80 protein-coding genes, 1 tRNA gene, 3 pseudogenes and 1 riboswitch are annotated in these 89,100 nt (G+C 41.8%); of the genes and pseudogenes, 66 read left to right on the top strand and 18 right to left on the bottom strand.

All coding sequences use genetic code 11. The features are described from left to right. Positions 1–157: pseudogene (locus SORDD15_RS10205) on the bottom strand (ISL3 family transposase); the annotation flags it as partial. 284 nt (positions 158–441) lie between these two features. Here SORDD15_RS10205 and SORDD15_RS06430 point away from each other — a divergent pair. From SORDD15_RS06430 to SORDD15_RS06395, 7 genes are all read left to right on the top strand, one after another. Beyond that, a complete protein-coding gene (locus SORDD15_RS06430; RefSeq protein WP_061415600.1) occupies positions 442–4,833 on the top strand; it encodes a PolC-type DNA polymerase III in 4,392 nt (1,463 codons plus the stop codon). Between the two features lie 19 nt (positions 4,834–4,852). After that, positions 4,853–5,005 carry a hypothetical protein gene (locus tag SORDD15_RS10285; protein WP_061415598.1) on the top strand — a complete coding sequence of 51 codons (153 nt, stop codon included), beginning with the start codon at positions 4,853–4,855 and terminating at the stop codon, positions 5,003–5,005. Positions 5,006–5,026: 21 nt separating this feature from the next. Next, the gene (locus tag SORDD15_RS06420; RefSeq protein ID WP_061415597.1) at positions 5,027–6,268 is read left to right on the top strand and encodes an aminopeptidase; all 1,242 of its coding nucleotides are present in this window, start codon (positions 5,027–5,029) and stop codon (positions 6,266–6,268) included. 48 nt (positions 6,269–6,316) lie between these two features. Beyond that, on the top strand, positions 6,317–6,547 hold the full coding sequence (locus SORDD15_RS06415) for a GlsB/YeaQ/YmgE family stress response membrane protein (protein ID WP_061415596.1): 231 nt from the start codon (positions 6,317–6,319) through the stop codon (positions 6,545–6,547). Between the two features lie 62 nt (positions 6,548–6,609). Further along, positions 6,610–7,332 (top strand): pseudouridine synthase, encoded by a 723-nt coding sequence (locus SORDD15_RS06410; protein WP_061415725.1) that lies wholly within the window; start codon positions 6,610–6,612, stop codon positions 7,330–7,332. Positions 7,333–7,441: 109 nt separating this feature from the next. Beyond that, complete coding sequence (gene pepC / locus SORDD15_RS06400; protein ID WP_061415594.1) at positions 7,442–8,776, top strand: aminopeptidase C; 1,335 nt, start codon at positions 7,442–7,444, stop codon at positions 8,774–8,776. A 169-nt stretch (positions 8,777–8,945) separates the two neighbouring features. After that, a complete protein-coding gene (locus tag SORDD15_RS06395; protein WP_061415588.1) occupies positions 8,946–11,174 on the top strand; it encodes an HAD-IC family P-type ATPase in 2,229 nt (742 codons plus the stop codon). Positions 11,175–11,236: 62 nt separating this feature from the next. Here SORDD15_RS06395 and SORDD15_RS06390 read toward each other — a convergent pair whose 3' ends face one another. From SORDD15_RS06390 to SORDD15_RS06375, 4 genes are all read right to left on the bottom strand, one after another. After that, on the bottom strand, positions 11,237–12,148 hold the full coding sequence (locus SORDD15_RS06390; protein ID WP_000818316.1) for a PTS system mannose/fructose/sorbose family transporter subunit IID: 912 nt from the start codon (positions 12,146–12,148) through the stop codon (positions 11,237–11,239). A gap of 14 nt (positions 12,149–12,162) precedes the next feature. Beyond that, on the bottom strand, positions 12,163–12,975 hold the full coding sequence (locus SORDD15_RS06385) for a PTS mannose/fructose/sorbose transporter subunit IIC (RefSeq protein ID WP_061415586.1): 813 nt from the start codon (positions 12,973–12,975) through the stop codon (positions 12,163–12,165). Between the two features lie 75 nt (positions 12,976–13,050). Next, the gene (locus SORDD15_RS06380; protein ID WP_061415584.1) at positions 13,051–14,040 is read right to left on the bottom strand and encodes a PTS sugar transporter subunit IIB; all 990 of its coding nucleotides are present in this window, start codon (positions 14,038–14,040) and stop codon (positions 13,051–13,053) included. A gap of 282 nt (positions 14,041–14,322) precedes the next feature. Then, positions 14,323–15,135 (bottom strand): Cof-type HAD-IIB family hydrolase, encoded by an 813-nt coding sequence (locus tag SORDD15_RS06375; RefSeq protein ID WP_061415582.1) that lies wholly within the window; start codon positions 15,133–15,135, stop codon positions 14,323–14,325. 183 nt (positions 15,136–15,318) lie between these two features. Here SORDD15_RS06375 and SORDD15_RS06370 point away from each other — a divergent pair, with 183 nt between their 5' ends. The 7 genes from SORDD15_RS06370 to SORDD15_RS06340 all read left to right on the top strand — a co-directional run bounded on the left by SORDD15_RS06370 (position 15,319) and on the right by SORDD15_RS06340 (position 22,547). Then, positions 15,319–16,737: an NCS2 family permease gene (locus SORDD15_RS06370; protein WP_049520591.1), complete on the top strand. Its 1,419-nt coding sequence runs from the start codon at positions 15,319–15,321 to the stop codon at positions 16,735–16,737. A gap of 55 nt (positions 16,738–16,792) precedes the next feature. Beyond that, positions 16,793–17,500 carry a CPBP family intramembrane glutamic endopeptidase gene (locus SORDD15_RS06365; RefSeq protein WP_061415580.1) on the top strand — a complete coding sequence of 236 codons (708 nt, stop codon included), beginning with the start codon at positions 16,793–16,795 and terminating at the stop codon, positions 17,498–17,500. Between the two features lie 104 nt (positions 17,501–17,604). Then, positions 17,605–18,549 (top strand): dihydropteroate synthase, encoded by a 945-nt coding sequence (gene folP, locus SORDD15_RS06360; protein WP_061415578.1) that lies wholly within the window; start codon positions 17,605–17,607, stop codon positions 18,547–18,549. A 1-nt stretch (position 18,550) separates the two neighbouring features. Further along, positions 18,551–19,873 carry a bifunctional folylpolyglutamate synthase/dihydrofolate synthase gene (locus SORDD15_RS06355; protein ID WP_061415576.1) on the top strand — a complete coding sequence of 441 codons (1,323 nt, stop codon included), beginning with the start codon at positions 18,551–18,553 and terminating at the stop codon, positions 19,871–19,873. Then, complete coding sequence (folE, locus tag SORDD15_RS06350) at positions 19,854–20,408, top strand: GTP cyclohydrolase I FolE (RefSeq protein WP_000380931.1); 555 nt, start codon at positions 19,854–19,856, stop codon at positions 20,406–20,408. Before SORDD15_RS06355 ends, folE begins: the two co-directional genes overlap by 20 nt. Before the next feature lie 41 nt (positions 20,409–20,449). Next, the gene (folK, locus tag SORDD15_RS06345; RefSeq protein WP_061415574.1) at positions 20,450–21,271 is read left to right on the top strand and encodes a 2-amino-4-hydroxy-6-hydroxymethyldihydropteridine diphosphokinase; all 822 of its coding nucleotides are present in this window, start codon (positions 20,450–20,452) and stop codon (positions 21,269–21,271) included. Further along, a complete protein-coding gene (locus SORDD15_RS06340) occupies positions 21,264–22,547 on the top strand; it encodes a hypothetical protein (protein ID WP_061415572.1) in 1,284 nt (427 codons plus the stop codon). Before folK ends, SORDD15_RS06340 begins: the two co-directional genes overlap by 8 nt. A gap of 50 nt (positions 22,548–22,597) precedes the next feature. On the opposite strand, the gene SORDD15_RS06335 is transcribed toward SORDD15_RS06340, so the two are convergent. Then, entirely contained in the window at positions 22,598–22,915 is a 318-nt protein-coding gene (locus SORDD15_RS06335; RefSeq protein WP_061415570.1) for a DUF960 domain-containing protein, read from the bottom strand. Between the two features lie 205 nt (positions 22,916–23,120). Between SORDD15_RS06335 and ccpA the strand changes: the two are divergent. Beyond that, positions 23,121–24,130, top strand: a pseudogene (gene ccpA / locus SORDD15_RS06330) (catabolite control protein A). A 52-nt stretch (positions 24,131–24,182) separates the two neighbouring features. On the opposite strand, the gene SORDD15_RS06325 reads toward ccpA, so the two are convergent. Then, positions 24,183–25,145: an asparaginase gene (locus tag SORDD15_RS06325; protein ID WP_061415567.1), complete on the bottom strand. Its 963-nt coding sequence runs from the start codon at positions 25,143–25,145 to the stop codon at positions 24,183–24,185. 65 nt (positions 25,146–25,210) lie between these two features. Between SORDD15_RS06325 and SORDD15_RS06320 the strand changes: the two genes are divergently transcribed. Beyond that, positions 25,211–26,602 (top strand): Cof-type HAD-IIB family hydrolase, encoded by a 1,392-nt coding sequence (locus SORDD15_RS06320; protein ID WP_061415566.1) that lies wholly within the window; start codon positions 25,211–25,213, stop codon positions 26,600–26,602. Between the two features lie 496 nt (positions 26,603–27,098). Then, positions 27,099–29,216 (top strand): CAP domain-containing protein, encoded by a 2,118-nt coding sequence (locus tag SORDD15_RS06315; protein WP_061415563.1) that lies wholly within the window; start codon positions 27,099–27,101, stop codon positions 29,214–29,216. A gap of 228 nt (positions 29,217–29,444) precedes the next feature. On the opposite strand, the gene SORDD15_RS06310 is transcribed toward SORDD15_RS06315, so the two are convergent. Next, a complete protein-coding gene (locus SORDD15_RS06310) occupies positions 29,445–29,897 on the bottom strand; it encodes a universal stress protein (RefSeq protein ID WP_061415561.1) in 453 nt (150 codons plus the stop codon). 167 nt (positions 29,898–30,064) lie between these two features. On the opposite strand from SORDD15_RS06310, the gene SORDD15_RS06305 reads away from it, so the two are divergent. The 3 genes from SORDD15_RS06305 (at position 30,065) to rpmH (ending at position 31,998) form a co-directional block, all read left to right on the top strand. Beyond that, positions 30,065–30,364: a hypothetical protein gene (locus SORDD15_RS06305; RefSeq protein WP_061415559.1), complete on the top strand. Its 300-nt coding sequence runs from the start codon at positions 30,065–30,067 to the stop codon at positions 30,362–30,364. Positions 30,365–30,507: 143 nt separating this feature from the next. Beyond that, positions 30,508–31,719 carry a pyridoxal phosphate-dependent aminotransferase gene (locus SORDD15_RS06300; protein WP_061415557.1) on the top strand — a complete coding sequence of 404 codons (1,212 nt, stop codon included), beginning with the start codon at positions 30,508–30,510 and terminating at the stop codon, positions 31,717–31,719. Between the two features lie 144 nt (positions 31,720–31,863). Beyond that, complete coding sequence (rpmH, locus tag SORDD15_RS06295; protein ID WP_000831902.1) at positions 31,864–31,998, top strand: 50S ribosomal protein L34; 135 nt, start codon at positions 31,864–31,866, stop codon at positions 31,996–31,998. A gap of 178 nt (positions 31,999–32,176) precedes the next feature. Here the strand turns inward: rpmH and SORDD15_RS06290 are convergent, their stop codons facing one another. Next, a complete protein-coding gene (locus tag SORDD15_RS06290) occupies positions 32,177–34,021 on the bottom strand; it encodes an APC family permease (RefSeq protein ID WP_061415555.1) in 1,845 nt (614 codons plus the stop codon). Between the two features lie 151 nt (positions 34,022–34,172). On the opposite strand from SORDD15_RS06290, the gene SORDD15_RS06285 reads away from it, so the two are divergent. The 13 genes from SORDD15_RS06285 (at position 34,173) to pflA (ending at position 45,312) form a co-directional block, all read left to right on the top strand. Beyond that, entirely contained in the window at positions 34,173–34,949 is a 777-nt protein-coding gene (locus tag SORDD15_RS06285) for a TatD family hydrolase (protein ID WP_061415723.1), read from the top strand. Next, positions 34,946–35,509, top strand: a complete 564-nt coding sequence (gene rnmV, locus SORDD15_RS06280; protein ID WP_061415553.1) for a ribonuclease M5 — start codon at positions 34,946–34,948, stop codon at positions 35,507–35,509. The genes SORDD15_RS06285 and rnmV overlap by 4 nt, the downstream gene beginning before the upstream one ends. A gap of 11 nt (positions 35,510–35,520) precedes the next feature. Further along, entirely contained in the window at positions 35,521–36,348 is an 828-nt protein-coding gene (locus tag SORDD15_RS06275; RefSeq protein ID WP_061415551.1) for an SDR family NAD(P)-dependent oxidoreductase, read from the top strand. A 251-nt stretch (positions 36,349–36,599) separates the two neighbouring features. Further along, positions 36,600–36,896, top strand: coding sequence for a hypothetical protein (locus SORDD15_RS06270; protein WP_061415549.1), 297 nt, complete (start codon positions 36,600–36,602; stop codon positions 36,894–36,896). A gap of 12 nt (positions 36,897–36,908) precedes the next feature. After that, on the top strand, positions 36,909–37,781 hold the full coding sequence (gene rsmA, locus SORDD15_RS06265; RefSeq protein WP_061415547.1) for a 16S rRNA (adenine(1518)-N(6)/adenine(1519)-N(6))-dimethyltransferase RsmA: 873 nt from the start codon (positions 36,909–36,911) through the stop codon (positions 37,779–37,781). A 1-nt stretch (position 37,782) separates the two neighbouring features. Continuing rightward, entirely contained in the window at positions 37,783–38,661 is an 879-nt protein-coding gene (gene rsgA / locus SORDD15_RS06260; protein ID WP_061415545.1) for a ribosome small subunit-dependent GTPase A, read from the top strand. Positions 38,662–38,671: 10 nt separating this feature from the next. Next, positions 38,672–39,328: a ribulose-phosphate 3-epimerase gene (rpe, locus tag SORDD15_RS06255; RefSeq protein WP_061415543.1), complete on the top strand. Its 657-nt coding sequence runs from the start codon at positions 38,672–38,674 to the stop codon at positions 39,326–39,328. Beyond that, positions 39,291–39,953, top strand: a complete 663-nt coding sequence (locus tag SORDD15_RS06250; protein ID WP_061415540.1) for a thiamine diphosphokinase — start codon at positions 39,291–39,293, stop codon at positions 39,951–39,953. Before rpe ends, SORDD15_RS06250 begins: the two co-directional genes overlap by 38 nt. Before the next feature lies 1 nt (position 39,954). Then, positions 39,955–41,211, top strand: a complete 1,257-nt coding sequence (gene rmuC, locus SORDD15_RS06245) for a DNA recombination protein RmuC (RefSeq protein ID WP_061415538.1) — start codon at positions 39,955–39,957, stop codon at positions 41,209–41,211. After that, positions 41,201–42,142: a 3'-5' exoribonuclease YhaM family protein gene (locus SORDD15_RS06240; protein WP_061415536.1), complete on the top strand. Its 942-nt coding sequence runs from the start codon at positions 41,201–41,203 to the stop codon at positions 42,140–42,142. Before rmuC ends, SORDD15_RS06240 begins: the two co-directional genes overlap by 11 nt. Positions 42,143–42,246: 104 nt before the next feature. Next, entirely contained in the window at positions 42,247–43,074 is an 828-nt protein-coding gene (gene purR / locus SORDD15_RS06235; RefSeq protein WP_002874197.1) for a pur operon repressor, read from the top strand. Positions 43,075–43,140: 66 nt separating this feature from the next. Next, entirely contained in the window at positions 43,141–44,397 is a 1,257-nt protein-coding gene (locus SORDD15_RS06230; protein ID WP_061415534.1) for a diaminopimelate decarboxylase, read from the top strand. 120 nt (positions 44,398–44,517) lie between these two features. After that, positions 44,518–45,312 carry a pyruvate formate-lyase-activating protein gene (pflA, locus tag SORDD15_RS06225; RefSeq protein ID WP_061415532.1) on the top strand — a complete coding sequence of 265 codons (795 nt, stop codon included), beginning with the start codon at positions 44,518–44,520 and terminating at the stop codon, positions 45,310–45,312. Between the two features lie 72 nt (positions 45,313–45,384). Here the strand turns inward: pflA and yidC are convergent, their stop codons facing one another. Together yidC and SORDD15_RS06215 are read right to left on the bottom strand one after the other, a co-directional pair. Continuing rightward, positions 45,385–46,314 carry a membrane protein insertase YidC gene (yidC, locus tag SORDD15_RS06220; RefSeq protein WP_061415721.1) on the bottom strand — a complete coding sequence of 310 codons (930 nt, stop codon included), beginning with the start codon at positions 46,312–46,314 and terminating at the stop codon, positions 45,385–45,387. Between the two features lie 77 nt (positions 46,315–46,391). After that, positions 46,392–46,670: an acylphosphatase gene (locus tag SORDD15_RS06215; RefSeq protein WP_001174609.1), complete on the bottom strand. Its 279-nt coding sequence runs from the start codon at positions 46,668–46,670 to the stop codon at positions 46,392–46,394. Positions 46,671–46,703: 33 nt separating this feature from the next. Between SORDD15_RS06215 and SORDD15_RS06210 the strand changes: the two genes are divergently transcribed. The 11 genes from SORDD15_RS06210 to SORDD15_RS06165 all read left to right on the top strand — a co-directional run bounded on the left by SORDD15_RS06210 (position 46,704) and on the right by SORDD15_RS06165 (position 55,493). Beyond that, the gene (locus SORDD15_RS06210) at positions 46,704–47,444 is read left to right on the top strand and encodes a TrmH family RNA methyltransferase (RefSeq protein ID WP_061415531.1); all 741 of its coding nucleotides are present in this window, start codon (positions 46,704–46,706) and stop codon (positions 47,442–47,444) included. A gap of 54 nt (positions 47,445–47,498) precedes the next feature. Continuing rightward, positions 47,499–48,182 (top strand): Bax inhibitor-1/YccA family protein, encoded by a 684-nt coding sequence (locus SORDD15_RS06205; protein WP_061415529.1) that lies wholly within the window; start codon positions 47,499–47,501, stop codon positions 48,180–48,182. A gap of 109 nt (positions 48,183–48,291) precedes the next feature. Next, positions 48,292–49,284: an aspartate--ammonia ligase gene (gene asnA, locus SORDD15_RS06200; RefSeq protein ID WP_061415527.1), complete on the top strand. Its 993-nt coding sequence runs from the start codon at positions 48,292–48,294 to the stop codon at positions 49,282–49,284. Between the two features lie 63 nt (positions 49,285–49,347). Beyond that, on the top strand, positions 49,348–49,887 hold the full coding sequence (rsmD, locus tag SORDD15_RS06195) for a 16S rRNA (guanine(966)-N(2))-methyltransferase RsmD (protein ID WP_061415525.1): 540 nt from the start codon (positions 49,348–49,350) through the stop codon (positions 49,885–49,887). After that, positions 49,877–50,365: a pantetheine-phosphate adenylyltransferase gene (gene coaD, locus SORDD15_RS06190; protein WP_061415523.1), complete on the top strand. Its 489-nt coding sequence runs from the start codon at positions 49,877–49,879 to the stop codon at positions 50,363–50,365. The genes rsmD and coaD overlap by 11 nt, the downstream gene beginning before the upstream one ends. Next, positions 50,349–51,386: a SepM family pheromone-processing serine protease gene (locus SORDD15_RS06185; RefSeq protein WP_061415521.1), complete on the top strand. Its 1,038-nt coding sequence runs from the start codon at positions 50,349–50,351 to the stop codon at positions 51,384–51,386. Before coaD ends, SORDD15_RS06185 begins: the two co-directional genes overlap by 17 nt. 55 nt (positions 51,387–51,441) lie before the next feature. Continuing rightward, positions 51,442–51,672 (top strand): DUF1146 family protein, encoded by a 231-nt coding sequence (locus SORDD15_RS10050; RefSeq protein ID WP_080619411.1) that lies wholly within the window; start codon positions 51,442–51,444, stop codon positions 51,670–51,672. Between the two features lie 23 nt (positions 51,673–51,695). Continuing rightward, entirely contained in the window at positions 51,696–52,979 is a 1,284-nt protein-coding gene (gene murA / locus SORDD15_RS06180) for a UDP-N-acetylglucosamine 1-carboxyvinyltransferase (RefSeq protein ID WP_061415519.1), read from the top strand. Next, complete coding sequence (locus SORDD15_RS06175; RefSeq protein ID WP_061415718.1) at positions 52,966–53,160, top strand: DNA-directed RNA polymerase subunit beta; 195 nt, start codon at positions 52,966–52,968, stop codon at positions 53,158–53,160. The genes murA and SORDD15_RS06175 overlap by 14 nt, the downstream gene beginning before the upstream one ends. A gap of 40 nt (positions 53,161–53,200) precedes the next feature. Further along, on the top strand, positions 53,201–54,025 hold the full coding sequence (locus SORDD15_RS06170; RefSeq protein WP_061415517.1) for a DNA/RNA non-specific endonuclease: 825 nt from the start codon (positions 53,201–53,203) through the stop codon (positions 54,023–54,025). 136 nt (positions 54,026–54,161) lie between these two features. Then, on the top strand, positions 54,162–55,493 hold the full coding sequence (locus tag SORDD15_RS06165) for a hemolysin family protein (protein WP_061415515.1): 1,332 nt from the start codon (positions 54,162–54,164) through the stop codon (positions 55,491–55,493). 132 nt (positions 55,494–55,625) lie between these two features. Here SORDD15_RS06165 and SORDD15_RS06160 read toward each other — a convergent pair. Beyond that, positions 55,626–55,696: transfer RNA gene (locus tag SORDD15_RS06160), tRNA-Cys, on the bottom strand. A gap of 298 nt (positions 55,697–55,994) precedes the next feature. Here SORDD15_RS06160 and SORDD15_RS06155 point away from each other — a divergent pair. The 5 genes from SORDD15_RS06155 to SORDD15_RS06135 all read left to right on the top strand — a co-directional run bounded on the left by SORDD15_RS06155 (position 55,995) and on the right by SORDD15_RS06135 (position 62,479). Continuing rightward, positions 55,995–57,974 carry a peptide ABC transporter substrate-binding protein gene (locus SORDD15_RS06155; protein ID WP_061415513.1) on the top strand — a complete coding sequence of 660 codons (1,980 nt, stop codon included), beginning with the start codon at positions 55,995–55,997 and terminating at the stop codon, positions 57,972–57,974. Positions 57,975–58,040: 66 nt separating this feature from the next. Then, a complete protein-coding gene (locus SORDD15_RS06150) occupies positions 58,041–59,537 on the top strand; it encodes an ABC transporter permease (protein WP_061415511.1) in 1,497 nt (498 codons plus the stop codon). Then, positions 59,537–60,463, top strand: a complete 927-nt coding sequence (oppC, locus tag SORDD15_RS06145) for an oligopeptide ABC transporter permease OppC (protein ID WP_061415509.1) — start codon at positions 59,537–59,539, stop codon at positions 60,461–60,463. The genes SORDD15_RS06150 and oppC overlap by 1 nt, the downstream gene beginning before the upstream one ends. Positions 60,464–60,471: 8 nt before the next feature. Next, positions 60,472–61,539: an ABC transporter ATP-binding protein gene (locus tag SORDD15_RS06140; RefSeq protein WP_061415507.1), complete on the top strand. Its 1,068-nt coding sequence runs from the start codon at positions 60,472–60,474 to the stop codon at positions 61,537–61,539. A gap of 10 nt (positions 61,540–61,549) precedes the next feature. Further along, positions 61,550–62,479, top strand: a complete 930-nt coding sequence (locus SORDD15_RS06135) for an ATP-binding cassette domain-containing protein (protein ID WP_061415505.1) — start codon at positions 61,550–61,552, stop codon at positions 62,477–62,479. Positions 62,480–62,567: 88 nt separating this feature from the next. On the opposite strand, the gene SORDD15_RS06130 is transcribed toward SORDD15_RS06135, so the two are convergent. Both SORDD15_RS06130 and trkA read right to left on the bottom strand, forming a co-directional pair. Continuing rightward, a complete protein-coding gene (locus tag SORDD15_RS06130) occupies positions 62,568–64,007 on the bottom strand; it encodes a TrkH family potassium uptake protein (protein ID WP_061415503.1) in 1,440 nt (479 codons plus the stop codon). Between the two features lie 3 nt (positions 64,008–64,010). After that, on the bottom strand, positions 64,011–65,360 hold the full coding sequence (gene trkA, locus SORDD15_RS06125) for a Trk system potassium transporter TrkA (RefSeq protein ID WP_061415501.1): 1,350 nt from the start codon (positions 65,358–65,360) through the stop codon (positions 64,011–64,013). A 400-nt stretch (positions 65,361–65,760) separates the two neighbouring features. On the opposite strand from trkA, the gene SORDD15_RS06115 reads away from it, so the two are divergent. The 10 genes from SORDD15_RS06115 to rpsI all read left to right on the top strand — a co-directional run bounded on the left by SORDD15_RS06115 (position 65,761) and on the right by rpsI (position 75,617). After that, on the top strand, positions 65,761–66,264 hold the full coding sequence (locus SORDD15_RS06115) for a tRNA (cytidine(34)-2'-O)-methyltransferase (RefSeq protein WP_061415497.1): 504 nt from the start codon (positions 65,761–65,763) through the stop codon (positions 66,262–66,264). Positions 66,265–66,304: 40 nt separating this feature from the next. Further along, positions 66,305–66,522, top strand: a riboswitch (FMN riboswitch). Positions 66,523–66,675: 153 nt separating this feature from the next. Further along, positions 66,676–67,239 carry an ECF transporter S component gene (locus tag SORDD15_RS06110; RefSeq protein ID WP_061415495.1) on the top strand — a complete coding sequence of 188 codons (564 nt, stop codon included), beginning with the start codon at positions 66,676–66,678 and terminating at the stop codon, positions 67,237–67,239. Beyond that, positions 67,229–67,879 carry a phosphatase PAP2 family protein gene (locus SORDD15_RS06105; RefSeq protein WP_061415493.1) on the top strand — a complete coding sequence of 217 codons (651 nt, stop codon included), beginning with the start codon at positions 67,229–67,231 and terminating at the stop codon, positions 67,877–67,879. Before SORDD15_RS06110 ends, SORDD15_RS06105 begins: the two co-directional genes overlap by 11 nt. A 27-nt stretch (positions 67,880–67,906) precedes the next feature. Beyond that, the gene (locus tag SORDD15_RS06100; protein WP_061415491.1) at positions 67,907–68,326 is read left to right on the top strand and encodes a hypothetical protein; all 420 of its coding nucleotides are present in this window, start codon (positions 67,907–67,909) and stop codon (positions 68,324–68,326) included. A gap of 312 nt (positions 68,327–68,638) precedes the next feature. After that, positions 68,639–69,685, top strand: coding sequence for a phenylalanine--tRNA ligase subunit alpha (gene pheS, locus SORDD15_RS06095; protein WP_061415489.1), 1,047 nt, complete (start codon positions 68,639–68,641; stop codon positions 69,683–69,685). Positions 69,686–69,802: 117 nt separating this feature from the next. Continuing rightward, positions 69,803–72,208 (top strand): phenylalanine--tRNA ligase subunit beta, encoded by a 2,406-nt coding sequence (gene pheT, locus SORDD15_RS06090; protein WP_061415488.1) that lies wholly within the window; start codon positions 69,803–69,805, stop codon positions 72,206–72,208. A gap of 251 nt (positions 72,209–72,459) precedes the next feature. After that, positions 72,460–73,353 (top strand): ABC transporter ATP-binding protein, encoded by an 894-nt coding sequence (locus tag SORDD15_RS06085; protein ID WP_061415486.1) that lies wholly within the window; start codon positions 72,460–72,462, stop codon positions 73,351–73,353. Then, positions 73,350–74,549, top strand: a complete 1,200-nt coding sequence (locus SORDD15_RS06080) for an ABC transporter permease (protein ID WP_061415484.1) — start codon at positions 73,350–73,352, stop codon at positions 74,547–74,549. Before SORDD15_RS06085 ends, SORDD15_RS06080 begins: the two co-directional genes overlap by 4 nt. A 210-nt stretch (positions 74,550–74,759) precedes the next feature. After that, on the top strand, positions 74,760–75,206 hold the full coding sequence (gene rplM, locus SORDD15_RS06075) for a 50S ribosomal protein L13 (RefSeq protein WP_001044624.1): 447 nt from the start codon (positions 74,760–74,762) through the stop codon (positions 75,204–75,206). Positions 75,207–75,224: 18 nt separating this feature from the next. Then, positions 75,225–75,617, top strand: coding sequence for a 30S ribosomal protein S9 (gene rpsI, locus SORDD15_RS06070; protein ID WP_000075969.1), 393 nt, complete (start codon positions 75,225–75,227; stop codon positions 75,615–75,617). A gap of 106 nt (positions 75,618–75,723) precedes the next feature. On the opposite strand, the gene SORDD15_RS10280 is transcribed toward rpsI, so the two are convergent. The 3 genes from SORDD15_RS10280 to SORDD15_RS06055 all read right to left on the bottom strand — a co-directional run bounded on the left by SORDD15_RS10280 (position 75,724) and on the right by SORDD15_RS06055 (position 78,801). Continuing rightward, positions 75,724–76,830, bottom strand: a complete 1,107-nt coding sequence (locus SORDD15_RS10280) for a tyrosine-type recombinase/integrase (RefSeq protein WP_196756216.1) — start codon at positions 76,828–76,830, stop codon at positions 75,724–75,726. Positions 76,831–76,923: 93 nt separating this feature from the next. Beyond that, complete coding sequence (locus SORDD15_RS06060; RefSeq protein ID WP_196756215.1) at positions 76,924–78,063, bottom strand: ABC transporter substrate-binding protein; 1,140 nt, start codon at positions 78,061–78,063, stop codon at positions 76,924–76,926. Positions 78,064–78,339: 276 nt separating this feature from the next. Next, complete coding sequence (locus tag SORDD15_RS06055) at positions 78,340–78,801, bottom strand: MarR family winged helix-turn-helix transcriptional regulator (protein ID WP_061415482.1); 462 nt, start codon at positions 78,799–78,801, stop codon at positions 78,340–78,342. Positions 78,802–79,072: 271 nt separating this feature from the next. Between SORDD15_RS06055 and SORDD15_RS06050 the strand changes: the two genes are divergently transcribed. Both SORDD15_RS06050 and SORDD15_RS06045 read left to right on the top strand, forming a co-directional pair. Further along, a complete protein-coding gene (locus SORDD15_RS06050; protein WP_061415480.1) occupies positions 79,073–79,489 on the top strand; it encodes a hypothetical protein in 417 nt (138 codons plus the stop codon). Positions 79,490–79,498: 9 nt separating this feature from the next. Then, positions 79,499–79,777 (top strand): cytoplasmic protein, encoded by a 279-nt coding sequence (locus SORDD15_RS06045; RefSeq protein WP_081102372.1) that lies wholly within the window; start codon positions 79,499–79,501, stop codon positions 79,775–79,777. 339 nt (positions 79,778–80,116) lie between these two features. Here the strand turns inward: SORDD15_RS06045 and SORDD15_RS06040 are convergent, their stop codons facing one another. Next, positions 80,117–81,325 (bottom strand): ATP-binding protein, encoded by a 1,209-nt coding sequence (locus SORDD15_RS06040; protein ID WP_061415478.1) that lies wholly within the window; start codon positions 81,323–81,325, stop codon positions 80,117–80,119. Between the two features lie 650 nt (positions 81,326–81,975). On the opposite strand from SORDD15_RS06040, the gene SORDD15_RS06035 reads away from it, so the two are divergent. The 5 genes and pseudogenes from SORDD15_RS06035 (at position 81,976) to SORDD15_RS06015 (ending at position 88,963) form a co-directional block, all read left to right on the top strand. Next, positions 81,976–82,941 (top strand): hypothetical protein, encoded by a 966-nt coding sequence (locus SORDD15_RS06035; RefSeq protein WP_061415476.1) that lies wholly within the window; start codon positions 81,976–81,978, stop codon positions 82,939–82,941. A 291-nt stretch (positions 82,942–83,232) separates the two neighbouring features. Then, positions 83,233–83,745, top strand: a complete 513-nt coding sequence (locus tag SORDD15_RS06030) for a GNAT family N-acetyltransferase (protein ID WP_061415712.1) — start codon at positions 83,233–83,235, stop codon at positions 83,743–83,745. A gap of 286 nt (positions 83,746–84,031) precedes the next feature. Then, on the top strand, positions 84,032–85,999 hold the full coding sequence (locus SORDD15_RS06025) for a peptide ABC transporter substrate-binding protein (RefSeq protein WP_061415474.1): 1,968 nt from the start codon (positions 84,032–84,034) through the stop codon (positions 85,997–85,999). Between the two features lie 287 nt (positions 86,000–86,286). Then, positions 86,287–86,760: pseudogene (tnpA, locus tag SORDD15_RS06020) on the top strand (IS200/IS605 family transposase). Positions 86,761–87,001: 241 nt separating this feature from the next. Further along, on the top strand, positions 87,002–88,963 hold the full coding sequence (locus SORDD15_RS06015) for a peptide ABC transporter substrate-binding protein (RefSeq protein ID WP_081102371.1): 1,962 nt from the start codon (positions 87,002–87,004) through the stop codon (positions 88,961–88,963). The last annotated feature ends 137 nt before the right edge of the window (positions 88,964–89,100 follow it).

Genomic DNA, 89,100 nt, shown 5'->3' with positions numbered 1-89,100 from the left:
ATTTCTTCATTTGATTTCCACAATGAGGACAAGATGGGGCCTCGTAGTCCAGTTTAGCGATGATTTCCTTGTGGGTATCTCTATTAACAACATCCATAATTTGGACATTAGGGTCTTTGATATCGAGCAGTTTTGTGATAAAATGTAATGGTTCCATATGAATCTTTCTAATGAGTTGTTTTGTCACTTTTCATTATAGGTCATATGGGACTTTTTTTCTACAACAAAATAGGCTCCATAAGATCTATAGGGGATTTACCCACTACAAATATTATAGAGCCACTTAAAGGTATCTTTTTTATTTACTAAGGAGATTCTGAGAGTCTTCTTTTTTGTTTACGGAACAAATTTGTGTAAACTAGCAGTGCTTAAGGAATGGTACTAGTCATATATTTTCTTTAATTATGGTAAAATAGTAAGAGAATAATGTGAGGAAAATGAATGTCAAGTAAGTTTGAAATTTTAATGAATCAACTAGGAATCTCTGATCAATTGAGACGGGATCCTGCTCTTGTTGATGCCAGAATTGAGCGTGTTGTGGTACATAAAATTAGTAAGATTTGGGAATTTCATTTTGTATTTTCTAATATTTTACCGATTGAAATCTTTTTAGAGTTAAAGAAAGGGCTCGGTGAAGAATTTTCTAAGACAGGAAACCGAGCTGTTTTCGAAATCAAGGCTCTTTCTCAAGAATTCTCTAATGAACTCTTGCAGGCCTACTATAGAGAGGCTTTTTCTGAAGGTCCATGTGCAAGTCAGGGGTTTAAATCTCTTTACCAGAATTTAAACGTTCGTGCGGAGGGAAATCAACTCATTATTGAAGGTTCAGAGGCGATTGATAAGGAGCACTTTAAGAAGAATCATCTTCCTAATCTAGCAAAGCAACTCGAAAAGTTTGGTTTTCCAGTTTTTGTATGCCAGATAGAAAAGAATGATGCTCTTACACAAGAGCAGGAGGAAGCCTTCCATACGGAGAATGAACAGATTGTTCAAGCTGCCAATGAGGAAGCGCTCCGGGCTATGGAGCAACTGGAACAAATGGCTCCTCCTCCAGTAGAAGAGAAGCCAGCCTTTGATTTTCAGGCTAAAAAGGCTGCGGCCAAGCCTAAACTAGATAAGGCTGAAGTTACCCAGATGATCGACGTGACGACTGAGGAAAATCGCCTGGTCTTTGAAGGGGTCGTTTTTGATGTGGAGCATAAGGTGACCAGAACTGGTCGCGTTTTGATCAACTTTAAAATGACAGACTACACTTCAAGTTTTTCAATGCAAAAATGGGTTAAGAATGAAGAAGAGGCTCAGAAGTTTGACATCATTAAGAAAAATTCTTGGCTTCGTGTTCGTGGAAATGTGGAGATGAATAACTTCACACGAGATTTGACCATGAACGTGCAGGATGTGCAGGAAGTTGTTCACTATGAGCGGAAGGATTTGATGCCAGAAGGTGAGCGCCGGGTTGAGTTTCATGCTCATACTAATATGTCGACCATGGATGCTCTACCAGAGGTAGAGGAGATCGTTGCGACAGCTGCTAAGTGGGGACACAAGGCGGTTGCCATCACGGACCATGGAAATGTTCAATCTTTCCCACACGGCTATAAGGCGGCCAAGAAAGTTGGAATCCAGCTAATCTATGGGATGGAAGCCAATATCGTTGAAGACCGGGTTCCTATCGTTTACAATGAAGTGGAGATGGACTTATCAGAAGCGACCTATGTGGTCTTTGACGTGGAAACGACGGGACTTTCAGCCATCTATAATGACTTGATTCAGGTTGCGGCTTCTAAGATGTACAAGGGGAATGTCATTGCTGAATTTGATGAATTTATCAATCCCGGGCATCCCTTGTCAGCCTTTACCACTGAGTTGACTGGAATTACAGATGACCATGTCAAAAATGCCAAACCACTAGAACAAGTTTTGCAAGAATTCCAGGAATTCTGCAAGGATACGGTTCTAGTTGCCCACAATGCTACCTTTGACGTTGGCTTTATGAATGCCAACTATGAGCGTCATGGTTTGCCTAAGATTAGCCAGCCAGTTATTGATACGCTGGAGTTTGCTAGAAACCTCTATCCTGAGTATAAACGTCATGGTTTGGGGCCTTTGACCAAGCGTTTTGGTGTAGCACTTGAACATCACCACATGGCTAATTACGATGCGGAAGCTACTGGTCGTCTGCTTTTCATCTTTATCAAAGAGGTAGCAGAAAAACATGGTGTGACTGATTTAGCTAGACTCAACATTGATCTAATCAGTCCAGATTCTTATAAAAAAGCTCGGATTAAACATGCGACCATTTATGTCAAGAATCAAGTTGGTTTAAAAAATATTTTTAAGCTGGTTTCTTTATCCAATACCAAGTACTTTGAAGGGGTGCCACGGATTCCGAGAACGGTTCTAGATGCTCATCGAGAGGGCTTGATTTTGGGGTCGGCTTGCTCGGAAGGGGAAGTTTTTGATGCAGTTGTTTCCCAAGGTGTGGATGCAGCGGTTGAGGTGGCCAAGTATTATGACTTTATCGAGGTCATGCCACCAGCTATCTATGCACCCTTGATTGCTAAGGAGCAGGTCAAGGATATGGAGGAACTCCAGACCATTATCAAGAGTTTGATAGAGGTTGGGGACCGTCTTGGCAAGCCTGTTCTGGCTACGGGGAATGTCCACTATATCGAACCGGAAGAAGAGATTTATCGCGAAATTATCGTTCGTAGTTTGGGCCAGGGGGCTATGATTAACCGAACCATCGGTCATGGTGAACATGCCCAACCAGCACCTCTTCCCCAGGCTCATTTTAGAACGACTAATGAGATGTTGGATGAATTTGCCTTCTTGGGAGAAGATTTGGCTCGGAAACTGGTTATTGAAAACACCAATGCCTTGGCAGATATCTTTGAGCCCGTTGAGGTTGTAAAAGGTGACTTGTACACACCTTTCATTGACAAGGCGGAAGAAACGGTCGCTGAGCTGACCTATAAGAAAGCTTTTGAGATTTATGGAAATCCGCTGCCAGATATCGTTGATTTGCGGATTGAAAAAGAATTGACTTCTATTCTGGGGAATGGATTTGCCGTGATTTATCTGGCATCGCAGATGCTGGTACAACGTTCCAATGAACGGGGCTATTTGGTGGGTTCTCGTGGATCTGTTGGGTCCAGTTTTGTTGCGACCATGATTGGGATTACGGAGGTTAATCCTCTCTCTCCTCACTATGTTTGTGGTCAGTGTCAGTATAGTGAGTTTATCACGGATGGTTCTTACGGTTCAGGGTTTGATATGCCCAATAAGGATTGTCCAAACTGTGGTCATAAACTTAGCAAAAATGGACAGGATATTCCTTTCGAGACCTTCCTTGGTTTTGATGGGGACAAGGTTCCCGATATTGACTTGAACTTCTCGGGAGAAGACCAGCCTAGCGCCCACTTGGATGTGCGTGATATTTTTGGTGAGGAGTATGCCTTCCGTGCAGGAACGGTTGGTACGGTAGCTGCTAAGACTGCCTATGGATTTGTAAAGGGCTATGAGAGAGACTATGGGAAGTTTTATCGTGATGCAGAGGTGGAACGTCTTGCCCAAGGTGCTGCCGGTGTCAAGCGGACTACAGGACAACACCCAGGGGGAATCGTTGTTATTCCGAACTATATGGATGTCTACGACTTCACGCCTGTTCAGTATCCAGCCGATGATGTGACGGCTGAATGGCAGACGACTCACTTTAACTTCCATGATATCGATGAGAATGTCCTCAAACTCGATGTACTGGGGCATGATGATCCGACCATGATTCGGAAACTGCAGGACTTGTCTGGGATTGACCCTAATGAAATTCCTATGGATGATGAAGGCGTGATGGCCCTCTTTTCAGGGACTGATGTGCTAGGGGTAACACCTGAGCAAATCGGAACGCCGACGGGTATGCTGGGGATTCCAGAGTTTGGAACCAACTTTGTACGTGGGATGGTAGATGAAACGCATCCGACGACTTTTGCGGAGTTACTTCAGCTTTCAGGTCTGTCCCATGGTACCGATGTCTGGTTGGGGAATGCTCAGGATCTAATCAAGCAAGGAATTGCAGACCTATCAACCGTTATCGGTTGTCGGGACGATATCATGGTTTACCTCATGCATGCTGGTCTTGAGCCTAAGATGGCTTTTACTATCATGGAACGGGTACGTAAAGGCTTGTGGTTGAAGATTTCCGAAGAGGAGCGAAATGGCTACATCGAAGCTATGAAGGCTAATAAGGTGCCAGAGTGGTATATCGAGTCCTGTGGGAAAATCAAGTATATGTTCCCCAAAGCCCATGCAGCAGCCTACGTTATGATGGCCTTGCGTGTGGCCTACTTCAAGGTTCACCATCCTATTTATTACTACTGTGCTTACTTCTCTATCCGCGCCAAGGCCTTTGATATCAAGACCATGGGTGCGGGCTTGGATGCCATTAAGCGTAGAATGGAAGAAATCGCTGAAAAACGGAAGAATAATGAAGCCTCTAATGTGGAAATTGACCTCTATACAACTCTTGAGATTGTCAATGAAATGTGGGAACGTGGCTTTAAGTTTGGCAAGTTAGACCTCTATCGTAGTGATGCGACTGAATTCATCATTGATGGAGATACCCTCATCCCACCATTTGTAGCAATGGATGGTCTGGGAGAGAACGTTGCTAAGCAGTTGGTGCGTGCGCGTGAAGAGGGTGAATTCCTCTCTAAGACAGAACTACGTAAACGCGGTGGACTGTCATCGACCTTGGTTGAAAAGATGGATGAAATGGGGACCCTCGGCAATATGCCAGAGGATAACCAGTTGAGTTTGTTTGATGAATTTTTCTAAAATATAGGAAGAGATTTTTATGAAACTTACCATTTCCGCTCAGGATAAGCCAGCGCAAAAGGTGTTTGATTACCAGCTGGATCTTGACCCTGATACGATTTTGAGAATGACCGCTTTGATTTGCGGCATGGTGGCAACGGTTAGCCTGTTGTCCTTGTTTAAAGAGAAATAACAAAAGAAAAGGAAAAACAAAATGGTTTTACCAAATTTTAAAGAAAATCTAGAAAAATATGCGAAATTATTGGTTGCGAACGGAATTAACGTGCAAACTGGTCACACCTTGGCTCTCTCTATCGATGTGGAGCAACGCGAGTTGGCGCATTTGATCGTGAAGGAAGCTTATGCTTTGGGTGCACATGAGGTTATCGTTCAGTGGACAGATGATATCATCAACCGTGAGAAATTTCTCCACGCACCTATGGAGCGTCTGGACAATGTGCCAGAATATAAGATTGCTGAGATGAACTATCTCTTGGAGAACAAGGCTAGTCGTCTCGGTGTCCGTTCATCTGATCCAGGTGCCTTGAATGGAGTGGACGCTGACAAGCTTTCAGCTTCTGCTAAAGCTATGGGACTTGCGATGAAGCCAATGCGCATCGCAACGCAATCCAACAAGGTTAGCTGGACTGTAGCAGCCGCTGCTGGACTTGAGTGGGCTAAGAAGGTCTTTCCGGATGCTAAGAGCGATGAAGAAGCTGTGGACCTGCTTTGGGATCAGATTTTCAAGACCTGCCGGGTCTATGAGGACGACCCCGTTGCTGCCTGGAAAGCGCATGAAGAGCGCCTCAGCTCCAAGGCCAAGATTCTCAATGACGAGCAGTTTACCGCCCTTCACTACACAGCGCCAGGGACAGATTTGACACTTGGCTTGCCTGAGAACCACGTTTGGGAATCAGCTGGTGCTATCAATGCACAGGGCGAAGGATTCTTGCCAAATATGCCAACAGAAGAAGTCTTCACAGCGCCTGACTTCCGTCGTGCAGATGGCTATGTAACCTCTACAAAACCACTTAGCTACAACGGAAATATCATCGAAGGCATTAAAGTAACCTTCAAGGATGGTCAAATCGTAGACATTACTGCTGAAAAGGGTGATCAGGTCATGAAAGACCTTGTCTTTGAAAATGCGGGTGCGCGTGCCTTGGGTGAATGTGCCTTGGTACCAGATCCGAGCCCAATTTCTCAGTCAGGCATTACCTTCTTTAACACCCTTTTTGATGAGAATGCTTCAAACCACTTGGCTATCGGTGCGGCCTATGCGACCAGCGTTGTTGGTGGGGCAGAGATGAGCGAAGAAGAGCTTGAAGCTGCAGGACTGAACCGTTCAGATGTTCACGTGGACTTTATGATTGGTTCGAGTCAAATGGATATCGATGGTATCCGTGAGGATGGAACACGTGTCCCTCTCTTTCGCAATGGCGACTGGGCCATCTAGCCAAATCCTTGAAAAGTTTAGGAAAGAAATAGAAACGAGGAACTCTAAATGTTAGGTAGTATGTTTGTTGGTTTTTTGATTGGTCTTGTGGCTGGTGCCATTACCAATCGTGGAGAAAACATGGGGTGTATCGGAAAAATCTTTCTTGGCTGGCTAGGTGCTTGGATCGGGCAAGTTCTCTTTGGCAGTTGGGGTCCCCAATTAGCGGGAACGGCCCTTCTTCCCTCTATCTTAGGAGCTATGATTTTGCTAGCGCTCTTCTGGAGACGAGGAAGCTGATTGACTAGATTAGGAGGTTGAGCAATTGCTCGGCCTCTTTTTGAATGTGGTATAATAGTTCTATGAGATTAGATAAATTTTTAGTTGCCTGCGCAGTAGGAAGTCGGACGGAGGTCAAAAACTTGCTCAAGGCTGGGCGCGTGACGGTAAATGGTAAAAAAGAAAAGTCAGCTAAACTGCAGATCAATGAAGAAAGAGATGAGATTCGCTTTGATGGTCAAGTGCTAGAGTACGAGGAGTTTGTCTACTACATGATGAACAAGCCCCAAGGAGTTATTTCAGCTACTGAGGATTCTATACACAGAACGGTGTTGGACTTGTTGGATGATATTGCTCGGACTAAGGAAGTTTTCCCAGTAGGGCGCTTGGATATCGATACGCATGGTCTTCTGCTCTTGACCAATGACGGCAAACTAGCTCACGCTCTTCTTTCACCAAAACGTCATGTGGATAAGGCCTATCTGGCACATGTCGAGGGAATTATGACCCAAGAAGATGTGGAGACATTTGCTAAGGGAATTCCGCTCAAGGATTTTACTTGTCAGCCGGCTAGACTGGAACTTGTATCGGTAGATCCAGAAAAAAATCAAAGTCTGGTTCGTGTGACCATTGCTGAAGGGAAGTTTCATCAAGTCAAACGAATGGTGGCCTACTGTGGCAAGGAAGTGGTGGACTTGCAGCGTTTGACGATGGGAACTCTAGCCTTGGACGAGAACTTAGAACGAGGAGAATGGCGTCGCCTGACCCAGGAGGAGTTAGAGCATCTCCTTGCTAGTATTGCTTAGTTTGGATTATGTTAGAAAAGGTGAGGAGAATGTCCTTGCCTTTTTCGTTTTTCAGTTGCTTCCTTTGTGAAAAGAGTTATAATAGACTGTAGAATAAAAGGAGGAATCTATGAACGCGATTCAAAAATCATTTACAGATAAACTATTTGCCAACTATGAAGCAAATGTCAAATACCAAGCGATCGAAAATGCTGCCAGCCACAATGGAATTTTTGCAGCTCTAGAACGTCGCCAAAGTCATGTAGACAATGCACCTGTTTTCTCATTGGATTTGACCAAGGACAAGGTCACTAACCAGAAAGCGTCTGGTCGTTGCTGGATGTTTGCAGCTCTCAATACCTTCCGCCACAAACTCATTTCTCAATATAAATTGGAAAACTTTGAATTGTCACAGGCCCACACTTTCTTCTGGGACAAGTACGAGAAATCTAACTGGTTCTTGGAGCAAGTCATTGCGACTGCAGACCAAGAATTGACGAGCCGTAAGGTTAGCTTCCTACTCCAAACTCCACAACAAGACGGTGGACAGTGGGATATGGTAGTGTCTCTCTTTGAGAAATACGGTGTCGTGCCTAAGTCAGTTTATCCTGAGTCCGTTTCTTCTAGCAGCAGCCGTGAGCTCAATGCCATACTCAACAAATTGCTTCGCCAAGATGCTCAAATCTTGCGTGACTTGCTCGCTTCTGGTGCAGACCAAGCGACTGTTCAAGCTAAGAAAGAAGACCTCTTGCAAGAAATCTTTAACTTCCTTGCTATGTCACTAGGTCTTCCACCACGTCAGTTTGACTTTGCTTATCGCGATAAGGATGATAACTACCAAAGTGAAAAGGGGATCACGCCACAAGAGTTTTACAAGAAATATGTCAATCTTCCTCTAGAAGATTATGTTTCTGTTATCAACGCTCCGACTGCTGACAAGCCTTACGGCAAATCTTATACAGTTGAGATGTTAGGAAATGTGGTTGGTAGCCGTGCAGTTCGCTACATCAACGTTCCAATGGAGCGCTTGAAAGAATTGGCGATTGCCCAAATGCAAACGGGAGAAACTGTTTGGTTTGGTTCAGATGTCGGCCAACTCAGTAACCGCAAAGCCGGAATTCTTGCAACAGATGTCTATGATTTTGAATCAAGCATGGATATCCAACTCACTCAAGACAAGGCTGGACGTTTGGACTACAGCGAAAGCTTGATGACCCACGCCATGGTCTTGACAGGTGTTGACTTGGATGAAAATGGCAAATCAACCAAGTGGAAAGTTGAAAACTCATGGGGAGACAAGGTCGGTGCAGATGGCTACTTTGTTGCCTCAGACGCTTGGATGGACGAATACACTTACCAAATCGTTGTCCGTAAGGAATTGCTGACAGCAGAAGAACAAGCTGCTTATGAAGCAGAACCAATCGTGTTAGCACCATGGGATCCAATGGGAGCCTTGGCAGAATAAAGCATAAAGAAAAGAGGTTAGGGAAATCCTAGCTTCTTTTTTATTTAAGTCCTTCTTAAGGTGGGGATAGATGATGCTTGCCAAGGGAGTTCTTCTTATTTTGAGTCTTTAAGTGACAGAGAAAAAGACATGTGTTATTATAGTAGTACAAAAGGATATTGGAGTAGAAATGAAGTATTTAAGCAGTCAAGACATCAAGGATCGTCAACGAAATATCAGCGACATTAAACCCTATAAAACAACCAAGGAAATTGTCGTTTCAAATATCTTTACCTTCTTTAATGCCATGAACTTGGCTCTGGCAGTTCTAGTAGCCACAACCTTGCGATTTGAAAATATGCTCTTTTTAGGTGTGATTGCTATCAATACAGCCATTGGGATTTTCCAAGAAGTGCGTTCAAAAAATGCCTTAGAAAAGCTGAGTTTGCTTGGTAAAAGTAAGTACAGAGTCAACCGAGATGGTCAAACGATTGAGATTGATCCAGAGGACATCGTTCTGGGAGAGTATCTGCATCTCAATCTGGGTGATCAGGTGCCTGTCGATGCAGAAGTTCTTGAAGGGAATATTGAAGTTGATGAGTCCTTGCTGACGGGTGAGAGTGATTCGGTCTTTAAAACAGTTGGTGACCAGCTGATGAGCGGAAGCAATATCGTCAGCGGTACTTGTCTGGTTACAGCAACGGCTGTGGGTCCAGATAGCTATATTAACAAACTCGCAAAATCCAGCAAGGAATTCAAAAAATACCCTTCTCAACTACGCGATTACATGGATAAGATTTTAAAAATCGTCTCGATCTTGCTGGTGCCAGTTGCCATTCTGCTCTATGTCAGAGGTTTTAGTCTAGGACGGTCTTATGTTGAAATTGTCTTGGGAAGTTCTGGTGCCTTGGTCGGCATGATTCCAGAGGGCTTGATTCTCCTGGTTAGCGTCTCCTTAGCAGTAGCTGCCATGAAGCTGGCTAAAAAGAAGGTTCTGGTGCAGGAGCTATACTGTGTAGAGACCTTGGCGCGTGTAGATGTTCTTTGTTTTGATAAGACAGGTACCATCACGACTGGTAATATGAAGGTCCAAGAAATGGATGCTAATGTGGCAGAGAAACTGTCTTCTTATCTGGCTTATTTCGAGGATGAAAATGCAACTTCGCGGGCTCTGAAGACTTACTTAACTTGTGAGAAGAAGTGGGAAGTTCAAGAAGTCGGTGCCTTTTCCAGCAAAAACAAGTATTCCTTTGTTCAAGTAAAAGAGGGTGGAACCTATTTTTTTGGAGCCTATGAATTTCTAGGTTTTACTCAGCCGATGGATGCCTACTACGAGCATCTAAAGCAACAAGGTTTTCGAATCTTGACACTTGCCCATAGTAAGGACCACATCACGGCTCCAGCCAATATGGAACTACTAGGGCACGTCGTTTTGTCAGATGAGATTAAGGACAATACCAAGGAAACCTTTGACTATTTCGAATCTCAAGGTGTTGAAGTGAAGATTATCAGCGGTGATAATCATGTGGCTGTATATGGGGTGGCTCGTAAGGCAGGTTTTAAGGAAGAAGCCCGTGCGATTGATATGATCAAGGTGAGCGATGATGACTTTGAAAGAGTGGTCTTGGAATACGATATCTTTGGACGCGTGACACCTGAGCAGAAAGAAAAGATGGTGACCGTTTTGCAAAATGCTGGTAAAACAGTTGCCATGAGCGGTGACGGGGTCAATGATGTTCTGGCTCTCAAGAAAGCAGATATTAGTTTTGCCATGAAGGGGGCTACGAGTGCAGCCAAAAGTGTATCAAATATTGTTTTTCTGACAGATGACTTTGCAGTATTTTATGATATTTTGATGGAAGGACGCCGTGTCATCAATAACATTCAAAAGGTAGCCTCTCTCTTTCTAGCAAAGACCTTCTTCTCCATCGTGTTTGCCATTTTGAGTGTGGTATTTGGTTTGGAATTCGCCTTTATCCCCATTCAGTTTACAATCATTTCAGCTATTACGATTGGGATTCCATCTTTCTTCCTAACTTTTGAGTCCAATAAAGAAAAGGTCAGCACACATTTTATGCGAGATATTTTGACCAATGCTGCGATTGGTGGTGGCATTCTGGTTGCTAGTGTACTCTTGACTAACTTCTTTATCACTGTCCCAGGTCAGGTCAAATTTATTTGCTTCCTCCTTGCTTTGATCAATGGTCTGTGTCTAGTTACCAAGGTAAGTCTGCCATTTAATCGATACAAACTAGTCTTGCTCGCATTTTTGAGCCTTGCAGCCCTTGTAGGAGTGCTTGCCAACACCTTTATCCTGCAAGGCTCGTTTGTGCCTTTAGAAACCAGCCAAGTCGTCTATGTAGCCATGCTAGCAGTGGTGATTGGAGGCTTGCATTATCTGACTAGAAGAAAAAGTTGATACACAAAAAGAATCAGGATTTGATCCTGATTCTTTTTTATCTATATTCTCGATGGCTTGGATTACATGATACCAAAGAAACGAGCTGCAATACCTACTGCAAAGAGAGCAAGGATGATTGCGATTGGTGATACTTTTTTCTTAAGCAACCACATGCAGAGGAAAGTAAGGAGAAGTCCCATCAATCCTGGAATCAATGAGTTCAACTGACCTTGAAGAGTTTGTGGTTGAACGCTATCCAAGCTCAAACCGCTAAGGGCCTGACCAAGAATTCCCTTCAATTCTCCACCTGTTACAGCGCCTTCTGGGAAGTTGATATAAGCACCTTCAGCCAATTGTTTACCTGGAAGGTTCACAGTAAAGTTGATAGATACCCAACGTTGTACAAGAACGGCAAGGATGAACATACCAAGGATAGATGCTCCTTTGGTAATGTCTTTCAAGATACCACCAGACATGTCTTTAGTGATTTCAGATCCAGCTTTGTAACCGAACTCTTGTGTATACCATAGGAAGGCCATACGGATAGCATTCCATCCAAAGAAGAAGAGAAGGGGACCAACAATGTTACCAGATGCAGCAAGTGATGCACCAAGGGCTCCAAGGATAGGACGAACTGTAAACCAGAATACTGGGTCACCGATACCAGCAAGAGGTCCCATCATACCTATCTTAACCCCTTGGATAGCCGCGTCGTCGATTTCAACACCGTTAGCGCGCTCTTCTTCAAGTGCAAGAGTAACCCCCATGATTGGAGCAGCTACGTATGGGTGAGTGTTGAAGAACTCAAGGTGACGTTCAAGAGCAGCTGCTTGGTCTTCTTTTTTAGTGTACAATTTTTTGATAGCTGGGATCAATGAGTAAGCCCAACCCAAGTTTTGCATACGTTCGTAGTTCCAAGAACCTTGAAGGAATTGTGAACGCCACCAAACTTTTTGACGATCTGATTTTGATAATTGAATTTTTTCAGCCATGATTGTTCCCCTTTCTAGTAGTCTTCTAGGATATCACCGATTGGGTCGTTAGAAGTCGCAGCTCCGCCGCCACCGTTTCCACCTTGTTTTGTAAGGTTAAGGTAGATGAAGGCAAGGGCAACACCGATGACACCAAGGGCAATCAAAGTCAATTGAGAGATTGCTGCAAGAGCAAAACCGATAGCGAAGAATGGCCATACTTCACGAGTTGCCATCATGTTGATAACCATAGCGTAACCAACGGCAACGACCATAGCACCACCGACAGCCATACCACCATTCAACCATTCTGGCATTAGGCTAAGAGCGTCTTGAACGGCAGAAGCTGGGATAGCAATAAGGAAGGCTGCAGGGATAGCGATACGAAGGCCTTGAAGAACAAGGGCAAAGTAGTGAGCGCGTTCAACAGCCGCAATGTTTCCTTCTTTTGCAGCTGCGTCAGCTGAGTGAACCAAGGCAACTGAGATTGTACGAACAATCATTGTCAAGAAAAGTCCAGCTACGGCAAGAGGGATAGCTGTTGCAGTTGCGACGGCGATACCTTCGGTAGTGAAGTTACCACCTTTGATCAAGATGATTGCTGCGGCAACGGATGCAAGAGCAGCATCAGGAGCTACGGCAGCTCCGATGTTAGCCCAACCAAGGGCGATCATTTGAAGAGATCCACCAAGCATAACACCTGCTTCGAGGTTACCTGTTACAAGTCCGATAAGGGTACATGCGACGATTGGTTGATGGAATTGGAATTGGTCGAGGATACCTTCAAGACCTGCAAGGAAGGCAACAACTACAACCAAGATAGCAGAAATGATTGAAATATCTGACATGGTTTTATTCCTTTTCTATTTAGTTTTAATAAAGTATTTAATCCTGTTTTCAAAAATGATAGAAACAGATTCAAATTATTGAACGTTGGCTTTGTTAATCAAGTCAAACAAATCTTTTTTCGTGTCGTTTGGTACTTTACGTACGTCAAATTCAACACCGAGGTCACGCATTTTTTCAAAGGTTGCAACGTCTTCCTTGTCCATAGACAAAACGTTGTTAATCATTGTTTTACCTGTTGAGTGAGCCATAGAACCAACGTTAAGGGTCTTGATTGGCACGCCACCTTCGATAGCACGAAGTGCATCTTGTGGAGTTTCAAACAAGATAAGGGCATGAGTTTCGCCGAAACGTGGGTCTTTTGCAACGTCGATCAATTTTTGAATTGGGACAACGTTAGCTTTTACTCCGTTTGGAGCTGCTTGTTTGATCAATTCTTTACGCAACTCGTCGTTTGCAACGTTGTCTGAAGCAACGATGATACGGTCGGCTTTTGAATCAGGAGTCCAAGCAGTGGCAACCTGACCGTGAAGGAGACGAGTGTCTAGACGAGCAAGGTTGATTTTCAGTTTACCGTCACCGATAACTGTTCCTTCTGGAATAGCAGCTTGTGCAACTGGAGCAGCTGCAGCGCTTGCAACTTCCTCAACTGGGTTAAGCTCTTCTGGAAGAGCCTTGATGCCATCTTTGGCTTCTTTAATGATATTCGCAGCGACTTTATCCACACCTGCATTCGCGTCCATAAGGCGCTCTGTGTAGGCTTGGATCAACATCGGCAAGTTCAGTCCTGTGATGATGGCAAATTTACGTTCTGGATTTTCTCCCATTACGCGGCTAGCTTGGTTGAATGGAGATCCACTCCAAAGGTCAGCCAATACTAGAACCTCATCTTCTGCGTCAAATGCAGCCACAGCGTTATTGAATTTAGCGTAAAGGTCATCTGGACCTTCATTTGGCATAAAGGTTACAACTTGAACCTTTTCTTGTTCACCAAAGATCATAGATCCTGACTGATGAATACCCGCAGCAAATTCGCCGTGGCTCGCAATAATGATTCCGATACTCATTATTGTCATTCCTCCTTGTAAAATGTTTGACTGTATGTTTAAGAAAACTTTAAGCCTAACTTTAAGTATAAACCGTTTTCATATAAAAATCAACTACTTTTTCTAAAAAGATGTAAAAGTTTTCATAGAATGACTTTTTAAAAATATTAATATATCAATACTTTTGAGAGATAAATGAAAATGGTAATAGAAAATTTAATATAAAAATACAGAAAATAAGCCGCTTTTGTGAAAACAGAATGAAAACAAAAAGAAAAGATTGCAGGATCGCAATCTTTCCTTTTATAGGAACAAATTTTGTAAAGCGTGGGCAACTCCGTCTTCTTCGTTGGTCAGAGGAAGTTGTTCGTCTGCATATGGAAGAAGAGCAGGATTGGCGTTTTTCATAGCATATCCCTTGCCTGCAAATGCCAACATTTCAGTGTCATTATGCTCATCACCAAAGGCGATTAAGTCTTTTTTATCACGATTCATCACATTGAGCAAGTACTCTAGAGCAAATGCCTTGTTTACCCCCTTGGGAGTACACTCGAGGATGTTGAGGGGCCCGCCCCAGGTATTGATAGCTAGTTGGTGCTGATAAAAACGATTCATCTCGTCCGCTAGAGCGTATTTGTCTTCAACCCTTGTTTGCAAGAGAATGCAGTTAGGATTCTTGGTTACTCGTTCGGGTTTGAATTGATTTTCCGGTTGGAAGTTCTCTACGCCAAATAGTTTAGGATCCGCAATTTCTTCATTCGGAGTTGTGATATAGAATTTTTTTCGATATTCTCCTGCAATAAAATCAGCCTGGATGTCCTCCGTGCGCTTGACCATGTCTAGGAGGTATTTTTTGTCCAAAGTCAAGCACTTTTCATGCTCCCAAGCCTGTCCTGGTAGATGGGTGAGGGAACCATTAAAGTTAATCATGGGAGTATGCAATTCTAGCTCACGATAGAAATCTTTTGCCATACGATACGGACGGCCTGTCGTGATGATGACATGGTGTCCTTTTTCTGAAATTTTTTTGATTGTCTCTTTGGTAAAATCGGAGAGCTTGCTTTCGCTATTCAACAGGGTTCCGTCCAAATCGACTGCGATAATTTTTTTAGTCATATAAACCTTCCTAGTCGTTTCCAGATAAGATGTCTACTATTATATCAAAAAGAAGGAAGAAAAGCAGATGAGAAACAAAAACTCAGTTGCTTTGATTTATTAAATAAATTAAACAAACATATTGAAAAGGTGAATGATAAATGATATAATACTAATATTGTTCGTAAAAAAAGGAGATTAAAGATGGACAAACTATTTAAACTAAAAGAGCACGGGACAGATGTCCGTACAGAGGTGCTTGCTGGTTTAACAACATTCTTTGCAATGAGTTATATTCTTTTTGTAAACCCTCAAATGCTTTCCCAAACGGGTATGCCTGTTCAAGGTGTGTTCTTGGCAACGATTATCGGTTCTGTAGTCGGTACCTTGATGATGGCTTTCTATGCTAATTTGCCCTATGCACAAGCACCAGGTATGGGACTAAATGCCTTCTTCACATTTACAGTTGTATTTGGGATGGGCTATACTTGGAAAGAAGCTCTCGGTATGGTCTTCATTTGTGGAATTATTTCACTGATTATTACCTTGACAAATGTTCGTAAAATGATCATCGAATCCATTCCAACAACACTTCGTTCAGCTATTTCGGCTGGTATTGGTGTTTTCCTTGCCTATGTTGGGATTAAGAATGCTGGTCTCTTGAAATTCTCAATCGATCCAGGTACTTATACGGTAGCAGGTGAAGGAGCAGACAAGGCTCAAGCTGCACTTACTGCAAACTCAGCAGCTGTTCCAGGCTTGGTAGACTTCAATACTCCAGCAGTATTGGTGGCTCTTGCAGGTTTGGCTATTACCATCTTCTTTGTTGTTAAAGGCATCAAAGGTGGAATCATTCTTTCTATTTTAACAACGACTGTGCTTGCCATTGCTGTTGGTGTTGTCAAATTATCAGGGATCGACTTTGCTAGCAACAATCTTTCATCAGCGGTTAATGATCTAGGAACTTTGTTTGGTGCTGCTCTTGGTTCAGAAGGTTTAGGATCTTTGATTTCAAACACTTCGCGTTTACCAGAAACCTTGATGGCTATTCTTGCCTTCTCACTAACGGATATTTTTGATACGATCGGTACTCTTATTGGTACTGGTGAAAAAGTTGGTATCGTTGCGACAAGTGGGGAAAACCATGAGTCCGCTAAATTGGACAAGGCTCTTTACTCTGACTTGGTGGCAACTTCAGTAGGTGCCATTGCAGGTACTTCAAACGTCACAACCTATGTTGAGTCTGCGGCGGGTATCGGTGCTGGTGGGCGTACTGGTTTGACAGCCCTAGTGGTTGCGATCTGTTTTGCTCTATCTAGCTTCTTTAGCCCACTTCTAGCGATTGTTCCTACAGCTGCAACAGCACCAATTTTGATTATCGTCGGAATCATGATGCTTTCTAACTTGAAAAATATCCCTTGGGATGATATGGCTGAAGCTGTTCCTGCCTTCTTCACATCTATCTTTATGGGATTCAGCTACTCTATCACACAAGGGATTGCTGTTGGTTTCTTGACATACACCTTGACAAAAGTTGTCAAAGGTCAAGCCAAGGATGTGCACGTGATGATTTGGATTTTGGATGCCTTGTTTATCCTTAACTATATCAGTATGGCGCTATAAATGGTATAATAGAAAAAGGGGGAGTCTCCCCTTTTTAATTGTAAGGAGGTACATCATGAAAGATAAGACGATTTGGCAAGAGGTCTTAAACAGAGGGAAATGGGTGATCATCCTTTTGGTAGCTTTTGTTCTATCTCAATTTCCCATAGGACTTGCTTTGTTTTTAGCAAACAAACAGTTTCCGATTTTACAGTCAGGGCTCTTAGTAGGTGCTCTATCCATAGTCGTTTTGATTGTATTCATTATTGGTGCACGAAAAACACAACTTGCTACTTTTAATCTATCCTTTTTTAAGGCAAAAGACTTGGCTCGCTTGGTACTGAGTTATCTGGTGATTTTTGCGACAAATCTCTTGGGTTCACTCCTGCTTCGACTAACAAATGAGGCAACAACCAATAACCAATCAATACTGAATGGTTTGGTTCAGAATAGTTCCTTGATTTCAACTTTCTTCCTACTAGTCTTGATTGCGCCGATTTGTGAAGAAATTTTGTGTCGTGGAATTATTCCTAAAAAGATTTTCCATGGAAAAGAAAAACTAGGTTTTGTTGTTGGTGCAATCGTCTTTGCCTTGCTCCATATGCCAACCAATCTACCTTCTGTGATTATTTATGGAGGAATGTCAACGGTTTTGACTTGGACAGCCTATAAGACTGAGCGTTTGGAGATGTCCATTTTGCTTCATATGATTCTCAATGGTATTGCATTTTGTTTGTTGGCCTTATTGGTATTGATTAGTAGAAATCTAGGTCTATCATTCTAAACCATTAGCCTGCTTGGAAAAGATGAATACTAACGTATCCATCTTTTTCTTTTTATGGTAAAATAGAGAGATAATGTGGTGGAAAACCCCTGAGGAGTGACCGTATGTCTAATAAAGCTAGTCAGACAAAAACAGCCATTTGTGGCATTATCAATGTAACCCCAGATTCTTTTTCGGATGGTGGGCAGTTTTTTGCTCTTGAGCAGGCGCTCCAGCAGGCTCGTAAATTGATAGCAGAAGGGGCGAACATGCTAGATATCGGTGGAGAATCGACTCGGCCGGGCAGTAGCTATGTTGAGATAGAAGAGGAAATCCAGCGTGTTGTTCCAGTGATTAAAGCTATCCGTGAGGAAAGTGATGTTCTCATTTCCATCGATACTTGGAAAAGTCAGGTGGCAGAGGCTGCTTTGGCTGCAGGTGCCAATCTGGTCAATGATATCACGGGTCTCATGGGAGATGAGAGAATGGCGGATGTGGTTGCTAAGGCTGGAGCGAAAGTAGTTATCATGTTTAATCCAGTCATGGCTCGACCTCAGCGCCCTAGTTCGCTCATCTTCCCTCATTTTGGCTTTGGACAAGCTTTTACAGAGGAAGAGTTAGCTGACTTTGAAAAAATACCAATCGGAAACTTGATGGAGGCTTTCTTTGAACGAGCTCTAGCGAGAGCGGAGGAAGCTGGAATAGCAAGAGGAAACATTCTGCTGGATCCAGGAATCGGCTTTGGTCTGACTAAGAAAGAAAATCTACTTCTTTTACGGGACTTGGATAAACTGCATCAGAAAGGCTATCCAATCTTTCTTGGAGTTTCGCGTAAGCGATTTGTCATTAATATTCTGGAGGAAAATGGTTTTGAAGTCAATCCTAAGACCGAACTTGGTTTCCGTAATCGAGACACAGCTTCGGCTCATGTAACCAGTATCGCTGCGAGACAGGGTGTCGCAGTAGTGCGCGTGCACGATGTAGCCAGTCACAGGATGGCGGTTGAAATTGCGTCAGCCATTCGTTTGGCAGATGATGCAGAAAATCTAGATTTAAAACAATATAAATAAGATGAACGAAATTCAAAACAATCAGTGGATTGCTCACTACCGGACGGACCAACCGCATTTTGGTTTGGAACGAATGGTGGAACTCCTAGCTCTGCGTGGCAATCCCCATCTCAAACTCAAGGTTATCCATATAGGCGGAACAAATGGAAAGGGTTCGACCATTGCTTTTTTGAAAAAGATGCTGGAAAAGCTAGGTCTGAGAGTTGGCGTGTTTAGTTCGCCCTATCTCATTCATTACACAGACCAGATTAGCATCAATGGGGAATCTGTCCCAGAAGCGAGACTAGAAACTCTTATGGCAGACTATCAGACTTTGCTTGAGGGAGAGAGGAGCGCTGCTTTACAAGAAACGACTGAGTTTGAGATTATCACAGCCCTAGCTTATGATTACTTTGCCTCAGAGAAAGTAGATGTGGCCATCATGGAAGTCGGCATGGGTGGCCTTCTGGATAGTACCAATGTTTGCCAGCCAATTTTGACAGGAATTACGACTATTGGCTTAGACCATGTAGCTCTACTAGGTGACACCTTGGAAGCCATAGCAGAGCAGAAGGCTGGTATCATCAAACAAGGTATTCCCTTGGTGACAGGTCATATTGTTCCTGAAGCCTTGACTGTAATCAATCCTATTGCAGAAGCTAAAAATGCGCCGAGACTTACCTATGGAAAAGATTATCAGGTTCGTCATCAAGAAAGCGTGGTAGCGGGTGAAATCTTTGATTATACCAGTTCTGTCAGACAAGGTCGTTTCCAGACTGGTCTGATTGGTTTACATCAGATAGAGAATGCTGGGATGGCGCTTGCTCTTCTAGACACTTATTGTCAGGAGACTGGGCGAGAGTTAGCAAATAATGATTTGGTTGCTCAAGCTTTGAAAGAAGCCAGATGGCCAGGGCGTTTGGAGGTCGTGTCAAGAGACCCCTTGTTGCTTTTGGATGGGGCCCACAATCCCCATGCTATCAAGGCTTTATTAGCAACCTTGCAAGAACGCTTTGCGGATTATCATAAGGAAATTCTCTTTACGTGTATTAAAACCAAGGCCTTGGAGGATATGTTGGATTTGCTAGAAACGGTGCCAGATAGTCAATTGACTTTAACCCATTTTGACGATAGTCGGGCGACGGATGAAAGCGTGCTGAAAGAGACAGCCAAGTCTAGAAATCTCAATTACCAAAACTGGCAAGAGTTTTTAGAACAGAAATTGACAGATAGAAAAGAAGAGAAAAAAACAGTTAGGATTGTCACGGGCTCCTTGTATTTCTTGAGCCAAGTGAGAGCCTATCTGATGGAGAGGAAGAACGAGAATGGATACACAAAAGATTGAAACGGCTGTAAAAATGATTATTGAGGCCGTCGGTGAGGACGCTAACCGCGAGGGCTTGCAAGAAACACCTGCTCGTGTAGCCCGTATGTACCAAGAGATTTTTTCAGGTCTTGGCCAAACTGCTGAGGAACACCTGTCAAAATCCTTTGAGATTATCGATGACAATATGGTAGTGGAAAAGGATATTTTTTTCCATACTATGTGTGAGCACCACTTTCTACCATTTTATGGGAGAGCGCACATTGCCTACATTCCAGATGGTCGTGTGGCAGGCTTGTCCAAGCTGGCCCGTACGGTTGAAGTTTATTCTAAAAAACCACAGATTCAAGAACGGTTGAATATCGAAGTGGCCGATGCCCTGATGGACTATCTGGGGGCTAAGGGAGCCTTTGTTGTCATTGAGGCGGAACATATGTGTATGAGTATGCGTGGTGTCAGAAAACCAGGAACTGCAACCTTGACGACAGTAGCTCGTGGTCTATTTGAAACAGATAAGGACCTTCGAGACCAGGCTTATCGTTTAATGGGATTATAAAAGAATCCGCTTCATGCGGATTTTTCTAGAAAGGACTAGTTATGGATCAACTGCAGATTAAAGATTTGGAAATTTTTGCCTATCATGGTCTTTTTCCTAGTGAGAAGGAATTGGGGCAGAAGTTTGTCGTTTCAGCCATCCTATCCTATGATATGACCAAGGCGGCTACAGAATTGGATTTAACAGCCTCTGTCCATTACGGAGAACTGTGTCAGCAGTGGACGACTTGGTTTCAGGAAACCACTGAGGACTTGATTGAAACGGTAGCCTACAAAATAGTTGAACGTACCTTTGAGACCTACTCTCTTGTCCAAGAGATTGAGTTGGAACTAAAAAAACCTTGGGCTCCAGTGCATTTACCGTTGGATACATGCTCGGTGACCATTCACCGTCGTAAGCAGCGAGCCTTTATCGCTCTTGGAAGCAATATGGGGGATAAGCAAGCAAACTTGGAGCAAGCTATTGACAAACTACGAGCTCAAGGTATCCATATCCTCAAAGAGTCCAGTGTCTTGGCGACAGAGCCTTGGGGCGGTGTGGAGCAGGATAGCTTTGTCAATCAGGTGATTGAAGTAGAAACCTGGCTACCAGCACCAGTCTTGTTAGAAACATTATTAGCCATTGAGTCAGAAATGGGACGGGTTCGAGAGGTGCATTGGGGGCCTCGTTTGATTGATTTGGACTTGCTCTTTGTGGAGAACCAAGTCATTTATACAGACGAGCTCATCTTGCCTCATCCTTATATAGCAGAACGCCTCTTTGTTCTTGAGCCGTTAGTAGAAATAGCTCCCCATTTTATCCATCCAATCCTAAAGCAACCAATTCGACACTTGGTTGACCAGTTGGAGCAAGGAAATGCCTAAACTTTCCGAGACCTATAGCAAGTGGAAGAGTATCGGGGAGGGACTACTTGCTATTGTTCTAGGGCTTCTCTTGATTCGTTTTGGGCAAGTTATTCCGAGGATGGGGTACCAGTTGCTGACAGGCTACTTTTCCTTATCAGCAGTTTGGCACTTGTTGACTCGCTGGTTTCAGGATAAAAAACGTCGGGAAAATATCTTTGTAACTCTAGCCAAGCTGGTGGTTGCGGCTCTGGTGTTTGACTCTATCATCTTGCAAGACCTTGCCCTCTATCTCCTAGTCTTTGTCATTGCGAGCTACCAGCTGTTTACGGGTAGTATTAGTCTTGTGACCTGGTCTCTCTATCGAAAAAATGCTATTCATCCTCGTCTTCATCATCTCTTCGATGCTGTATGGATGATAGGATTTGGGTTTTATAGCATCTCTCCTTTTCACGATGCGGCGAATTTTGAATTGCTCTTGCTTGGGTTTTACTTGCTCATGCTAGGAGCCAGTAGCCTCCGGGACGGTTTCTTTTTTGAAAAGATAGAAAACAATCCCAAGCTGAAGCGGCGTATGCGAATGACCTTGCCGATCTTTGTGACGGCTCTGATCCCTATCAGTACCTTACGCAAACTAAATGAGTGGCTGTCAAATCATGAAAGCCAAGAAGGGGAAGTTCATTCGGAAAGAAAAAACAATCAGACGGTTGATCTGGAAATTTTTGTCCATACCTCAGAAACCTCCTTCTTCCTAGCTATGGGACATGTGGATATTTGTTATCAAGGGAAGGTTATTTCCTATGGTTCCTATGATCCTCACTCGGAGCGTTTATTCGGCATGGTTGGAGACGGTGTTTTGTTTAAGGCCAATCGGGAAAAATACATTGAACTCTGCAAGAGGGAAAGTCAGAAGACCTTGTTTGCTTACGGTCTGAGTTTGACGGACCAACAGAAAGCAGCTATCCAAGCTCGCCTAGCGGAGATAGAAGACCTGTTAATTCCTTGGAAACCAAGCTCGCAGTTGATGAAAAGAAGAGAGGGCGAAGTCAAGCATACCTACTCCTACCAACTGAAACAGGAAGCAGATGCGACCCTCTATAAATTCAGCTCATCCGAGTTTAAGACCTACTTTGTTCTCAGTACCAATTGTGTCTTGCTGGCAGACTCTATCGTGGGAAAAGCTGGGACTGATATATTGAGTCCCCAAGGTTTCATTGTGCCAGGGACTTATCAGGATTACCTTGATTTAGAGTATACAAAACCAAATGGTCTAGTTGTCAGTCGCTCCATTTATTAGAAAAAGAAAACTCTAGTTCCTCAGCAGTTTGCGCCGAGAAGCTAGAGTTTTTAAAATAGGTCATTTTCTTCTGGAAGGAGGATGGTTTCTCTACCGTCCAAGTCTAAAACAAGGACCCTAGGAGGGTAAAGTGGATCGAAAGGATGATTGAAATCAAAATCGATGCTAGTCGGAAGGTGCTGGCTAGAAAAATGGAAGGTGATGGTCCCCTTATTGTTGAGCAGTTGAAACTCAAGTTCTTCTTCTAATTCAAAGACATTTTTCAAAAAATGATCGATAATATACCAGAAAGAATCGATGACATCGTCAGGTAAGCTAGTCACAACGCCAAAACTGGCCGAACGTCTCTGAGTATCCGTAAAAGCCATGGTGTCTCCCTCCTTTGCTTTTTCCTTATCATACAGCAAAATGTCTTAAAAATCAAGAAATCCCACTTGCTTTTTCAAAATGGGAATAAACTGTGAAATTTTTTCAAAGTTTCTCCTAAAAATACTTGAAAGTGTTTACAATAAGTGATAAAATGGAGTAAGTAGATACGTGAAAGCGAAATTTTCATTATAGAAAGGAAACGGAATGAACACAGATGATACAGTAACGATTTATGACGTCGCCCGTGAAGCAGGAGTTTCAATGGCGACAGTTAGCCGTGTCGTTAATGGCAACAAGAATGTTAAAGAGAACACTCGAAAAAAGTCCTAGAAGTGATTGATCGTTTGGACTATCGTCCCAATGCGGTAGCACGTGGTTTGGCTAGCAAGAAAACAACGACAGTCGGAGTTGTGATTCCTAACATTACCAATGGTTATTTCTCAACACTTGCTAAGGGAATTGACGACATTGCTGAAATGTACAAGTATAACATTGTCCTTGCAAATAGTGATGAGGATGATGAAAAGGAAGTTTCAGTGGTTAACACTCTCTTTTCAAAACAAGTCGATGGGATTATCTTTATGGGCTATCACTTGACTGAAAAGATTCGTTCAGAGTTTTCTCGTTCACGGACACCGGTTGTTCTTGCTGGTACTGTGGATGTAGAACACCAACTTCCAAGTGTAAATATTGACTACAAACAAGCAACGATTGATGCCGTGAGCTATCTTCTCAAAGAAAATGAGAAAATTGCTTTTGTGAGTGGACCACTCGTCGATGATATCAATGGCAAGGTTCGTTTGATTGGTTATAAGGAAGCCTTGAAAAAAGCTGGACATTCTTATAGCGAGGGTTTGGTCTTTGAATCAAAATATAGCTATGACGATGGCTATGCCTTGGCAGAGCGCTTGATTTCATCACAAGCTACAGCTGCAGTTGTAACAGGTGATGAATTGGCGGCAGGTGTCCTAAATGGTTTGGCTGACCATGGTGTATCTGTGCCAGAAGAGTTTGAAATCATTACGACAGATGACTCTCAGATTGCACGATTCACTCGTCCAAACTTGACGACTATTGCCCAACCTCTTTATGATCTAGGTGCTATCAGCATGCGTATGTTGACTAAGATTATGCATAAGGAAGAGTTGGAAGAACGTGAAGTTCTCTTACCTCATGGTTTGACAGAACGTCGCTCTACACGAAAACGTAAATAGAAAAAATCAGGGAATCGTGAGATTTCCTGATTTTGCGTTCTAGAGAAGAGGTTTAGCCTTCCATATAGTCTTTCAAAGCCTGTCCTTTTAGTCCAGCATTAAGGGCAATTAATAATTTGAGGCGCGCTTTTTGAGCGTTGAGTTCTTTGACAAAGAAAACACCAGCTCGTTGCAACTGCACTCCTCCACCTTGGTAGGCGTAGACAGGTTCAGCAATACCATTAAAGCATCGTGAGACCAAGGCGACTGGGATTCCTTTTTGCAGGAGATTTTCCAACTTTTGAGCTGTTTCTTTGGGAACATTGCCTGCTCCAAAGGCCTGAATGACTAAGCCATCCAGCTGTTCCAAGTCTAACATATCGATCAGCTCGTCTGTCATACCGGCATAGGCTGAGATGATGGGAACTAGACCTTGAATATGTTCGAGATCAAACCGGACACGAGATTCAGCTGTTTTGAAGTAGAGGATTTCTTGCTTCATGATGAGGCCAAGTGGACCATGTGTTGGGGTTTGAAAGGTGCTGACATTGGTCGTATGAGTTTTGGTAACATACTTGGCCGCGTGGATCTCGTCGTTCATGACGACCAGCACACCCTTGTCGGCTGCTTTATAATCGCTGGCAACTCGCAGAGCGCTCAGATAGTTATAAACACCATCGCTACCAAGTTCGTTTGAACTACGCATGGCACCTGTTAGAACGATGGGGATGGGCGGGATTTTCATGGTATCAAGGAAGTAAGCTGTTTCTTCTAGGGTATCTGTACCATGTGTGATGACAACTCCATCGTAGTTACCAGCTTCCTCTTTAATCTTATGATAGAGTGCAAGCATATGCTTGGGTTTGATATGGGGGCTTGGCAGGTTAAAAAAGTCTAGGGCATGAACCTCAATCCCTTCAAGTGGATTGGAAACATGGTTCATGGGATTGTCCTGACTAGTTACAACGGCACCAGTGGCGTCTGCTTGCATGGAAATAGTCCCACCTGTATGTAAAACAAGGATTTTCTTAGGCATGATTTAGTCACTCTTTCTGAAATGTGGTATAATCATTGTAACACAAAAGGGGAGAATGGGATAGGATGGAAGTCAAGGCTGTTTTTTTTGATATTGATGGAACGCTAGTCAACGATCGTAAGAGTGTTTTGAAATCCACTAAGGACGCGATTAAGATTGTCAAAGAGCAAGGAGTGCTTGTTGGAGTAGCGACAGGACGAGGGCCGTTTTTTGTCAAGGAATTGATGGAAGAATTGGACTTAGACTTTGCGGTGACCTACAATGGCCAATACATTTTTAATAAAGAAAAGGTGCTCTTTGCAAGTCCTATTGCTAAGTCAAGCCTGCGTCAACTGATTGCGTATGCTAAAAAGGAGCGTAAAGAAATCGCCCTTGGAACCGAGCATGCCGTTGTTGGTTCGAAAATTATGTCATTTGGTCTCGGATCCTTTTCTCAACTGGTTAGTCGTTTTATTCCAACTGTTCTGACAAGAACCGTTAGCCGTTCCTTTAACCGGATGGTCAGCAAGGCAGTTCCTCAAAAGGAAGACGACTTGCTTAACTTGATTAATCAACCCATTTATCAAGTTTTGATGCTGATGACGCCAGAAGAATCTGAGAAGGCAGCAAGTGATTTTGAAGATTTGAAATTAACTCGAAGCAATCCTTTTGCCGCAGATATCATTAACCAAGGAAATTCCAAGCTAGAAGGCATTCGCCGAGTCGGGAAAGAATATGGCTTTGATCTCAACCAAGTCATGGCCTTTGGTGATTCAGACAACGATCTGGAAATGTTGGCGGGTGTTGGTATGTCGGTTGCTATGGGAAATGGCAGTAGCGGTGTCAAAGAAGTTGCCAAGCATATTACGGCAAGTAATCAACAAGATGGTATCCACAAGGCGCTCGAGCACTTTGGTGTTTTGGCTTCAGAAAAAGTTTTTGTCAGTCGGGACTACCACTTTAATAAGGTCAAGACCTTCCACCACATAATGGATGAACGAACTCAAGAAGAACCACAGGCATGGGATGCTGAAGGTGCAACCCACCGCGCAGACTTTAAAATTGAAGAATTAGTAGAGTTTGTTCGCGCAGCAAGTTCCTCGGAGGAAGAATTCCAAAACTCCCTTGCAAGCATGCATGAGGCGCTTGACAAGGCAGCAGAGAAAGTGGCGAAAAAGACACCTGCTAAGCAAAACTTGGTCGGTCAAGTGGATGCTTTGATCGACACACTGTATTTCACATACGGTAGTTTTGTATTGATGGGAGTAGATCCAGAACGCATTTTTGATATTGTTCATGAAGCAAATATGGGGAAGGTTTTCCCTGATGGGAAAGCTCATTTTGACCCAGTTACACACAAGATTTTAAAACCAGATGACTGGGAAGAAAAATATGCTCCAGAACCTGCCATCCGACAGGAACTACAACGTCAGTTTAAAGCTTATGAGCGACATAAAGAAAGAAAAAATAAAAAATAAGAGAAATTTCTTTTCCCTGGATAAAAAATTCGGGGATTTTTTGAGCTGAAAAACCGAACAATTTTATATATATCACTAATTATTATTAGCATATTTATACTAGAAAAAGAAAAGAAAAAATGAAAAGATAATGAAAATAAAGCAACAGGAAATTACATTGTTTACAAAGAATAGTTAAAAAGCTAGATATATTACTAATATATCTAGCTTTTCTTTTGAAAGAATATCAAAAAAAGACGAGTCAAATTATTTGATATTTGAAAGTTGATGTGTTAGAATAAATTCAGAAAGCGAATAAATATAAAATTCTCATGCTACTACAATATGCTCTTTTTAAAGACAGAAAGTCAACTTGTTTATTTCAGGCCTGTTAACAAGTTGATGTGAAGAATTCACTCTAGTTTTGAGGTTTAGTTATAAAATTGTGCACAATTGCTTTCCAAATTTTTATTATTTTAATTTTCAAGTTTAAAAATTAAAGAATTAAGAGGTTGAAATGAAGAAAAAATATACCTATTTGACAGCTTCTGTTTTAACAGCTGTAACAATGCTTCCAACTTTTGCACCAAGTGAAGCTCACGCTGCTTACAATTGGAATGGAAATAATAGTTACTATACAAGAACTAGCCGCCGTTCAAGCAATCGTACTTCTAACCGTACTACTGCAAATCGTAGTCGCACATCAAACTATACTGTAAGAAGTTATGGCTACAACAGTTATTACCCAAGCTATAACTATGGATATGGTAGCTACTACCCAAGCTATAACTATGGATATGGTAGCTATTACCCAAGTTACAACTACGGATATGGTAGCTATTACCCAAGTTACAACTACGGTTACAATAATTGGAATAACTACTATGGCTACGACAACAGTAGCAACTACTATGGTTATAACTATTGGAATAATTACAACAACCTTGCTAGCGATGAAAACTATATTTACTGGAATGGCAATCATTACTACCGTATGAATGACGGTAGCTACCGCGTTTATCGCAACGGTTCTTGGGTTGCCTTGAACAATGATTCTAACAGTAATTCTGGCTATGAGAGTCTGCGTAGTGATGCTAACTATACTTACTGGAATGGCAATCATTATTACCGTATGAATGATGGAAGTTATCGTATCTACCGCAATGGTTCTTGGGAGCCAGTGTCCAATGCTGGCGATAGCAATAATGGCTATAACAACCTGAGAAATGACAGCCATTACCGTTATGAAAATGGCTATCACTATTATGTTTTGGAAGACGGTTCTTACTATTACTATGCAAATGGCAAATGGGTTCTGGTTAAGGCAACAGAGACTCCAGCGGATCCTGCGACTCCAGCACCGACTCCAGAGCCAACTCCAACTCCGACTCCGGAACCAACACCAAACGACAAACCTGATCAACCGGTCAATCCAGGCACAGATCAGCCAGTGACCCCAGGTACGGATACACCAAGCGATTCAGATGTCCCAGGTATTGAACTGCCTCCGACACCGCCTTTCGTTCATGAAGACAAGCCTTTCAATCCATTTGCTCCTGAAACTCCGTCAACGCCGGCAGATCCATCAGACAGCGGTTCTGCAGACCAGCCAGCAACTCCGGCTATTCCAGGGAATTCAGGATTGGTAACTACTGATGAACCAAGTGAAAACCAAATCCCTGATTATGTTGAAAAACCAGCTGAAGGATTGGAACACTTGGCTTGGGCACCAAATGGACAAACTCCGAAAATTATCTACCCTTCTGGCAAGCCGGGCGATGCAGCCTTAGAGGCCGATCCAAACTATTACTATGACGGCAGCACTCATTATTACTATGTACCTTCAAACTCTGAGCGTACTGGCTATTCTCCTTATTGGAAATGGTTCGGTGATGTCTGGAAATTGCAAGGGATGACGGACCCTAACGACCCAGCACTTGATCCTAAGCTCCATGAAAATACAGCGGACGACGAGTATATGTATAGTGATAAGGACTCTAGTGTCAAGCTGTACTCAAGAAATTTGGTAACTACTGCGAAAGCTGGCCAGCCACTCCCATTCCAAAATGTGGAAGAATTCAAGAACTATGTCATTGAGAAAATGAAACCCAAATTTGTTGATAACTCTGGCTGGGATGCGAAAGTGGAGTGGGAAATTGAAAACCCAGAACTCTTTGAGATGTCCAAACAAAATCCGTGGGCAAAAGACTATGTCTTGATTGCAAATCTTAAGAGTGGTGTTGCTGATGATAAGTACAAGGATATTGAATTTGGTCATGTGAAATTCGTTTACCGCATCGAAGCTACGGATGCTACAAACTATGTTGCTATTGATAAAGCAAAAGAAGCTTTTGCTAAAATCAATGAAACTCGTAAAGCTCAAGGGTTGAAAGAATTAACGTGGTCTGATGATATTTATCAAAATCAAGCCCTTCCAAAAGTAAATGAAATTTCACGTCAGTACGATAGTACAGGCTTTGTCGGACGTCGTGACGAAGATGCAGCTACTGTTGTTGAGAAGTGGGCTTCAAGCGGCCTTAGAGAATGGCTTCTTGATCCAAATGTAACAGAGGGAGCAGTGGCGGCAGTAGTTGATGGTAATGGAGATTACTACTGGACTTACAACTACAAATAATTTGATTTTCAGAATCGTCTATTTGTTGAAATAAGATAAGAGACTGGGGAAAACTCAATTTGAGGCGAAAATCCAGTAAAAATCTTTATGATAAAACGCATAGTATCAAAGTTTTTGAATGCTTGATATTATGCGTTTTTATGATTTTTAATCATTTCCCAATTCAATATCTTTTAATGAGTAAAGTGGAGCAAACAAAAAAAGGAGTACGGACTCCTTTTTCAATGATTACAATGTTTTTTCTCTTTCTCTTACAACCAGTAAGTCAACCTTGGCATGGCGTAGGATATATTCTGAGGAGGAACCGACGAGTAGGCGTTCAAAGGCATTGAGACCAGTTGCGCCAACGAGGATGAGGTCCACTTCCTCAGCATCAGGAATAGTACGTGCCAAGAGAGTCTTTGGATTTCCCATTTCAATGACGATGTGAACATCTGTCACACCAGCATCTTTCGCACGTTTTTCGTACTCTTTCATCAGACTTTCAGCGTCGACTTGGAGTTCTTCGTAAACTTCAGCATCAAAGGTGGATACGCTTTGAAGGGCGCGTGTGTCAATGACATGTGCGATGGTGAGTTTAGCGTCGTTTCGTAGAGCAGAATGAACTCCCTTTACAAAAGCCAAGTCCGCTTCTTTAGAACCATCAATTGCGACCATGATATTTTGGTAACGTTGTGCCATAATGAAACCTCCTGAAATTTTCTTACTATTATTGTAACCCTTTTCACTAAAGAAGTAAAGTAAAAATCATATTTAAATAAATATTATCGGAGATTCGATTTTGTGGAGATATGTTAAAATAAAAGAAAACGAGCTAGTAGGAAACACAGTAAAGGGGATGAGAAAGTATGAAAGGGTCTGTTAAAGCTTCTAAAAAAATAAGTTTTCTTTATCATGGAATTATCCTTGCGTCACTTGTAGGTGAAGTAGTGATGCTTTGGCAGCTGGAAAGAGTTGTGCCCGTTCTCTATCCAGGTTTTGTTGGATTTCTTCTCTTTCACTTAGTCTACCACATCATTTTATTGGTGATTGCAAAGAGAAGTGGTCGCTTGGACTATTTGGTCACGTGGAGCCTCTTTCTCATGTTTAATCTTTTGTATGACTCCTTTTTAGCGCTGATCTTTCTAGGTTTGTCTTTTGGTATGTGAGAAAATACTTCAGCATTCTAGTTGTTTAGACAGTGAGAACCTAGTCGTTGTGAGTTTTTTCTTTACTTGCTCATTTCAGGAAACTTGTCGCAGCGACTTTCTAGTGGTATAATGTTACTATCCTGACGAATTGAGGAAAAAAGATGAAAGAATTTAACAAATCTAGCAAGCTAGAGCATGTTGCTTATGATATCCGTGGTCCTGTTTTAGAAGAAGCCATGCGTATGCGAGCAAATGGAGAAAAGATTTTACGCCTGAATACAGGAAATCCAGCAGAATTTGGTTTTACAGCGCCAGATGAGGTCATTCATGACTTGATTATGAATGCGCGTGATAGTGAGGGATATTCTGACTCCAAAGGGATTTTCTCAGCCCGTAAGGCCATCATGCAGTATTGCCAACTGAAGAAATTTCCCAATGTAGACATTGATGATATCTACCTTGGAAATGGCGTCAGTGAGTTGATTGTTATGTCCATGCAAGGGCTTTTGGATAATGGCGATGAGGTCTTGGTGCCTATGCCAGACTATCCTCTCTGGACAGCCGCGGTCAGCCTAGCTGGGGGAAATGCCGTTCACTATATCTGTGATGAAGCTGCAGAATGGTACCCAGATATTGACGATATTAAGTCAAAAATTACTTCCAATACCAAGGCAATCGTTCTTATCAATCCAAACAACCCAACTGGAGCCCTTTATCCTAAGGAACTCTTGTTGGAGATTATTGAGATTGCACGTCAAAACGACTTAATTATCTTTGCGGATGAAATCTACGACCGTATGGTCATGGATGGCCACGTTCATACGCCAGTCGCAAGTCTCGCACCAGATGTTTTCTGTGTCAGCATGAATGGTCTTTCAAAATCCCACCGTATCGCTGGTTTCCGTATAGGATGGATGGTCTTATCTGGACCTAAGACACATGTCAAGGGCTATATTGAAGGTCTCAATATGTTGTCTAACATGCGCCTTTGCTCTAACGTTTTGGCCCAGCAAGTCGTACAAACCTCGCTAGGTGGGCACCAGTCGGTGGACGAATTGCTCCTTCCTGGTGGACGGATCTACGAGCAAAGAAACTTCATTTACAATGCCATTCAAGATATTCCAGGTTTGTCTGCGGTCAAACCCAAAGCCGGACTTTATATTTTCCCTAAAATTGACCGCAATATGTATCGCATTGATGATGATGAACAGTTTGTCCTCAATTTCTTGAAGCAAGAGAAGGTTCTCTTGGTTCATGGTCGTGGTTTTAACTGGAAGGAACCAGACCATTTCCGTATCGTTTACCTTCCTCGTGTCGATGAGTTGGCACAAATCCAAGAAAAGATGACTCGTTTCTTGAAACAGTATCGATAGGGCTTACATTAGAAAAAGCTGGAAACATTTGCCTAGAGCTATTGACAAAAGTATCAGAATCAGATAGAATAGTAAAGTATGTTTAGTAACTGATCACTTTATAGCCGGCTAAACGAATACAAAATCTATGAGGAGGTATTCATCGTGAAACGTACTTATCAACCAAGTAAAATTCGTCGTGCGCGCAAACACGGATTCCGTAACCGTATGTCAACTAAAAACGGTCGTCGCGTATTGGCAGCTCGTCGTCGTAAAGGACGCAAAGTTTTGGCTGCATAATCCAAACAAATTCAGCAAAGAAGTCAGTAGGAACTCGAGTCTACTGGCTTTTCTTTTTATCTTAAAGGGTGCATTGCCCACGAAATCGGTCATTTTAGATGAAATTCATGGGCTCATTTAAAAGGTCACAGACAAAAAACTCAAAACCAGATATAAGTTACTGATTTTGAGTTCTTGTTTATTCTTTTAAGTGATAAGAGTAGCTAGCGACAACGACGTCTTCGTGCCATCTGAGAGCGTATTTTAGTTTAAGGCTCATTTGATTGTGCAGGATATTTTGCCAAGGCTTGTTAGGAATAAACTGTGGTACGAGAACTGTAACGGTGTAGTTTTTTTGCTTAGCTTCTTGGGCGATTCGTTTGACATACTTAACGCTAGGGGTGATGATGTCGCGGTAGCTGGTATTGATATTCTTCAGAGTGATATTTGGGAAGTAATCGGCAAAATCCTGAAGAATTTCTTGGTCTTTTTCGGCAGTTTCTTTAGTAGAAATGTGCATGGCCAACACTTCGTCACCGATACTTTGAGCGTAGTTAATGGCTCCGACACTTACTCGAGTAACATTTCCTACTAGGACAAGGACAAGGTTACCGTCATAAGTGCGCTTTTCAATTCCTTCGTAGAGTCGCAGTTGTTTTGCCACTTTTTGGTAATGGTTGTGAATGGACAAAAAGAGGAAGGTTAGAACTAGGATAATTGGAAAGAATGGCCAGATATCACCCAGTCTGAAGAGGAGTAAAATGAGGACAATAGCATAACAAATGATGGCCCCAAGGATATTAGCGAAGGCAGATTTTAAGAAGTTTGCTCCTTTTTCCTTTTTCCAATGGCGAATCATCCCAGTCTGAGAAAGGGCAAAGGGAACGAAGACCCCGATAGTATAAAGAGGAATCAAGCGTTCAGTATTCCCATTAAAAATGAGAAGAAGGATCATAGCTCCAAAAGCCAGAGTTAAGATACCGTTGGAGTAGCCGAGACGATCCCCCTTTTCCATAAAGAGATGGGGCATGTACTTGTTTTTAGCCATATTGTAAGCTAGCATAGGGAAGGCTGAAAAGCCAGTATTTGCAGCTACAGCTAGAATTAAGGCTGTTGAGAACTGGAAGAGATAGTAGCTAGCATGACCAAAGAATGAATCACCAAGAATGCCCTTGGCCATTTGCGAGAGGATGGTTTCTCCGTGTTGAGGCGTGATACCCATCCAGTAGTTTAGGAAGGTAATGCCTGCAAAAAGAAATCCTAAAATCAGCGACATGATGGTCAAAGTCTGAGCAGCATTCTTTTCTTTCGGAGTTTTGAAAAATGGTACCGCATTTGAAATAGCTTCAACCCCTGTCAGAGAGGCGGAGCCACTGGTAAAGGCTCTCAATAGGAGAACGATGGAAAGGCTCGGAACAGTTTGTCCAATGGTTGAAGTCGCCTGATAGTTTAGGGAACCTGTAAACAGTTGAAAGAACCCATAAAGTAAGAGAAAGACGGTACTGAAGATAAAGAGGTAGACGGGAATCATCAGAGAGCTGGCAGATTCTTTCAAGCCTCTTAAATTCAAGAGCATGAGCAGGCAGACTAGGAAAATAGAGATATGAAGATTGTAGGGATGGAGGGTAGGTATGGCTGCAGTAATAGCATCAGCTCCAGAAGCAACGGATACGGCTACTGTCAGCATATAGTCAACAAGGAGGCTGCCTCCTGCAATCAAGCCCAGTTCAGGGGAGAGATTTTCCCGAGTGACCATATAAGCTCCTCCTCCCTGAGGATAGGCGTGAATAATTTGACGATAGGAAATGGTCAAACTAGCGAGCAGTAAGAGGACAAAAATACCGATAGGGAGGCTCCACCAAATAGCGAGAGGAGAGAGGCTAACTAAAACGAGAATGACTTGTTCGGGTCCATAGGCAATAGAAGACAGGGCATCACTGGATAACATTGCAAGTGCCTGCATTTTTCCAAGCAATCCCCCTTCGCCGTCTGTGAGAGACTTGAGTGGTCGACCGATAAAGGTATATTTTAATTTTCTAAACATTTTCTTTTCCTTTGCTGAAAATTTCAATAAGTGTTATTATACTGCTTTGAAAAAAGGCAGTCAAGGGAGAATGATTGATATTAGAATATTTTTCCAAGCCGAGGGATGCTATTTTTGGTATAATAGATGGAAGAAAATGAGGTTAGAAGAGATGATTTTTGATACGCATACACATTTAAATGTAGAGGAATTTGCAGGACGTGAGGCAGAAGAAATCGCCTTGGCTGCTGAGATGGGGGTGACACAGATGAATATTGTTGGTTTTGATAAGCCAACCATTGAGCGAGCCCTAGAGTTGGCAGATGAGTATGAGCAGCTCTACGCAACTATTGGTTGGCATCCGACGGAAGCAGGGACTTACACAGATGAGGTCGAAGTTTACTTGCTTGAAAAGCTAAAACATCCCAAGGTTGTTGCTTTAGGTGAGATTGGTCTGGACTATCACTGGATGACAGCACCTAAGGAAGTGCAGGAGCAGGTTTTTCGTCGTCAGATTCAGCTGTCTAAGGATTTGAACTTGCCTTTTGTGGTCCACACTCGTGATGCGCTAGAAGATACTTATGAGATTATCAGGAGCGAGGGCGTTGGTCCTCGTGGTGGAATTATGCACTCATTCTCAGGTTCTTTGGAGTGGGCTGAGAAGTTTGTCGAGTTTGGCATGACTATTTCTTTCTCAGGAGTGGTGACTTTTAAAAAAGCTACGGATGTCCAAGAAGCTGCTAGAGAGCTTCCTTTGGATAAAATTTTGGTAGAGACGGATGCGCCCTATCTGGCTCCTGTTCCTAAACGTGGTCGTGAGAATAAAACAGCCTACACACGTTATGTGGTGGACTTTATTGCCGACCAGCGTGGGATGACGACCGAGGAATTAGCAGCAGCAACGACTGCAAATGCAGAGCGAATTTTTGGATTGGAAAAACAATCATGAAAGAAAAAATTTCCCAAGTCATCGTGGTCGAAGGGCGTGATGACACGGCCAATCTCAAACGTTACTTTGACGTGGAAACCTATGAGACACGAGGTTCCGCAATAAATGACCAGGATATAGAACGCATTCAGCTCCTGCATGGATTGCATGGAGTCATTGTCTTTACAGATCCGGATTTTAATGGGGAGCGGATTCGGCGCATGATTATGACGGCCATTCCAACGGTACAACATGCCTTTCTCAAGCGAGATGAGGCTGTTCCCAAATCTAAGTCCAAGGGACGTTCTCTGGGAATTGAACACGCCAGCTACGAAGATCTAAAAACGGCGCTGGCTCAGGTAACAGAACAATTTGAAAACGAGAACGAGTTTGACATCAGTCGTGGTGACTTGATTCGCCTAGGTTTCTTAGCGGGAGCAGACAGTCGTAGACGCCGAGAGTATCTAGGCGAACAGCTCCGCATCGGCTATTCCAACGGCAAGCAACTCCTCAAGCGGTTGGAGTTGTTTGGAGTAACCTTGGCAGAAGTGGAAGAAGTTATGACAAAATATTCAGTTTAAAGGAGTAAAAAATGAAAAAAGTAATTATTACCGGTGGTAACAGTGGTATCGGTTATCAAGCTGCAAGGCAGTTAGCTGAGAAAGGGTGGTCAGTGACCCTATTTTGTAGGCGGCAAGAGGCTGCCGAGCAAGCTTGTGAGGAAATTCGTCAGCAGACAGGAAATCCACATGTAGATTATATCTTGGCTGATTTATCTGATATGAAGAGTGTCAGGAAAGCAGCGGAACAGTATATTCAAAAAGAAGACGTTCTAGACGTTCTAATTAACAATGCAGCTGACTTTGATTTATCAGTCAAAAAGCCCATCCTGACTAAGGATGGATTAGAAAAACAATTTGCAACCAATGTTGTTGCGCCCTTCCTGCTTTCTTTCCTATTGAAAGGTTTGTTGGAAAAGTCAGAGAGTGGACGGATTATTAATATTTCTTCCCAGGGGCTAGTGCTTTATCCCTTCATGAAACTTGATTTTGAAAATTTAGCTGGTCAAAAACATTATAGTCCTGCCAAGACCTATTATCAGAATAAACTGGCCTTGTTGATGCTGTCGCTTTATATGCGGAAACATTGGAAAGGTATCAAAATTCAGGCAATCCGTGTGACCAATGTCAAAGTTGATATGCGCCGCTATGATCACCTCAGCACTTTTATGAAAAATTTGTATAAAATCAAGTCAAGATTTTCGATTAGTCCTGAAGAAATGGCCAAAGTCTACACAGCCTTATCTACAGAAGATGGCCATGACGGTTTTCTGTATGACGAGAAATGCAGGGAAGTAAAAGCAAATAGATCTGCTTACGAAGAAGAAGAGCAGAAAAAACTCTATGCCTTACTTGAGTAATTGACTTTTTCAAACGATGAATGATAAAGATTTTAAAAAATAGAACAGATTTTACAAGTTGTTTCAATAGTGAGTGAAAATTCCGTATATGGAGTTGTTTGATGTGTTCCTAATGAAAATGGAAGAAGTCAGGATAAGTTATGGGGTGTTAAATAGTCCCTCGTATATATGGCGATGTATTATAGTTGATTTATTTCTAGGGCTATTTATTTTGATAGCGTTCAAATAGAAACTTATAAGGACAGATCGAAATGAAAATACAAGTTGACAGAGAGTCTGTGTGTATTGGGGATGATGTTTTTTCTCATCAGATGGACCTTGATATCCCGGAGGATATGACAGTTGAGGGGCTTTGTAGTTTTCTTCAAAAGGACAGATATCTGCCTGGGTTGGATACGGAATGGCTTCTTCGACATGGTGGAAAGACAATAACAAGTTATAATACGGAAACAAAAGAACTGACGAATCCAAATGTTTATTTAAAAGACCTGATTCATCAGGGCTCTAGAGGAAATGATTTTGTTTGGATATATCGTCGTTCATATTAGAAAAGAGAATAGATGAGAATTGCAGATTATAGCGTGACCAAGGCAGTGCTGGAGCGTCACGGTTTTACCTTTAAAAAGTCCTTCGGGCAAAATTTCCTGACGGATACCAATATCCTTCAAAAAATCGTGGATACGGCTGAGATTGACGACCAAGTTAATGTCATCGAGATTGGGCCAGGAATTGGTGCCTTAACGGAGTTCCTAGCGGAGCGTGCAGCTCAAGTCATGGCATTTGAGATTGACCACCGTTTGGTACCGATTTTGGCAGATACCCTGCGTGATTTTGACAATGTTACCGTAGTCAACGAGGATATTCTCAAAGTTGACTTGGCTCAACATATCCAGAATTTCAAAAATCCAGACCTGCCGATTAAGGTAGTAGCCAACTTGCCCTACTACATCACGACCCCTATTCTCATGCATCTGATTGAGTCCAAAATTCCCTTTCAAGAGTTTGTGGTCATGATGCAAAAGGAAGTGGCGGATCGTATCTCAGCTCAACCTAATACTAAGGCTTACGGTAGCTTGTCAATTGCGGTTCAATATTACATGACAGCTAAGGTTGCCTTTATCGTGCCTCGTACGGTCTTTGTGCCAGCTCCAAATGTGGACTCAGCCATTTTGAAAATGGTGCGTCGTCCAGAGCCAGCCGTAGCAGTAGAAGATGAAAACTTCTTCTTTAAGGTTTCCAAGGCTAGTTTCACTCATCGTCGCAAGACCTTGTGGAACAACTTGACAGGTTACTTTGGCAAGACTGAAGAAGTCAAGGATAAATTGACCAAGGCCTTGGATCAAGCGGGCTTGTCACCAAGTGTGCGTGGGGAAGCTCTTAGCTTGGCAGAATTTGCCAGTCTGGCAGATGCGCTTAAAGGACAAGGACTCTAAGATGCAGGGACAAATCATTAAAGCCTTGGCGGGCTTCTATTATGTGGAGAGTGATGGTCAAGTTTACCAGACACGCGCGCGTGGAAATTTCCGTAAAAAAGGGCACACGCCTTATGTTGGGGACTGGGTAGACTTTTCTGCGGAGGAAAATTCAGAAGGTTATATCCTCAAAATTCACGAACGGAAAAACAGTTTGGTCCGTCCGCCTATTGTCAATATTGACCAAGCCGTGGTGATCATGTCAGTCAAGGAACCAGACTTCAACAGCAACTTGCTGGATCGTTTCTTGGTTCTTTTGGAACACAAGGGCATTCATCCTATTGTTTATATTTCTAAAATGGACTTGCTGGAAGATAGGGAAGAATTAAGTTTTTACCAACAAACCTATCGTGCCATTGGTTACGACTTTGTGACTAGTAAAGAAGAACTTTTGCCTTTGTTGACAGGAAAAGTGACGGTCTTCATGGGGCAGACAGGTGTTGGAAAATCAACCCTCCTCAATAAAATCGCACCAGACCTCAATCTTGAAACAGGAGAAATCTCAGACAGTCTGGGTCGCGGTCGTCATACCACTCGAGCTGTTAGTTTTTACAATCTCAATGGGGGTAAAATCGCGGACACACCAGGCTTTTCATCACTGGATTATGAAGTGTCAACGACTGAAGACCTCAATCAGGCCTTTCCAGAGATTGCCAGTGTCAGTCGAGATTGTAAGTTCCGTACTTGTACCCATACTCATGAGCCGTCTTGTGCGGTTAAGCCGGCTGTTGAAGAAGGAATCATTGCAACCTTCCGTTTTGACAATTACCTCCAATTCCTCAGTGAGATTGAAAATCGCAGAGAAACCTACAAAAAAGTCAGCAAAAAAATTCCAAAATAAGGAGAAACCTATGTCTCAATACAAGATTGCTCCGTCAATTCTGGCAGCAGATTATGCCAACTTTGAACGTGAAATCAAACGCCTAGAAGCAACTGGTGCAGAATATGCCCATATCGATATCATGGATGGTCACTTTGTACCGCAAATCAGTTTTGGTGCAGGTGTGGTCGAAGCTCTTCGTCCACATAGTAAGATGGTCTTTGACTGCCACTTGATGGTAGCTAATCCTGAGCATCATCTAGAAGATTTTGCGCGTGCAGGAGCGGATATCATCAGTATCCATGTGGAAGCAACGCCTCATATCCACGGAGCTCTCCAAAAAATTCGTTCGCTCGGTGTCAAACCTTCGGTCGTCATTAGTCCTGGGACACCTGTCGAGGCTATCAAGCACGTTCTTCACTTAGTTGACCAAGTCCTAGTCATGACGGTTAACCCTGGTTTTGGTGGTCAAGCCTTTCTACCTGAAACCATGGACAAGGTTCGTGAGTTGGTTGTTCTGCGTGAGGAAAAAGGTTTGCACTTTGAAATCGAAGTTGATGGCGGAATTGATGATCAAACAATTGTTCAAGCCAAAGAAGCTGGTGCGACCGTTTTTGTAGCAGGATCCTATGTCTTTAAGGGAGATGTCAATGAACGAGTGCAAACTCTCAGAAAACAACTGGACTAGGGTTGCCGTTTTTGCAGGCGGAGACCGTGGTCACTACCGGACGGATTTTGATTGCTTTGTCGGTGTGGATCGAGGCTCGCTTTGGGTCTTGGAGGAAGACCTTCCTCTTGCCCTAGCAGTGGGGGATTTTGATTCTGTGACTGCAGAAGAGCGTCAGTTGATTCAAAAACGTGCCCAGCATTTTGTCCAAGCCCATCCGGAAAAAGATGACACGGATTTAGAACTAGCTCTCTTAACCATCTTTGAGCAAAATCCTCAGGCTCAGGTGACTGTTTTTGGGGCTTTGGGTGGTCGAATTGACCATATGCTGGCTAATGTCTTTCTGCCTAGCAATCCCAAGTTGGCACCCTATATGCGCCAGATAGCGATTGAGGATGGGCAAAATGTGATTGCCTATTGTCCAGAAGGGACCAGTCAGCTTGGACCGCGTTCAGACTACGATTATCTAGCCTTTATGCCGGTTCGGGATAGCCAGCTGACCATTCTCGGTGCCAAATATGAGTTGACAGAGGAAAATTTTTTCTTTAAAAAAGTGTACGCTTCTAACGAATATATAGATAGGGAAGTTGCGGTAACTTGCCCAGATGGCTATGTCGTCGTGCTGCATAGCAAGGACAGGAGGTAGGATGGAGACTGTATTACTACTATTATTAATTGCCAACCTAGCTGGACTCTTTCTGATTTGGCAAAGGCAGGATAAGCAAGACAAGTACCTAGCCAAGAGTTTGGAGGATCAGGCAGACAACCTTTCAGATCAACTGGATTATCGCTTTGAACAAGCTAGGCAAGCCAGCCAGTTAGACCAAAAAGATTTGGAAGTGGCTGTCAGCGACCGTTTGCAGGAAGTGCGAATGGAGTTGCACCAAGGCCTGACTCAAGTTAGACAGGAGATGAACGAGAATCTCCTTCAAACCAGAGATAAGACCGACCAACGCCTTCAAGCCTTGCAGGAATCAAATGAGCAACGTTTGGAACAAATGCGCCAGACGGTCGAGGAAAAGTTAGAAAAGACCTTGCAGACGCGCTTGCAGGCTTCCTTCGAGACAGTTTCCAAGCAACTGGAGTCTGTCAATCGTGGCCTTGGAGAGATGCAGACAGTTGCCCGCGATGTTGGTGCACTCAACAAGGTTCTCTCTGGGACCAAGACGCGAGGGATTCTAGGAGAATTGCAACTGGGGCAAATCATTGAAGATATCATGACACCTGCCCAGTATGAACGAGAATTTGCAACAGTTGAAAACTCCAGTGAACGAGTGGAGTATGCCATCAAGTTACCTGGACAAGGCGACCAGGAATATGTCTACCTGCCGATTGACTCCAAGTTTCCACTGGCAGATTATTACCGCTTAGAAGAAGCCTATGAAGCAGGTGATAAGGACGAGATTGAACGCTGTCGTAAATCGCTTTTAGCAAGCGTCAAGCGTTTTGCCAAGGATATCAAGAGCAAGTACATAGCGCCACCGCGGACGACCAATTTTGGAGTTTTGTTTGTTCCGACAGAAGGTCTTTATTCAGAGATTGTTCGCAATCCGGTCTTCTTTGATGATTTGAGACGGGAGGAGCAGATTATTGTTGCAGGTCCAAGTACCCTATCAGCCCTGCTTAACTCTCTATCAGTTGGCTTCAAGACTCTCAATATCCAAAAGAGTGCTGACCATATCAGTAAGACCCTTGCCAGCGTTAAGACCGAGTTTGGCAAGTTCGGAGGCGTTCTGGTCAAGGCACAAAAACATCTCCAACATGCCTCTGGCAATATTGATGAATTATTAAACCGTCGTACTACAGCTATCGAGCGGACGCTCCGTCACATTGAATTATCAGAAGGTGAGCCTGCGCTTGATCTACTCCATTTCCAAGAAGATGAGGAAGAATATGAAGATTAGTCACATGAAAAAAGATGAGCTGTTTGAAGGTTTTTACCTGATTAAGTCAGCTGACCTAAGACAGACGCGTGCTGGGAAAAATTACCTAGCCTTTACCTTCCAAGACGATAGTGGCGAGATTGAAGGGAAACTCTGGGATGCCCAACCTCATAACGTCGAGGCCTTTACCGCAGGGAAAGTGGTCCACATGCAGGGGCGCAGAGAAGTTTATAACAACACTCCTCAAGTCAATCAAATTACTCTTCGCTTGCCTCAGCCTGGGGAACCCAATGATCCAGCTGATTTCAAGATCAAGTCACCAGTTGATGTCAAGGAAATCCGTGACTACATGTCGCAAATGATTTTCAAGATTGAAAATCCTGTCTGGCAGCGTATCGTTCGCAGTCTCTACACCAAGTATGACAAGGAATTCTACTCCTATCCAGCTGCCAAGACCAACCACCATGCCTTCGAAACGGGTTTGGCCTATCATACAGCAACCATGGTGCGCTTGGCAGATGCCATTAGTGAGATTTACCCCCAGCTCAACAAGAGCCTGCTCTATGCTGGGATTATGTTGCATGACTTGGCCAAGGTTATTGAGTTGACGGGACCAGACCAGACGGAGTACACAGTGCGAGGCAATCTACTTGGACATATCGCCCTCATCGATAGTGAAATTACCAAGACTGTCATGGAACTAGGTATCGATGATACTAGAGAAGAAGTGGTGCTACTGCGCCATGTCATCCTCAGTCATCATGGCTTACTGGAGTATGGAAGTCCAGTCCGTCCACGCATTATGGAGGCAGAGATTATTCATATGATTGACAATCTAGATGCCAGCATGATGATGATGTCAACGGCTCTAGCTTTGGTGGACAAAGGAGAGATGACCAATAAAATCTTCGCTATGGACAATCGTTCCTTCTATAAACCAGATTTAGATTAATAATTTAAGAAAAACGAGCATTTTTTACGCAACAATGTTCGTTTTTTTATGTGAATATGGTATAATGGATAAAATATCAAAATTAAATGGAATGGTAAATAAAAATGAAATTAAGAAGAAGTGATCGGATGGTTGTCATTTCCAACTATTTGATTAATAATCCATACAAACTAACAAGTCTCAATACCTTTGCAGAAAAGTACGAATCTGCTAAATCATCGATTTCAGAGGACATCGTGATTATCAAGCGTGCCTTTGAGGAAATCGAAATCGGCCATATTCAGACTGTGACGGGAGCAGGTGGTGGCGTTATCTTTACACCATCAATCTCGAGTCATGAAGCCAAAGAAATGATCGCAGACTTGCGTGACAAACTTTCAGAAAGCGACCGTATCTTGCCAGGTGGCTACATCTACCTGTCTGATTTGCTCAGTACACCTGCCATTTTGAAAAATATTGGGCGCATCATTGCCAAGAGCTTTATGGACCAAAAAATCGATGCCGTTATGACAGTAGCAACAAAAGGTGTGCCACTCGCAAATGCAGTTGCCAATGTCCTCAATGTTCCATTTGTCATTGTGCGCCGTGACTTGAAAATTACCGAAGGTTCAACGGTCAGCGTCAACTATGTTTCAGGTTCCAGCGGTGACCGCATTGAGAAAATGTTCCTTTCAAAACGCAGCCTCAAGGCAGGCAGTCGTGTCTTGATTGTGGATGACTTTTTGAAAGGTGGCGGAACGGTCAACGGGATGATTAGTCTCTTGCGTGAGTTCGATTCTGAACTAGCTGGCGTTGCAGTCTTTGCAGACAATGCCCAAGAAGAACGTGAAAAGCAGTTCGATTACAAGTCACTCTTGAAAGTAACCAATATTGATGTTAAGAACCAATCCATCGATGTTGAGATTGGAAATATCTTTGACGAAGACAAATAAGAGATAGAACTAAAGGTTGGAACGATTGTCCCAGCCTTTCTTTGCAAACAGAATAGAAGGACGCCTATGAAAACACCATTTATCAGCCGAGAAGATTTAGAAACGATTGTTTCCGAATTCCCGACTCCCTTTCACTTGTATGACGAGAAGGGGATTCGTGAAAAAGCAAGAGCCGTCAACCAGGCCTTTTCCTGGAACAAGGGATTCAAAGAATATTTTGCAGTTAAGGCCACTCCAACACCAGCTATCTTGAAAATCCTCAAAGAGGAAGGTTGTGGTGTGGACTGTTCTAGTTATGTAGAGCTCTTGATGAGCCATAAACTGGATTTTCCCGGTTCTGAGATTATGTTCTCTTCAAACAATACGCCAGACCAAGAGTACGCTTATGCGCGTGAATTGGGCGCAACCATTAACTTGGATGCCTTTGAAGATATTGAACATCTGGAGCGAGCGGCAGGCATTCCAGAAATCATCTCTTGTCGTTACAATCCTGGTGGCGTTTTTGAGCTAGGAACAGATATCATGGATAATCCGGGAGAAGCCAAGTTTGGCATGACCAAGGCTCAGCTTTTTGAAGCCTTTGCCATCTTGAAGGAAAAAGGAGCCAAGACATTTGGGATTCACTCTTTCCTAGCATCCAATACTGTCACCCATCTCTACTACCCAGAGTTGGCTCGTCAGCTTTTTGAATTAGCCGTTGAAACCAAGGAAAAATTGGGTATTTCGCTAGACTTTATCAATCTTTCCGGCGGAATCGGAGTCAATTATCGTCCTGAGCAGGAGCCAAATGACATTGCTGTGATTGGTGAGGGAGTTCGTAAGGTTTATGAGGAAGTCCTTACGCCAGCAGGACTTGGTCAGGTCAAGATTTTCACCGAATTGGGTCGCTTTATGTTAGCCCCTCATGGAGCTCTCGTCACAAGAGTCACTCATAAGAAAAAAACCTATCATACCTATCTGGGCGTGGATGCATCAGCAGTCAACCTCATGCGCCCAGCCATGTATGGAGCCTACCACCATATCACCAATCTGACCCATCCAGACGGACCAGTTGAGGTGGTAGATGTGGTTGGTTCACTCTGTGAAAACAATGATAAATTTGCAGTGAATCGCGAACTACCTTATACAGAAATCGGTGATTTGCTAGTGATTCATGATACAGGTGCACATGGATTTTCCATGGGTTACCAGTACAATGCCAAACTACGCTCGGCAGAAATCCTCTATACCGAAGAAGGAAAAGCCCGCCAAATCCGCCGTGCAGAGCGCCCTGAGGACTATTTTGCAACCTTGTATGGTTTTGATTTTGAATCGGATCAGTAAAAGAAATTGAAAATGAAAGTGAAAAACAGATTGCTTTCTAAAAAATAGACAAAAAAACTTGTTTTTCACCTTACTCGTGATATAATAAAACTATAAAACGGTTTCAAGGAAGGTGACGATATGTCTGAAGAAACAATTGACTATGGACAAGTGACAGGAATGGTGCATTCGACAGAGAGTTTTGGGGCGGTAGATGGCCCTGGGATTCGTTTTATTGTCTTTTTGCAGGGCTGTCACATGCGTTGCCAGTACTGTCATAACCCCGATACATGGGCTATGGAGACCAATAAATCACGCGAACGGACAGTAGACGATGTCTTGACAGAAGCCCTTCGCTACCGTGGTTTCTGGGGAGACAAGGGAGGAATCACTGTCAGTGGTGGAGAAGCCCTCTTACAGATTGATTTCCTAATTGCCCTCTTTACCAAGGCCAAGGAAAAAGGAATCCACTGTACCTTGGATACCTGTGCCCTTCCGTTCCGTAATAAACCACGTTATCTCGAAAAGTTTAATAAACTCATGGCTGTGACAGACTTGGTTCTCCTGGATATCAAGGAAATCAACGAAGAACAGCACAAGATTGTCACAAGTCAAACCAATAAAAATATCTTAGCTTGTGCAAAATATCTATCAGATATTGGGAAACCTGTGTGGATTCGCCATGTGCTGGTTCCAGGCTTGACAGATAGAGATGAGGACTTGATTGAACTCGGAAAATTCGTCAAAACTCTCAAAAACGTTGATAAGTTTGAAATTCTACCTTATCACACTATGGGAGAATTCAAGTGGCGTGAACTAGGAATTCCATACTCACTTGAAGGGGTAAAACCACCAACAGCAGACCGTGTCAAGAATGCCAAAAAACTCATGGATACAGAAAGCTATCAAGACTATATGAAACGTGTACATGGATAAAAAAGAAGCCTGATGGGAACATCAGGCTTTTGTGATGCAGAAAAGGCCTAGCCTTTCAGCTAAGCCGTTACCTTATTTCCTAGAATGTTGTTTACCAGCATTACGTTTTTTATGTTTCTTAGTAGTCGTAATTGCAGTTGCTTGGTTAGGAGCGATATCTTTTCGCCCGCCTGTAGTTGATGCTGAACTTGCTTTTGGTGGATTTTTAGCAAATTCTTCACGTACTTTTTGGCGAAGTTTTGGACGAACAACATAGTTAACGATGAACTGTTGAAGAATCATCATGAAACCACCGACAACCCAGTAAAGTGTCACACTGGCTGGTGCGAAGAGGGAGAAGACGACAATCATGAGTGGGCTCATGTAAATCATTTTCTTGAGTTGATCTCTTTGCATCTCGTCTTCTACTCCGTGAAGTGAAAGGAGTGATTGGAGATAGTAGAGGATACCAGCGAAGGCGACAAGGATCATACTTGGGGAACCGAGATTGATACCCAAGAAGGTAGAACTAGCTACACCATCAGTATATTGGGCTGCAAAGTAGATAGCAGAGAAGAAAGGCATTTGAATGAGGATAGGGAAACATCCTACACCACCGAACATGCTGATGCCGTTTTCTTTTTGTGCAGCAAAGAGAGCCTGTTGTGCTTCTAGTTTTTCTTCTTGAGTTGTTGCCTCTTTAAGGCGTGTTTGATGTGGTTCGAGCACGTGTTTGAGAGCATTCATCTTTTCAGAGTGAAGTGTTGCCTTCCATGATTGGTAGATACCAAGTGGCAAAATAATCAAACGTACGATAATCGTTACGATGATGATCCCAATCCCAAAACCAAGGTTCATATCATTGGCAAAGTATTTGATAGCCTCTGCCATAGGCGATCCGATAGTGTTCCAGATAAATCCAGTAGGTTGTCCTGTTGCTTTGTCTACTTGGACACAGCCTGTCAAGACGAGTAGCATAGCCACCCCCATAGCAGAGAGGGCAAAACGTTTAATAGATTTCAATGTTTTCATTCCTTCTTTAAAAATTATACCTTTCTATTCTACTGTTTTTTTGTAAAATATACAATAGTTCTAGAGACCTAATTTGCGACTTTGAAGTCCGAATAGGATGAAAAGTTGCTCATTTGTACATCTAGATAGGTAACTTTTGAAAAAGGTGTCGGACCTTTTCGGATTTCTTGGATAAATTTTGCCATAGTGGCAGAGGAGTCTGCCTGAGCGAGAATTTCCACTGTGCCATCGTCATTATTCCAGACACGACCAGTGATGCCACCGATTTCAAGAGCTAGAGTAACAACACCCCAGCGAAAACCAACACCCTGCACCCTGCCTTGGGCAATCATTCTAACCTTTTGCATACCAAACCCCTTTGATTGTGTTATAATATTTCTATGACTATTATAACCTCAAAAGCCAATTCTGTGGTAAAAAATGCCAAGAAATTGCATCAAAAAAAATATCGAAAATCTGCTTATTTGATCGAGGGCTGGCACTTGTTTGAAGAAGCTGTTCAAGCAGGAGTGACGATTGAGAAGATTTTTGCCTTAGAAAGTTACCGAGATCAGCTAGCGGCTTTTTCTCAAACTATCTGGGTTTCAGAGGAGATTTTGCGGGACTTGGCAGATACGCAAACTCCTCAAGGGATTGTTGCAGTGATTCAAAAAGAAGAAGTGGGACTGCCTGATTTTCGTCAGGGCAAGTATCTATTTTTAGAGGATGTCCAAGATCCTGGCAATGTGGGTACCATGATTCGGACGGCGGATGCTGCAGGTTTTACAGGGGTTATTGTTTCAGACAAGTCAGCAGATATCTACAGTCTTAAGACCCTACGTTCCATGCAAGGAAGTCATTTTCACTTGCCCATCTATCGTCTGCCTCTTGCCACCTTTGTAGAAGAGGCAAAGAAGAGCAATTTACCTATTCTGGCAACGACCTTATCGAGAGAGTCAAAGGATTATCGTGAATTTTCTCCCCTAGAAAACTTTGTTTTAGTCATGGGAAATGAAGGACAGGGGATTAGTTCTGTCATGACTGAGAGTGCTGACCAGCTGGTTCATATAGGCATGAAAGGGCGAGCAGAAAGTCTCAACGTGGCAGTTGCAGCAGGCATTTTGATGTTTTATTTCAGCTAATTTATAAAATCTTTGTTATAATCAAGACATATTTATAGAAAAAGGAGAATTAGAATGAATCAAACGATTATTCAAGAACGTTCAGGTCTCAATCAATTTTACGCTAAGGTTTATGCTTTTGTGGGACTTGGGATTGGTCTATCGGCTCTCGTGTCAGCTTTGATGTTGACAGTCTTTCAGTCCCAATTGGTCTACTTTTTAATGCATGGCCGTCTCTGGTTGATGATTGCAACTTTTGCAGAACTTGCTCTGGTCTTTGTTGCAAGTAGCATGGCTGCCAAAAATAGCCCAGCAGCTTTGCCAGTATTTTTAGTTTATTCTGTTTTAAATGGCTTTACGCTTAGTTTTGTCGTAGCCTTCTATACACCTGGGACCGTCTTATCAGCCTTTGTATCCAGCGCCCTTCTCTTCTTTGTCATGGCGGCAATCGGGATTTTCACTAAGAAAGATTTGAGTGGAATGGGACGAGCTCTGATGGCGGCACTTGTCGGCCTCATCATCGCCATGGTCGTGAATATTTTCTTGGCTAGCGGTTTCTTTGACTACATGATTAGTATTGCCATGGTTTTGGTCTTCTCGGGTTTGATTGCATGGGACAACCAAAAGATTCGCTATGTTTATGAGCAGTCACGAGGACAAGTAGCGACAGGCTGGGTCATCTCAATGGCTCTCAGCATCTATCTAGACTTTATCAACCTCTTCCTTAGCATCTTACGTATCTTTGGTCGAAACGATTAATGAATGACAGAGTCAGTGTTCAAAAGAGCACTGACTTTTTCTTATTTACTCTTTTCTTTTCTTGGAAATAGGTGTATAATGCTTTTAACTAATTTTTGAGGAGCCGTTTATGAAGAAAAGTTTTATTCATCAACAAGAAGAAATTTCCTTTGTGAAGAACACTTTTACCCAGTATTTGAAAGATAAGTTAGAAGTTGTTGAAGTTCAAGGTCCCATCTTGAGCAAGGTCGGGGATGGGATGCAGGACAACCTGTCCGGTGTCGAACATCCAGTATCCGTAAAGGTCTTGCAGATTCCAGATGAAACTTATGAAGTCGTTCACTCACTAGCCAAATGGAAACGCCACACCTTAGCTCGTTTTGGTTTCGGTGAGGGTGAAGGTCTGTTTGTTCACATGAAAGCCCTTCGTCCGGACGAAGATTCGCTTGACGCGACCCATTCAGTTTATGTGGACCAGTGGGACTGGGAGAAGGTTATCCCAAATGGTCAACGCAATATCGCCTATCTCAAAGAAACTGTTGAGAAGATTTACAAGGCCATTCGTCTGACAGAGCTAGCAGTAGAAGCCCGCTATGATATTGAATCTATCTTGCCAAAACAAATCACCTTTATCCATACGGAAGAATTGGTGGAACGCTATCCAGACCTAACACCGAAAGAGCGTGAAAATGCGATCTGTAAAGAGTTTGGTGCAGTCTTCTTGATTGGTATTGGTGGCGAGTTGCCTGACGGGAAACCGCACGATGGCCGCGCACCAGACTACGATGACTGGACAAGTGAGTCTGAAAATGGCTACAAGGGTCTTAATGGCGATATTCTTGTTTGGAATGAGTCTCTAGGTGGAGCCTTTGAGTTGTCTTCTATGGGGATTCGTGTAGATGAAGAAACCCTTCGTCGTCAGGTAGAAATCACCGGCGATGAAGACCGCTTGGAATTGGAATGGCACAAGGCTTTGTTGAATGGCTTATTCCCATTGACAATCGGTGGAGGAATTGGACAATCTCGGATGGCCATGTTCCTTCTTCGTAAGAAACACATCGGAGAGGTTCAGACCAGTGTCTGGCCTCAAGAAGTTCGCGATACATATGAGAATATCTTGTAGAGAATCGAACCGCAAGGTTCGGTTTTCTTTCTCTTTTTCCTGTAATTTGGTATAATAAACGGTATGAAAATCGTATCAGGAATCTACGGAGGGCGCCCCCTCAAGACGCTAGAAGGCAAGACGACGAGGCCGACATCGGATAAGGTGCGTGGAGCTATTTTTAACATGATTGGTCCCTACTTTGAAGGGGGGCGGGTCTTGGATCTTTATGCAGGTAGTGGTGGTTTATCTATCGAAGCAGTATCGCGTGGTATGGCTAGCGCTGTTTTGGTGGAGCGAGACCGTAAGGCTCAGGCAATTGTGGCTGAAAATATCCAGATGACCAAGGAAGTTTCCAAATTTCAGCTCTTAAAGATGGAGGCTGAACGGGCCTTGGAGCAAGTGAATGGTCCCTTTGACCTGGTCTTTTTAGACCCTCCCTATGCCAAGGAACAAATCGTTGCAGATATCGAAAAAATGGCAGAAAGAAACCTTTTCTCCGAAGAGGTCATGGTTGTCTGTGAAACCGATAAGTCTGTAGAACTCCCAGAAGAAATCGCCTGCTTAGGCATTTGGAAGGAAAAAATATATGGGATTAGTAAGGTGACGGTCTATGTCAGATAAAATTGGATTATTTACAGGATCATTTGATCCGATGACAAATGGACATCTGGATATCATTGAACGTGCCAGCAAACTCTTTGATAAGCTCTATGTCGGGGTCTTCTACAATCCTCACAAACAAGGCTTTCTCCCTGTTGAAAATCGCAAACGGGCAGTCGAAAAAGCTGTGGCGCATTTAGATAATGTAGAGGTCCTAGCTTCTCATGACCAACTAGTCGTCGATGCTGCAAGAAGACTGGGTGCTAAAACCCTTGTCCGTGGCTTGCGGAATGCCACCGACTTGCAATATGAGTCTAGCTTTGATTATTACAATCATCAACTGGCTCCAGAAATCGAAACCATTTACCTATATAGTCGCCCAGAGCATCTTTATATTAGCTCTTCAGCCATGAGAGAACTTCTGAAGTTTGGTCAGGAGATTCAGCAATATGTACCAAACAGTGTTGTGGAGGAATTAGAACATGAAGAAGAAAACTAGATGGCCCTTATATGTCATCCTAGCACTAGTAGTGACTTTTTTAGCCTTTGTAGTACCTTTACCCTACTACATAGAAGTTCCAGGTGGAGCGGAAGATATTCGTCAAGTTTTAAAAGTCAATGAAACAGAAGATACAGAAGCAGGAGCTTACCAGTTTGTAACAGTCGGTATTCGACACGCAACCCTATCACATCTTGTCTATGCTTGGTTAACACCTTTTACGGACATTAGAAGTGCCCAGGAGACTACGGGTGGCTCTACGGATGCAGAGTTTATGCGGATCAATCAGTTCTACATGCAAACATCCCAAAACATGGCCAAGTATCAAGGACTGAAGACGGCTGGAAAGGATATCGAACTCAAGTACCTGGGTGTCTATGTCTTGACCGTGACGGACAATTCAACTTTTAAGGGCATTCTGAACATTGCAGATACCGTGACGGCTGTTAATGATAAAACGTTTGACAGTTCAAAAGACTTGGTCGACTATGTTAATTCTCAACAATTAGGAGATACGGTCAAGGTAACCTATGAAGAAGATGGAAAAGTCAAGTCTGCAGAAGGTAAAATTATCACTCTCGAAAACGGAAAAAACGGGATTGGGATTGGTCTGATTGATCGTACAGAAGTGACCAGTGATGTTCCGATTCGTTTTTCAACAGCAGGTATCGGGGGGCCAAGCGCCGGTCTCATGTTTAGCCTAGCTATTTACACCCAGATAGCTGATCCAAGTCTTCGTAATGGCCGCATCGTTGCGGGAACGGGAACTATTGATCGCGATGGAAATGTTGGCGACATCGGTGGAATTGATAAAAAAGTGGTTGCAGCCTCTCGTCAGGGAGCCAACATCTTTTTTGCTCCTGACAATCCAGTCACCGAGGAAGCAAAAAAAGCAGATCCTAATGCGAAAAGCAACTATGAAACAGCCCTAGAAGCTGCTAAAACGATCAAAACAGAGATGAAAATCGTTCCCGTTAAGACCTTGCAGGATGCGATTGATTACCTTAAAAACAATCCCTAATTTGTAGAAAAATTGAAAACTAGCGCGCAAGCGGATAAGATGGTATAATAGTCAAATGGTTCAATTATTATTCACTCTAAGCAGTCATATACTCTTTATTTATTTGAGTTTTTACCTTTTGAAGGATCTTGTTAGATGGGAAAAGGTTTTAAAAGTGAACGCTACTAACACAAAAAAGGTTCGTTTGTTGGTCGGCTTCTTTAGTATTGTGATGGGCTACATCTTGAGTTCATTCTTTATCAGTTTGTACCAACTGTGGCAAGAAGCGCTTAGAGGACTGTTATAAAATCAAAAGTAAAGGAAACAACTATGGAAAAAATTGTGGTTCAAGGCGGAGATAATCGTCTGGTCGGGAGTGTGACGATCGAGGGAGCAAAGAATGCAGTCTTACCCTTGTTGGCAGCGACTATTCTAGCAAGCAAGGGTAAGACAGTCTTACAAAATGTCCCAATCTTGTCAGATGTGTTCACCATGAATCAAGTGGTTCGGGGTTTGAATGCCAAGGTGGACTTTGATGAGGAAGCTCATGTTGTCGAGGTCGATGCGACTGGTGATATCACGGAGGAAGCTCCATACAAGTATGTCAGCAAGATGCGAGCATCCATCGTTGTCTTGGGACCAATCCTTGCCCGTGTAGGCCATGCCAAGGTGTCCATGCCAGGTGGTTGTACGATTGGTAGCCGCCCTATTGATCTTCATTTGAAAGGTCTGGAAGCTATGGGGGCTGAGATTAGTCAGACGGCGGGTTACATCGAAGCCAAGGCTGATCGCTTACATGGGGCTCATATCTACATGGACTTCCCAAGTGTTGGTGCAACGCAGAACTTGATGATGGCAGCGACGCTGGCTGATGGGGTGACAGTGATTGAAAATGCTGCGCGTGAGCCTGAGATTGTGGACCTAGCTATTCTCCTCAATGAAATGGGAGCCAAGGTTAAGGGAGCTGGTACAGAGACCATTACCATTACTGGTGTGGAGAAACTTCACGGTACGACTCACAATGTGGTTCAAGACCGTATCGAAGCTGGAACTTTTATGGTGGCTGCTGCCATGACTGGTGGTGATGTCTTGATTAAAGATGCTGTTTGGGAGCACAATCGTCCCTTGATTTCAAAACTACTTGAGATGGGTGTTGAAGTGACAGAGGAGTCAGAAGGTATCCGTGTTCGTTCTCAACTTGAAAATCTCAAGGCTGTTCATGTAAAAACCTTACCACATCCAGGATTCCCAACAGATATGCAGGCACAATTTACAGCCTTAATGACTGTCGTAAAAGGGGAATCCACCATGGTGGAAACAGTGTTCGAGAATCGTTTCCAACATCTGGAGGAAATGCGCCGTATGGGCTTGCATTCAGAGATTATCCGTGACACAGCTCGTATTGTTGGGGGGCAGGCTTTACAGGGGGCAGAAGTTCTATCAACGGACCTTCGCGCTAGTGCTGCTTTGATTTTGACAGGTCTGGTGGCGCAGGGAGAAACAGTTGTTGGTAAGTTAGTCCACCTTGATAGAGGTTACTACCGTTTCCATGAGAAATTGGCTCAGCTAGGAGCGAAGATTCAGCGAATCGAGGCAAATGATGAAGAAGAATAAAAACTTACGCTATGTACTCCGTCGTTTACTGTTGATTTTTATTGTTCTCTTGATAGGTTTCCTTGCTTTAGGAATCGGCTTGATGGTTGGCTATGGTATCCTAGGAAAGGGACAGGATCCATGGGCAATCTTGTCTCCAGCAAAGTGGCAGGAATTGATTAGCAAATTTACAGGAAATTAGACTGGGAGACCAGTCTTTTTCAAAAGAAATAAGGAGAAAAATGGACAAAAAAACAAGACAGACTTTGATAGGGTTACTTCTATTCTTACTCTTGGCTGCTGGAAGCTACTACATCAAGCAGATGCAGTCAGCACCAAACACCCCTAGAACCAAGGTTAGTCAGAAAAAACAAGCTTCAGAAGCTCCCAGTCAGGAGCTAGCTGAAAGTGTCTTAACTGAGTCAATCAAAAATCAAATCAAGGGGGGGCTCGAGTGGAATGGAGCAGGGGCCTTCATTGTCAATGGCAATAAAACCAATCTAGATGCCAAGGTTTCTAGTAAACCCTATGCGGATAATAAAACAAAGACAATTGGAAAAGAAACAGTCCCAACTGTTGCCAATGCCATCTTATCCAAAGCCACTCGACAGTATAAGAATCGTGAGGAAACAGGAAATGGCTCTACCTCTTGGACTCCACCAGGATGGCATCAGGTCAAGAATCTAAAGGGAGCCTATACACATGCAGTTGATAGAGGACACCTGCTGGGCTATGCCTTGATAGGTGGTTTGGATGGTTTTGATGCCTCTACTAGCAATCCCAAGAACATTGCAGTCCAGACAGCTTGGGCCAACCAAGCGCAGGCTGAGGATTCGACAGGTCAGAACTACTATGAGAGTTTGGTCAGAAAAGCCTTGGACCAAAATAAGAGAGTCCGTTATCGGGTGACACTCCACTATGCGACAAATGAGGACCTAGTTCCATCCGCTTCACAAATTGAAGCCAAGTCTTCAGATGGCGAATTGGAATTCAATGTCTTAATCCCCAATGTTCAAAAGGGAATCCAGCTTGATTACCGAACAGGGCAAGTAACAGTGACGAATTAGAAACAATAGATACTATAAAAAACAGCTCCTTTGTCTTCTAGAGGCAGGGGAGTTGTTGTTTAAATGAAAAATAATGTGAATCCTGAGGGATTTTATGATATAATGAAACACAAGATACTATTTTAGGAGAAGGACTATGGAAGACCCGAGCAGTCAGAATTTGTTGCTACAGTTTGTATTGTTATTTATCTTGACCCTGTTAAATGCTTTTTTCTCAGCCACTGAAATGGCGATGGTGTCACTAAACCGTGCCCGAGTAGAGCAAAAGGCAGAAGAGGGAGACAAACGTTACGTTCGTTTGTTAAAGGTACTTGAAAATCCTAATCACTTTTTATCAACGATTCAAGTTGGTATCACGTTAATTACCATCTTGTCAGGTGCCAGTTTAGCAGAAACGCTAGGACGCGAAATTGCTTCTTGGATGGGAAATAGTGAAACAGCTTACGCTATTGCAAGCTTTCTATCTTTAGCGTTCTTGACCTACATTTCCATTGTTTTTGGGGAACTCTATCCCAAGAGAATCGCTCTAAATCTGAAAGATACCTTGGCCATCCGAACAGCACCAGTCATTATTGGTTTGGGGAAAATTGTCAGTCCCTTTGTTTGGCTTCTATCAGCTTCAACTAATTTGTTGAGCCGTGTGACCCCAATGACCTTTGATGATGCTGACGAAAAGATGACACGTGATGAAATAGAGTACATGCTCACCAATAGTGAAGAAACACTGGATGCAGATGAGATTGAAATGCTACAGGGAATCTTTTCTCTAGATGAATTAATGGCTCGTGAGCTAATGGTGCCTCGTACAGATGCCTTTATGGTAGATATTCAGGATGACAGTCAAACGATTATTGAGAGTATCTTGAAGCAAAATTTCTCACGTATCCCTGTTTACGATGGTGATAAGGACAATGTGATTGGTTTGATTCATACCAAGCGTTTGCTGAACGCTGCCTATGCAGATGGCTTTGAAAATATTGTCTGGAAACGAATCCTCCAAACACCACTATTTGTGCCTGAGACCATCTTTGTGGACGACCTCCTTAAAGAGCTTCGAAATACCCAAAACCAAATGGCCATCTTACTAGACGAATATGGGGGTATGGCTGGTTTGGTAACTCTGGAAGATCTTCTAGAAGAGATTGTCGGTGAGATCGATGACGAGACGGATAGGGCAGAAATCGAAGTCCATCAAATCGGTGAGGACACCTATATTGCACAGGGAACCATGAATCTTAACGACTTCAATGACTACTTTGGTGTCGAACTAGAAAGCGATGATGTGGATACCATCGCCGGTTATTATTTGACGGGTGTTGGTACGATTCCAACAACTGAAAAAATCAGTTATGAACTAGTCAGTCAAAACAAGCAGATCGTCCTGACCAATGATAAGGTGAAAAATGGACGTGTTACCAAGGTAAAAGTTCAAATCACTGAACTAGAACCTGAAGAAGAAATAGAATAAAGCAGTGACTTGAGTCACTGCTTTTTGTAAAACTATATAGTAGATACAGTTATCCCTATCTATTTGGAATAACAAAAAAGCCCGATTTTACGGACTTTCATTCGGTTAATTCCTGTTAATTCAGGTACTGAAAGGCGGTAGACGGATTTGAACCGACGATCAAGCTTTTGCAGAGCCGTGCCTTACCACTTGGCTATACCGCCTCAACGTTTATTATTATACCTTGAAAATCATTTCTCGTCAATAGTTTCTTATTCTAAAATCCAATTTAGGAAAACAAATGATGATTGAAGAAGTGAGAAAAAGCTTGTAAAAATCCCGTTCTAAAGAAGGTTAGACTAGAAAGTATTTCTTGCAGATACAAACAAAGAAGGCAAGAATTTTGACAAATAGAAGTTTTTCGAGGAAATGCGCCTAAATATTCTGAAAATTCGTTTACTTTTTGGATTGTTTATGATATAATCTATAATAAGTCTAAATTTTTAAATAGGAGTTACATATATGAAAAAAAGTAGAGTATTTGTTGCGACAGGAGTTGCCTTATTAGCGACTAGTGTACTAGCTGCTTGCGGTGCTTCAAAATCATCGGATTCAACGGCACCAAAAGCTTATGGCTATGTTTATACGTCCGATCCAGAAACTTTGGACTATATTGTGTCAGGAAAACAAAGTACTAAAGCGGTAACATCAAATGGAATTGATGGTCTTTTCACAAACGATAAATATGGGAATCTAACTCCAGCGGTCGCAGAAGACTGGTCGGTTTCTCAAGATGGTTTGACTTATACATATAAGATTCGCAAAGGAGTTAAGTGGTTTACTTCTGATGGGGAAGAGTATGCGGAAGTGACTGCTAAAGACTTTGTAAACGGTTTAAAACATGCGGCAGATAAAAAGTCAGAGGCTCTTTATTTAGCACAAGATTCAGTGAAAGGTTTGTCTGATTATTTATCAGGTGCTTCAGCTGATTTTTCAACTGTTGGAATTAAGGCTGTTGATGACTATACTCTTCAATATACGTTAAATCAGGCAGAGCCATTTTGGAACTCTAAGTTGGTTTACTCTATCTTCTGGCCATTGAACGAAGAATTTGAGACATCAAAGGGAGCTGATTTTGCAAAATCAACAGATCCAACCTCCTTACTTTATAATGGTCCATTTCTATTGAAGGCCTTAACTGCTAAATCCTCTGTTGAGTTTGCTAAAAATGAACAATATTGGGATAAGGATAATGTCCATCTAGATACGATTACTCTTGCCTACTATGATGGTTCAGACCAAGAATCGCTTGAGCGAAACTTTACAAGTGGTGCTTACAGCTACGCGCGTCTCTTCCCAACAAGTTCAAACTATTCTAAGGTAGAGGAAGACTATAAAGATAATATCTATTATACTCAGCCAGGTTCAGGAATTGCAGGTCTAGGTGTGAATATTGATCGTCAAAACTACAATTACACATCTAAGACGACAGATGCTGAGAAGACATCAACTAAGAAGGCTCTTTTGAACAAAGACTTCCGTCAAGCCTTGAACTTTGCGCTAGATCGCTCAACTTATTCAGCTCAAGTTAACGGAAAAGATGGTGCTGTACGTGCTGTTCGAAATCTATTTGTGAAACCTGATTTTGTCTCAGCAGGCGAAAAAACATTTGGTGACTTGGTTGCAGATAAGATGACCGCTTATGGCGATGAGTGGAAAGGTGTTAGTTTTGCAGATGGTCAGGATGGACTCTTCGACGCGGATAAGGCAAAAGCAGAGTTTGCGAAGGCGAAAAAAGCCTTGGAAGCAGAAGGAGTCACCTTCCCAATCCATTTGGATGTTCCAATGGATCAAACTTCTAAAAATTTCATTGCTCGGATGCAATCATTTAAACAATCTATTGAGAATGTTCTTGGAACCGAAAATGTTATTATCGATCTTCAGCAGATGACAAGCGACGAACTCCTGAATATTACCTACTATGCTGGAAGTGCGGCTGCCGAGGATTGGGACCTTTCTGGTGCAGTGGGTTGGAATCCTGACTTTGAAGATCCATCTACCTACCTTGATATCCTTAAAACAACTAACAGTACACAGACAAAAACTTACATGGGGTATGATGACCCGAACAATGCTGCAGCAAGTCAAGTTGGTTTGAAAGAATATGATAAGTTAGTTGATGAAGCTGGTGCAGAAACAAGCAATCTCAATGTTCGTTATGAAAAATACGCAGCAGCTCAGGCTTGGTTAACAGACAGTTCTCTCTTTATCCCAACCATGATGGCTAATGGTGCTGCGCCGGTGATTTCTCGTGTTGTACCATTTACATCAGCCTATGCACAAGCAGGGGATAAGGGGGCAGATATCTACTTTAAATATATTGAACTACAAGATAAACCAGTCACTAAGAAAGAATATGATCAAGCTCGTGAGAAATGGCTCAAAGAGAAAAAAGAATCAAACGAAAAAGTTCAAAAAGAATTGGCTAATCACGTTAAGTAAATAACTCTCAAGAGAACTTTCTCTCCATGAGGAGAAGGTTCTTTTGGGATTTTAAAAGGAAACGATATGAAGAAATATATTTTTATGCGTGTCTTGCGCTCATTGTTGTCTATTTTCTTGGTGACAACCTTGACCTACACGATTATCTATACGATGGTTCCTCGAAAATTGATTTTCAAGCAGGATACCAACTATAACAAGATTGCAACGACTCCAGATAAGCGAGACAATTACGAAAATACCGTCTATGAACGTATGGGTTATATTGAGTATTACGATACCAAGGAGTTGCAAGAAAAAGCGAGCACAATGGACTCATCTGTAACAGTAGATGCCAATGATACCAATAAGGCAATCTACGAAAAATACATCAACCAACTCGGTAATGGTTGGACGTTAGGTGTCTTTTCAGAGAGTGGTCAGTTCTATGCTACGCGTGAAATTCCAATTTTTGAACGTGTTTTCAAATTCTATGCGAACTTGCTTGATATTGATCATACAAACAAGATTCAAGACCCTGAAAATCCAAACTTGGAACGTTATCTTCGTTTTGAAAATGACCCTGCTATCGGTTGGTCATTGGTTGGTTCAGGTACCAAACATAAATACCTTTTGTATTTCAACAATCAATTCCCGTTTGTACACCAAAACTTTGTGAACATTAACTTAGGTGACTCTTACCCAACTTATGCAAACACGCCAGTGCTTCAAGTTATCACACAGGGTCAAGGACAAACCAAGACATCAGAGGTTCAATTCCCTACTGGTAAAAAGACTTCATCTGTAGATATTTACTCTCGTACCTACAAATCTCCAAGTCAAGCAGATGCGCGTGAAGTAGCTAACTATGGTAAGGACGATCCATATACAGCTACAGAAAGCAATTATCAATATCCATCAATGATTGCAAGTTCAGCTGTTGCTGGTTTGATCGGTTTGATTATTTCGTATGCGATTGCGATTCCACTTGGATCTGCCATGGCTCGCCACAAGAATACTTGGATTGATAGCTTCTCGACAGGTGCTCTAACCTTCTTGCTTGCCCTTCCAACGATTGCCTTGGTTTACATCGTGCGTTTGATTGGCTCATCGATTGGTCTGCCTGACTCATTCCCTATTTTGGGAGCCGGAGATTGGCGTTCCTATGTCTTGCCAGCAGTTATTCTAGGGTTGTTGGGGGCGCCAAGTACAGCAATCTGGATTCGTCGTTATATGATTGACTTGCAATCTCAGGACTTCGTTCGTTTTGCTCGTGCAAAAGGTTTATCTGAAAAAGAAATCTCAAATAAACACGTCTTTAAAAATGCCATGGTTCCTTTGGTTTCAGGTATTCCAGGTGCCGTAATCGGGGTTATTGGTGGTGCAACATTGACAGAAACAGTCTTTGCCTTCCCAGGTATGGGTAAAATGTTGATTGACTCTGTTAAGGCATCAAATAATTCAATGGTAGTTGGTCTCGTCTTCATCTTTACATGTATTTCTATCTTCTCACTCTTTGTAGGAGATATCTGGATGACCATGCTTGACCCACGTATTAAATTGACAGAGAAAGGAGGCAAATAATGTCAACAATCGATAAAGAAAAATTTCAGTTTGTAAAACGTGACGATTTTGCCTCTGAAACAATTGATGCTCCAGCTTATTCATACTGGGGCTCTGTATTTAGACAGTTTTTAAAGAAAAAATCAACAGTCATTATGTTGGGAATATTGGTAGCTATTATTTTGATGAGTTTTATCTATCCGATGTTTTCAGACTTTGACTTTAACGATGTAAGTAAGGTGAATGACTTTAGCGCTCGCTTTATCAAGCCCAATGCTGAACATTGGTTTGGTACAGATAGCAATGGTAAATCCTTGTTTGATGGGGTTTGGTTTGGTGCGCGTAACTCTATCCTTATCTCTGTAATTGCCACTTTTATCAACCTTGTGATCGGGGTTATTGTTGGTGGGATTTGGGGGATTTCAAAATCCGTTGACCGCGTCATGATGGAAGTTTATAACATTATTTCAAACATTCCATCTCTTTTGATTGTCATTGTCTTGACTTACTCAATTGGTGCTGGTTTCTGGAATTTGATTTTTGCCATGAGTGTGACAACTTGGATTGGGATTGCTTATATGATTCGTATCCAAATCATGCGTTACCGTGACTTGGAATACAACCTTGCTTCTCAAACACTTGGAACACCAACCTTTAAAATCATCGTTAAAAACATCATGCCACAATTGGTATCCGTTATTGTTTCTACGATGACCTTGATGTTGCCAAACTTCATCTCTTATGAAGCCTTTCTTTCCTTCTTTGGATTGGGATTGCCTGTAACAGTGCCAAGTTTGGGACGTTTGATCTCAGATTACTCACAAAACGTTACGACCAACGCTTACTTGTTCTGGATTCCGTTGACTACCTTGATCTTGGTATCCCTATCTCTTTTCGTTGTTGGTCAAAACCTAGCGGATGCTAGTGATCCACGTACACATAGATAGGAGTAGACATGACAAAAGAAAGTAATGTAATTTTGACTGCTCGTGATATTGTCGTGGAATTTGACGTTCGTGACAAAGTTCTGACGGCTATCCGAGGAGTGTCTCTGGAACTGATTGAAGGAGAAGTTCTTGCCTTGGTAGGTGAGTCTGGTTCTGGTAAATCTGTTTTAACAAAAACCTTTACAGGGATGTTAGAAGATAATGGACGCATTGCCCAAGGAAGCATCGACTATCGTGGACAAGACTTGACAGCCTTGACTTCGAACAAAGAATGGGAGAAAATCCGTGGTGCTAAAATTGCGACTATTTTCCAAGACCCTATGACAAGTTTGGATCCAATCAATACAATCGGTAGCCAAATCACTGAAGTTATCATTAAACACCAAGGGAAAACAGCTAAGGAAGCCAAAGAGATGGCAATCGACTATATGAACAAGGTCGGAATCCCAGATGCTGAAAAACGTTTTGAAGAGTATCCTTTCCAATATTCTGGAGGGATGCGCCAACGTATTGTTATTGCGATTGCCCTTGCCTGTCGTCCAGATATCTTGATCTGTGACGAGCCAACAACGGCCCTTGATGTTACCATTCAAGCGCAAATCATTGATTTGCTTAAAACCTTGCAAAATGAGTACCACTTTACCATTATCTTTATCACCCATGACCTTGGTGTGGTAGCAAGTATTGCCGATAAGGTAGCGGTTATGTATGCTGGTGAAATTGTAGAATACGGTACTGTTGAGGAAGTCTTCTACGATCCACGTCATCCATACACTTGGAGTCTCTTGTCTAGCTTGCCACAGCTCGCTGATGATAAAGGGGAATTGTACTCTATCCCAGGAACACCACCGTCTCTTTATACTGAGCTGAAAGGTGATGCCTTTGCCCTTCGTTCAGATTATGCGATGCAAATTGATTTTGAAGAGAAGGCACCTAAGTTTTCAGTCACTGATACCCACTGGGCTAAGACTTGGTTGCTTCATGAGAATGCTCCTAAAGTTGAAAAACCTGGAGTCATTGCAGATTTGCATGACAAGATTCGTGATAAAATGGGCTTTGCTCATCTAGAAGACTAGGAGGAAGGAAATGTCTGAAAAATTAGTAGAAATTAAAGATTTAGAAATTTCCTTCGGTGAAGGAAGTAAGAAGTTTGTTGCCGTTAAAAACGCTAACTTCTTTATCAACAAGGGAGAAACTTTCTCTCTCGTTGGTGAATCTGGTAGTGGGAAAACAACCATTGGTCGTGCCATTATTGGCTTGAATAATACCAGTAAAGGTGAAATCATCTTTGACGGTCATAAGATCAATGAGAAAAAATCTCATAAGGAATCATCAGATTTGATCCGTCGCATCCAGATGATTTTCCAGGACCCTGCAGCTAGCTTGAATGAGCGTGCGACAGTTGACTATATCATCTCTGAAGGTCTTTACAACTACCACTTGTTCAAAGACGAAGAAGATCGAAAAGAAAAAGTTCAAACGATGATTCATGAAGTTGGACTTTTGAAAGAACACTTGACCCGTTATCCACACGAGTTTTCTGGTGGTCAACGTCAACGTATCGGGATTGCCCGTGCCCTTGTGATGGAACCTGATTTCGTTATTGCGGATGAGCCAATTTCAGCCTTGGACGTTTCAGTGCGTGCGCAAGTCTTGAACTTACTCAAGAAGTTCCAAAAAGAGTTGGGCTTGACCTATCTCTTTATTGCGCATGACTTGTCAGTTGTTCGCTTTATCTCAGACCGTATCGCGGTTATCTATAAGGGAGTTATCGTCGAAGTGGCGGAGACAGAGGAGTTGTTTAACAATCCTGTCCACCCATACACTCAAGCACTTCTATCTGCTGTACCAATTCCAGATCCAATCTTGGAACGCAAGAAGGTCTTGAAAGTTTACGATCCTGACCAACATAACTATGAGACAGATAAACCATCTATGGTAGAAATTCGTCCAGGTCACTATGTTTGGGCTAACCAAGCAGAAGTTACTCGATACAAAGAAGCTCTTAAAAAATAAACAGACTAGGAGAGGACCGAAAGGTCTTCTCATTTTTAATAGAAAAATTCCCCTTCTACTAGCTTGTAAAAGGGGAATTGTATTATTATTAGCGTTTAGACCAAGTGCGTTTCATAAAGAGTAGCAAAATTGGGTATATCTCTAAGCGACCTGCAATCATTGCAAAGGAGAGGAGGATTTTAGAGATGGGACTAAAGATAGCAAAACTCGAGGTTGTACCTAGAATAGGTCCGATATTGTTAAAACAGCTGAAGACAGCACTGGTCACGACTAGAAAATCATTGCTATCAAGACTGACGATAAAGATGAGAGAGAGAATGATCATCATATAGATAGCAAAATATTTAAGAATCTTGTGCTGGGTATCCTTATCAATCACAGTTTTATTGACGTGTAGAGTCAAAACACGGTGAGGGGATAAGGTGGACAAAATCTGATTTTTTGCGATCTTAGAGAGGATAAGTCCTCTGATCACCTTAAGACCACCTGCAGTTGAGCCTGCTGATCCACCGATTCCCATGAGGAAGAGGAGGATAAATTGGGAGAAGAGGGGCCAGTTGGTAATATCTCCGTAACCAAAACCTGTTGTTGTGATGATATTGGAAACCTGGAAGAAGGCCATTTCAACACTTTTAGAGACCCCTTGGTAGAGGTGGAGCGTATTAAGAGTAATCAAGCCGGTAGAAACTAGGACAATGATGATATATGCTCGTAGTTCTTCATCTCCAAAGAAAGCCTTAACCCGACGGAGCATGAGGTAGTAATAGAGATTGAAGTTAACCCCAAAAACCAACACTCCGATACTAACTAGATAGGTGATGAGTGAGCTACCATAGTGGGCAATTCCGTCGTTATAGACGGTAAAGCCCCCAGTTCCTGCCGTTCCCATAGCGATGACAAAACTATCATAGAGAGGCATGCCTGCTAGGTAGTAGATAACCACAAAAAGGGAGAAGAGAGCCAGATAAAGCAGATAGAGGATCTGAGCAGTGTTTTTTAGCTTGGATACGACCTTGCCAAAGACAGGACCAGGGACCTCAGCCTTCATCACCTCCAAGTGACTATTCTTGGCATTGTCCATAATGGCAAGTGCAAAGACGAGTACCCCCATCCCTCCAATCAAGTGGGTGAAACTTCTCCAGAAGAGGAGGGAACGAGTGAGAACGGAAACATCGTTCAGAATAGTTGCTCCTGTAGTCGTAAATCCAGAACTGATTTCAAAGAAGGCATCGATGACGCTTGGGATTTGTCCTGAAAAGACAAAGGGGAGGCCACCAAAGAAAGACCATAGAATCCAACAGAGGGCAACAATTAAGACCCCTTCCTTGGCATAAATCCGTTGATTTTTCGGTTTCCGTAAAACGCCTAGACCACCTAGAAGGACTAAAATTCCAATCGTAGAAAAAAGAGCGATAAATACTTGATTGGATTCTTGGTAATAGATCGCTACACTAACAGGGACTAGGAGAAGAACAGCCTCAATCAAGAGAAGTTTTGAGAGGAGGTAACGAATCATACTTTTATTCATTTTTTACCTCTCAATCAAATCATAAATTTTGGTGATGTTTGGCAATAAGGTCGTCACGAGTAACTTGTCTCCCACCTCAAGCATATCCTCTCCAGTAGGGAAGATTGTTTTTCCTTTTCGGATAATGGCTGCAATGAGAACCCCTTTTTTCAATTTCAACTGTGATAGAGGTTTGGCAGTCATTTTATTAGCTTCCTTGATTTGGAATTGGAGGGTTTCAATTTGACCGTTTGCTAGATGGTGCATGGCTTGAAGGTCTGAATACTGAGCGTTTACTCGACCACGGATAAAGTGCATAATGGTATCCACTGCGATGCTTTTTGGTGTGATAATACTTGAAAAATCAGGCGCATGGATAATCTCTAGAAGGCTAGTCCGGTTGACCTTGGTGATATTCTTTTGGACACCAACACGGTCAAGGAACATAGAAGTGATGATATTTTCCTCATCAACTCCAGTCAAGGTTGCGACTGCATCATAGTGGGGAGCACTTTCTTCCAGCAAAATGTCTTTTGCAGTTCCATCTCCTTGGACAATATAGAGATTGGGGAACTTTTCGCTGAAGAAACGAGCTCTTTCAGGATTGATCTCGATAACCTTGGTATCAATGCGACTGTCTTTTAAAATGCCGAGTAGATAATAAGCAATTTTACCTGCACCAACGATAAGCAGACTTTTAACAGCACGAGATTTGAAGTAGTTGTGGAAAAGCATCATATCTACACGATTTCCCGTAACAAAAATCCGATCCTTGTCTTGGATAATAACATCACCGCTTGGAATCATAAGTTGATGATCTCTCTCCATAGCACAGACAATGACATTTCCAAACTTTTTACGGAAGTCTGAGATTGGCATTTGACAAAGACCGCTAGAATCCTTGACAACAAACTCCATGAGACTGACCCGACCTCCAGCAAATCGTTCGACAGAGAGGGCATTAGGGAAATCAATGATATTTGAGATCGCACGCGCTGCTAGGAGTTCTGGATTAACAATAAGTGAAAATCCAAGAATATTTTTCTCTTTAAAATAGGCATTAGAGTATTCAGGATTTCGCACCCGAACGATGGTTTCTTTAGCACCCATTTTTTTAGCAAGTACCGCTGAAATCATATTCACTTCATCGTATTCAGTTAGAGCGATAAAGATATCACACTCTTGGACGCCGGCTTGCTCCAAGATGGCAAAATCAGCACCATTTCCAAGGAGTCCCATGATGTCAAAGCGACTAACAATGTGATTGAGGACAGCTTCATCTTGCTCGATGAGAACAACGTCATGGTTTTCCGCAACCAGTGAACGACAGAGGGCGAAACCAACTTTCCCTCCACCAACAAGGACAATTTTCATATAAAAAACCTACTTTTTCATGATGTAACTATCATACCCTTTTTTAGCAAAAAATGCACTTACTAGGGCGATTTTTAAGGGAAGAAAGGCCTTTTTCACGTTTTGAAGATACATTTGTTTAACTTCTATAACGATGTCTCCGATTTGGAGTGATATTACTCTCTTACTATCCCTTTTCAGAAAGGGAATGACCAAACATGAAAATATCATCAAAAAAAGTAAAAAAATCAAGTCATTTCTATTGACAATGATTCTGAAAGTGTTATACTAAGAAAGTAGTTTCGCTGATTTACTTCAGACCTGTTGTGAGGTAAGTTAACGATGCCTTAACCACGCTGTTCGCTGAGCTTGACTCCGGGCAGTGTGGCTATTTTTTTGCAATGGTGAAAGGAAGCCAGTTATGACAAATCACATTGTATTATTTGAACCTCAAATTCCGCAAAATACAGGCAATATTGCGCGTACTTGCGCTGCGACCAATTCTCCCCTTCACATCATCAAACCGATGGGATTTCCTATTGATGACCGGAAGATGAAGCGGGCTGGTTTGGATTACTGGGACAAGCTTGAGATTTATTTTTATGACAGTTTGGAAGATTTCATGTCTCGAATGAAGGGGAAACTCTATCTGATTTCGAAATTTGCGGAAAAGGTCTATTCTGAAGCAGATTTGGCAAGTGGTGGGGATTATTATTTTCTTTTTGGACGTGAAGACAAGGGTTTGCCTGAGGACTTTATGCGAGAACATCCTGAGAAAGCCCTCCGTATTCCTATGAATGATGAGCACGTCCGCAGTCTCAATGTTTCGAATACCGTATGCATGATTGTATATGAGGCTCTTCGTCAGCAGAATTTTGCAGGTCTTGAGCTTGTTCACACCTATGAAACAGATAAATTGAAATAATCAAAATGCTTGCACTTGCAAGCGTTTTTTGTTATGATTAAAGGGTCTTCAGGGCTGGGTGAGATTCCCGACCGGCGGTGACTTTAACTAGCTATTTTGGCTTACTCTTCGTTGTCTTGTCTTGATATACTCAAGTATTATCTTCGACTGCGACGCCTAGATTAATCCAAAATATCTTAGTTAAAGAAGTCCGCGAGCGCAAGCTGATGTGGTGCGATTCCACAACCGACAGTATAGTCTGGATGGGAGAAGACGAAAGAATGGCTTTGTCTGTTCTGATGAGTTTATAGATGAATTGCAACCGCTTGCTCAAAAGAGTGAGAGGGAACTTTTGGGATATAAAAAGTGAGAATAGATAGAGGGATCCTTTCCAACTTCTTCTGATTTTATAGAAAATTGGAGGAACCTGTTATGACAAACACACGTCGAATTTCGACCATTGCGATTTTATCAGCCATTTCATTTGTGCTGATGTACTTTGACTTTCCGCTCTTGCCAGTGGCAACCTTCCTCAAGATCGAGTTTAGTATCTTGCCAGTCCTTGTGGGCTTGGTGGTGATGGATTTACCGGCTGCTCTAGGAATTCTCTTGATGCGCTCACTCTTGAAGTTGCTTCTGAATAGCCAAGGAGTGAATACCTACATTGGCTTGCCAATGAATATCGTAGCTCTGGGAGTTTTTGTTATCGCTTTTGGTTTGATTTGGAAAAAGGAACGCAGTACCCTTCGTTTCCTACTAGCATCTCTAGCGGGAACTATTGGATTGACTGCTGCTATGTTGGTTCTCAACTATGTCTATGCGGTTCCTTTGTACGCGCAATTTGCTAACTTTGATATTGGAAAAATTTTGGGACTTTCCAACTACCTAATGACCATGGTTTTACCTTTTAACTTGATTGAGGGTATCATCTTTGCCGTTTCATTCTGGTTGTTATACGTCCTCTTGAAACCAACCTTAAAACATTATGAGAGATAAACAAACATTTTTAATGAAGGGCAGTTTTGCCCTTTTACTTTTCGTCCTTCTTGGCTATATGGTTAAGTTCTATCCTGAAACGCTGGTCGGTTTTGATCAACCGATTCAGACTGCCCTTCGTGGGGACTTGCCAGATTATTTGACAGTTCTGTTCCGTGCGCTTACGCATTTGATTGATATCCCGGTGATTATCACCTGGGTTGCCATCGCAGCCTTTATCTTTTATCGTAAGCAGTGGAAGATAGAAAGCTTCTTCATGGCGGGAAATCTGGCAATAGCTGGTCTTTTAATCGTGACCTTTAAAAATATCTACCAGCGCCCGCGGCCAGCTATCTTACATCTGGTAGAGGAGAAGGGCTTTTCTTTTCCAAGTGGCCATTCTCTGGCTGTGACGCTGATGGTGGGGACATTGATTGTCATTCTCAGTCAACGGATTAAAGATCCCGTCTGGAGAAAAATTGTGCAAATCGTCCTTGGCCTCTACCTAGTCAGTGTGCTGCTATCTCGGGTCTATCTGGGAGTTCACTACCCATCAGATGTTCTTGCCAGTTTCTGTGTAGGTTTGGGAGTCTTGTTTATCGAGTTCCCCTTCTATGACAAGCTTCGCTTCCAATGGCGATTTAAAGGCAAGCAGAAGTGAGTATCGAATTCCCTTGAGGAGAAAGAAATGAAAGCCAACATAAAAGCTCTCCATCCGACTCAACTATACTTATCAGAAAAGAAACTAGAAGGCATCCAGACACTTTATCAGTCGGCAGAAATAATCAATGTTGCTCCAATCAGTATTCTTGCGTTCGGAGACTGCTTGTTGATTACAGACGGGCATCACAGGGCCTATCAGGCTTTATTGGCAGGTAGGGATACGATTTCTGCTGAGTGGGATAGAGATGGTGGCGATGAACTGTATTATCTTTATGCGCAAGCTTGCGAGGAAAGAAAGATTTACTCTGTTTTGGATTTAAAAGACAGTATCTTAGCTCAAGATGAGTATGAAGCAAAATGGTATAACTGGTGTGATGGCTTTAATCAAGCAGCAACTCTTTTATTGAAAAGGAAAGCAGGTGAAACAGATCCTACAAATAGGTAATGCATTGTGTCTTGTTCCTTTTTATATTGAAATTAGTCTAATCTAACTTGTTTTTTAACTAAAAATCTGATAAACTAAGTAGTAATTGAATAGGAATCCGCAAGACTAGTAACTCAAGGGAAGTATATCAGGGAGGAGAGCCGTGACTGCAAGCTCTCTATATGAAAGCTGGGTGAATTCACTTGCACATGGATTTGGAAATGAAGGTCTGACTTGTCAGATGAAAACGGATGGTACCGCGTGTCAACGCTCCGAGTGGAGTTTTTGGCATGTGGTTTTCTTTTTATCTGATAAGCGACTGATGGAGGAATTATGTCAACTATTGAAGAACAATTAAAAGCGCTTCGCGAAGAAACGCTGGCTAGCTTGAAGCAGATTACTGCTGAAAATGAAAAAGAGATGCAAGAATTACGTGTCTCTGTCCTTGGGAAAAAAGGGTCACTGACTGAAATCCTCAAAGGGATGAAGGATGTATCGGCTGAAATGCGCCCTGTCATCGGGAAACACGTCAATGAAGCTCGCGATGTCTTGACAGCGGCCTTTGAAGAAACAGCTAAACTCTTGGAAGAAAAGAAAGTCGCAGCTCAACTGGCTAGTGAGAGCATCGATGTAACACTTCCAGGTCGTCCTGTTGCGGCTGGTCACCGTCATGTTCTTACACAAACCAGTGAAGAAATCGAAGATATTTTCATCGGTATGGGTTACCAAGTCGTAGATGGTTTTGAAGTGGAGCAAGACTACTATAACTTCGAGCGTATGAACCTTCCAAAAGATCACCCAGCTCGCGATATGCAGGATACTTTCTACATCACTGAAGAAATCTTGCTTCGTACCCACACGTCTCCAGTTCAGGCGCGTGCTATGGATGCTCATGATTTTTCTAAAGGTCCTTTGAAAATGATCTCACCAGGTCGTGTGTTCCGTCGTGACACAGACGATGCGACCCACAGTCACCAATTCCACCAAATCGAAGGATTGGTTGTTGGGAAAAACATCTCTATGGCAGACCTTCAAGGAACCCTTCAGTTGATTGTCCAAAAAATGTTTGGTGAAGAGCGTCAAATCCGTCTGCGTCCATCTTATTTCCCATTCACAGAGCCATCTGTTGAGGTGGATGTTTCTTGCTTCAAGTGTGGTGGAGAAGGCTGTAACGTATGTAAGAAAACAGGTTGGATCGAAATCATGGGTGCTGGTATGGTTCACCCACGTGTCCTTGAAATGAGCGGTATCGATGCGACTGTTTACTCTGGATTTGCCTTTGGTCTTGGACAAGAGCGTGTCGCTATGCTCCGTTACGGAATCAACGATATCCGTGGATTCTATCAAGGAGATGTCCGCTTCTCAGAACAGTTTAAATAAGATTGAAACCTGAAACACAGTCTAGTTATTTTCTCTTGATGAGAATGGTAAGGACTGACTCGAAGAAAAAGAAAGGAATTGAAAAGAACTTACTTGTGGGTTCTTGCAATCAGAATTATGTTAGTATCTTATAAATGGTTGAAAGAATTGGTGGACATTGATGTGCCATCACAAGAGTTGGCTGAAAAAATGTCAACTACAGGGATCGAGGTCGAAGGTGTCGAATCACCGGCTGCCGGTCTTTCAAAAATTGTTGTCGGCGAAATCTTGTCTTGCGAAGATGTGCCAGAAACACACTTGCATGTCTGTCAAGTCAATGTGGGTGAAGAAGAAGCCCGTCAAATCGTCTGTGGAGCACCCAATGTGCGTGCAGGTATCAAGGTCATGGTAGCACTTCCAGGAGCTCGCATTGCGGACAACTACAAGATTAAAAAAGGGAAAATCCGTGGCTTGGAATCCCTTGGGATGATCTGCTCACTTGGTGAATTGGGTATTTCTGACTCCGTCGTACCGAAAGAATTTGCAGATGGCATTCAAATCTTGCCTCAAGATGCAGTACCAGGGGAGGAAGTCTTCTCATATCTAGACTTGAATGATGAAATCATCGAACTTTCTATCACACCAAACCGTGCAGACGCTCTATCTATGCGTGGAGTAGCTCACGAAGTAGCAGCTATCTATGACAAGGCAGTCAACTTTAAAGAATTCAGTTTAATAGAAACAAATGAAGCTGCAGCAGATGCCCTTTCTGTAGGCATTGAGACAGACAAGGCGCCTTACTATGCAGCCCGTATCTTGGACAATGTGACCATCGCACCGAGTCCACAATGGTTGCAAAACCTTCTTATGAACGAAGGCATCCGTCCAATCAATAACGTAGTGGACGTGACCAACTACATCCTGCTCTACTTTGGTCAACCAATGCATGCCTTTGACTTGGATACCTTTGAAGGGACTGACCTCCGTGTGCGTGAAGCGCGTGCTGGTGAAAAGTTGGTAACCTTGGACGGGGAAGAGCGTGAGTTGGAGACGAATGACTTAGTCATCACTGTTGCTGACAAGCCAGTAGCCCTTGCAGGTGTCATGGGTGGTCAAGCAACAGAAATCTCTGAAAAATCTAGTCGCGTTGTCCTTGAAGCTGCAGTCTTCAATGGCAAGTCGATTCGTAAGACTAGCGGTCGCTTGAATCTTCGTTCGGAGTCATCTTCTCGTTTTGAAAAAGGCATCAATGTGGCAACGGTAAATGAAGCCCTAGATGCGGCAGCGAGCATGATTGCAGAACTTGCAGGTGCGACGGTGCGTAAGGGCATCGTTTCAGCGGGAGCGCTTGATACTTCTGATGTAGAAGTTTCTTCAACTCTTGCAGACGTTAACCGCGTCCTTGGTACGGAGCTTTCCTACGCCGATGTAGAAGATGTCTTCCGTCGTCTTGGATTTGGTCTTTCTGGAAATGCAGAATCATTTACAGTCAGCGTCCCACGTCGTCGTTGGGATATTACCATCGAAGCAGACCTCTTTGAAGAAATCGCTCGTATCTATGGCTATGACCGCTTGCCAGCCAGTCTTCCAAAAGATGATGGTACAGCTGGTGAATTGACTGCGACACAAAAATTGCGTCGCCAAGTTCGTACCATCGCTGAAGGAGCAGGTTTGACAGAAATCATTACCTACGCTCTGACAACGCCTGAAAAAGCAGTTGAGTTTACAGCTCAACCAAGTAATCTTACAGAGCTCATGTGGCCAATGACTGTGGATCGTTCTGTCCTCCGTCAAAATATGATTTCTGGTATCCTTGATACGGTGGCTTATAATGTGGCTCGTAAGAACAAAAACTTGGCCCTTTACGAGATTGGAAAAGTCTTTGAACAAATAGGCAATCCAAAAGAAGATCTACCAAATGAGATCAATAGCTTTGCCTTTGCCTTAACCGGCTTGGTTGCAGAAAAAGATTTCCAAACGGCAGCAGTTCCAGTTGATTTCTTCTATGCTAAGGGAATCTTAGAAGCGCTCTTTACTCGCTTGGGACTTGCAGTGACCTATACAGCAACAGCTGAGATTGCAAGTCTACACCCAGGACGTACAGCCGTGATTTCACTCGGTGACCAAGTTCTTGGTTTCCTTGGTCAAGTGCATCCAGTCACAGCTAAGGCTTACGATATCCCAGAAACGTATGTAGCAGAGCTTAACCTTTCAGCCATAGAGGCTGCCCTTCAACCAGCTGCTCCATTTGTAGAAATCACTAAATTCCCAGCAGTCAGCCGTGACGTGGCCCTACTCCTCAAGGCAGAAGTGACTCACCAAGAAGTAGTCGACGCCATCCAAGCTGCTGGCGTGAAACGTTTGACTGATATCAAACTCTTTGACGTCTTCTCAGGTGAAAAATTAGGACTTGGTATGAAGTCAATGGCCTATAGCTTGACCTTCCAAAATCCAGAAGATAGCTTGACAGACGAAGAAGTTGCACGCTATATGGAAAAAATCCAAGCATCACTCGAAGAAAAAGTGAATGCAGAAGTGCGTTAATAGTCTAAAATCCATCCTTCGGGGTGGATTTTTAGTTTCAAAAGGACAGTTCAGAAGAGAAAAGCGATAGTTGAGGAGAAAGCCATCTCAGAAAGCCTTTAATGAGTTATACTAAAGATATCACTGAAGTACTTAAAATTTATTAGAGAAAGGATACTTTTGCTACTTATTATCCGATAAAATGGACATAAATCGTTGTAAAGGCTATCAAAAAGGAGTATAATAAGTGCAACATATCTCGGAGGTGGAAAATGTTAGAAGTAAGAAATCTAGAGAAAAGTTTCGGTCCCAAGCAAGTCTTGTTTGGTGTCGATTTTCAGGCAAGTCCAGGAAGGATTCTGGGCTTGGTCGGGAAGAATGGTGCTGGGAAAACAACGATTTTCCACAGTATGTTGAAATTTTTAGAGTATCAAGGAGAGATCAGTCTGGATGAGCAGGAGATTCGTCAGGAAACCTATGCTCGGATTGGTTATCTGCCTGAGGAACGCAGTCTCATGCCCAAGCTGACAGTCCTTGAACAAGTTCGCTACTTGGCGACTCTAAAAGGCATGGATGCTAAGGAAGTCAAGGAAAAACTCCCTCAATGGATGGAAAAATTGGAAGTGAAGGGCAAATTGACTGATAAAATCAAGAGCCTCTCCAAAGGGAATCAGCAGAAAATTCAGTTGATCATCACTCTAATCCATGAGCCTGACTTGATCATCTTGGATGAGCCTTTTAGTGGTTTGGATCCAGTCAATACCGAGTTGCTCAAACAAGTCATCTTGAAAGAGAAAGAGCGCGGTGCAATCATTATCTTTTCTGACCATGTTATGACCAACGTTGAGGAACTTTGCGATGATATCCTGATGATTCGTGACGGGCGTGTGGTCTTGCATGGACCAGTTCAGGATGTTCGCAATCAATATGGGAAAACACGTCTCTTTGTTTCAAGTGAACAAAGCAAGGAAGAATTGGAAAAACTTCCTCACGTCAAACAGGTGAGCTTGACCAAGCAAGGTAGTTGGAAATTGATCCTAGATGATGAAAGTGCTGGAAGGGAACTCTTCCCAATCCTCACTAAAGGTCAATATATTGCGACCTTTGACCAACAAGCTCCAACAATCGATGAAATCTTTAAACTAGAATCAGGGGTGGAAGTATGAGAAATATGTGGGTTGTAATGAAGGAAACCTATCTTCGACATGTCAAGTCGTGGAGTTTCTTCTTTATGGTGATTTCGCCGTTCCTCTTTTTAGGATTATCTGTAGGAATCGGCTATCTCCAAGGGTCTTCTATGGCCAAGAATAACAAGATAGCAGTAGTAACAACGGTGCCATCTGTGGAAGAAGGGCTCAAGGGTACTAATGGTATCAACTTTGATTACAAGGATGAAGCCAGTGCCCAAGGTGCTATCAAGGATGAGAAAATCAAGGGTTACCTAACCATTGACCAAGAGGACAGCGTCCTCAAGGCCGTCTATCATGGTGAAACTTCTCTTGAAACAGGCATCAAACTAGCAGTAACCAATAAGCTAAATGAACTGCAGTATCAACTGAATCGTTCGGCAGCCAATTTGTCTCAAGAACAGGAAAAACGTCTGAGCCAAACCGTTGATTTTACTGAGAAAATTGATGAATCTAAGGAAAACAAAAAAATTGTTCAAACCATTGCGGCCGCAGGGCTTGGCTTCTTCCTTTATATGATTTTGATTACCTATGCTAGTGTCACTGCTCAGGAAGTGGCCAGTGAGAAAGGAACCAAAATCATGGAGGTGGTCTTCTCTAGTATCCGAGCTAGTCATTATTTCTACGCTCGCATGCTGGCTCTACTTCTTGTGATTTTGACTCATATTGGCATTTACGTCGTGGGTGGGCTGGCTGCCATTCTGCTCTTTAAAGACCTACCAATCTTGGCACAATCTGGTATTTTAAACCATATAGGAGAGGCCTTCTCGCTCAATACCTTATTGTTTGTCTTGGTTAGCCTCTTTATGTACGTTGTTTTAGCAGCCTTTCTAGGTTCTATGGTTTCTCGCCCTGAGGATTCAGGAAAGGCCTTGTCGCCATTGATGATCTTGATTATAGCAGGATTTGTCGGTGTGACCTCTCTAGGTGCTGCAGGGGACAATTTAGTTCTGAAAATTGGTTCCTATATTCCTTTCATCTCGACCTTCTTTATGCCATTTAGAGCTATAAATGGGTATGCAAGTGGTCTAGAAGCTTGGATTTCACTTGCCATAACGGTTGTTTTTGCAGTCACTGCAACAGCCTTTATCGGCCGCATGTATGCTAGCCTAGTCCTTCAAACAGATGATTTGGGAATCTGGAAAACCTTTAAACGTGCTTTAGCTTATAAATAGGAGAGCCTCGCAAAAGCGAGGTTTTTCTAGATGTTGAACACCGAAATCGTCAAAAATATTTTTCATATCTATTGACTTTTAGTAGTAAAATTTGGTATGATAGTAGACGGTATTGTTTACCCCATTTGTAAGGCCCCGGAACCTTTCAAATACCCCGCGGACCGGAACATCCGCCCTGTAAACAAAAACGATATTCATATAGGAGAAATCATGAACAAAACTACATTCATGGCTAAACCAGGCCAAGTAGAACGCAAATGGTACGTTGTTGACGCAACTGATGTACCTCTTGGACGCCTTTCAGCAGTTGTTGCTAGCGTACTTCGCGGAAAAAACAAACCAACCTTCACACCACACACTGATACAGGTGACTTCGTAATCGTTATCAATGCTGAAAAAGTTAAATTGACTGGTAAAAAGGCAACTGATAAGATCTACTACACTCACTCAAACCACCCAGGTGGATTGAAACAAATCTCTGCTGGTGAACTTCGTTCTAAAAATGCAGTACGTTTGATCGAAAAATCAGTTAAAGGTATGCTTCCACACAATACTCTTGGCCGCGCTCAAGGTATGAAATTGAAAGTATTCGTTGGAGCTGAGCACACTCACGCTGCACAACAACCAGAAGTTCTTGACATTTCAGGACTTATCTAAGGAAAGGAACAATAAAGTATGTCACAAGCACAATATGCAGGTACTGGACGTCGTAAAAACGCTGTTGCACGCGTTCGCCTTGTTCCAGGAACTGGTAAAATCACTGTTAACAAAAAAGATGTTGAAGAGTACATCCCACACGCTGACCTTCGTCTTGTTATCAACCAACCATTTGCAGTTACTTCAACTGTAGGTTCATACGACGTTTTCGTTAACGTTGTTGGTGGTGGATACGCTGGTCAAGCAGGAGCTATCCGTCACGGTATCGCTCGTGCCCTTCTTCAAGTAGACCCAGATTTCCGCGATTCATTGAAACGCGCAGGACTTCTTACACGTGACTCACGTAAAGTTGAGCGTAAGAAACCAGGTCTTAAGAAAGCTCGTAAAGCTTCACAATTCTCAAAACGTTAATCAATACGATTATATCAACGTTTCAAAGCACTCAAGAGTTTACCTCATGGGTGCTTTTTTTGTGTTTTTTGAAAAAGTTCACCTCAAAATTTACCTTATTTTCACCTTATTGTTTTAGAGACTGTAAGGCAAATTCACCGACGGCCATAGGGACTACATTAGAAGTATTGACATAAATCTGTGTTGTACCTGTGTCACTATGTGTTAGAGCTTCAGAAATGGCTTCTAAGCTCATTCCTGCCTGTTTAGCGAGCGTTGCTCCCGTATGCCGTAGTTTGTGTGGCGTAGCGTGTGTAAGCTCTGGGTGTCGCTTTCTGATAGTTTTCATCTTATTATTGAGATAGTCAGAGTGTAAAGGTTTATTGATATTTCCTCTGGTATCTATGTAAGTGAAGATGGATTGTTCTGGATTAGTGATGATACCAAACTTTGCTAGTTCATATTTTTGTTGTTTTTTCCATAAGGTTAGAAGTTGAAGCAAGTCGCTAGAAATAGAAAAGATAGTTTTTTTATTTCCTTTGGTAGATTTTACTTGTCCATATCTATCTAAAGCCTGAATTAACTGAATCTGAGATTTTGAAAAGTCGATATGTTTCCACTGGAGAGCATATGTTTCTGATTTTCTATCTCCAAGGAAAAAAGTGAGATAGAAAAGGACGTAATCTTTGAGTGATATTTTATCGTTCTCTAAATCTTCTTTAAATGCTGAGAACCATTCTTGGAGTTGCTCATGAGTTAAATATAAATCTTCATCACGTTTTGATTCTGCAAGTTGAATTTTTTTGACAGCCTTAATTCGTCTTAAAGTTTTTGCAACTCTATTTGCTTCAATATACTCAAGTTCCTCAGCCCAATCGAAAACAGAATTTACATAGCTCCTAACTACTTTGAAATTAGCATAGCTATTAGCTTTTGGTGTAAGTAGTGATAGTACAAGTTGTTTGTTATTCATTAAATGTTCTATTGAGTAATTTCCTAGAATTGGAATGATATGTAGTCTGAAAATGTTTTCCGTTTGAAAGACAGTTGCTTTAGTAGGAGGTTTTACAGTAGTGGTTGTTTGACCTGCTTTGTATGGTTCTAACCAAACTTCCTTATAAAAATCTTTGAATAGGATGTTTCCTTTGTTTTTGGATGAGGTTGTCGCTCTGCCTAGCCGACAATCAGTTTTAAGCTCCTCAAACTCCTTCTCATTAATCGAGTCTTCTTCCACATGTTATCCAACTCTTTCATTCAGTCAAAATAAGATAAAAAAAGCAATGGAAGGAATTAAAAAACTAATCCATTACTCTTAAGATTTATCCCATTACTGTACTGCACGAGTCGATGGTGTCAAACCACGTTCTCCTGCTGATGAAGGCCCCTGCACATCTCCAACGAATAGACGAATTTGTGCTCTAAAGCGTTCCACTTCTGCACGGTCTTCCATAAAGTTAACAAATTCTTTCAAATTAGCATTTTTATATTCCCAGATCGGTTTAACACCCGCTGGAGTGGCATCCGTACGTACGCTCCATTGGAAGATATTATTTTGTTGCGTTTCTTTATCAAGCAACCAATTTTCAAATAGTTTTGCACCTGCTGGGTGTTTAGCATCCTTCAAGATAGCCATGCGTTGTGCCCAAGCAACAAATCCTTCCTTCTCAGGAATGACCAAATGACTTTCTGCACTTTGATCTAAAAGGCCGGCTGTTCCTAGAGTCACAGCGTATTCACCTGCTCCAACTTTATCACCCGGTTCTTGAGTTCCTCGAACAAACTTCGGATCTTGTTTTATCAGATTTGCCATCCATTCCCAACCGTTTTTATCAATCATTTGCTTATACCAGAAGAGAACAGCATCATCATCGTTTGGATAGGTTGAAATCAATTTCCCTTTCAATTCAGAATTCAATAAATCTTTAGCTGTTTTAGGTTCAGATGTTGAACCAAGGGCCTTGGTGTTAACGACATTTCCAAAAGCTAGAACATAGCCACCAACCCAAGTACCATCAGGATCTTTAAAGTCTTTGTAAACTTTATCCCAACCGGCAGGTTTATAAGTTAATAGCTTGTTTTGTTTTTTCCAGTATGTGAAATCGTTCAGAGTTTGTAACTGAACAACATCAGCTACCACATTATTGGTGGCCATTTGATACTCCAAACGACCATTCTGAACCTTACTATAATCTGTAACAACTTCTAATTTCATCCCTGGGAAACGTTGCTCGAAAGCAGTCTTGGTGTCATCATTTTGCTCAGCAGTATCACCACCAGCATAATACACGACTGTTCCGCCCTCTTTAAGTGCTTCTTGATACAAGGTATTCAAACTCTTCGTTTCAACCTCAACCGTTTGACTAGAATTGGCTTTCTGTGAAGAAGAGGTACATGCCGCTAGAGCGACAACGGAAGCTAGTGTAACGACAGAAGTAGCAATCATTTTTGCTGTTTTTGAAAATTTCATTTTATTCTCTTTTCTATTTTTTATAATTCCGTTTAGAATTTTTGTCAATATTTTTGCTTCGGTAATTTAAAAACCTCAACTTTAAGACAAAGTGAGGTTCCTCCTTCTATGATAAAACGCATATTATCAAGTTTTTTAATCACCCAATAATATGAGTTTTTGATTTTAGGAGCTTTTTATTCATCCTTTCCTAATTAAGCTCATCTTCTTAGGTCACATTACTTCATTTTAAACTATCCTTATTTCATAAGTCTCTATGTGTGAATGAAGAAAACTCTAATTTTCAGAGTTAGCGTTAGATAATTTACGAATCCCTCCGTCCACTTCTAACTCTAATTGCTTTGAGAAATAATCCATTACTTCCACAAAGTGAGCAGAATACTTTTCAGAAGTTTCTTTCAAAGCCTTATCTTCCATTTCGACATAAGGTGTTAATATGTTTTTCGCTTCATTACGTCCCTTATCAGTAAGAACAATTACTAGTTCTCTCCGTGTATTTGGAACCTTTTGCAACTCAATATAACCCTCTTCCTGCGCAATTTTAACCGCAGCATTTAAAGTCGATCGCGGTATCATCCAATCCTTGGATAATTGTTTTTGCGTATGAGCTTGATCATCGTCCAACATATACAAGAGCCATCCAAGTTTCCCTTTATCCCCCAAGGATTTTTGAATTTCTTCAAAAACATAAATCACACGATTGACTGATTTCATTAAACTACGAAAATTTTCTCTCATAAAAACTCCTTACAAAAATTCTTAAATATACTTTTAAAAAGTATATTCTTTTTTGTATCTTTTGTCAATTTTCTCTGATGCCCTGTTGTAAAATGAAGTGCAACAAAAAGACATGAATATATTATTTCTTTACATATTTGTAGGTATATATTCTTTTCTTCCTTGCAAAGCATAAGATTCTGATTTTCGATCCGATAGAAAGAATGTTGCACAAAACATAGTGGTAATAGATGGTATAATAAAGTTAAATCAAATTGTTGGAGATAATATTATGTTAGCTGATAAAGAAGTGTTCTTCAATGTGGAAAATATCCTCCGTGAGCAAGGGATACTTGATAAGTTTGAAGAGGAAAATGGAGAAATAACTGGTCGAATGATGATTACGATGATGGAAATACCTCCTGAATTAGGAATTAATAAGGTTAGCGATAATATGTGTGCTTTTTGTGCTTCCTTTGATTTCTATGATATGATGATTGGGATTGCATTCGATGTAGACACAGTAGAACTTATTCCTCAAATGTGGTTCACTCCTCAGACTGATGATGCTGTGGAACCTTCTAGTGAGTGGATAGAATTTTTTGTAAAAACTCTATGTGAGAATATATCGAAAGAGGGTTTTGGAGTACCAATGTATAGTTTTTTAAATGACCACAGCGACCTCACAATTATTCCGACTCAATCATAGAAAAGAGAAATGGGAAAGATTTTGAATAAACATGATTACAGCTTAGCTCATGCTTATTGTAGTAATAATAAACCCGAATTGGAACAGGATGAAATTTGTGGTTGTTTTTATTGTATGCAAATTTTTTCTCCACATGAAATTGATGAATGGCTAGTGGAAGATACAAAAATAGACGACAGAGGAACCGCATTATGCCCATATTGTGGCATTGATTCTGTAATTGGTGCAAGCTCCGGCTTCCCAATAACTAAAAAATTCCTTGAAGCAATGCATCGGATTTGGTTTTGAAACCTTTTTCCAATATGGACATTTATAAATGCTGTGATTGACGCTTTTTGAAAATAAAAGAGCCCTTGTCAGATCTAGTCTTAAGAAAGCTCGTAAAGCTAGCCAGTTCTCTTAACGTTAATTATCAGCGATAAATCAACGTTTACAGACATTCAAGAATTTTCTCTTGGATGTCTTTTTTGTATAGAAATCAAGAGTTTCCATCATTGATTTTTAGTCTAGTATTAGTTTCTACTGAATAAGCTTTTTCGGCCATAACAAAACACTCCTGTTCATAGTTTCACTAGATTTTGACAGGAGTGTTTTTCTTGTGTCTCAATTTATAGGTTCAGTACATATCTATTTTTCTAGTAACCAATCTATGATATTTTTCTTCTCAATACCATTGTAATTTGCTGTTGGCTGAATCGTATCCATTGTTAATAGATATTTGGGGAATTGATCTTTAATGGCTTCAAGTGGTCTAAGTTCTCTGTCTAGTGTTTCTGGAGCAAGTGTTGTTTCACTGACTTGATAATAAGCGTAGTGACCCAGATCAGTTACAACAACAAAATCAACTTCATATTTATCTAAATTACCAACATATACTTGTGAATATCTACGTCTCAATTCCAAATACACAATATTTTCCAAGATATGCCCAATATCTTCTTTGTGGTCTGGTAATAAGAGATGTCGTAAACCTAAATCAACGGGATAATATTTTTCTAAGCGTTGCAATAATGCTCGACCTTTTACATCAAAACGTGGAACGGAATAAAAAAGTAAACTATCTGTCAAAGTTGTCAAATAATTTTCCAAAGTATTGTGGGATATTGAAACATTTTGGCTGACAAGGGTATTGCGAATCTTATTTGTTGATATTAAGCTACCTGTACTACTGAGAAGGGTTCGGACAATCCGTTCAATAATAGTAGGATTTGGATTTCCCAATCTAGTGACAATATCATTTAACAGTATTGAGTTATATATTCCTCTGAGATAGTCAATTTTTTCAGCGTAAGATGATGTTTGCAATAAGTAAGGGAAAGCACTAAAGAGATAATTGTTAAAAATTTCTGTTGTATTCAGATTCTCTGAGAGAGATTGACCTGATAGGTATTCTTCAAATGACAAAGGAAGGACCTCTATCTCAACATACCGACCAGTCAAGTTTGTAGCTAATTGACTACTCATAAAGTAGGCGTTAGATCCAGTCAAATAGAGGTCTACATTTGGTAAGATGAATAGACTATCTGCTACCAGTTCAAATTTTTCAACATGTTGAATTTCATCTAAAAAGATATAGTATGTTTTCTCCTCAACTAACCGCTCTTTTATATAAGCAAATAATGTTTGAAAATGTCGCAGTTCATAGTAACTCAAATCTTCGAAATTGATGCATATAATCTGATCCTCGTCTACTCCAGTTGCTAGTAACTCCTCTTTATATAGTTGAAAGAGAACAGATTTACCAGCTCGTCGAACTCCACTCACAACTTTAATGATTTGGTGGTCACGATGTCTTCTTAAAAAGTCTAAATAATGTGGTCTTTTAATATAGTTCATAAATAAGATACCTCAAAGATAGTATAATACAAATAGACATTATTTTCAAATATTTAGAAATAATATTTTATTTGTTCAATTGTTTTCAATTTTTTAAAAATAACATCTAGAGATATTTAAATATCTTCAGGATAGAAATGAAATTGCACTGGCACGAAGAAACTGTACACCATCTTTATGATACAGTAGTTCATATTTCTCAATTACATAAGCTCCGAAAACTAAAAAAGTGATAACCCTTTGATAACCTCTCGATTTTTAAAAGGGTTATATATGTAAAGATTGAGGATTTATCTCTTAAAATTACTTGATTTTAGTGATAATTCACCATATATATCATGATGTAGAAATAACCAGGTCTTAAGAAAGCTCGTAAAGCATCACAATTCTCAAAACGTTAATCAATACGATACTATCAACGTTTCAAAGCACTTCATGGTTCACACCATGGGGTGTTTTTGCTTCTCTCGTCTTCTCTCGTCTTCTCTCGTCTTCTCACGGCATTGCCCATGTGGTATAATGGGATAAGGATTGTTCCTCGTTTCAGACGAGTTTATGGATTTCAGGATAAGTTAGCAGGTGAGACGAGTATTTCTGTCAGTCTCCTATCTACCTGTTAGTAGCTGTCCAAAGTAATAGGAGATTGTAGATTGGTTTTATTAGTATTAGTGCTTTTGGTTTTGCTCATTCTAATCTTAAAAAGGAAACAGAAAACTGCTAAAAAAACTGGAGGAAATCCCAAGAAAAGAAATTGGCTATTAATAGGTTGCTTATCCGTAGTGATCCCAATCGTAATCTTCACAGTGAGTAGTCCTATTCTTGCTCTAATGGATATGTGGGGGCTGTTTGCCCATGCAAGTCGAACTGAGCTTGAGCAAGCTGTGCATCGTTCTTATCAAAATTACGGTCTTACAGGACAGTTTGAGTTAGAAAAATACGAGAAAAACTATACAAGCATGGGAGGATTTATAATCCATGGTACCTACAGTGAAAATATAGCCGGGAAAACCTATCAGGTTAAAACTCGATTTAAATACTATACTCGCTTTTCGGAAAATGAAACATATGGAAAGACAGATGCAGAGGTTGATTATAAGAATTATAAAAAAATTTATGATGTTTTCCCAGAATTAGCCTATTTAGGGATTGAGGTTAGTCCAGGCACCAGCGAGTTTTTAAAAACACTGGACAGTTCAATCAAAGATCCTAAACTTCCTGATTTGAAGTATCAAGGTATTGGTTTTGAATTTAATAACCAATCTGATAATATCTATCTTTATAATGAAATATTAGAGGAAAATCAAAGCAAGGGCCAAGCTCTGCAAGGGATGTATCCAATGGATGCTCAATATCTTTTCCAAAAAGAGATTTTTATACCGACATTTGAATTTCAATATTTCGTTCCGAAGGAAAAAAGAGAACTCTTGTATGATGACTATCTTAAAGAGCTTGAGGCGCTCATGAAGGATTTTTTTGCCAACCAACCACTACCAAGAGGTCTTTATGCTGTCAAAATTGCTAAGTATAAAGAGGATAAACTTGTCAATGATAGTGGTGTATACTATGTGAGGATTGATAATCGGCAAGTTGTAAAGCTGTTGCAAAAATTAGAGTAGGAGTTGCTAGGTCTAGTCCAGTTTTTTGTGAAAGAGGCATTTTATGGAGTGCCAATTTATCAGCTCTTGTATAAGGAAGGGACGAATTTATTTGACGATGTGAAAATTCCTTCGGAAACTCAGTAGATGGACAGGAGCATATTGTCAATAGTCAGGAAGAGTTTATTACATACTATTGTAATGAGGAAAAAGGGGATTCTAATCAAAGGTAGTCAAACTCTATTTAACAATATTTTACCTAAGAAGAGAAGGGAAAATTTGAGTGTGGATAATGATGGGAGAGGATTTGTAATGATTAGTTTAGAGCTGTTGTCTGAAGAAAATAGTCTAGACGTTTATTCTTTTGAAAAAGAAAATCGAGAGTATTTTGAACGAAATCTACCTCCTAGACCAGCTAACTATTTTGATTTAGAAGGTTTTAAAGAAATCACGAGGGAATTGTTAACGGAACAAACGAATCGGGCTGTCTACATGCATCTTATCAGAGATTCGCAAGGTGTTATGGTCGGAAGAATCAATTTAAGTGTTTTAGAGGATGAGCGAACAGCAGCAGAGCTTGGGTATAGGATTTGGGAAAATGTTAGCAACTTGGGCTATGCTAGCGAAGCGGTTAAACTCGTTTTAGACAAGGCTTTCATGACTTATGGTTTAAATAAAATCATTGCAGGAACGGCAACGGGTAATCTAGCCTCTCAGAGGGTGCTTTTAAAAAATGGCTTCACCTTTAGTAGGATGATAGAAAATGACTTATACCTTCATAATGAGTGGGTTCATACAGCAGTATTTGAGATAAGGAGGCCATAATATCATCATTTTCAGTCTACTGACAAAGTTAATGGAGTTATAATCTTTTCAGACATTCAAGAATGTTTTCTTGGATGTTTTTTTGTTCAGAATCTCCGGGTATGTCTGTTAAAATTTGATTTTCCCAGTGGACAATCGTCCGCTTTTTTTGCTTTTTGGTAAAAATTATATAGAAAAGATTTTAAAAAATATTTGTTAGAATTTTCTAAAAAATATGACGTAAGTCCTTGCTTTTATGAAAAAATAGGGTATAATGGTGAAAACACTATCTTTAAGGAGATTACTTATGAAATCGAAAAAGTGGCTCTTAGGAGCAGGAGTGACCTTGAGTGTTGCCCTCTTGTTAGCGGCTTGTGGAAAAAGTGAAAAGAATGCAGATGCTCCCAAGACATTCTCTTATGTCTACGCTATGGATCCATCTTCTTTGGATTATAGTGTGACGAGCAAGAGCTCAACCTCTGACGTTATAGCAAACGTTGTTGATGGTCTTTTGGAAAATGATAAGTATGGGAACTTAATTCCATCACTTGCAGAAGACTGGTCTGTTTCAAAGGATGGTTTGACATACACCTACAAACTTCGTAAGGGTGTAAAATGGTATACTTCTGATGGAGAAGAATACGCTGAAGTTAAGGCCAAAGACTTTGTTACTGGGCTTAAACATGCTGCTGACGGAAAATCAGATGGTCTTTCTTTGATTCAGGATTCTATCAAAGGTTTGGCAGAGTATGTTAGTGGTGAGAGCAATGATTTCTCTACCGTAGGAGTTAAGGCTGTTGATGATTACACGGTAGAATACACGCTCAACAAACCAGAAAGTTTCTGGAACTCTAAGGTCACAACGGCAACCATGCTTCCAGTTAATGAAGAATTTTTGAATTCTAAAGGGAGCGACTACGGTGCACCAACCCCATCAGGTATCCTATATAATGGTCCTTATTTCTTGAAATCATTAACTTCAAAATCAGTCATTGAATATGAAAAGAATCCAAACTACTGGGATAAGGACAATGTCAAGATTGACAATATTAAACTAACTTTCTACGATGGGTCAGACCAAGAATCCTTGATTCGTAGCTTTACACAAGGTGCCTATACAACAGCTCGCCTTTTCCCAACAAGCTCAAACTTTGAGTCAACTAAACAAGAGTACGGCGATAAGATTGTTTACAGTCCACAAGAAGCGACAAGCTACTACCTCACTGTTAACGTAAACCGCCAGTCTTATAATAAAACAGCTAAAACAGACGAAGCTCAAAAAACATCAACGAAAGAAGCTCTTCTTAACAAGAACTTCCGTCAGGCGCTGAACTTTGCCCTTGACCGTCATTCTTATACTGCTCAGTTGAATGGTGAAGAAGGTGCGAACAAGATTATTCGTAACAGCCTAGTGCCTCATGACTACGTTCAAGTGGGTGAAAAAACCTTTGGAGAGTTGGCACAGGCAGAGCTCGTTTCATATGGAGACCAGTGGAAAGATGTAGCCCTTACAGATGGCAAGGATACGATTTACAGTCCTGAAAAAGCTAAGGCAGCCTTTGCTAAAGCCAAGGAAGAATTGCAGGGCAAAGGTGTTACCTTCCCAATCCATTTGGATATCCCAGTTGAACAAACAGATGTAATCGCGGTTCAACAAACCAACTCACTCAAGCAGTCTATCGAGTCATCACTTGGTACTGAAAATGTTATTGTCGATGTTCTTCAAATGACCGATAATGAAAAGATGAGTATCACTTCTCAAGCCAAAGTTCCATCCCAAAAAGACTATGACTTGAACGGAACTGGTTGGGGACCAGACTATCAAGACCCAGCTACCTACCTCAACATTCTTGATGCTAAGAAGGGTTCTGCCCTTAAACACTTGGGAATTACTCGCGGAAAAGATTCAGAAGTGATGGCTCAAGTTGGACTGGACGAATACAAGAAACTCTTGGATGATGCTGCATCTGAAACTAGCGACCTCAATAAACGTTATGAAAAATACGCTAAAGCTCAAGCTTGGGTATCTGATAGCTCACTCTTGATCCCAGTTGCTTCTTCAGGTGGTTCTCCAACGGTTAGCCGTACTGTACCGTTTACAAAAGCCTACTCTCAAGTCGGAATCAAGGGCGACCCATTTGTGTTCAAAGGTTTGGAGTTGCAAAATGATATCACAACTACAAAAGAATACGAAGAAGCCTTTAAGAAATGGCAACAAGAAAAAATTGAAACGAATGCCAAATACCAAAAAGAACTTGAAAAACACGTCAAGTAATCTATAAATAGAAAAGGAAGTTGCAGAATAATCTGTGCTTCCTTTTTTTATTATGTGACTATTAGTCCGTCTCGCTCCGCAAGGTGCGAGACAAATAAACCACCCGCTATGCGGGTGCGCGTCGAAGGTTATACCCAAAAAACTCCAAACGCGATACAATAAAGGTGTTCAAGCCAATTGTAAAGCGAAAGGAGAAGAAAAATTATCCAGTGGATGATTTTTGCCGAAACCTAAAAATAAAGAAGTTGAGGGCACAAAAGGCATATAGTTTATCACACACAAAGTGGATGTGTTCTATCACATTGTGTTTACCCCTAAGTATAGACGAAAAGTGATCTATAATCAATATCGAAGTAGTTTAGGCGAAATATTTCATCGTTTGTGCAGTTATAAAGGTGTTGAAATTATCGAAGGTCACTTAATGCCTGATCATGTACATATGTTAGTAAGTATTCCACCGAGGATAGGTGTTTCAAGTTTCATGGGATATTTAAAAGGTAAAAGCGCACTCATGATGTTTGATAAACACGCCAACCTCAAGTACAAGTTTGGGAATCGGCATTTTGGGCAGAAGGTTATTATGTGAGTACAGTGGGACTTAATGAAGCCACAATTAGGAAATATATTCAAGAGTAAAGAAATTATCCAGTGGATGATTTCTTCACGAGTATGAAAATTTGAGAACGAGTAAAGCATGATATAGCACTAGATTCTTAAGTGTAAAAGAATATGAGGATCCCTTTAGGGATAGTGGTAAGTAATGCGAACACCTCTTTGAGAGGTTTGTGAAGAGTCAAGAGCAATGAGGCTTGAACAACGTGAAAGCCAGCGTCTTTAGGCGCTTGCTGGTAATTTGGGCTTATAGCCCTGGTGCAAACCACCCGTTAGACGGGTGGTTATGATTTTGAGACACCAGTTGTCATAAAAGAAGTAACTTTACATTTTTGAATAAATTTGATAAAATATGGTTATGTTATAAAAAGTGACATAAAGGAGTGAATGATGATCAAACTGAAAAAAAGACTAATCGGGACGGGTCTTGTCTTAGCGACAGGGATTTTGCTCTCTGCTTGTGGACAGTCCAACACAGATACTAGCACTTATTCATCAACATTTAGTGCGAATCCGACAACTTTTAACTATCTTCTAGATTATTATGCGGATAACACTGCCGTTATTACCAATCTCGTAGATGGTTTGTTAGAAAATGACAGCTATGGGAACCTCGTACCTGCTCTTGCGGAGGATTGGTCTGTTTCAGCAGATGGTTTGACCTATACCTACAAGCTTAGAAAAGATGCCAAGTGGTATACGGCTGATGGTGAGGAATATGCTTCAGTCAAAGCTCAGGATTTTGTCACTGGGATCAAATATGCCGCAGACAATAAGGGGCAAGCCATGGATCTGATTCAAAATTCAATCAAGGGATTGAATGACTATGTGACGGGTGTGACCAATGACTTTTCAACTGTTGGTGTCAAAGCCTTGGATGACTATACGGTTGAGTACACTTTGACACGACCAGAACCTTATTGGAACTCTAAGACAACCAATAGTATTCTTTTCCCAGTCAACGAAGAGTTTTTGAAATCAAAGGATAAAGATTTTGGTACCTTGACACCAGACAGCATCCTTTATAACGGTCCATATCTGTTAAAAGATTTCACATCAAAATCTTCGATCGAATATGTGAAGAATCCACACTATTATGACCATGATAAAGTAACCATTGAAAAAGTTAAGTTAGCCTATTTCGATGGGTCAGATCAGGAGATGACGATTCGAAACTTTGAAAGTGGTGCTTATTCGATTGCAGGAGTCTATCCAAATAGTTCGAACTATGCTAAGACAAAAGAAAAATACCAAGACAATATCGTCTATAGCTTACAAGACAAGACATCTTGGTACTTTAACTTTAACGTCAACCGTAAAACCTATAATCGTACCGCTAAAACAACGGACGAACAAAAGAAATCAGCTCAAACAGCTATCTTAAATAAAAATTTCCGTCAGGCTATCAACTTTGGTATTGATCGAACAGCCTACTCTGCTCAATCTAACGGTGAAGAAGCAGCGAGCAAAACCCTTCGTAATACTCTGGTTCCCCCAACATTTGTCCAGGTGGGAGATAAGACCTTTGGAGAAGTAACAGCTTCTAAGCTTGTGAACTACGGAACTGAGTGGTCAGGTATCAATTTGGCAGATGCTCAAGATGCCTACTTTAACAAGGAAAAGGCCCAAGCAAAATTTGCGGAAGCTAAAAAGGAATTGGAAGCCCAAGGCGTGACTTTCCCAATCCATTTGGATGTCCCTGTTGATCAGACGAATAAAAATGCGGTTTCTGGTATGAACTCGGTTAAACAAACCCTTGAAACAGTACTAGGTTCTGACAATATCGTTATTGATGTTCAACAGCTTTCTACAGATGACTTTGGAAATGTTGCTTTCCTAGCACCAAATCCAGCAGCTCGTGACTACGACCTAAACTTTGATGGTTGGGTTGGTGATTACCAGGATCCATCAACTTATCTAGACCCCTTCAATGCTGAAACTGGCTTCTATCTCAAAATTTTTGGTCTTGACGTTAAGGAAGACCAAGAGCTCATCAAGAGTTTGGGACTCGATACCTATACACAACTCCTGAAAGAAGCAGATGCTGAGAACAAAGATGTATCTAAGCGTTATGAAAAATACGCTGAAGCTCAAGCTTGGATGATTGACAATTCTCTAGTTATGTCTGCTATGTCAAATGGTGGTACAGCCTCTGTAACCAAAGTAACTCCCTTTACACGTGCCTACTCCCTAGTGGGAATCAAGGGTGACGGAAATAATTATAAGTACATGAGATTACAAAAAGACCCTGTTACCAAGAAACAATTTGATGAAGCCAAGGCTAAGTGGGAAGAAGAAAGTAAAAAAGCTATCGAAAAGAGCCAAAAAGAGTTTGAAAACCACGTAAAATAAGATTACAGACAAGGTTGCCCCTGAGCGCCTTGTCTTTTTGTGTAGAATGGCATTCGGAACCTTGCTTATATTTTAGAGCAACTTAAGAGAACAAAAGCGAATGAAAACGCTGAAAATAGCAAGGATAGATGGAATTT

The organism is Streptococcus oralis, from assembly GCF_001578935.1.
GTDB classification, from domain to species: Bacteria; Bacillota; Bacilli; order Lactobacillales; family Streptococcaceae; genus Streptococcus; species Streptococcus oralis_R.
The sequence above is the reverse complement of the archived record's forward strand: the minus strand, read 5'-3'. Positions and strand labels throughout refer to the sequence as shown.

Coding starts and splice junctions, on each gene's coding strand:
- asnA (WP_061415527.1), top strand. CDS start 48,292: ATGAAGAAAAGTTTTATTCATCAACAAGAAGAAATTTCCTTTGTGAAG.
- SORDD15_RS06140 (WP_061415507.1), top strand. CDS start 60,472: ATGACAAAAGAAAGTAATGTAATTTTGACTGCTCGTGATATTGTCGTG.
- rplM (WP_001044624.1), top strand. CDS start 74,760: ATGAACAAAACTACATTCATGGCTAAACCAGGCCAAGTAGAACGCAAA.
- SORDD15_RS06300 (WP_061415557.1), top strand. CDS start 30,508: ATGAAAGAATTTAACAAATCTAGCAAGCTAGAGCATGTTGCTTATGAT.
- SORDD15_RS06250 (WP_061415540.1), top strand. CDS start 39,291: ATGAACGAGTGCAAACTCTCAGAAAACAACTGGACTAGGGTTGCCGTT.
- SORDD15_RS06115 (WP_061415497.1), top strand. CDS start 65,761: ATGACAAATCACATTGTATTATTTGAACCTCAAATTCCGCAAAATACA.
- SORDD15_RS06275 (WP_061415551.1), top strand. CDS start 35,521: ATGAAAAAAGTAATTATTACCGGTGGTAACAGTGGTATCGGTTATCAA.
- rsmD (WP_061415525.1), top strand. CDS start 49,348: ATGAAAATCGTATCAGGAATCTACGGAGGGCGCCCCCTCAAGACGCTA.
- SORDD15_RS06030 (WP_061415712.1), top strand. CDS start 83,233: ATGATTAGTTTAGAGCTGTTGTCTGAAGAAAATAGTCTAGACGTTTAT.
- SORDD15_RS06395 (WP_061415588.1), top strand. CDS start 8,946: ATGAAGTATTTAAGCAGTCAAGACATCAAGGATCGTCAACGAAATATC.
- folK (WP_061415574.1), top strand. CDS start 20,450: ATGGATCAACTGCAGATTAAAGATTTGGAAATTTTTGCCTATCATGGT.
- SORDD15_RS06050 (WP_061415480.1), top strand. CDS start 79,073: ATGTTAGCTGATAAAGAAGTGTTCTTCAATGTGGAAAATATCCTCCGT.
- SORDD15_RS06370 (WP_049520591.1), top strand. CDS start 15,319: ATGGACAAACTATTTAAACTAAAAGAGCACGGGACAGATGTCCGTACA.
- pheS (WP_061415489.1), top strand. CDS start 68,639: ATGTCAACTATTGAAGAACAATTAAAAGCGCTTCGCGAAGAAACGCTG.
- pheT (WP_061415488.1), top strand. CDS start 69,803: ATGTTAGTATCTTATAAATGGTTGAAAGAATTGGTGGACATTGATGTG.
- rpsI (WP_000075969.1), top strand. CDS start 75,225: ATGTCACAAGCACAATATGCAGGTACTGGACGTCGTAAAAACGCTGTT.
- SORDD15_RS06430 (WP_061415600.1), top strand. CDS start 442: ATGTCAAGTAAGTTTGAAATTTTAATGAATCAACTAGGAATCTCTGAT.
- SORDD15_RS06025 (WP_061415474.1), top strand. CDS start 84,032: ATGAAATCGAAAAAGTGGCTCTTAGGAGCAGGAGTGACCTTGAGTGTT.
- rpe (WP_061415543.1), top strand. CDS start 38,672: ATGTCTCAATACAAGATTGCTCCGTCAATTCTGGCAGCAGATTATGCC.
- SORDD15_RS06380 (WP_061415584.1), bottom strand. CDS start 14,040: ATGAGTATCGGAATCATTATTGCGAGCCACGGCGAATTTGCTGCGGGT.
- SORDD15_RS06415 (WP_061415596.1), top strand. CDS start 6,317: ATGTTAGGTAGTATGTTTGTTGGTTTTTTGATTGGTCTTGTGGCTGGT.
- SORDD15_RS06185 (WP_061415521.1), top strand. CDS start 50,349: ATGAAGAAGAAAACTAGATGGCCCTTATATGTCATCCTAGCACTAGTA.
- SORDD15_RS06315 (WP_061415563.1), top strand. CDS start 27,099: ATGAAGAAAAAATATACCTATTTGACAGCTTCTGTTTTAACAGCTGTA.
- SORDD15_RS06390 (WP_000818316.1), bottom strand. CDS start 12,148: ATGGCTGAAAAAATTCAATTATCAAAATCAGATCGTCAAAAAGTTTGG.
- rsgA (WP_061415545.1), top strand. CDS start 37,783: ATGCAGGGACAAATCATTAAAGCCTTGGCGGGCTTCTATTATGTGGAG.
- folE (WP_000380931.1), top strand. CDS start 19,854: ATGGATACACAAAAGATTGAAACGGCTGTAAAAATGATTATTGAGGCC.
- folP (WP_061415578.1), top strand. CDS start 17,605: ATGTCTAATAAAGCTAGTCAGACAAAAACAGCCATTTGTGGCATTATC.
- SORDD15_RS06100 (WP_061415491.1), top strand. CDS start 67,907: ATGAAAGCCAACATAAAAGCTCTCCATCCGACTCAACTATACTTATCA.
- SORDD15_RS06085 (WP_061415486.1), top strand. CDS start 72,460: ATGTTAGAAGTAAGAAATCTAGAGAAAAGTTTCGGTCCCAAGCAAGTC.
- SORDD15_RS06420 (WP_061415597.1), top strand. CDS start 5,027: ATGGTTTTACCAAATTTTAAAGAAAATCTAGAAAAATATGCGAAATTA.
- SORDD15_RS06150 (WP_061415511.1), top strand. CDS start 58,041: ATGAAGAAATATATTTTTATGCGTGTCTTGCGCTCATTGTTGTCTATT.
- SORDD15_RS06170 (WP_061415517.1), top strand. CDS start 53,201: ATGGACAAAAAAACAAGACAGACTTTGATAGGGTTACTTCTATTCTTA.
- pflA (WP_061415532.1), top strand. CDS start 44,518: ATGTCTGAAGAAACAATTGACTATGGACAAGTGACAGGAATGGTGCAT.
- SORDD15_RS06240 (WP_061415536.1), top strand. CDS start 41,201: ATGAAGATTAGTCACATGAAAAAAGATGAGCTGTTTGAAGGTTTTTAC.
- SORDD15_RS06205 (WP_061415529.1), top strand. CDS start 47,499: ATGAATCAAACGATTATTCAAGAACGTTCAGGTCTCAATCAATTTTAC.
- SORDD15_RS06310 (WP_061415561.1), bottom strand. CDS start 29,897: ATGGCACAACGTTACCAAAATATCATGGTCGCAATTGATGGTTCTAAA.
- SORDD15_RS06105 (WP_061415493.1), top strand. CDS start 67,229: ATGAGAGATAAACAAACATTTTTAATGAAGGGCAGTTTTGCCCTTTTA.
- SORDD15_RS06055 (WP_061415482.1), bottom strand. CDS start 78,801: ATGAGAGAAAATTTTCGTAGTTTAATGAAATCAGTCAATCGTGTGATT.
- rmuC (WP_061415538.1), top strand. CDS start 39,955: ATGGAGACTGTATTACTACTATTATTAATTGCCAACCTAGCTGGACTC.
- SORDD15_RS06385 (WP_061415586.1), bottom strand. CDS start 12,975: ATGTCAGATATTTCAATCATTTCTGCTATCTTGGTTGTAGTTGTTGCC.
- SORDD15_RS06335 (WP_061415570.1), bottom strand. CDS start 22,915: ATGGCTTTTACGGATACTCAGAGACGTTCGGCCAGTTTTGGCGTTGTG.
- SORDD15_RS06060 (WP_196756215.1), bottom strand. CDS start 78,063: ATGAAATTTTCAAAAACAGCAAAAATGATTGCTACTTCTGTCGTTACA.
- purR (WP_002874197.1), top strand. CDS start 42,247: ATGAAATTAAGAAGAAGTGATCGGATGGTTGTCATTTCCAACTATTTG.
- SORDD15_RS06230 (WP_061415534.1), top strand. CDS start 43,141: ATGAAAACACCATTTATCAGCCGAGAAGATTTAGAAACGATTGTTTCC.
- pepC (WP_061415594.1), top strand. CDS start 7,442: ATGAACGCGATTCAAAAATCATTTACAGATAAACTATTTGCCAACTAT.
- SORDD15_RS10285 (WP_061415598.1), top strand. CDS start 4,853: ATGAAACTTACCATTTCCGCTCAGGATAAGCCAGCGCAAAAGGTGTTT.
- SORDD15_RS06155 (WP_061415513.1), top strand. CDS start 55,995: ATGAAAAAAAGTAGAGTATTTGTTGCGACAGGAGTTGCCTTATTAGCG.
- SORDD15_RS06325 (WP_061415567.1), bottom strand. CDS start 25,145: ATGCCTAAGAAAATCCTTGTTTTACATACAGGTGGGACTATTTCCATG.
- SORDD15_RS06285 (WP_061415723.1), top strand. CDS start 34,173: ATGATTTTTGATACGCATACACATTTAAATGTAGAGGAATTTGCAGGA.
- SORDD15_RS06165 (WP_061415515.1), top strand. CDS start 54,162: ATGGAAGACCCGAGCAGTCAGAATTTGTTGCTACAGTTTGTATTGTTA.
- SORDD15_RS06040 (WP_061415478.1), bottom strand. CDS start 81,325: ATGAACTATATTAAAAGACCACATTATTTAGACTTTTTAAGAAGACAT.
- SORDD15_RS06305 (WP_061415559.1), top strand. CDS start 30,065: ATGAAAGGGTCTGTTAAAGCTTCTAAAAAAATAAGTTTTCTTTATCAT.
- SORDD15_RS06210 (WP_061415531.1), top strand. CDS start 46,704: ATGACTATTATAACCTCAAAAGCCAATTCTGTGGTAAAAAATGCCAAG.
- murA (WP_061415519.1), top strand. CDS start 51,696: ATGGAAAAAATTGTGGTTCAAGGCGGAGATAATCGTCTGGTCGGGAGT.
- SORDD15_RS06215 (WP_001174609.1), bottom strand. CDS start 46,670: ATGCAAAAGGTTAGAATGATTGCCCAAGGCAGGGTGCAGGGTGTTGGT.
- SORDD15_RS06270 (WP_061415549.1), top strand. CDS start 36,600: ATGAAAATACAAGTTGACAGAGAGTCTGTGTGTATTGGGGATGATGTT.
- rsmA (WP_061415547.1), top strand. CDS start 36,909: ATGAGAATTGCAGATTATAGCGTGACCAAGGCAGTGCTGGAGCGTCAC.
- SORDD15_RS06045 (WP_081102372.1), top strand. CDS start 79,499: ATGGGAAAGATTTTGAATAAACATGATTACAGCTTAGCTCATGCTTAT.
- SORDD15_RS06175 (WP_061415718.1), top strand. CDS start 52,966: ATGAAGAAGAATAAAAACTTACGCTATGTACTCCGTCGTTTACTGTTG.
- SORDD15_RS06355 (WP_061415576.1), top strand. CDS start 18,551: ATGAACGAAATTCAAAACAATCAGTGGATTGCTCACTACCGGACGGAC.
- SORDD15_RS06130 (WP_061415503.1), bottom strand. CDS start 64,007: ATGAATAAAAGTATGATTCGTTACCTCCTCTCAAAACTTCTCTTGATT.
- rnmV (WP_061415553.1), top strand. CDS start 34,946: ATGAAAGAAAAAATTTCCCAAGTCATCGTGGTCGAAGGGCGTGATGAC.
- SORDD15_RS06340 (WP_061415572.1), top strand. CDS start 21,264: ATGCCTAAACTTTCCGAGACCTATAGCAAGTGGAAGAGTATCGGGGAG.
- SORDD15_RS06135 (WP_061415505.1), top strand. CDS start 61,550: ATGTCTGAAAAATTAGTAGAAATTAAAGATTTAGAAATTTCCTTCGGT.
- coaD (WP_061415523.1), top strand. CDS start 49,877: ATGTCAGATAAAATTGGATTATTTACAGGATCATTTGATCCGATGACA.
- trkA (WP_061415501.1), bottom strand. CDS start 65,360: ATGAAAATTGTCCTTGTTGGTGGAGGGAAAGTTGGTTTCGCCCTCTGT.
- oppC (WP_061415509.1), top strand. CDS start 59,537: ATGTCAACAATCGATAAAGAAAAATTTCAGTTTGTAAAACGTGACGAT.
- SORDD15_RS06410 (WP_061415725.1), top strand. CDS start 6,610: ATGAGATTAGATAAATTTTTAGTTGCCTGCGCAGTAGGAAGTCGGACG.
- SORDD15_RS06110 (WP_061415495.1), top strand. CDS start 66,676: ATGACAAACACACGTCGAATTTCGACCATTGCGATTTTATCAGCCATT.
- SORDD15_RS06015 (WP_081102371.1), top strand. CDS start 87,002: ATGATCAAACTGAAAAAAAGACTAATCGGGACGGGTCTTGTCTTAGCG.
- SORDD15_RS06080 (WP_061415484.1), top strand. CDS start 73,350: ATGAGAAATATGTGGGTTGTAATGAAGGAAACCTATCTTCGACATGTC.
- SORDD15_RS06375 (WP_061415582.1), bottom strand. CDS start 15,135: ATGACTAAAAAAATTATCGCAGTCGATTTGGACGGAACCCTGTTGAAT.
- SORDD15_RS06365 (WP_061415580.1), top strand. CDS start 16,793: ATGAAAGATAAGACGATTTGGCAAGAGGTCTTAAACAGAGGGAAATGG.
- SORDD15_RS06320 (WP_061415566.1), top strand. CDS start 25,211: ATGGAAGTCAAGGCTGTTTTTTTTGATATTGATGGAACGCTAGTCAAC.
- SORDD15_RS06290 (WP_061415555.1), bottom strand. CDS start 34,021: ATGTTTAGAAAATTAAAATATACCTTTATCGGTCGACCACTCAAGTCT.
- SORDD15_RS10050 (WP_080619411.1), top strand. CDS start 51,442: ATGGTTCAATTATTATTCACTCTAAGCAGTCATATACTCTTTATTTAT.